The organism is Stenotrophomonas sp. Sm10 (assembly GCF_030985515.1).
GTDB lineage: Bacteria > Pseudomonadota > Gammaproteobacteria > Xanthomonadales > Xanthomonadaceae > Stenotrophomonas > Stenotrophomonas hibiscicola.
The window spans coordinates 1-113,556 of the sequence record NZ_JAPTFO010000002.1; the positions used below are offsets into that span (position 1 = coordinate 1).

General features: G+C 65.6%; 103 protein-coding genes, 1 tRNA gene and 1 pseudogene (1 of these 105 only partly in view). 55 read left to right on the forward strand and 50 right to left on the reverse strand.

From position 1 onward, the window contains the following. Positions 1-97: 97 nt before the first annotated feature. The 4 genes from O0J15_RS00585 to radA all read right to left on the reverse strand — a co-directional run bounded on the left by O0J15_RS00585 (position 98) and on the right by radA (position 6,448). Positions 98-562 carry a hypothetical protein gene (locus tag O0J15_RS00585; RefSeq protein WP_308304905.1) on the reverse strand — a complete coding sequence of 155 codons (465 nt, stop codon included), beginning with the start codon at positions 560-562 and terminating at the stop codon, positions 98-100. Positions 563-656: 94 nt separating this feature from the next. Further along, positions 657-2,963: a tetratricopeptide repeat protein gene (locus O0J15_RS00590; protein WP_308304906.1), complete on the reverse strand. Its 2,307-nt coding sequence runs from the start codon at positions 2,961-2,963 to the stop codon at positions 657-659. A gap of 49 nt (positions 2,964-3,012) precedes the next feature. Then, positions 3,013-4,869 carry an ATP-binding protein gene (locus O0J15_RS00595; protein ID WP_111099007.1) on the reverse strand — a complete coding sequence of 619 codons (1,857 nt, stop codon included), beginning with the start codon at positions 4,867-4,869 and terminating at the stop codon, positions 3,013-3,015. A 202-nt stretch (positions 4,870-5,071) separates the two neighbouring features. Continuing rightward, positions 5,072-6,448 carry a DNA repair protein RadA gene (gene radA, locus O0J15_RS00600; RefSeq protein ID WP_019659272.1) on the reverse strand — a complete coding sequence of 459 codons (1,377 nt, stop codon included), beginning with the start codon at positions 6,446-6,448 and terminating at the stop codon, positions 5,072-5,074. Positions 6,449-6,597: 149 nt separating this feature from the next. Here radA and O0J15_RS00605 point away from each other — a divergent pair, with 149 nt between their 5' ends. Next, complete coding sequence (locus O0J15_RS00605) at positions 6,598-8,658, forward strand: EAL domain-containing protein (RefSeq protein ID WP_308304907.1); 2,061 nt, start codon at positions 6,598-6,600, stop codon at positions 8,656-8,658. Between the two features lie 117 nt (positions 8,659-8,775). On the opposite strand, the gene cyoD is transcribed toward O0J15_RS00605, so the two are convergent. The 4 genes from cyoD to cyoA are packed head-to-tail and all read right to left on the reverse strand — an operon-like array spanning position 8,776 to position 12,792. After that, positions 8,776-9,117 carry a cytochrome o ubiquinol oxidase subunit IV gene (gene cyoD / locus O0J15_RS00610; RefSeq protein WP_005415725.1) on the reverse strand — a complete coding sequence of 114 codons (342 nt, stop codon included), beginning with the start codon at positions 9,115-9,117 and terminating at the stop codon, positions 8,776-8,778. Further along, a complete protein-coding gene (cyoC, locus tag O0J15_RS00615; RefSeq protein ID WP_164144653.1) occupies positions 9,117-9,755 on the reverse strand; it encodes a cytochrome o ubiquinol oxidase subunit III in 639 nt (212 codons plus the stop codon). The genes cyoD and cyoC overlap by 1 nt, the downstream gene beginning before the upstream one ends. Further along, positions 9,752-11,749: a cytochrome o ubiquinol oxidase subunit I gene (cyoB, locus tag O0J15_RS00620; RefSeq protein ID WP_019659275.1), complete on the reverse strand. Its 1,998-nt coding sequence runs from the start codon at positions 11,747-11,749 to the stop codon at positions 9,752-9,754. The genes cyoC and cyoB overlap by 4 nt, the downstream gene beginning before the upstream one ends. 2 nt (positions 11,750-11,751) lie before the next feature. Then, complete coding sequence (cyoA, locus tag O0J15_RS00625) at positions 11,752-12,792, reverse strand: ubiquinol oxidase subunit II (protein WP_014646391.1); 1,041 nt, start codon at positions 12,790-12,792, stop codon at positions 11,752-11,754. Between the two features lie 316 nt (positions 12,793-13,108). Here cyoA and O0J15_RS00630 point away from each other — a divergent pair, with 316 nt between their 5' ends. Further along, entirely contained in the window at positions 13,109-13,744 is a 636-nt protein-coding gene (locus tag O0J15_RS00630) for a GyrI-like domain-containing protein (protein WP_308304908.1), read from the forward strand. Between the two features lie 13 nt (positions 13,745-13,757). Beyond that, entirely contained in the window at positions 13,758-14,090 is a 333-nt protein-coding gene (locus tag O0J15_RS00635; RefSeq protein WP_180876079.1) for a hypothetical protein, read from the forward strand. Between the two features lie 510 nt (positions 14,091-14,600). On the opposite strand, the gene O0J15_RS00640 is transcribed toward O0J15_RS00635, so the two are convergent. From O0J15_RS00640 to O0J15_RS00655, 4 genes are all read right to left on the reverse strand, one after another. Next, positions 14,601-16,157 (reverse strand): DNA polymerase, encoded by a 1,557-nt coding sequence (locus O0J15_RS00640; RefSeq protein ID WP_308304909.1) that lies wholly within the window; start codon positions 16,155-16,157, stop codon positions 14,601-14,603. Continuing rightward, positions 16,150-17,856: an RNA-directed DNA polymerase gene (locus O0J15_RS00645; protein ID WP_308304910.1), complete on the reverse strand. Its 1,707-nt coding sequence runs from the start codon at positions 17,854-17,856 to the stop codon at positions 16,150-16,152. Before O0J15_RS00645 ends, O0J15_RS00640 begins: the two co-directional genes overlap by 8 nt. 1,376 nt (positions 17,857-19,232) lie before the next feature. Next, the gene (locus O0J15_RS00650) at positions 19,233-20,153 is read right to left on the reverse strand and encodes a hypothetical protein (RefSeq protein WP_308304911.1); all 921 of its coding nucleotides are present in this window, start codon (positions 20,151-20,153) and stop codon (positions 19,233-19,235) included. Between the two features lie 125 nt (positions 20,154-20,278). Then, positions 20,279-20,743, reverse strand: a complete 465-nt coding sequence (locus O0J15_RS00655) for a hypothetical protein (protein WP_164147008.1) — start codon at positions 20,741-20,743, stop codon at positions 20,279-20,281. Between the two features lie 202 nt (positions 20,744-20,945). Between O0J15_RS00655 and O0J15_RS00660 the strand changes: the two genes are divergently transcribed. Next, positions 20,946-21,317, forward strand: coding sequence for a MarR family winged helix-turn-helix transcriptional regulator (locus O0J15_RS00660; protein WP_188238291.1), 372 nt, complete (start codon positions 20,946-20,948; stop codon positions 21,315-21,317). Positions 21,318-22,069: 752 nt separating this feature from the next. Here O0J15_RS00660 and O0J15_RS00665 read toward each other — a convergent pair. Next, entirely contained in the window at positions 22,070-22,534 is a 465-nt protein-coding gene (locus O0J15_RS00665) for a hypothetical protein (RefSeq protein WP_308304912.1), read from the reverse strand. A gap of 154 nt (positions 22,535-22,688) precedes the next feature. On the opposite strand from O0J15_RS00665, the gene O0J15_RS00670 reads away from it, so the two are divergent. Continuing rightward, entirely contained in the window at positions 22,689-23,093 is a 405-nt protein-coding gene (locus O0J15_RS00670; RefSeq protein WP_308304913.1) for a helix-turn-helix transcriptional regulator, read from the forward strand. A 5-nt stretch (positions 23,094-23,098) separates the two neighbouring features. On the opposite strand, the gene O0J15_RS00675 is transcribed toward O0J15_RS00670, so the two are convergent. Then, on the reverse strand, positions 23,099-24,301 hold the full coding sequence (locus tag O0J15_RS00675; protein ID WP_308304914.1) for a site-specific integrase: 1,203 nt from the start codon (positions 24,299-24,301) through the stop codon (positions 23,099-23,101). A 205-nt stretch (positions 24,302-24,506) separates the two neighbouring features. Here O0J15_RS00675 and O0J15_RS00680 point away from each other — a divergent pair, with 205 nt between their 5' ends. Beyond that, on the forward strand, positions 24,507-25,241 hold the full coding sequence (locus tag O0J15_RS00680; RefSeq protein WP_308304915.1) for a hypothetical protein: 735 nt from the start codon (positions 24,507-24,509) through the stop codon (positions 25,239-25,241). Positions 25,242-25,458: 217 nt separating this feature from the next. On the opposite strand, the gene O0J15_RS00685 is transcribed toward O0J15_RS00680, so the two are convergent. From O0J15_RS00685 to O0J15_RS00695, 3 genes are all read right to left on the reverse strand, one after another. After that, positions 25,459-25,534, reverse strand: a tRNA-Thr gene (locus tag O0J15_RS00685). A 58-nt stretch (positions 25,535-25,592) separates the two neighbouring features. Further along, positions 25,593-26,588 carry a 2-hydroxyacid dehydrogenase gene (locus O0J15_RS00690; protein WP_308304916.1) on the reverse strand — a complete coding sequence of 332 codons (996 nt, stop codon included), beginning with the start codon at positions 26,586-26,588 and terminating at the stop codon, positions 25,593-25,595. A gap of 97 nt (positions 26,589-26,685) precedes the next feature. Continuing rightward, entirely contained in the window at positions 26,686-29,556 is a 2,871-nt protein-coding gene (locus tag O0J15_RS00695) for an autotransporter outer membrane beta-barrel domain-containing protein (RefSeq protein ID WP_308304917.1), read from the reverse strand. Positions 29,557-29,765: 209 nt separating this feature from the next. Between O0J15_RS00695 and O0J15_RS00700 the strand changes: the two genes are divergently transcribed. From O0J15_RS00700 to O0J15_RS00720, 5 genes are read left to right on the forward strand one after another with little or no spacing between them, the layout of a single operon-like run. Further along, positions 29,766-30,320: an RNA polymerase sigma factor gene (locus O0J15_RS00700; protein WP_167692761.1), complete on the forward strand. Its 555-nt coding sequence runs from the start codon at positions 29,766-29,768 to the stop codon at positions 30,318-30,320. Continuing rightward, on the forward strand, positions 30,317-31,285 hold the full coding sequence (locus tag O0J15_RS00705; RefSeq protein ID WP_021202458.1) for a DUF4880 domain-containing protein: 969 nt from the start codon (positions 30,317-30,319) through the stop codon (positions 31,283-31,285). The genes O0J15_RS00700 and O0J15_RS00705 overlap by 4 nt, the downstream gene beginning before the upstream one ends. An 11-nt stretch (positions 31,286-31,296) precedes the next feature. Next, complete coding sequence (locus tag O0J15_RS00710) at positions 31,297-34,092, forward strand: TonB-dependent siderophore receptor (RefSeq protein ID WP_171952318.1); 2,796 nt, start codon at positions 31,297-31,299, stop codon at positions 34,090-34,092. A 47-nt stretch (positions 34,093-34,139) separates the two neighbouring features. Next, positions 34,140-35,096 carry a hypothetical protein gene (locus O0J15_RS00715; protein ID WP_308304918.1) on the forward strand — a complete coding sequence of 319 codons (957 nt, stop codon included), beginning with the start codon at positions 34,140-34,142 and terminating at the stop codon, positions 35,094-35,096. Then, on the forward strand, positions 35,093-35,812 hold the full coding sequence (locus O0J15_RS00720; protein WP_308304919.1) for a hypothetical protein: 720 nt from the start codon (positions 35,093-35,095) through the stop codon (positions 35,810-35,812). Before O0J15_RS00715 ends, O0J15_RS00720 begins: the two co-directional genes overlap by 4 nt. Before the next feature lie 59 nt (positions 35,813-35,871). On the opposite strand, the gene O0J15_RS00725 is transcribed toward O0J15_RS00720, so the two are convergent. From O0J15_RS00725 to murJ, 7 genes are all read right to left on the reverse strand, one after another. Beyond that, positions 35,872-36,561 carry a lysoplasmalogenase gene (locus O0J15_RS00725; RefSeq protein ID WP_308304920.1) on the reverse strand — a complete coding sequence of 230 codons (690 nt, stop codon included), beginning with the start codon at positions 36,559-36,561 and terminating at the stop codon, positions 35,872-35,874. Continuing rightward, entirely contained in the window at positions 36,558-38,441 is a 1,884-nt protein-coding gene (locus tag O0J15_RS00730; protein WP_308304921.1) for a peptidase M61, read from the reverse strand. Before O0J15_RS00730 ends, O0J15_RS00725 begins: the two co-directional genes overlap by 4 nt. A gap of 116 nt (positions 38,442-38,557) precedes the next feature. Then, the gene (gene ispH, locus O0J15_RS00735; RefSeq protein WP_019659291.1) at positions 38,558-39,508 is read right to left on the reverse strand and encodes a 4-hydroxy-3-methylbut-2-enyl diphosphate reductase; all 951 of its coding nucleotides are present in this window, start codon (positions 39,506-39,508) and stop codon (positions 38,558-38,560) included. 27 nt (positions 39,509-39,535) lie between these two features. Beyond that, positions 39,536-40,060: a signal peptidase II gene (gene lspA, locus O0J15_RS00740; RefSeq protein ID WP_005408564.1), complete on the reverse strand. Its 525-nt coding sequence runs from the start codon at positions 40,058-40,060 to the stop codon at positions 39,536-39,538. After that, a complete protein-coding gene (gene ileS, locus O0J15_RS00745) occupies positions 40,060-42,891 on the reverse strand; it encodes an isoleucine--tRNA ligase (protein ID WP_308304922.1) in 2,832 nt (943 codons plus the stop codon). Before ileS ends, lspA begins: the two co-directional genes overlap by 1 nt. Continuing rightward, positions 42,888-43,835, reverse strand: a complete 948-nt coding sequence (locus O0J15_RS00750) for a bifunctional riboflavin kinase/FAD synthetase (RefSeq protein ID WP_019659293.1) — start codon at positions 43,833-43,835, stop codon at positions 42,888-42,890. The genes ileS and O0J15_RS00750 overlap by 4 nt, the downstream gene beginning before the upstream one ends. Positions 43,836-43,910: 75 nt before the next feature. Beyond that, positions 43,911-45,515, reverse strand: coding sequence for a murein biosynthesis integral membrane protein MurJ (murJ, locus tag O0J15_RS00755; RefSeq protein WP_308304960.1), 1,605 nt, complete (start codon positions 45,513-45,515; stop codon positions 43,911-43,913). Positions 45,516-45,631: 116 nt separating this feature from the next. Here murJ and rpsT point away from each other — a divergent pair, with 116 nt between their 5' ends. Beyond that, on the forward strand, positions 45,632-45,901 hold the full coding sequence (gene rpsT, locus O0J15_RS00760) for a 30S ribosomal protein S20 (protein WP_005408560.1): 270 nt from the start codon (positions 45,632-45,634) through the stop codon (positions 45,899-45,901). A 167-nt stretch (positions 45,902-46,068) separates the two neighbouring features. Here the strand turns inward: rpsT and cgtA are convergent, their stop codons facing one another. The 3 genes from cgtA to rplU all read right to left on the reverse strand — a co-directional run bounded on the left by cgtA (position 46,069) and on the right by rplU (position 47,889). Further along, on the reverse strand, positions 46,069-47,121 hold the full coding sequence (gene cgtA / locus O0J15_RS00765) for an Obg family GTPase CgtA (RefSeq protein ID WP_058979862.1): 1,053 nt from the start codon (positions 47,119-47,121) through the stop codon (positions 46,069-46,071). Positions 47,122-47,298: 177 nt separating this feature from the next. Beyond that, entirely contained in the window at positions 47,299-47,562 is a 264-nt protein-coding gene (gene rpmA, locus O0J15_RS00770) for a 50S ribosomal protein L27 (protein WP_005408558.1), read from the reverse strand. Positions 47,563-47,580: 18 nt separating this feature from the next. Next, on the reverse strand, positions 47,581-47,889 hold the full coding sequence (rplU, locus tag O0J15_RS00775) for a 50S ribosomal protein L21 (RefSeq protein WP_005408557.1): 309 nt from the start codon (positions 47,887-47,889) through the stop codon (positions 47,581-47,583). Between the two features lie 338 nt (positions 47,890-48,227). Here rplU and uvrA point away from each other — a divergent pair, with 338 nt between their 5' ends. The 3 genes from uvrA to O0J15_RS00790 all read left to right on the forward strand — a co-directional run bounded on the left by uvrA (position 48,228) and on the right by O0J15_RS00790 (position 52,441). After that, positions 48,228-51,218, forward strand: a complete 2,991-nt coding sequence (gene uvrA, locus O0J15_RS00780; protein WP_019659296.1) for an excinuclease ABC subunit UvrA — start codon at positions 48,228-48,230, stop codon at positions 51,216-51,218. Further along, positions 51,218-51,625: a thioesterase family protein gene (locus O0J15_RS00785; protein ID WP_019659297.1), complete on the forward strand. Its 408-nt coding sequence runs from the start codon at positions 51,218-51,220 to the stop codon at positions 51,623-51,625. Before uvrA ends, O0J15_RS00785 begins: the two co-directional genes overlap by 1 nt. 90 nt (positions 51,626-51,715) lie before the next feature. Next, complete coding sequence (locus O0J15_RS00790) at positions 51,716-52,441, forward strand: enolase (protein ID WP_308304923.1); 726 nt, start codon at positions 51,716-51,718, stop codon at positions 52,439-52,441. On the opposite strand, the pseudogene O0J15_RS00795 reads toward O0J15_RS00790, so the two are convergent. Beyond that, positions 52,442-52,765 (reverse strand): annotated as a pseudogene (locus O0J15_RS00795) (copper chaperone PCu(A)C); the annotation flags it as partial. Positions 52,766-52,799: 34 nt separating this feature from the next. Here O0J15_RS00795 and O0J15_RS00800 point away from each other — a divergent pair. The 4 genes from O0J15_RS00800 to O0J15_RS00815 all read left to right on the forward strand — a co-directional run bounded on the left by O0J15_RS00800 (position 52,800) and on the right by O0J15_RS00815 (position 56,511). Continuing rightward, a complete protein-coding gene (locus O0J15_RS00800; RefSeq protein ID WP_019659300.1) occupies positions 52,800-53,576 on the forward strand; it encodes an enoyl-CoA hydratase/isomerase family protein in 777 nt (258 codons plus the stop codon). A gap of 79 nt (positions 53,577-53,655) precedes the next feature. Further along, entirely contained in the window at positions 53,656-54,555 is a 900-nt protein-coding gene (gene tesB / locus O0J15_RS00805; protein WP_032953622.1) for an acyl-CoA thioesterase II, read from the forward strand. Between the two features lie 5 nt (positions 54,556-54,560). Continuing rightward, positions 54,561-55,070, forward strand: a complete 510-nt coding sequence (locus O0J15_RS00810; protein ID WP_171952325.1) for a pathogenicity-like protein — start codon at positions 54,561-54,563, stop codon at positions 55,068-55,070. Positions 55,071-55,293: 223 nt separating this feature from the next. Beyond that, on the forward strand, positions 55,294-56,511 hold the full coding sequence (locus O0J15_RS00815) for a sigma-70 family RNA polymerase sigma factor (protein WP_308304924.1): 1,218 nt from the start codon (positions 55,294-55,296) through the stop codon (positions 56,509-56,511). Positions 56,512-56,562: 51 nt separating this feature from the next. Here O0J15_RS00815 and O0J15_RS00820 read toward each other — a convergent pair whose 3' ends face one another. Beyond that, positions 56,563-57,123 carry an EF-hand domain-containing protein gene (locus O0J15_RS00820; protein ID WP_308304925.1) on the reverse strand — a complete coding sequence of 187 codons (561 nt, stop codon included), beginning with the start codon at positions 57,121-57,123 and terminating at the stop codon, positions 56,563-56,565. 156 nt (positions 57,124-57,279) lie between these two features. Here O0J15_RS00820 and O0J15_RS00825 point away from each other — a divergent pair, with 156 nt between their 5' ends. After that, entirely contained in the window at positions 57,280-58,035 is a 756-nt protein-coding gene (locus tag O0J15_RS00825; RefSeq protein WP_005408547.1) for an arginyltransferase, read from the forward strand. A gap of 38 nt (positions 58,036-58,073) precedes the next feature. Continuing rightward, complete coding sequence (locus tag O0J15_RS00830) at positions 58,074-59,291, forward strand: endonuclease/exonuclease/phosphatase family protein (protein ID WP_308304926.1); 1,218 nt, start codon at positions 58,074-58,076, stop codon at positions 59,289-59,291. A 68-nt stretch (positions 59,292-59,359) separates the two neighbouring features. Here O0J15_RS00830 and O0J15_RS00835 read toward each other — a convergent pair whose 3' ends face one another. After that, positions 59,360-59,770: an immunity protein YezG family protein gene (locus O0J15_RS00835; RefSeq protein ID WP_308304927.1), complete on the reverse strand. Its 411-nt coding sequence runs from the start codon at positions 59,768-59,770 to the stop codon at positions 59,360-59,362. Positions 59,771-60,147: 377 nt separating this feature from the next. Continuing rightward, positions 60,148-61,335 carry a formate-dependent phosphoribosylglycinamide formyltransferase gene (gene purT / locus O0J15_RS00840; protein ID WP_308304928.1) on the reverse strand — a complete coding sequence of 396 codons (1,188 nt, stop codon included), beginning with the start codon at positions 61,333-61,335 and terminating at the stop codon, positions 60,148-60,150. 137 nt (positions 61,336-61,472) lie between these two features. Between purT and O0J15_RS00845 the strand changes: the two genes are divergently transcribed. From O0J15_RS00845 to O0J15_RS00865, 5 genes are read left to right on the forward strand one after another with little or no spacing between them, the layout of a single operon-like run. Next, entirely contained in the window at positions 61,473-62,354 is an 882-nt protein-coding gene (locus O0J15_RS00845; RefSeq protein ID WP_021203112.1) for an SPFH domain-containing protein, read from the forward strand. A 45-nt stretch (positions 62,355-62,399) separates the two neighbouring features. Then, positions 62,400-62,579: a hypothetical protein gene (locus O0J15_RS00850; RefSeq protein WP_019659309.1), complete on the forward strand. Its 180-nt coding sequence runs from the start codon at positions 62,400-62,402 to the stop codon at positions 62,577-62,579. After that, complete coding sequence (locus O0J15_RS00855; RefSeq protein ID WP_019659310.1) at positions 62,576-62,755, forward strand: DUF4177 domain-containing protein; 180 nt, start codon at positions 62,576-62,578, stop codon at positions 62,753-62,755. Before O0J15_RS00850 ends, O0J15_RS00855 begins: the two co-directional genes overlap by 4 nt. 3 nt (positions 62,756-62,758) lie before the next feature. Next, positions 62,759-63,352 (forward strand): PH domain-containing protein, encoded by a 594-nt coding sequence (locus O0J15_RS00860; protein WP_155029134.1) that lies wholly within the window; start codon positions 62,759-62,761, stop codon positions 63,350-63,352. A 9-nt stretch (positions 63,353-63,361) separates the two neighbouring features. After that, the gene (locus tag O0J15_RS00865) at positions 63,362-64,171 is read left to right on the forward strand and encodes a D-alanyl-D-alanine carboxypeptidase family protein (protein ID WP_308304929.1); all 810 of its coding nucleotides are present in this window, start codon (positions 63,362-63,364) and stop codon (positions 64,169-64,171) included. 383 nt (positions 64,172-64,554) lie between these two features. Here the strand turns inward: O0J15_RS00865 and O0J15_RS00870 are convergent, their stop codons facing one another. The 4 genes from O0J15_RS00870 to O0J15_RS00885 all read right to left on the reverse strand — a co-directional run bounded on the left by O0J15_RS00870 (position 64,555) and on the right by O0J15_RS00885 (position 68,182). After that, entirely contained in the window at positions 64,555-64,926 is a 372-nt protein-coding gene (locus O0J15_RS00870; protein ID WP_019659313.1) for a DUF423 domain-containing protein, read from the reverse strand. Positions 64,927-65,030: 104 nt separating this feature from the next. After that, positions 65,031-66,104 carry an SRPBCC family protein gene (locus tag O0J15_RS00875; RefSeq protein ID WP_021203110.1) on the reverse strand — a complete coding sequence of 358 codons (1,074 nt, stop codon included), beginning with the start codon at positions 66,102-66,104 and terminating at the stop codon, positions 65,031-65,033. Positions 66,105-66,338: 234 nt separating this feature from the next. Further along, entirely contained in the window at positions 66,339-66,980 is a 642-nt protein-coding gene (locus O0J15_RS00880; RefSeq protein ID WP_021203109.1) for a response regulator transcription factor, read from the reverse strand. Then, entirely contained in the window at positions 66,980-68,182 is a 1,203-nt protein-coding gene (locus O0J15_RS00885; protein WP_019659315.1) for a sensor histidine kinase, read from the reverse strand. The genes O0J15_RS00880 and O0J15_RS00885 overlap by 1 nt, the downstream gene beginning before the upstream one ends. Before the next feature lie 151 nt (positions 68,183-68,333). Here O0J15_RS00885 and O0J15_RS00890 point away from each other — a divergent pair, with 151 nt between their 5' ends. The 5 genes from O0J15_RS00890 to O0J15_RS00910 are packed head-to-tail and all read left to right on the forward strand — an operon-like array spanning position 68,334 to position 71,357. Then, the gene (locus tag O0J15_RS00890) at positions 68,334-68,930 is read left to right on the forward strand and encodes a GNAT family N-acetyltransferase (RefSeq protein ID WP_019659316.1); all 597 of its coding nucleotides are present in this window, start codon (positions 68,334-68,336) and stop codon (positions 68,928-68,930) included. Next, positions 68,876-69,721, forward strand: coding sequence for a septum site-determining protein MinC (gene minC / locus O0J15_RS00895; protein ID WP_308304930.1), 846 nt, complete (start codon positions 68,876-68,878; stop codon positions 69,719-69,721). Before O0J15_RS00890 ends, minC begins: the two co-directional genes overlap by 55 nt. Positions 69,722-69,758: 37 nt before the next feature. Then, positions 69,759-70,568, forward strand: coding sequence for a septum site-determining protein MinD (minD, locus tag O0J15_RS00900; protein WP_019659318.1), 810 nt, complete (start codon positions 69,759-69,761; stop codon positions 70,566-70,568). Positions 70,569-70,570: 2 nt separating this feature from the next. Beyond that, on the forward strand, positions 70,571-70,831 hold the full coding sequence (gene minE, locus O0J15_RS00905; RefSeq protein ID WP_005408532.1) for a cell division topological specificity factor MinE: 261 nt from the start codon (positions 70,571-70,573) through the stop codon (positions 70,829-70,831). Between the two features lie 46 nt (positions 70,832-70,877). After that, positions 70,878-71,357, forward strand: coding sequence for a hypothetical protein (locus O0J15_RS00910; RefSeq protein WP_019659319.1), 480 nt, complete (start codon positions 70,878-70,880; stop codon positions 71,355-71,357). An 86-nt stretch (positions 71,358-71,443) separates the two neighbouring features. Here the strand turns inward: O0J15_RS00910 and O0J15_RS00915 are convergent, their stop codons facing one another. The 3 genes from O0J15_RS00915 to O0J15_RS00925 form a co-directional block, all read right to left on the reverse strand. Then, complete coding sequence (locus O0J15_RS00915) at positions 71,444-72,688, reverse strand: DUF819 family protein (RefSeq protein ID WP_308304931.1); 1,245 nt, start codon at positions 72,686-72,688, stop codon at positions 71,444-71,446. Positions 72,689-72,824: 136 nt separating this feature from the next. Beyond that, entirely contained in the window at positions 72,825-74,903 is a 2,079-nt protein-coding gene (locus O0J15_RS00920; protein WP_308304932.1) for a S9 family peptidase, read from the reverse strand. 207 nt (positions 74,904-75,110) lie between these two features. Further along, a complete protein-coding gene (locus tag O0J15_RS00925) occupies positions 75,111-77,075 on the reverse strand; it encodes an OPT family oligopeptide transporter (protein ID WP_021203105.1) in 1,965 nt (654 codons plus the stop codon). Positions 77,076-77,402: 327 nt separating this feature from the next. Between O0J15_RS00925 and O0J15_RS00930 the strand changes: the two genes are divergently transcribed. From O0J15_RS00930 to O0J15_RS00940, 3 genes are all read left to right on the forward strand, one after another. Beyond that, entirely contained in the window at positions 77,403-77,918 is a 516-nt protein-coding gene (locus tag O0J15_RS00930; protein ID WP_021203104.1) for a hypothetical protein, read from the forward strand. A 56-nt stretch (positions 77,919-77,974) separates the two neighbouring features. Beyond that, on the forward strand, positions 77,975-79,123 hold the full coding sequence (locus O0J15_RS00935; protein WP_164143879.1) for a DUF1624 domain-containing protein: 1,149 nt from the start codon (positions 77,975-77,977) through the stop codon (positions 79,121-79,123). A gap of 79 nt (positions 79,124-79,202) precedes the next feature. Then, the gene (locus tag O0J15_RS00940; RefSeq protein WP_308304933.1) at positions 79,203-80,957 is read left to right on the forward strand and encodes an oligopeptide:H+ symporter; all 1,755 of its coding nucleotides are present in this window, start codon (positions 79,203-79,205) and stop codon (positions 80,955-80,957) included. Between the two features lie 57 nt (positions 80,958-81,014). Here O0J15_RS00940 and O0J15_RS00945 read toward each other — a convergent pair whose 3' ends face one another. Then, positions 81,015-82,997: a S9 family peptidase gene (locus O0J15_RS00945; protein WP_134730378.1), complete on the reverse strand. Its 1,983-nt coding sequence runs from the start codon at positions 82,995-82,997 to the stop codon at positions 81,015-81,017. Between the two features lie 167 nt (positions 82,998-83,164). Continuing rightward, on the reverse strand, positions 83,165-83,800 hold the full coding sequence (locus tag O0J15_RS00950; protein ID WP_019659326.1) for a LysE/ArgO family amino acid transporter: 636 nt from the start codon (positions 83,798-83,800) through the stop codon (positions 83,165-83,167). Positions 83,801-83,938: 138 nt separating this feature from the next. Between O0J15_RS00950 and O0J15_RS00955 the strand changes: the two genes are divergently transcribed. From O0J15_RS00955 to O0J15_RS01025, 15 genes are all read left to right on the forward strand, one after another. After that, positions 83,939-84,844, forward strand: a complete 906-nt coding sequence (locus O0J15_RS00955; protein WP_019659327.1) for a LysR family transcriptional regulator ArgP — start codon at positions 83,939-83,941, stop codon at positions 84,842-84,844. 158 nt (positions 84,845-85,002) lie between these two features. Next, a complete protein-coding gene (locus O0J15_RS00960; protein ID WP_308304934.1) occupies positions 85,003-85,437 on the forward strand; it encodes a hypothetical protein in 435 nt (144 codons plus the stop codon). Positions 85,438-85,635: 198 nt separating this feature from the next. Continuing rightward, complete coding sequence (locus O0J15_RS00965) at positions 85,636-86,220, forward strand: hypothetical protein (RefSeq protein WP_049416396.1); 585 nt, start codon at positions 85,636-85,638, stop codon at positions 86,218-86,220. Positions 86,221-86,404: 184 nt separating this feature from the next. After that, the gene (locus tag O0J15_RS00970) at positions 86,405-86,851 is read left to right on the forward strand and encodes a GNAT family N-acetyltransferase (RefSeq protein ID WP_100477725.1); all 447 of its coding nucleotides are present in this window, start codon (positions 86,405-86,407) and stop codon (positions 86,849-86,851) included. 191 nt (positions 86,852-87,042) lie between these two features. After that, a complete protein-coding gene (gene mqo, locus O0J15_RS00975) occupies positions 87,043-88,731 on the forward strand; it encodes a malate dehydrogenase (quinone) (RefSeq protein ID WP_100477724.1) in 1,689 nt (562 codons plus the stop codon). A gap of 357 nt (positions 88,732-89,088) precedes the next feature. Beyond that, entirely contained in the window at positions 89,089-91,281 is a 2,193-nt protein-coding gene (locus O0J15_RS00980) for a TonB-dependent siderophore receptor (RefSeq protein WP_308304935.1), read from the forward strand. Positions 91,282-91,468: 187 nt separating this feature from the next. Then, positions 91,469-93,112 (forward strand): malonate decarboxylase subunit alpha, encoded by a 1,644-nt coding sequence (gene mdcA, locus O0J15_RS00985; protein ID WP_021203095.1) that lies wholly within the window; start codon positions 91,469-91,471, stop codon positions 93,110-93,112. Between the two features lie 9 nt (positions 93,113-93,121). After that, complete coding sequence (mdcC, locus tag O0J15_RS00990; protein WP_021203094.1) at positions 93,122-93,442, forward strand: malonate decarboxylase acyl carrier protein; 321 nt, start codon at positions 93,122-93,124, stop codon at positions 93,440-93,442. Next, entirely contained in the window at positions 93,439-94,347 is a 909-nt protein-coding gene (locus tag O0J15_RS00995; protein WP_019659334.1) for a biotin-independent malonate decarboxylase subunit beta, read from the forward strand. The genes mdcC and O0J15_RS00995 overlap by 4 nt, the downstream gene beginning before the upstream one ends. After that, positions 94,344-95,054 (forward strand): biotin-independent malonate decarboxylase subunit gamma, encoded by a 711-nt coding sequence (mdcE, locus tag O0J15_RS01000; RefSeq protein WP_308304936.1) that lies wholly within the window; start codon positions 94,344-94,346, stop codon positions 95,052-95,054. Before O0J15_RS00995 ends, mdcE begins: the two co-directional genes overlap by 4 nt. Further along, positions 95,047-95,688 (forward strand): malonate decarboxylase holo-[acyl-carrier-protein] synthase, encoded by a 642-nt coding sequence (gene mdcG / locus O0J15_RS01005; protein ID WP_308304937.1) that lies wholly within the window; start codon positions 95,047-95,049, stop codon positions 95,686-95,688. The genes mdcE and mdcG overlap by 8 nt, the downstream gene beginning before the upstream one ends. Further along, the gene (gene mdcB, locus O0J15_RS01010) at positions 95,685-96,542 is read left to right on the forward strand and encodes a triphosphoribosyl-dephospho-CoA synthase MdcB (protein WP_308304938.1); all 858 of its coding nucleotides are present in this window, start codon (positions 95,685-95,687) and stop codon (positions 96,540-96,542) included. Before mdcG ends, mdcB begins: the two co-directional genes overlap by 4 nt. Next, positions 96,539-97,459 carry a malonate decarboxylase subunit epsilon gene (gene mdcH / locus O0J15_RS01015; protein WP_308304939.1) on the forward strand — a complete coding sequence of 307 codons (921 nt, stop codon included), beginning with the start codon at positions 96,539-96,541 and terminating at the stop codon, positions 97,457-97,459. Before mdcB ends, mdcH begins: the two co-directional genes overlap by 4 nt. A 105-nt stretch (positions 97,460-97,564) precedes the next feature. After that, positions 97,565-98,932 carry an SLC13 family permease gene (locus O0J15_RS01020; RefSeq protein ID WP_308304940.1) on the forward strand — a complete coding sequence of 456 codons (1,368 nt, stop codon included), beginning with the start codon at positions 97,565-97,567 and terminating at the stop codon, positions 98,930-98,932. Positions 98,933-99,037: 105 nt separating this feature from the next. Further along, a complete protein-coding gene (locus tag O0J15_RS01025; protein ID WP_065196561.1) occupies positions 99,038-99,757 on the forward strand; it encodes a GntR family transcriptional regulator in 720 nt (239 codons plus the stop codon). Positions 99,758-99,827: 70 nt separating this feature from the next. Here the strand turns inward: O0J15_RS01025 and O0J15_RS01030 are convergent, their stop codons facing one another. Next, on the reverse strand, positions 99,828-100,160 hold the full coding sequence (locus O0J15_RS01030; RefSeq protein ID WP_308304941.1) for a hypothetical protein: 333 nt from the start codon (positions 100,158-100,160) through the stop codon (positions 99,828-99,830). Positions 100,161-100,311: 151 nt separating this feature from the next. On the opposite strand from O0J15_RS01030, the gene O0J15_RS01035 reads away from it, so the two are divergent. Further along, positions 100,312-101,259, forward strand: a complete 948-nt coding sequence (locus tag O0J15_RS01035; protein WP_308304942.1) for a nucleoside hydrolase — start codon at positions 100,312-100,314, stop codon at positions 101,257-101,259. Between the two features lie 4 nt (positions 101,260-101,263). Here O0J15_RS01035 and O0J15_RS01040 read toward each other — a convergent pair whose 3' ends face one another. The 5 genes from O0J15_RS01040 to O0J15_RS01060 all read right to left on the reverse strand — a co-directional run bounded on the left by O0J15_RS01040 (position 101,264) and on the right by O0J15_RS01060 (position 106,153). Beyond that, the gene (locus O0J15_RS01040; protein ID WP_308304943.1) at positions 101,264-102,523 is read right to left on the reverse strand and encodes an MFS transporter; all 1,260 of its coding nucleotides are present in this window, start codon (positions 102,521-102,523) and stop codon (positions 101,264-101,266) included. Positions 102,524-102,707: 184 nt separating this feature from the next. Next, positions 102,708-104,021, reverse strand: coding sequence for a HAMP domain-containing sensor histidine kinase (locus tag O0J15_RS01045; protein WP_308304944.1), 1,314 nt, complete (start codon positions 104,019-104,021; stop codon positions 102,708-102,710). Next, positions 104,018-104,758, reverse strand: coding sequence for a response regulator transcription factor (locus O0J15_RS01050; RefSeq protein ID WP_308304945.1), 741 nt, complete (start codon positions 104,756-104,758; stop codon positions 104,018-104,020). The genes O0J15_RS01045 and O0J15_RS01050 overlap by 4 nt, the downstream gene beginning before the upstream one ends. A gap of 57 nt (positions 104,759-104,815) precedes the next feature. Then, the gene (locus O0J15_RS01055) at positions 104,816-105,361 is read right to left on the reverse strand and encodes a redoxin family protein (protein WP_308304946.1); all 546 of its coding nucleotides are present in this window, start codon (positions 105,359-105,361) and stop codon (positions 104,816-104,818) included. A 3-nt stretch (positions 105,362-105,364) separates the two neighbouring features. Beyond that, complete coding sequence (locus tag O0J15_RS01060; RefSeq protein WP_180876139.1) at positions 105,365-106,153, reverse strand: alpha/beta fold hydrolase; 789 nt, start codon at positions 106,151-106,153, stop codon at positions 105,365-105,367. 342 nt (positions 106,154-106,495) lie between these two features. Between O0J15_RS01060 and O0J15_RS01065 the strand changes: the two genes are divergently transcribed. From O0J15_RS01065 to O0J15_RS01085, 5 genes are all read left to right on the forward strand, one after another. Continuing rightward, positions 106,496-107,140 (forward strand): DoxX family protein, encoded by a 645-nt coding sequence (locus O0J15_RS01065; RefSeq protein WP_180876141.1) that lies wholly within the window; start codon positions 106,496-106,498, stop codon positions 107,138-107,140. Positions 107,141-107,235: 95 nt separating this feature from the next. Further along, a complete protein-coding gene (locus O0J15_RS01070; RefSeq protein ID WP_308304947.1) occupies positions 107,236-107,712 on the forward strand; it encodes an EF-hand domain-containing protein in 477 nt (158 codons plus the stop codon). Positions 107,713-107,766: 54 nt separating this feature from the next. After that, on the forward strand, positions 107,767-108,612 hold the full coding sequence (locus O0J15_RS01075; RefSeq protein ID WP_019659350.1) for a DUF692 domain-containing protein: 846 nt from the start codon (positions 107,767-107,769) through the stop codon (positions 108,610-108,612). Further along, complete coding sequence (locus O0J15_RS01080) at positions 108,605-109,375, forward strand: putative DNA-binding domain-containing protein (protein ID WP_308304948.1); 771 nt, start codon at positions 108,605-108,607, stop codon at positions 109,373-109,375. Before O0J15_RS01075 ends, O0J15_RS01080 begins: the two co-directional genes overlap by 8 nt. A 14-nt stretch (positions 109,376-109,389) precedes the next feature. Next, the gene (locus O0J15_RS01085) at positions 109,390-110,028 is read left to right on the forward strand and encodes a ferric reductase-like transmembrane domain-containing protein (RefSeq protein ID WP_111098249.1); all 639 of its coding nucleotides are present in this window, start codon (positions 109,390-109,392) and stop codon (positions 110,026-110,028) included. Between the two features lie 136 nt (positions 110,029-110,164). On the opposite strand, the gene O0J15_RS01090 is transcribed toward O0J15_RS01085, so the two are convergent. The 4 genes from O0J15_RS01090 to O0J15_RS01105 all read right to left on the reverse strand — a co-directional run. Further along, the gene (locus tag O0J15_RS01090) at positions 110,165-111,301 is read right to left on the reverse strand and encodes a metallophosphoesterase (RefSeq protein WP_180876145.1); all 1,137 of its coding nucleotides are present in this window, start codon (positions 111,299-111,301) and stop codon (positions 110,165-110,167) included. A 122-nt stretch (positions 111,302-111,423) separates the two neighbouring features. Further along, complete coding sequence (locus O0J15_RS01095) at positions 111,424-112,965, reverse strand: TerC family protein (RefSeq protein ID WP_308304949.1); 1,542 nt, start codon at positions 112,963-112,965, stop codon at positions 111,424-111,426. A gap of 43 nt (positions 112,966-113,008) precedes the next feature. Next, positions 113,009-113,233, reverse strand: a complete 225-nt coding sequence (locus O0J15_RS01100) for a helix-turn-helix transcriptional regulator (protein WP_019659355.1) — start codon at positions 113,231-113,233, stop codon at positions 113,009-113,011. Next, positions 113,233-113,556: the 3' portion of a DUF2975 domain-containing protein gene (locus O0J15_RS01105; RefSeq protein WP_057496322.1), read on the reverse strand. 144 nt of this gene lie beyond the right edge of the window; the window shows 324 of its 468 coding nt (coding positions 145-468); its start codon lies beyond the right edge, outside the window — the gene reads right to left on this strand; the stop codon is at positions 113,233-113,235. Before O0J15_RS01105 ends, O0J15_RS01100 begins: the two co-directional genes overlap by 1 nt.

Below are 113,556 nucleotides of genomic sequence, written 5' to 3' on the forward strand. Positions count from 1 at the left end.
ACCCACCCCGGTACTGCAGGCCACCGGCCGCCCCCACCCACCCTGGTAGTGCCGGCCGCTGGCCGGCAGCCACGCAATGCGCGGACGCTGCCGCCGGTCAGGGAATCGGCTGCGCCAGGATTTTCCGGACCGAACGACCGCTGTTGGTGAGGATGTCATCAACCTGCCAGCACCCCTGCCCCTGGCGCACCATCGGCAGGCGGGTCAGGTAAGCCTTCTTCCACACCGAGTAGCGCATCTCAACCTGGCCGGCGGTGGCCGACGCCTCTTCCCAGCTGTAGCGCACCGGCGTTTCGATGTCGCCGTCCTGCGCATCCAGCCACGGATCGGAATCGATCGTGCAGATGCCCTCCTCGCGCTGTTGGCAGGCGCGCTCATCACGCAGCGCCTTGCCGAAGGCCACGCTGACCAGCGCGGCCGGCGGCTCCAGCAGATCACCGTTGCCGGTCGTCGCCTCGTAGAAAGCGCGGGCGACAGCCGCAGGCTCCTGGCAGGCGGGTGCGGCCTGTGCGGTAGGGGCCAGCAGCAGGCCGGCAATCATCAACATCCCTGTCTTTCGCATGTCCAATCCCTTTGGTCGTGATGGCGATCTCTTGTAGAGCCGAGCCCATGCTCGGCTGCGTTCCAGCATAAGCCGAGCGCAGGCTCGGCTCTACTTACAGCCCGTAACGCTCGATCACGTCCAGGTGCGGCTGGCGGTCCTGGTCACAGGCCTCGGCAAGCCGCAGCCAGCAATGCGGATGCGGCCACGTCGCGGTCTGCTGCTGGAGGAAGCGGTGCAGTGCCAGCGGTGCATGGTCCTGCGGCTGGGCCACCGTGAACAGCAGGCCCGGCAGCGTCCCCTCCTCCACATCGGGGTCGGTGACGGTGTAGTCCGGTCGACTGTGTGACCACACCTTCCAGCCCTGTGCTTCGGCCGCCTCGACGAAGGCGTTCCAAGCCTCTTCGCCCGGGTGCGCGCCATCGATCATCCAGCTGCGGGCGAAGCCGCCGCGCTCCAGCACATGCACCTGCGAGTAGGTCGGGATGAAATGCTCGCGCGCTTCCTCCTCCTCGGGTGCCGGATGCACCAGCGCGGCATCGAACACCACCCAGTCGCCCACCTGCTGGGCGCGGTTGGACGGCGCGTTCTCGACGATGCGCGCGGTCACCGGACCGCTGCGACGGGCGTAGTACTCCATCGGCTCGCCGTTCTCTTCGCTGCGGATGATCACCCAGCCCCATGGCTCCTCGACCACACCTTCCTGGCTGGACAATTCCATGCCAAGCGCCGCCGCCGAGCGGCGCACGGCGTCCCAGTCGCGCGCCGCGCTGGCTGCGCTCATGTGGTCCCAATGCGCGGCATTGGGCTCCTCCAGCAGCTCCACCAGCTGTGCATAACAGGCCTGGGCGTCGCTGAAACGGCCGGTTTCCATGTACATACGCGCCAGCGTGCCGCGCGCGCCGTGCGAGCCCGGAGACAGCTCCAGAAGCGATCGGGCCGCCTGCTCCAGCGCCGGCCAGTCGGACACGCGGCGTGCACGCTGCACCTCGCACCAGTGCGCGAACACCGGCACGCTGCCGCGATACAGATCGGCCAGCTGGCGCAGTCCGTCGTCGTCGCCCTGTTCGGCCAGCCAGCGCATCAGCGTGTAGGCCGCGGGGCCATCGTGCTGCGCATGGCCGCGCACGAACCGCCACAGCAGCGACCGCGCCTCGGCCTGCGCGCCGCAGGCATTCAGTGCCGAGGCGGCCATGTCGGCCAGCGCCTCGTCATCGGGCAGCTCGGCATGCGCCTGCAGCAACCACTGCGCTTCGCGCTCGGGATCGCGCGACTGGTTCTGTTCGCCCTGCGCATCCAGCCATGCCAGCAGCTCGCCGGCCGGCACCGGCAGCGGCGCGGCGTCCGGCAATGCCTCGATGCGCGCGGCCAGGCCGGCCACCAGGGCCGCGGCACCACGGTCCTGGCGCAGCTGCGCCAGATGGGTGCGGGCCAGTTCCAGCTGCCGCAGTGCGACCCAGCGCGCGCCACGCTGCAGCGCCAGCTCCAGGCTCAGCGCCGCCACTTCGATCAGCAGGCGATGCGAACCAACCCGGGCGAAGTGCTCGATGATCGTGTTGAAGCGCGTGCCCAGGTCCCAGCTGTTGCGCGCAGGATCCCGCTGACAGAGCGCTGCCGCGGTGTTTGCCCACAGCCGCCAGTAGTTCGGGGTCAGTTCGCTCCACGGCACCAGCTGCTGCAGCGCCTCTTCGTCGCGGCCCAGCTGGGCCAGCGCCCAGGCCTTGGACAGGCGGCGCGGCACCGTGCAGTTGGCCGGCTCGTACTCTCCGGACGCAGCAACTTCGGCCTCCCGCTTTTCGATCAGCGCCAGTGCCTCATCGGCACGGCCCATGCCCAGCAGGATCTTGATCTGCATCTCCGGGAAGCTGTCGAACACTTCCTTGCCACAGGCCTCCACGGCATCGGCCTGCACCTGCAGGTAATCCAGTGCCGCCTGGCCACGGCCATCATCAAGCAGCGCATCGGCCTTCTCGCAGCTCAGGCACTGGAAACAGGCCCAGCTCGGGTCGATGCGACCCAGTGTTTCATCGCAGACCTCGATGCGCTCGGGCACCCAGCCCGGGCCATCGATGTTGCCGTAGCAGGCGGCCAGGTCCTGGGTCACGCAGATCGACTGCGGGCATTCCAGCGTGTCCTCGCGGTGCGCACGTTCAAACAGCGCTACGGCTTCGCCGAGTGCGCTTTCGCCTTCCACGCGGTTGCCGACGCGGTTGCGCAGCGCCCAGTGGCCGACATAGACGTCAACCCACGGGTTGTCCAACGCCTTGCCCAATGCGCGCGCTTCGGGCAGCAGCGCATCGACGCGGTCGATCTGCAGTTCACTGACCTCGTCGGCGAGACGGTTCAGCAGGTGCGCGTTCTGCGCCTGGCCGGCCTGGCGCAGGTCACCCTGCAGCTTTTCGACCCAGTTCCAGATGTCCATGGGGGTAATTGCTCCTGTCTAGCGAAGGCTGGATGAGAAGGTGCGGTGCTCAGCGCAGCATCTGCTGCAGGGCACCGGCGATATCGGTAAAGGCGCCGTTGAGATCCGGGCCGGGCGTAGCGTTCGCGCGTGCCAGCGGGCGGCCCTGCGCGGCGACGATGACTTTCAGCGAGCGCAGCAGGCGGGCTGCGGCCTCGGCCTGCGGATGGCCCTCGCGCTGGGCGCGCAACAGCGCCTGCACCGCCGGGTTGTCGAGGTTGAGGTACAACCGCGATGGTGCGCGTGATTCGATGCGCGCGGTGAACTGGCGCGCCAGGCGCAGCGCGGCCATCGAGACGCGCTTGTCGTTCTCGTCGTCTTCCAGGCGCTGCTTCAGCTCGGCCTCGCGGTCGGGCACCACCACCACCGGCAGCGCCTCCGGGCTGAAGCGTGCCGGCAGCAACTGTTCGCCGTCACCCAGTTGTTCGCGCAGCCAGGCCAGCTGCGCCTCGTCGAGGCTGTCATCACTGCGGAACAGCGCACGGTTGCCCTGCTCGGTACCCAGCTCGACCAGGCGCAGGCCCTTGGCCTGTGCCCAGCGTCGCAGGAACGGCACCACCGCGTAGCGATGGCCATGCGCGACCGGTACGCCCATCGCGCGGAACAGCATCTCTTCAAAGCCACCGCCGTTGTCGAGGATGACATGCACGGCACCGCGCGCCGGCAACGCGCTGGCCGGCAGGTCGCCCTGCGAGGTCGGCACCCGCACATGCTCCATCAGCAGTTCGAACAGGCGCTCATCGCACAGTGCCGCACCCAGCAGGGCCTCGTTGTGGCGGGTCAGCACGCGCCGCCAGGCTTCCGGCTGCTGTTTCGCGACGTCGGCCAGGCCGTCGATCAGCGCCTCCAGCAGTGCATGCTGCACCGCGCGGTACTGGTCATCGCGCTGCAGGTCTTCGCGGCTGGCGGTGGGCGTCAACCGCGAGGATTCGATCACCCCGCCGATGAAACCGGCCCACGGCGGCAGCAGGTCGCGCGCGTCGTCATCCAGCAGCATGCCGCGCACGAACACCGACAGGTTGCGGTTGTCGCTGGTGCCATAGGTGGCGCCGTCCTGCACCCATAGCAGGCCGGTGGCATCGCTGTTGCCATCGGCACGCAACGGCACGGTGACGATCGGCTCGAAATCATGCTCGAACCGCGCGGCGAACTGCAGCGCCTGGCGGCGGGCCTGCACCGGATGCACGGCAACATCCCCCTGATCGCGCCACGGTGGCGGCTCGGGATTGATCGCCTCGGTCGCAGCGCCAATGAAGATCGGCTCGGACAGCAGCGCGCAGTAGCGGCCCAGCACCTCGTGCAGGCGCGCCTCGTTGGCCAGCGGCAGGAAATCAGGATGCAGCTCCAGCTCCACCTCGGTGCCGACCGCACGTGCCGGCACTTCGCTTACCGTGTACTGCTCGGCATTGCTGGACACGTACAGATGGCCCAGGTCCGGGGTCTGGTACGAGGTGGTGCGCACGCTGACCCGGCGCGCCAGCACGAAGGCCGACAGGAACCCGAGGCCGAACATGCCGATCAGGCCCTCATCGTCCTCGCCGCCCTGGCGCAGGCCACGGGTATAGCCGACGCCGACGGTGGCCAGGTAATCGTGGATCTCCTGGCGGGTCAGGCCGGCACCGGTATCGGAGATGCGCAGCACGCCGGCACCGGCATCGACCTGCACCGAGATGCGCGACGGCACTGCGACGCCGGGCTGTTCGATGCGGCGGCGGATGATCGAGTCGTGCGCGTTCTGTACCAGCTCACGCAGCGCCACCACCGGGGTGGAATACAGGTGCTTGCCCAGCACCGTCATCAGTCCATTGAGATCGACCCCGGCACGACGGATCTCGGCGTTGGGGGCGGTGAGTGCGGTGTCCTGCATGTAATCGTTTACTCCTGGGCACGGAAAGACGCCAGAGGGCGTCTTCGTCGAGCGGGAAAAACTAACACAGTGAAGCTGACCGTTACTGCATTGGACACTTGTAGAGCCGAGCCCATGCTCGGCTGCTGTTCGACCACCAGTCGAGCATGGCTCGACTCCACAGAAAGCAGCCGAGCGTGGGCTCGGCTCTACAGGGCTGGCATCACGCCGCGTCGATGGCCTCGGACAGGCGTTCTACCGCGATCACCTCCATGCCTTTCACCGAACCGCCCTTGGGCGCATTGGCCTTGGGCACGATGGCGCGCTTGAAGCCATGGGTGGCGGCCTCGCGCAGGCGGTCTTCGCCATTGGGCACCGGGCGGATCTCGCCGGACAGGCCCACCTCGCCGAAGGCAATCGTCTTTTCCGCCAGCGGCCGATCCTGCAGCGACGACAGCACCGCCAGCAGCACCGGCAGGTCGGCGGCGGTCTCCTGCACGCGGATGCCGCCGACCACGTTGACGAACACGTCCTGGTCGCCGACCAGCACGCCGCCGTGCCGATGCAGCACCGCCAGCAGCATCGCCAGGCGGTTCTGCTCCAGGCCGACCGCGACACGGCGCGGGTTCGACAGCGGCGATGCATCGACCAGCGCCTGCACCTCCACCAGCAGGGGCCTCGTGCCCTCGCGGGTGACCATCACGCAGCTGCCCGGCTGATGGGTGCTGCCGCCGGACAGGAAGATGGCCGATGGATTGGAGACTTCCTTCAGGCCCTTGTCCCCCATCGCGAACACGCCCAGTTCGTTCACCGCACCAAACCGGTTCTTGAAGGCGCGCAACAGGCGGAAGCGGCTGCCGCTCTCGCCTTCGAAGTACAGCACCGCATCAACCATGTGCTCCAGCACGCGCGGGCCGGCGATGCCGCCCTCCTTGGTGACGTGGCCGACCAGGAACACCGCAGTGCCGGTTTCCTTGGCAAAGCGCACCAGCCGTGCCGCGCTCTCGCGCACCTGGCTTACGGAGCCGGGCGCCGCGGTCAGCGTTTCGGTCCACAGGGTCTGCACCGAGTCGGCCACGATCAGCCGCGGGCCGGCCTTGGCCGCGTGCTGCAGGATCGACTCGACGCCGGTCTCGGCCAGCGCATTGACGCCGTCCAGCGGCAGCTCCAGGCGATGCGCACGGCCAGCCACCTGGGCCAGCGACTCCTCGCCGGTGACGTACAGCACTGGCAGTTCAGCGGCCATCTTCGCCACCGCCTGCAGCAGTAGCGTCGACTTACCGATGCCCGGGTCGCCGCCCACCAGCACCACCGCGCCTTCGACCAGGCCGCCGCCCAGCACGCGGTCGAACTCGCCGATGCCGGTGGAGACCCGGCGATGCTCGGTCTGCTCCACGTCTTTCAGCGCGGTGATCTTCGGCGGGTCGATCTTCCCGGCCCAGCCGGCCCGCCGCGAGGCCGGCGCCTTGGCCGCCGCCGCGCTCTCCAGCACGATCTCCGACAACGAGTTCCAGGCGTTGCACTCGGTGCACTGCCCCTGCCACTTGCTGAATTCGGCGCCGCATTCATTGCAGACGTAGGCGGTGCGGGCTTTTGCCATCGGATGATTTCCAGCAATGGGAACAGGCGTGGCAGGATAGCCGAGCCAGGTCGCAGGTGCTGCGACCGCTCAAGTCCCGTCCACTCGCGCCGATAGCTGTCGCGGGCGTGCGCCTTGCGGGCGCCCCTCCCTCTCCCTCTGGATTCAACATGACTGGCAGTTACAGTCAGAGCCTGGTCGCCATCTCGCTGCTGGTGGCCATTCTTGCTTCGTACACGGCGCTGGACATGGCCGGCCGCCTGGCCACGGCCGAGGGGCGCGTGGCACGCTGGTGGCTGGCGGGTGGCGCGGCGGCCATGGGCCTGGGGATCTGGTCGATGCATTTCATCGGCATGCTGGCCTTCGACCTGCCGATTCCGGTCGGCTACGACCTGGGCATCACCCTGTACTCGCTGGCCGTCTCGATCGGCGCTTCGGCCTATGCGCTGTGGCTGGTGTCGCGCCCCAGCCTGCCGTGGCGGCGGCTGCTGGCCGGTGCGGTACTGATGGGCCTGGGCATTGCCACCATGCACTACCTGGGCATGGCCGCGATGCGCATGCAGCCGGGCATCGACTATCACCCCGGCTGGTTCGCCGCCTCCATTGCGGTGGCCATCGGTGCCGCAGGTGCGGCGTTGTGGATCGCCTTCCGGCTGCGCGCCGAGCAGCGCAACACCCTGCTGCTGCGCGCGCTCGCATCGCTGGTGATGGGCCTGGCCATCGTCGGCATGCATTACACCGGCATGGCGGCGGCGCGCTTCCCCGAAGGCAGCATCTGTGGCGCCGTCGGCAGCGGCGGCATCGACACGCGCTGGCTGGCGGTGCTGGTGATCGTCACCACCGTGGCCACGCTGGGCATCGCCCTGGTGGCCTCGCTGTTCGACCGGCAGATGCGCGTGCGCACCGGGCTGCTGGCCGATTCGCTGGCGCACGCCAACGACAAGCTGATCCAGGCGGCACTGCACGACCCGTTGACCCAGCTACCCAACCGCATGCTGCTGCAGGACCGCATCGAGCAGGCCATCGAGAAGGCGCGGCGCCGCAATCATGCGGTGGCGGTGATGTTCTGCGACCTGGATGGTTTCAAGGCGGTCAATGATGCCTATGGCCACCAGCTTGGCGACCGCCTGCTGGTGGCGGTGGCGCAGCGCATCGGCGGCCTGCTGCGCCCGCAGGACACGTTCGCCCGCCTCGGCGGCGACGAGTTCGTGATCGTGCTGGCCATCGACATTCCCGACGATGCGGTGGTGGTGGCCGAGCGCATCATTGCCGCCGCCGGTGAGCCGTTCACGCTGGATGCGGCCGAACTGCAGGTCAGCGCCAGCCTGGGCATCGCCCTGTACCCAGATGACGCCAGCAACGAGCGCGAGCTGATGGCGCACGCCGATGCGGCGATGTACCACACCAAGGAAACCGGGCGGAACGGCTATACCTTCTTCACGCCCTCGATGCAGCTCAGTGCCAATCGCCAGCTGCGCCTGCTGCAGGACCTGCGCAAGGCCATCGCCCGCAACGAACTGATCCTGCATTACCAGCCCAAATTTCCGGCCGCGGGCGCACCGGCCACCGGCGCCGAGGCGCTGCTGCGCTGGCAGCACCCGGAGCTGGGGCTGCTGGCGCCGGATGTGTTCATTCCGATCGCCGAACGCAGCGGCCTGATCCTGCCGATCGGTGACTGGGTACTGGACCAGGCCTGCGCGCAACTGCGGGCATGGCACGATGCCGGGCATGCGGAATGGACCATGGCGGTGAACCTGTCGCCGCTGCAGTTCGCCTCGCCGGCACTGCTGGACAGCGTGCGCGAGGTGCTGGAGCGGCACCGGATCGAACCGGCACGGCTGACCCTGGAGATCACCGAGACCACGGCGATGAAGGACGTCGATGCCAGCCTGGCCATCCTCAACGACCTGACCACGATGGGCGTGCACATCGCCATCGACGACTTCGGCACCGGCTATTCCAGCCTGCTGTACCTCAAGCGCATGCCGGCCACCGAACTGAAGATCGACCGCGCGTTCGTTCGTGATCTGGAATGCAACGACGAAGATGCCGCCATCGTGTCGTCGATCATTGCGCTGGGCCGCACCCTGCAGTTGCAGGTGGTGGCCGAAGGCGTGGAAACGCAGGCGCAACGCGAGTACCTGAGCGAGCTGGGCTGCGACCAGCTGCAGGGCTACCACCTGGGCCGGCCGATGGAGGCAGAGGAGTTCCTGCGCCGGGTGGCGGGGTAAAGCCGGCCGCTGGCCGGCGTCCCGCAATTGCCGGCCAGCGGCCGGCACTACCGGACAACGGAAAACCAGAAAGGCCGCCCGAGGGCGGCCTTTCTGCGTGGCAACGTCGCGAGGACGTCAGTGCATCATGTGCACGTTCATGTTGTGCATGACCCACAGGGTGCCGATCACGATGATGCCGATCACCACGACGGTGAAGGCCGCCGCGTTGACGTTCCAGCGGCTTTCCGAAGAGCGGTCCAGGTGCAGGAAGAACACCAGGTGGACCAGCATCTGCAGCACCGCGGTGACCGCGATCACCACACCGTTGACGGTGCGCGAGAAATCGCCCGACATCACCATCCAGAACGGGATGACGGTCAGCACCACCGCCAGCACGAAGCCGATCAGGTACGACTTCACGCTGCCGTGGCTTTCGCCGCCGGTGCCGTGGTCGTGTGCATGGTTGTCATGTGCCATTACAGCGCTCCATTGAGGTAGACGACGGAGAACACGCCGATCCAGATCAGGTCCAGGAAGTGCCAGAACAGGCTCAGGCACGCCATGCGGGTCTTGTTGGTCGCGGTCAGGCCGTACTTTTTCAGCTGCACGAACATCACCAGCAGCCACAGCAGGCCCGCGCTGACGTGCAGGCCGTGGGTACCGACCAGGGCGAAGAACGCCGACAGGAAGGCACTGCGGTCCGGACCGTAGCCCTGATGGATCAGATGCTGGAACTCCCACACTTCCATGCACATGAAGCCGAAGCCCAGCAGCCAGGTGATGCCCAGCCACAGGTACATCTGGCCCATCTGCTTGCGGTGCATGGCAATCATGCCCAGGCCGAAGGTCAGCGACGAGGTCAGCAGCAGCGCGGTTTCCCACGCCACGAACGGCAGCTCGAACAGGTCCTTCGCGGTGGGGCCACCATCGGTACCGCCTGCCAGCACCACGTAGGTGGCGAACAGCGAGGCGAAGATGAGGCAGTCGCTCATCAGGTACACCCAGAAACCGAAGACGGTGTTGCCGCCGGTGTCGTGGTGCTCGTGGTCGTCATGGCCATGGGCCGCCGCGTGTGCGGCGTGCCCAGGGCTCAGGGTCGAGGTATTGGTGCTCATGCCTTCAGCTCCGACTTCACCAGGCCCTGGGCTTCCAGGTGCTTGCGGTGTGCGTTCTCGATGCGTTCCACCTCGGCGGCCGGGACCCAGTAGTCCACGTCCTGGTCGAAGGTGCGGTAGATGAACGTGGCGATCATGCCGACGAAGCCGACGATGGCCAGCCACCAGATGTGCCAGATCATCGCGAAGCCGAACACCAGGCTGAAGGCACCGATGACAACGCCCGTGCCGGTGTTGCGCGGCATGTGGATGTCGGTGTACTTGGCCGGCTTCGGCCAGGCTTCACCACGCTGCTTGCGTTCCCAGAAATCGTCCAGCTCGGTGACGTCCGGCAGGGTCGCGAAGTTGTAGAAGGCCGGCGGCGAGGAGGTTTCCCACTCCAGCGTACGGGCATCCCACGGGTCACCGGTCAGGTCCACGGTCTTCTTGCGGTCGCGGATCGACACGGCCACCTGGATGATCTGGCACAGGATGCCGGCGCCGACGATGAACGCACCGCAGGCAGCAACCAGCAGCAGCGGCTCGTAGGCCGGGTTGACGGTGCTCTGCAGGCGACGGGTCATGCCCATGAAGCCCAGCACGTACATCGGCATGAAGGTCACGTAGAAGCCGATGAACCAGCACCAGAACGCGCACTTGCCCCAGAACTCATTGAGGCGGAAGCCGAACATCTTCGGCCACCAGTAAGTGATGCCGGCGAACATGCCGAACACCACGCCGCCGATGATGACGTTGTGGAAGTGGGCGATCAGGAACAGGCTGTTGTGCAGCACGAAGTCGATGGCCGGGATCGCCAGCATCACGCCGGTCATGCCGCCGATGACGAAGGTGACCATGAAGCCGATCGTCCACAGCACCGGGGTGGTGAAGTGCACGCGACCGCGGAACATGGTGAACAGCCAGTTGAAGATCTTCACGCCGGTCGGGATCGAGATGATCATCGTCGTGATGCCGAAGAAGGCATTGACGTTGGCACCCGAGCCCATGGTGAAGAAGTGGTGCAGCCACACGATGAACGACAGCACGCCGATGCAGGCGGTGGCGTACACCATGCCCTTGTAGCCGAACAGCGCCTTGCGCGAGAACGTGGCGATGACTTCGGAGAACACACCGAACGCCGGCAGGACCAGGATGTACACCTCCGGGTGACCCCAGATCCAGATCAGGTTGATGTACAGCATGGCGTTGCCGCCACCATCATTGGTGAAGAAGTGCGTACCCAGGTAACGATCCAGGGTCAGCAGCACCAGGGTGATGGTCAGCACCGGGAAGGCAGCGACGATCAGCACGTTGGTCACCAGGGCAGTCCAGGTGAACACCGGCATCTGCATCAGCTTCATGCTGGGGGTACGCATCTTCAGGATGGTGATGAAGAAGTTGATACCACTCAGCGTGGTACCCAAACCCGCCACCTGCAGGCCCCAGATGTAGTAGTCCATGCCGACGCTTGGACTGTATTCGATACCCGACAACGGCGGGAACGCCAGCCAGCCGGTGGCGGCGAACTCACCGATCCACAGCGACAGCATGATCAGCACCGCGCCCGCCACGAACAGCCAGAAGCTGAGCGAGTTGACGAACGGGAACGCAACGTCACGCGCACCGATCTGCAGCGGCACGGCCAGGTTCATCAGGCCGGTGATCAGCGGCATCGCCACGAAGAAGATCATGATCACGCCGTGGGCGGTGAAGATCTGGTCGTAGTGGTGCGGCGGCAGGTAGCCCTCGGACCCGCCGACGGCGAGCGCCTGCTGGGTGCGCATCATGATGGCGTCGGAGAAGCCGCGCAGCAGCATGACGAAGGCGACGATGAGGTACATCACGCCGATCTTCTTGTGGTCCACCGAGGTGAACCACTCCTTCCACAGATAGCCCCACAGCTTGAACTTGGTGATCAGGGCGACGACGCCCAGGCCACCCAGCACCGCGCCGACCAGGGTGGTCAGCACGATCGGATCGTGGGGGATCGACTCAAGAGAGAGTTTTCCCAACATGTTCATTCTCCCGAACCCGCGTGGCCGGCATGGCCTGCGTGTTCGTGTTCGTTGGCATCCAGGTTTTCACCCGATTCCTTGGAATCATGCGCATCACTGGGGGCGTGGCCCTCGTGCGCTTCATGGGTGGCGGCGTCGGCAGCGGCGGCACCGGCATGCGAGTGCTTCATGCCGTAATGCTTGTTGTCGCCCATGTGCTTGGCGATGACCCAGTCGAACAGGCCTTCTTCGGTCTTGCCGAAGTAGGTGACCGGATACCACTCGGCGTTGCGTGCTTCGCCCAGGGCCTTGAACGAGGCCTTGTCCAGGGTCTGCTCGCCGGCGCGGACCTGGTCCAGCCACTGGCGGTATTCGGCATCGGTGACCGAGTAGGCGGTGAAGTGCATCTTGGCGAAGCCCGCGCCGCTGTAGTGCGAAGACATGCCCGGGAATTCACCGGTCTCGTTGGCGATCAGGTGGAGCTTGGTCTCCATCGCAGCCATCGAGTAGATCATGCTGCCCAGGTGCGGGATGAAGAACGCATTCATCACCGAATCGGACGTGATCTTGAAGTTCAGTGGCGTGTTGACCGGGAACTTGATTTCGTTGACGACCGCCACCTTCTCTTCCGGATAGATGAACAGCCACTTCCAGTCCAGCGAGATCGCCTCGATGGTGACCGGCTTGACGTCCGAATCCAGCGGACGGTACGGATCCAGTGCGTGCGACGAGCGCCAGGTCAGGACCGCCAGGACCAGCACGATCATGCACGGGATCGACCACACCACCACCTCGATCGCCGTCGAGTGGGACCACTTCGGCTCGTAGCGGGCCTTGGTGTTGGAGGCGCGATACTTCCACGCGAAGGTCAGGGTCATGATGATGACCGGGATGACGACCAGCAGCATGAGCACGGTGGCCGTGATCAGCAGGGTCTTCTCATCCTGGCCGATCTGGCCCTTCGGACTGAGGATGGCCACGGCATCGCAGCCGGTGAGCATCACCAGCAACGACAGCAGCAGGCCCGGGCGCAACCAGCGCCCAAGGGTTTTCAACGGAATCATCGGTCGATCCAATTGCGAGGGAATGCCGTTCCCCGTCCCTGCCTGTTCCGGCCAAAGCCGGTCCCACCGGTCCGGAAGACAGGCAGGCAGGTGGGGTCGAGTCAGCCTTTCAATTTTAGGCCGTCACCCATCATTTAAGAAAGGCATTGACATTGATCGAGCGCAGGAAAGGCCCGATTCTGGCTGCGACACGTTGTCGCACCGCGCACGCACGATGGCATCGGCCGGTGATCCGCCGCGCTCGGCAAAGTCGCCTGAACAGATTCAGGTGCGCGGACAGACAGGAACATGGGATGCTCCAGGCAGGAGGGACGCCATGGACAAGATCGACTTCAAGAAGCGCGACCGGGCGCTGTACCAGCCCCCGGCAGGCCGGTTGGTCCAAGTGGAGGTGCCGCCGTTGCCCTACCTGATGATCGACGGCCGCGGCGACCCGAATACCGCCCCGGCTTACCTGCAGTCGGTGCAGTGGCTGTATGCAGTGAGCTATGCACTGAAGTTCGCACTGAAGGCCGAGGGCCGGGACTACGTAGTGCCGCCGCTGGAAGCGCTTTGGACCGCCGACGACCCGGCGAGCTTTGTGGCACGCCGCAAGGACGAGTGGTCGTGGACGGTGATGATCCGTACGCCGGATGGGATCAGCCCAGGGCAACTGGAGACCGCCATCGCCAAGGCGACGAAGAAGCTGGGCGAGACACCGGCTGGCCTTCGTCATAGGGTGCTTGAGGAAGGCCTCTGCCTGCAGACCCTGCATGTGGGCGCCTACGATGACGAAGGCCCGATCCTGGCTCATCTGCACGACGAACTGATGCCTTCGCTGGGCTACACCTTTGCCGGCCCCCACCATGAGATCTACCTGAGTGATCCGCGAAAGACCGACGCGGCGAGATTGAAGACCGTGCTGCGGCAACCGGTGCGGGCGGTTGGGCCTGACGAGGGTTCTCGCGCATGACCCGAAGAACGTCATGCGCATGATCGAACGACTGCTGCGCTGGACCACCCTGCCCGCCGGGCGCCGGCTGATGGCCGTGCCTGGGGCTACGCTGGTGATCGTGCTGGCCTGCAATCCGGATCTGCTGCCGTTGTTGCCGCTGGTGGATGCGTCGGGACTGGACGTACTGATGCTGTTGCTGGGTGCGCAGGTGGTCGCGGTGCTGCCATGGGTACGCGAGCGGGCCAGCCGCGGGACCAGAGTGCTCGCACGCCTGCTGATCGGCGCATTGGCGGGAGCAGCGGGTGGTTATCTCCAGCAGCTGGCGTGGTGGCTGGCGAAGGATGCGGGGATGGCGCGGCGTTGATGGCGTCGCGCCGCCAATCGGCCAAACAAAAAGCCCCGGCCAAAGGCCGGGGCTTTTCATTGCAACTGGTGCCGGAAACAGGAGTCGAACCTGCGACCTACGCATTACGAACCCAGCCGAGTGATCTTTACTAGCACCTCGAGCGACTAGCAACTGATGGGATAAGCCCAACTCCGGCCGAACGGACCGGCATGCACCGTTGCCACCGGGAACGTTGAACGGGGTTCGCCTGCCAAGCTTCCAGGAGCCGTTCCGGAGTCTTGTTGGAACGGGCCCGACTGACGGTAAGCGCCAACTAAGCCTCGGGGTGCGGGCAACTCCACCCCGCCAGCCCCAATGCGGACGAGGATGAGGACAACCCTTGTCTATAGACGTACTCCGTCGCAAAGGCCCATACCAAGGGGCGTCGCATAACCAATCCACGTACACCGAGGGAACATAACCTTTACTGCCAGTGCTTTAGGACCCAGCAATGCGGCAGGTAAGCTCACCGTAAGCCAACGGCTCTTCCTAACCCGGCCCTCTCGCCTTGAAGAATGGTTCAATAGACGCCTTTCCAGCAATGGAACCACCAAAATGCTCCGTCATTGCAGACGCGAAAGTGCCCATTAGGAGGCACCTGTCAAAGCCAGGGGGGTGCTGCACCAATAGAGCGTCGTGCATGGGGACCTTAATCTTCACGTCAGGCAAGCTTGCAACCTTCAAGATCGCCTTCTTAAATATCAAAGCAGCAGTCCCCTGCACCACCTGACTCACCGAAGAGCGGCACTCCTTCGGTGTCAAAGGCCCAACCAGTTCACGCTGCAGGTAGTTCCCCATCGAAGTGCCAATCCTGCCGTTTTTCTCGAACTCCGCGTTAATTGACCTTTTCCACTCCTCAAACACATTGAACTCAGCAAAGAACTGCTTTGCGCTCAGACGAGTGCCCCCCGATGCATAAGCAGCATCAATCAGAGCTTTTTGCCTCATTCCATATGCATAAGACAAGAACAAACGCTTGGCGAAACCACGCTTTTCGTCGCATTCGAACAAACTGCGGGAAACCTCCAAATAGAGATCACCAGAAGAGTAGAGACTCAACATCTTCGGGTCAGAAGACAAGGCAGCCATCACACCAACTTCAAATTGATCGTAATCGACATAGCTAAGCTCCATTCCCTTATCTGGGATTATGACATCCCGGTAATAGCCCGGAAGACCTTGGAGCGCTGGATCCCTGAAGTATATCCTCGAGGTTACCGTAGCTTGCGAGTCAAGAATAGGAAAGACCCTTCCCGCCCCTACGGACAGTCTATTCAAAATTGACCGACTAGCGTGAATGCGCTTAAGCTCGATCAAATCATCTCCAAAGCCGTCCTGCATCGGAAGCAGCCGGAGAATGTAGTCAAGCGAGACCCCTGACATATCAAACCCACGAGACTCCAACCTCTCGACGACCACATCATCTCGTGGAACCTCATAAGGAAGCTCATGCTTCTCAGCGAATCGCTTCAATGTCAAGTAATAATCAACGTCGACCGTTTTCTTATGTTCGCGCAGCCTGGCCTCATCAACTCGAATCCCGTGTACAACGCAGGAGGTGAGCTCATTGAAAACCGGAAGCTCCACATCTATTGCACGCTCAAATTCACCGTTACTTTTTGCTTGCCACAAGAGCTCCGTCCAATGCCGACTGAGAGCATCACCTATCACAGCAACAGTGCTGGCATCTAGTTCAGCCTGCTTGTAAAAGGCAGACAAGTAGCTGTCAACGACCGCCTCGTCACAAAAGCCGAGCAACGTTTGGCGAACATCCTGACGTTCCCTTACCGCCTTACTTACTCGTCGCCCTGAGGTCCCACGCTCAAATTCAACAACGTCGACAACACTCACAGGAAGCCTGCCCGCAGACCTAAAAATAGCAGGAGAAATCAACCAATAGTCGTGACATACCAACCGCACTGTCATCTCGACGATTTTATGCGCATCCGTCTCTGTCAAGGCACCATCGGACCAAAGAAAGTAGCGATCTCCACCGCGCTCCGAGAAGTCCTTAAAAAATATGAGAACGCCTGATCCATCAGTCATACACACTTATCTCGTCATAGAAGGAAACGAGGTTGGTAGAACGAGGAATGCAAACCAGAGACCCCTGTTTCGGCACATAAGACTTCGCTCTAATCGCGGTACCCTGGACCCGAATTCCTAGCTTACCGAAGAGCGGCCTAAGGTCCTCCTTATCAAAATCACGAGTTGCGAGCAGCAAATATCGCTGGTGCTGATAGGACCACTCACCACTGAAATGCTCGATTGCCTGCTTTAACGCCGCACGCCCCTCCCTGACAGATGCCAAGTACACAAAGATTGCTGGAATCTCGGGAGAGGCCAAGTTCTCCGCAACTTTTCGCTCAGCCAGTCCAACAATAGCGTCAGTCTTGTACTCCTTCAGCGCCAGCAGCATCCAAAGGTGATAGTTCTGCCAGGGATGAATTGAGATGACGGAATCGAGCATAAACCTCTCGATTCGATGGAAGCTTTCTTGAGATATAGCGAGAAATGACAGCACTCTACAAAACTGATCAGTGGAGACCGCTTGCGTCTCCAGGCTGTCTATCACTAGATCGACCAGCTCGCCTGCAACATCGGACTCGTCGACAAACATTCCAGAATCAAGCAAAATCTTAAGTCTATTCACCGCGAAACGAAACTGACGCAGCTGCGTATCCCCGGTCTTTATGAGATCCGCGAGCATACCGAAGACGAGAGGCACCGATCGCGAAATGATACGCCTACTCCTCGATTTCCACATGGCGTCAATTGCTGCGCTACGCGAATCAGAGACAGGGAAGAAATCAGACACCCGCTCGTGACCAAGCTTTATTATTTCCGTCTTAGATGAATTGATATTCATCCCTACGGTGCGAAGCTCAGAAATAAGATCTGCAACCGCTTTTCGAGCGCGCCGGTCATCAGCACAAACAATCCTTATGTCATCGACGTACCTAAAATAATCGTAACCCATAGAAACCATTCTATGGTCGACATCTGAAAGAACCACGTTCGCGATGAAAGATGACGCATCCCTGTTTTGCGGCAGGCCGTGCCGATCGCTATAAGACCACTTCTCCAGCAAAGAACAGAGTGTCTGGACAGCGTTTCTAATGTGCAACTTCGCTTGGCCATCCGCCTTGATGAGCGGCAATTTCGAAAGAAACGCTTCGCGAATCAATTCAATCGATATGTTCTCGAAATAATTTATTAGGTCAGTCACCAGTATTATTTTGCCATCAATCAACGACGCGTGCGTTATTCCCTCAAATGTCTGCCAAAGCTCGATTCTACTTTTGAAGAGACCCTTCTCACGATAACCTTCAGCACAATGTTCGCGCCAACGATGACCGAAAACTCGGTGGGACAACAGCGGGTCGTAATATTTTATTAGGAACGTGCAAATAGACTGATAAACAAACCTGTCATAGAAATCAGTCTCGAGCGCATACCTCAAGCCGAGACCTTTCTTTGGGACATCGCACAGCGTTCGCGCGACACCCGCGTACTGACCATTTCCTTCACTAAGCAGCCCTGCGAGAACCGCCTGAAGGCTATCTTTTTTTTCGAAGAGGTCCCGGTACCCGAGCACGTCAGAGAACCAGTCATCTCGCATATCTTGGTTCAGATGCTTCAGCACGGAATCATGATCGATCGGAAATGAGAGGAAGCCCCCGTGACCCGAGGGCTCCGTCGCTGCCCGACGCTCATTCAGGAGTTCTTCGCCCTCTTCGCTCATACAATTCCTTCTGCGGACTAACTCATTAGCTTAGGGCAGAGGATATCAGGCTACTCAAACGGACGCCCCGGTCGAACCAGCTCCGTCCGCAGCCTGCAGCCACAGTCCATCAGTGGCTGCCGCTGCCCCTAATGGCAGAGCGAATGCTAACGTTTCGGCTACAGGCGTGACACTTGCGGTACCGGCCATACCTCCCGTCCCTGGCTCGGCCCAACAAGCCACCGCATTCGCAAACCAAAGCGCTGCGCCCTTGATCCCAGCGCCACAGCCTCACACTGGCAACAAGGCCAAGGAACACCGACACCGCGATAGCTAACGCGGGGAGCCATCGCGCCATCGCATACACCCCTTCAAGCACCGGACTCTCCCGAAGCATTCCCAACGGCAGCATCAGCAGCAACCCCAGCGCCAAAGCCCCAAGTGCGGGCACATACATCCTTACCATCATCCACGTCCAACGATCCATGTAGCCGTCCCGGTGATTGTTTTATGCATCCTTGAGCATATCGGTCGCAGGGGATGAGACTTGAAGGGCACACATTTTTTACCGCCCTTACAAGGCCGAACACCACCGTACGCTTCATACATGGCCCCCATGTCTTGCGAGTGCAGGCATCGACTCATACACCGCCGCCCGCGTCCTGCGTGCTGAACTCAGGCAGCATGCGCTTTAGTAGCGCTTAGCATGGGGCAATCGGCAGCATTCCTCGCGCTCGCGAAAGTGCCGGTCAGCCCTGCCCGCACCGGCACCCGGTCGGCAGAGACAGACTTGCGCTATCAGTGCTTGAACCACAACTGCATCACCCAGATCTCCGGCTCATGATCACGTCACCTAGGCTAGGCATGACGCGGATCGGCAGCAGCGCTTCATACATGGCAGAGGCCGCAAGGGCATGCAGAGCTCCCGAGACAGGGTCCTAACGGACGGGAAACCGGTGTGCCTCTAGAAGGCCGGAGGATCGGCTACGAGGGATCCAGCCGAGGGAGAACTCGTAAGGAGATGCAAATTGAACACCAACTCGTACCCTCCCGGGGGGGCGTCGGGGCGGCAGCGCCTGCCGGAAGCCAACCTCTTGAGCGCTAGGATCTCCGGGCTGGGAGGCCTCGATGTCACGCTTCCCTATGTATGTTAAAGCTTATAAGTAAGAGCTAACAAATATAGGGAAGCGTGACATCTCGCCTAGTGCCGGACCCTTGCCTACGCCTGGCTCTTGCGTTTCTTCCCATCCCGGCGTTGTTTGTCCTTCTCGCGCCTCTGGATCACCCAGGGATCACCCGCCTCCTTCAGCACCCGACGAAGCTCCTGATCCGTCATAGCGGCCCCATTGCGCTCCCGCTCGCGCTGTCGGCGCTTGCGCTCGTTAGCCGCAATGCGCTTACGCTCCTTCGGAACGTCCAGCACCCCGAACCGCCCCCTGGACGCCCGCCTCAACTCCGGCACAAAACTCAGCGCAGCGCTGGGCTACAGGACATTGGCTGCAAACTGCATGCCCTTCGGTGCGCATACCAAAGCAGGCTGGATCGGAGGGCACGGGGGCATCAAGCACTACCGGCGCACGCGACGTGTATCCCCCTCGGTGGGCCTTAGCCTCATCGACGAGCTCCTGCCCAAACCGGCGCGTCGCGTCTTCGTCTGAAATCAGCTGCTCGACGCACATGAAACGGTTCAGCAACACTGGCCTGCGCGCGATCCCAGCGTTAGCAATCTGCTCCTCCATCCACGTCAATGCATCCAACTGCTGCTGGTCGCCCACGAAGTTGGCTGCATAGAAGCGCGGGTCGAAATCCTCAGCAAAGGGATCGAAAAGCCCTTCGGCCCGTTTCTCCTCCAAGCGCTCAACCAGCATGGGCAGTTTGGAGTCGGCACAAAGCTGGTTCGGACGGGGCAACTGTCGCGTCCCGCTAGCGTCAGTATCCAGCATCAGCTCAATGACATACCGCTCATAGGGCACCCCCATCGCATCCGCGCGCTGGCGCGCCCGCCAAATGCTGGTGAAGTCACCTGCTTCCAAGCCATGAATGCCATTGGGGAATGCCTGAGGATCACGCCCCTTACGTCGCCGGAAGCGAACCAGGTAGTGCTTGCGATACGCCTCGTAGAAGCTCTGCGTCCGCTGGTAAGGGTTCATGTATCGGTACGACAGATGTGCAGAACGCGCAAAGTCCGGTTCTTCATCAAAGTCGCTCGGCGCCAGCCATTCCCGTGCCTGCACCATTTGCTCCGTCGCCACTGCATCGGCCCCAAACTTCTTGGCCGCGGCCAGTTTCTGGGCGCGACGATATCCCTCCATACTCATTATTGGCCTCTCGTATCCGCTACCCCCCTTCGCGAGGAGTGAGACTACTGCGCTAGGTGCGCCGTCATTTGATTAGGTAGCTGGACGCGGAGAGCCCTGCATCCAGCACCATGGCTTCAATACAGTCAGTTCTGCCGCTCGCCGACGCAGTTAACGGACATCTCTGCGTCCCAGCGATCCATCACATGCAACTGCACGTCCGGTGCGATGAGCATCTTCGGAGTGATCCGCTTCTTCCCCTTCGTTTCCTGGAGATAGCTCACCGCAACGTCAATGTAGACCCCATAAGGGACACCGAGCATGTCAGCAGCCTGACGTGCCACCCAAAGCATGCGGAACATGGAGGCATCGCATACGCGCATGTTGTGCCTCAGCGAGCGATCACCGATGCGGGCAGCGAACAGTTCCGCGAAATTGGACGTCGCCCGGAACGGGGTCAGGTCCTTGCACTCGAAGGCGCGGCGCTGCGTACATGCATTCTCCCTTGCCATTGCGGCCTCCCCCACAATCTCAAGCGCAGTCTCGTGTTCCACATGATCGAGCGAACCACGCGCGCCAAACATCGAAATTGCACGAATCAGGTCAGTCATCTCATTGCCTCTCGTAAGCACAGCCAGTCGCTGTACGAGTAGCCTAGCGACTGCAATATGGCGGGATGTACGATACGGACATCCCGCCATTTTTCACTCATGTATGAAGCCTGGATCCAGAAAGTTCCCAGAGATTGAGCAGCTATTGGCACTGGCAAGGCTAGTTCGGAAAAGGCTCGATGAGCAGCTGGATGAAATCGGCTTGGACACCAACATGTATTTGGCAATGAGCGAAATTGATCGCCTCTGCAAGCGGGGATCACACGCAATCAGAGCAAATGTGGCGAAGAGCTTGGGTATGTCACCGACCTCGATGACAGGCATCTATAGGCGCTTGGACGCCGCCGGTCTGATCGAAGAGCGGCAAGACGAACCTATCTTTTTTGACTCCACCCGACAGAAGTACGCAAGGCTCTCTGACAATGGCAAGAAGCTTCTAGGCCGCGCCAATGATGCCTGGGAGAAGATCAATGTCAGCTACCTGGGAGATCTGAAGGACAGGCAGCTGAAAGACTTCTCATCGTCCATGGCAGTCATTCGCTCGGCACTGGAATCTAACGACGGGTTGGCGTAGCAGCCAAGCACGATGCACGCTCCGGCTGTATGGAGCGCCCCAGGCGTCAACCCCAGTTCGGCAGCGAGGCAGCGCGACTTCCCCACCTCACCTAGGACTTCGCGACTTGGATGGGGATGATCCTGACCCTCTGCTCGATAGCAGCCTCAGCGATGCCAACCAATCGCGTCATAGCGCGCGTCGGACTGAGCAGCTAATCCCTGCATGCATAGTCGACGGAGCGCCCCACATCGCGCGGCAGGGCGTGCCAGTACGCTTCTGACTACGGATAACATCCTCAATAGAAGATGGCCCCAGATCGCAGACATTGGCACATACGAAAGGCCCGCTGACATCTCTGCCAACGGGCCCGATCAAGCTAGCGAGCAAGTTATCGAGGGCGAATGCCGAACCCAAGCAAGACAGCCCCAGCGACGGTCAGAGATTGTCCCACAGCGAGCGCGTGCATGTTCGCGATGTTGCTGTAGCCGCTTGCTGATGGGTTGATCAGGAAATAGAGCCCCATCCCAAGCCCGGCTAGGCCCACCACCACGCACAACATCGCGGACCCAAGCTCCTGCCCTGCGCTCGCGGTAGCGCGATTCGATTCAACAATTGCCTTGGGCAGGTCCGCATAGCACTTAGGACAACTCGCGGATGATCTGCCCGAGGGGATAGCAGCATGACAAGCCGGGCATTGATAAAGGTTAGTTGCTGAATCGCTGGTTTGCATATTCTCTCCTCCGTGATTGGATGCACTGGGGTTTCCGACGTCAGCCACCCGTTGAACTACCCACCTGAGCGTCCTTGACCAGATCACGCAGTGCAGCGCGTTGCTCATCGTCCAGGCTGTATTCGGTATCGCAGACTCGGACCTCGATCCTCTTGGCACCGGTGAAGGCCCCTGCTTCTGCCAAGGTCATCTTCTTGCCGAACGAAAGAATGGCGTACTCGTATCGATTGAAGGCGGGCATGTCGCTGGGAAGCGAAACAGCCCTTCCGTCCACGAGCATGTCAAAGCTTGTACCGGCACAGCGAACTTCATAGGACATGTTGAAGGTGACGATGGCCGAAACAGTGAAAGAGTCCGACTTCGTAACAGCGCGGTCTCCGTCTACCACGCTCTTCAGGCTCAGAGAAATGCCCCTGCTGGTCTTGGACAGCTCCGATAGCTCCACTTTGGCCTCGTAGGAAGTTTGATCCTTGAAACGGTCGTAAGACCGCTGTTGTTGAGCCACCACCTCCCGGGAACAACAGCCGTCAGCACCAACGACATGACGGCAACATGCGTAATCCGGTTCTTCATCCCAACGTCCCCGACTGAGCGCTGACGGGCCCGGCCACCCCTTGCGGCCAGTCATACCTCGCACAACGCCATATACTGATATGGTAATGACTTCTACTGATCAGGTATATGGCCCATGCTGCTGCAGGTTCACAGACCGTTACCTCCGCGTGCCATCGCCCACTGTCATTACTGCAACGTTTTCCAAGCGGCTCTCCGAAGCTCGAGCACTGCGCGGGCTGTCCCAGCGCGCGCTGGGGGCGCTGGTGGATAAGGACCAGGACAAGAACCGTGGTGCCGTGCTGATCAACAGGTACGAGCGCGAACGAAACCAAGCTGACATGACCAAGGCTGCAGAGTTGGCCAAGGCATTGGATGTACCGGTCGCCTACCTGTTCGCTGAGGACGATGACCTAGCTGCGGCGATCTTGGCTTTCGCCAAGCTTCCCTCTGGGGAGCGCCAAAGGATGCGGGAAGAGCTCGAGCGTTTGGCTGGTGAGCAGAGGGATTAGCCCTCTCACGCCGCCAGCTTGGCAACTGCCGCCGCCAGGGTGTCCGGGGCCAGGTGGGCGTAGCGAAGAGTCATGGTGATGTCTGCGTGTCCCAAGAGCTCCCGCACGGTATTCAGGTCCACCCCCGCCCGCACCAAGCGTGATGCGAAATGATGGCGCAGATCATGGAAGCGGAACTCTTCAATGCGGGCATCGGCTATGAGTTTTCCCCACCCCTTCTTGATGTCGGTCACGTCGAAGACTTTGCCCGAACGGCGCTCGCCCGCTTGCCGAGCCCAACGCTGCAGGACTTCCATGGCTTCGACGTTTAGCGGGATGTGACGCTGCCTACCGGACTTGGCGTTCTCGGCTCGAATGGTCAGCATCTTGGCTTCCCAGTTGATGTCAGCCCAGCTCATCGACAACAGCTCACCACGTCTCATACCGGTATTAATGGCTGTAAGAACCACCGGGGTCAGGTGATCGACGTACCCGTCCATCGGCAAATCAGGCAGAACCGCTTGCCGGTACTTGCGTCGGGCCGCATTGGCGTTCGCCCTCCCCTCAACCCCAGCTAGATCGCGCGCTGCCAGCGCGGCCCGGAGCATCGCCTCCTCATCAGGGGACAGGAACCGGACCACCTTGCGGCTAGCCGCTGATCGCTGACGCATGCCCATGAGGGGGTTAGTCTCGATCAGCTTCCACTCAACGGCCCGCGACAAGGCAGACCGCAGGCAAGCAAAGTCGCGCGCTGCGGTAGCCTTGGTAACGGCACCAGGACCAGTGACACGTCCGCGCCACCAGCGCTCCATTGTGGGCACGTCAATCTCAATGATCTGACGGCGCAAAAGCCACGGGAACACCGATCGGATGCGGTCCGGATACTGACGACCACCCTTGAGCTCAGCTATCGCCCAAGGTTCGAAGTGGTCATTGAGCAGTGTTTCAAGCGTGCAACTGGTGGGCTTGGACTTTGCGAGTGTCGGCAATCCGGACTGAACGTATTCAGCGACCGCTTGCCGGGCTTGGTCGCGGGCCTGATCAAGTGACAGATGTTCGACCGAACCCAAGGTACGACGCTTACCGTGCGCCCAGGTCACGATCCAAGCCTTGTGCCCTGTTGGCTGCACACGCAGGATCAGGCCGCGAACCTGAGCGTCCCTAAGCTCATAGGGGCGATCACGGGCTTCTGCTGTAAGAACGATGCGCTTGGTGAGGGCAGATGACATCGGGCGGAGCGTCCGTAAGTGGCGATAAGGCCAACTTAGGACAGGATGCGAGGCGGTGTTTGGATGCGGATCGTCCGCGTCACCCTCGGCTTCCAGCAGAACGGCAGTCAGGGGCCGTCGCGCCCCTTTCATGCTGGCGGACATAGCCCAAGCCGTGATGCAATACATTGATGCGGCACTAATACGATTTCGAACGGGCCAAGGAATGAAGACCAATAGCGCATCTCGTATACACGGCATCATGTCTAGCTGGAAAAGCGTCAAGCCGGATCTTCCGGCCCTAAGCGGATGGCAGCAAGTTCTAAGCATTGAAAGCAAGAACGGGACTCGCGAGTTCATTCGTGCGTCAGAGCGGATTCACATCTTGGTAGATGAAGTGGACCTACTGCGGGATAAGCTGCACATGCGCGGCATCTCAGCCAGCGTCTACGGTCCCGCTCTTATGAAACTTGAGAACGCCTTATCGCCCCAACTTCTTGTCAGGCAGGGCGTACATGTTCAACAATACCTAACCGATGACGTCTTCACAGCTCTCGCGTTCTGCAGCGAAATCCTACCCGTCGAAGAAGACGGCATTAGTACTGAAGATTTCGCAGATGTTGTCAGCGTTATACATGATCTGGAGCTCCTCCTAGCCGAGAACTCAATGCCCTCGGAGTTGACCGCTCTGCTGCGAAGGCATATACGCTTGGCCGAAATGGCCCTTGCAAGCTACCCATTGAGGGGTGCCTCAGCGATCAGGGACGCAGTGAAGGCCGCGACCGGCGATATTTTTCTCAGCGAGTCCGAAGTGTCCAGCCTCCCGGTCGAACAGCGAAAGACGCTAAGCGGACTCTGGCGCAGGATGAATTCCCTGGCGGACAAAGCCATCAAAGTGGACAACCTCGTTCAGCTCACTGGGCGTGTTGCGACCTTTCTTGAGAACCTTGCGAATGATTGATCGTCATAGGTGGGGCCGCCACTGAATGGTTCGCCTAAGTAGCAACGAAGCCGGATCATCAGCACCAGCGAAGTAAAGGTGCGGACACAAGCCGTCCGCAACCAACAACACTGAAGCCGGACCAGTCACGAGCTCGCAACGAATCCTTGGCCAATCAATGAGTTCCAACATCCGCCCAAACAAAAAGCCCCGACCAAGGCCGGGGCTTTTCTACAACTGGTGCCGGAAACAGGAGTCGAACCTGCGACCTACGCATTACGAATGCGCCGCTCTACCAACTGAGCTATTCCGGCGGAGCCCGCGATTTTACGGGCTGGGCGCCCCGGCGGTCAATCCACCCGGCTCAGCCCGCTACACCCGGTTCGCACACACCCGCCCCTCGGCAAAGTCCCGCAGGTTCCCCAGCGTGGTCGCCGAGATCTCCTGCAGCGCCTCCACGGTGAAGAAGCCCTGGTGGCCGGTCACCAGCACGTTGGGGAAGGTCATCAGGCGCTGGAAGGCCTCGTCGTCGATGATCTCGCCGGACAGGTCCTGGAAAAACAGCGCGCTTTCCTGCTCGTACACGTCGATGGCCAGATGACCCAGCCGGCGCGCCTTCAGCGCGCGGATCACCGCATGGGTATCGACCAGTGCGCCGCGCGAGGTATTGACCAGCATCGCGCCCGGCTTCATCCGCGCCAGCGACGCGTCATTGATCAGGTGGTGGGTCTCAGGCGTCAGCGGGCAATGCAGCGACACGATGTCGGCACGTGCCAGCAGTTCATCCAGCCCGACCCTATCGCCGATTCCGCCGAACGCAGCCGACGGATACGGGTCGTGTCCCAGCACGATGCAGCCCATGCCCTTGAAGATGCGCGCAGTGGCCAGGCCGATCTTGCCGGTACCGACGATGCCCACGGTGCGGCCATGCAGGGTGCGCCCGAGCAGGCCATCGAGCATGAAGTTGCCTTCGCGCACCCGGTTGTAGGCGCGATGGGTCTGCCGACTGAGGGTCATCACCAGCGCCAGCGCATGCTCGGCCACGGCTTCAGGCGAATAGGCCGGTACGCGTGCGACGAACAGATCCAGCGCTTTTGCAACCGCCAGATCCACGTTGTTGAAACCTGCGCATCGCAGCAGCACGGCCCGCACCCCCACCGCATGCAGGGCGTGCAGTACCGGCGCATCCAGGCGGTCGTTGACGAACACGCATACGGCTGCGCAATCCTGCGCCAGCGCCGCCGTGTGCACGTCCAGCGCCACATCGAAGTACACGAACGCAAAGCCGTCCCCAGCTGCATCGCGCTGGTTCGCCTCATCAAGGAAGCGGCGGTCGTAGGGACGGGCACTGAAGACGGCGATCTGCATGGATGGGCCTGGGTGGAATGCCATACCGACCATACCGCAGCAGCGCCCGCGTTGGGATGGCACCGGCGATGCCGTCATCGCCGGTGCCGGGTGCCACTTAGAACCTGCAGCCCAGGCCCAGCATCACGCCGTTCTGGATCTGCCCGTCGCGGCGCTCGCCCACGTAATCGGCCATGATCGACAGCCGCTCGCTGGCACGGCTGGTCACGCCCAGGTTCCAGGCCAGCACCTGCTCGCCCACCGCCTGGCTGCTGGCGCCGAACACCAGATCCGGAGCTGCGGCGAAGCCGGTGCTGTAGCGGGCCTGCGAATCGCCCAGCTCCTTCTGCCAGACCACCCGGGCGCGCGGGGTGATGCGCTCACCGTTGTTGCCTTCGAAGGTCTTGAACAGCTGCAGGCCCGCACCCACGCGGATGCTCTCCAGGCTGCCACTGCGGCCAACCAGCGCACCGGCGCCCTGCCCTTCGTTGAAGCGGGTGGCCGAAGTGCGCGCGTAGTCCACCACCGGCAGCAACGGCTGGATCACCAGGCCCTTGCCGGTGGTGAACGAGAACGCATGTTCAACACGTGCGGAGATCGCATCGTTGCTGTACTTCGCGCGCAGGGGCTGCTGCAGGCCATCGATACCGCCGATGCTGCGACGGGTGTCATGCCGCAGATCGGTGTAGCGCACGGCCGCCGACAGATAGCCGCGCGCGTACGTCGCATCGAGGTAACCGCCCACGTCCAGCGCGCGCACATCACCGGTGAAACCAGAGCCATCGCTGGCCTTGGTCGACATGTCCGCCGCGGCCACGCTGGCGCCCAGGGTCACGCGGTCATCGGCCACGCGGGTGTCGGCACCGACCACGATGCCGCCGATGTTGTGGCTCAGGCCGGCCACGCCACCGTCGGCATCGATGCGGCCATGGCTGGCGAAACCACGTGCCCAGATGCCATGGCTGCGTCCGGCGTCACCGCTACCCGCAACGCTGCCCGGCGCCGGTTCGACCAGGTGCATCGCCAGCTGGTTGAACAGGCTGCCATGGCGCATGCCCGGCTGGGAGGAGACCGACTGCGCCACCTGCGAGGCCAGGCCATCGGCATCGCCGCCGCTGCGCATGGCCGACTGGTGCTGCTGCACGACGTTGCCGATGCTGCCCACCAGTGCGGTGTCTGCCAGGCGCAGGCTGGCGTGCGCATCACCGCGCAGGGCACCGGCCTGTTGTGCGATCACATCGCGGTCGGCGAACTGCAGTGCGCCCAGCAGCGATCTCAGCCCCTTGTCCTGGCGATCGGAGGCCGTCGCCAGCGCACGGCCCAGGCCGTCGCCGGACGTACCGTTGGCGAACAGGCCCAGCTGGTCAAAGCCGGGGTTGGCGGTCAGCCACAGGCCGTCGGCCGTCTGCTTCACGTTGAAGCTCAACAGCGAATTGTGGCGGGGACGGAACACATCACCGCTGATGCTGGCACTGTAGCCGGTGTCACCCAGGCGCACGGCCTCTTCGAAGCCACCCTGGTAGATCGGGCCCTCAACCAGATCACGACGGAAATCCTGGCCGTAGTAGCCCTGCGCCACGTTCAGTTCGAGGAAGGCACCCTTGGAGATCACCAGTGCCCCCTCGGTCTGCTCGTCATCGAAGAAGGTACCCACGCGCAGGCGGCCTGCAGCGGTGCCGCCATTCTCTGTAACGTCGAACAGCACCTTGCCGCCCGGCATGATGTTGACGTAGCCATGGGTGACCAGGTCGCCACCGCGCGGCATCAGCGTGCCGAACACGCGCAGGCGGTTGAAACCGTCTTCGCGGTACGACGGGCCGGTGCCGTCCAGCAATGCAGCGCGGTCCATCGCAGTACCCGCCACGTCGCCATGGCCGACCAGCATGCCTGCGCCGAGCACGCGCACTTCCGATGCGCGCAGGGCACCGCCTTCCAGCGCGATGGTGCCATTGTCGACCAGCATGAAATCCGCACCCGTCGTCGCGGACGTGCGCCAGGTGGCGCCGTTGCTCACCCGGATCACGCCCATGGCGTTGTCCAGCGTGGAGACATCCAGATCAGCCAGCCGCAGCTTGGACAGCAACAGGTCCTGGATGTCCGGGTCACTGAGGTAACCCTGCACCGACAGCGCACCGATGCCCTGCGGACCCTTGCTGGATGCGTTGTAGATGCTCTGCGCGAGATTGATGTAGGTGGATCGCCAGTCGGTATTCCAGCGCGCGAAATCATCATCGACGAACGCCTGCAACTGGCGTCCGGTACGCAGGTAGCCGGGGTTGATGTCGCCGGTCACGTTGGCGGTGACATTCAAGGTGTCGCCCGGATCGCGGTACCCGTTCGCGGTGATGATCCTGTTGCTGTAGATATCCTGGCCGGGGAACGACTCCAGCTTGCTGCCACTGCCATCGGGGTCGAAAGTGACCGAGGAACCGGTGCTGCGTGCCGGATCGCGAAACACCAGCAGGCCGTTCGGCTTCACCACTTCGTACATGGCCTTGTGCAGCAGCCCGGCATCCATGCCACCACCGTAGTTGCCGGTGTAGATCTGGGTCATGCGCGGCGACGGCGTGTAGATCACCTTGCCGCCGCTGCTGGCCGCGTGGATCTGCACCGAGTCGATGAGCGGCAGATCGCCGGCCAGATAGCGTTCGACGCCACCAGACTGCATTATCGAGCAGGACGAGATGCAATTGCCGGACACGATGGTGTTCAGTCCGGAAGTGCGGATGATGCCCTGCAGCCACTCGCCGGCGATCAACGCACCACCGTTGGACGTGCGCAGCACCACCTCACGGACCGGCCGGCCTTCGGCCTGCGCCTTGGCCAGCAGTGCCGGCAGGGACACCACGTCGGCGTAGGTCACATCGCCACTCAGGAAGATGCGATCGCCCTGCACGTGATAATTCATTGCCATGACGTCATCCACCACGGCTATGGCGGCAACGCCCATCAGCCCGGCCAGGGCCAGGCTCAACGTCGAATACTTCATGTGCTCTCTCTCCACCCGCAACACGCGGGTAGAACGATCAACGCCACAGCGGGGTGATCTCCCCCAGTGGAACGGATCCTGGAAAATGAATACATTCACAATGGGAATCCGATCGATGCACACTCTTCCCCATCCGGTCATCGTCGCGTAAAACTCGACGACGCATTCGCCACCCACCGTCGAGGCCAGCCCTGTCCACCCCGTCTCCCCTGCTCCATCGCGCGCCGGAGCTACCCGCACCTGCGGATGCCTTCATCGCGTTCGTGCGCGAAGAGCGCGCACCGCTGTGCGCGTTCCTGCGCACGCGGGGGGTTGGGCCTGAGGATGCGGAGGATATCGCGCAGGACTGCATGGAGCGGCTGATCCGCTACCGCGCACAGGGCCCGGACGAACTGCGCCTGCTGCTGTATCGTATCGCCCGCAACCGCCTGGCAGACCGCGGCCGCTCACCGCTGTCGCGGCCGCATCTGCCGCTGGCCGAACACGATGGCAGCGACGAACCGTCCAGTTCCTCGCCCGATCCATTGCGCCAGGCCGAGTCAGGGCAGATGCTGTCCCTGCTGCGGCAGGCCCTGTTCAAGCTGCCCGAACGCGCACGCGAGGTCTATCTGCTCAACCGCATCACCGGCATGAGCTACACGCAGATCGCGCGGCATTGTGGAATTACTGCCAAGACCGTGGAAAAACATATCGCCCGCGCCCTGCAGGGCCTGCGTCAGGAGTTGGGATCGGATCCGCTGCACAACGACAGGGACGGCCAATGAGTGGCACCCCGCACAGGGATGATGCACAGCTGTTTGAACGCGCCAGCGCCTGGGTAGCCCGCCTGGAAGCCCCGGACTGCACGTCGGCCGAACGCGAAGCGTTCGAGGACTGGCTGGCCGAAGATCCGGCCCACGTCAAAGCCTGGGTGCAGGCCGAAACCCTGTTCCAGCAGGGCGCTGGGCTTGCGGCTGACCCTTGGCTGCGGACCGCTGCGGCACGCGCGGCGCGTCCGCCGCGCCGGCGCTGGTTGCCGGGCGTGGCCGCTGCTGCCGGTGTCTGCATGGCGATCGGCATCGGCTGGATGGCTGCCGTCGACGGCAACCCGACGCCACAGGTCTACGCCAATGATTCGCACCAGCCACAGCAGCAGACACTGGCCGATGGCAGCGTCGCCATGCTGGATGCTGGCACCACTCTCCGCGCCCGCTTCGGCTGGCGCCATCGTGAGCTGGTGCTGGAGCAGGGCCGGCTGCAACTGCAGGTCGCACCGTCGAACAAGGCGCTGCAACTGCGCGCCGGCGACAGTACGATCCGCGACATCGGCACGACCTTCCAGGTGGAACGCCTGCGCGACGGCCTGGTCGAGGTCGCGCTGCTGGAAGGTGCCGTCGAAGTCAGCAGCGGCGCAGCGCAGCACACGCTGGCGCCCGGCCAGCAGCTGCAGGTTCTGCCTTCCGGCCGTATCCAGCCAGGCCCTGCCCTCTCCTCCACTGCCGCCGCTGAAGGCTGGCTGCAGGGGCAACTGGTGTTCGATGCCACCCCACTGTCGATCGTGGTCGAACGCATGAACCGTTACGGCCGCACGCCGCTGGTGATCGCCGATCCTGAGATCGCCAGCCTGGCCGTGAGCGGTACCTTCCGTGCCGGCGATGCGCAGGAACTGCTGTCGGCGCTGGAACTGGGGTGGTCCGTGGCTGGCCAGACGCGTCCGGATGGCGCGCTGGAACTGCGCCGCACATACTGAGGAGACCGGCGGTGAAGGCAGGTCCGGGTGCGCTGCAGTGGGGGCTGCTCCGGGCCCTGCTATGCCTTGCCCTGGGCGTTGCCGCAGTACCGATGGCCGATGCCGGCACGCCCGCGGGCACGCTGGCGATCGACGTGGGCGCCGGCCCACTGGTACCGGCACTGCAGCAATGGGCCCGGCAGAGTGGCACCGCCCTGCTGTTCGACGCACGTGAACTGGAGGGTCTGCGCACCGATGGCACCCGTGGCCAGCGCGATACCGGGGCTTCGCTGAAGCAACTGGTTGCCGGCCTGCCGGTCAACATCCTGCGCACGTCCTCGGGTGCTTTTGTCGTGCGGCGGGTCCATGCCGAGCCTGCCAAGCCGCCGGCAGCGTTCACCGCCCCGCGTCTGCCGCGCCCGCCTCCCAGGTCCGCCGACACGCCGCACGAGGTGGAACTGGCTCCCATCCACGTCACCGGCAGCCGGCTGCCACGCTCTTCGGTGCAGACCACGCTGCCGGTCACCACCATTGATCGTGACGACATCCTGCGCAGTGGCTACGGCAACCTGTTCGACCTGCTGCGGCACCTGCCCGGCATGAACGGCCATCCTGCCATGAGCACCTCGCGCGGCGGCGATTCGCAGTACCTGCCGGTGGGTGCAGCGGCCACCACCAGCCTCGATGGCATGGGACCGCGGGCGACGCTGTTCCTGGTCAATGGCCGGCGCCTGCCGCGCTATCCGATGGTGTCGCTGGAACAGGGTGGGCTGACCGACCTCGGCGGCATTCCGCTGAGCTTCGTCGACCGCATCGAACTGGTACGCGGCGGTGCCTCGGCCATCTATGGCGCCGATGCCATGTCCGGCGTGGTCAACATCATCCTGCGCGACCAGGCCGATGGGCCCGAAGCCATGCTGCAGACCGGGCTCAGCAGCCGTGGCGACGCGGGCCAGTACCGCCTGCAGGCCGCCACGGGCGGCGCACGTGGCAACGGAGACCGCTGGTTTGCCGGTCTCGATCTGCACCGTGTCGAACATGTCGCCGGTGACCAGCGTGACTGGCATGCGGAAACCTCGCTGTATCCGATCGGCGCGATCCTGGGCAACTGGTACGTGCCCGCGCGGCGCTGCGAGCCGCCCCTGGAGCGGCGCGAGGACGGCTGCTGGTTCGACAGCGCCCGGCCGCGTTCGCTGCAACCGGCCTCGGATACCGCGTCGGCCTACCTGCGCTACCGGCACGAACGGGGTGAGGGACGCTATGCCTATGCCGAGGTGCGGGCCAGTCACAACCGCCAGCGCTTCGACCTGGGCCCGACCGCTGTTGCGGTGGTGTCGCGGGGCATCACCTTCAACAGTGTGCTGCGTGAGGCCGGCAACGTGCGTCCCAAGGTCCGCGCCACCGATACGGACGTCACCTTCGGCATCGGACGTGACCAGGGCCGGCGCAGCTGGGAAGCCGGCATCAGTGCGCAGCGCAGCGAAGTCACCTTGTCCACGGCAGGCACGGTGCGCACGGCGCTGCTGCTTGAAGCAACGCAGGCACGCAGGTTCATTCCCGGCTTCGACGCGCCGCCGGCAGCCGATATGGACGCGCTGTTCCCATCCATCCGCAACCGCGGCAGCACTGCACAGTGGCAGGGCTGGTGGGGCGTGCAGCGTGAGCTGATGGCGATGGCTGGGGGCAATGCGCAACTGGCGACCGGCATCGACCTGCGCCATGAGCGCTGGACCTCGCATCCGGATGCGCTGCTGAGCCAGGGCGACCTTGCATTGGGTTTGCCGCAGCAGCAACGCCGTCTGTCGCGGCAAAGCATCGGTGTCTATACCGAGCTGGGCCTGCCACTGGCACCCACGCTGCGCGCGGACCTGGCCGCACGCTGGGACCGCGACGACGGCTTCATGGCGTTCTCGCCACGTGCCGGACTGCGCTGGACCCCGACGCCTCACTGGTCGTTCCTGCTGGCCAGCGGACGCGGCTACCGTGCGCCGAGCCTGTTCGAGCAACGGCGCCCCCCGGGCTACTTCGGGTCGATCACGCTTCCGGTGTCCAGTGCCCTTCCTGAATGTGCAATGGCCACGGCCAGTGGCGGCTGCAGCGTCACGGCCAACGTGGTTGAGAACGATGCACTGAAGGCCGAGCGATCGCGCAGCCATTCGCTGGCCGCCACATGGACACCCAACGACACGTTTTCGTTGTCGCTGACCCACAACATCGTGGAACTGCGCAACGAGATCCTCGCCCTGCAGCCAAGCGACGCGGTGTGGAATCGCAGCACCTGGGAGCTGGATGACGACGGCTACCTGAGCAGCCTGCGCCTGTCGTTCGACAACATCGGCCGCACCACCTCCCGCAACTGGGTCCTGCGTGGCGAATACCGCATCGACAGCGGCAGCAACGGCCAATGGTTGTTCTCACTCGATGCGCTGAAGCAGCAGGAACTGCGTCGGCGCCGTGACCACGGGGCCGCCGTGGACCTGCGCGGCCATGTGACACCCGAACTGGCTGCGGTGTTGAACGCGCAATGGCAGAACAGCAACTGGGACGTCGCCCTGCGCGGCAACCAGGTCGGTCGCACCCGTGCCTGGCTGCCGGGGGCCGAATGCCCGCAGGATCAGGCCGAACAGAACCACTGCATGAATCCGCGCCAGCTGCGCTGGAACCTGCATCTGGCACGCCGCCTCGGCCCGCGCGTCGTCGCGGCGCTGGACGTGCACAACGTGCTCGACACGCAACCGGTGAACTACCTGGTCGGCAATGGCGGGCAGATGCCGGGGCTGGATGATCCGCTCGGCCGCTACTACCTGCTTACCCTGCAGTTCCGCTGAGCGTAGTAACCTACGCGGCCTGTTCCACCGGTCTGCCACCTCCCCCCATGAAGGCCTATCTCTGGTTCTGGGGCGCGTTCCTGCTGTTCTTCGCGTTGCCCTTCCCCTGCATTCTCTATTTCGGCACCTCGTGGCCGGTGCCGCTGGCTGATCGCAGTGCACCGTGGCTGGCACTGTTGCTGCTGGCACTGTCGCTCGCTGCATGGCTCGCTCTGCTGTTCGCGTTCCTGCATTTCCTGCTGCTCGGCCCACCACGCGCCCTGCATCGCGTTCGCTCCATCCTCGCCGATGGCGAACCACGCGATGCGCTGATCGAACACGCTGAACAGACCGGCGTGCAGGTGCGTGGCTTCGCGCAATGGAAACTGCAGCTGTCCTTCAAGAACCTGTCCGGCACGCCGATCCGCGAACTGCTGCTGGTAGTCGACAGCAAGCCGCAACTGCAGCGCTTCGGCGTCGGCAGGCACGTCGATGCACGCCTGAGCCGGGTGCCGGGCGCGTTCCCGAACGTGGTACTGGACGGCGCCCAGCCCGAACTGAATGTCGCCAGCCTGTGGCGGCGTGGCATCGGTGCAGCACTCGGCATCGCAGCCGTTGCCGCTGCCTATGTGTTGGCCTACCGGCTGCAGAACGAGGGGCTGGGCTGGACCTTCCTGTCGTTCGGTCACCCGCTGCTGGTATGCCCGCTGGTGCTGTGTGGCTATGCGCTGGGACTGCGCCTGCTCGGCCGCCTGCTGCACGCCGATGCCCGCGGTGATGCGCTGAAGTATCGCGGCATCGGCGTGGAGGCCCGGGTATTGAAGGTCCGTCAGACCGGCACCTACCTCAACGAACAACCACAGGTGGAGTTTCAGCTGGAATACATCGACCGCGAAGGCAACGTGCAGCAGGCCCGCGTGCGCCGCTTCATCCCGCTGATTGAACTGGCCAACATCCCGCGCGAGCACGTAACGCTGCTGTACGACCCGGATGACCGCAGCAACGTGCGGCTGGAGGGAATATGAAGCAGCCTCCCTCCACCCGCACGGTGTTCCTGGTACTGCTGCTGGTTCTGGCGGGCGCGGCCATTGCCGGCGGCGCAGTGCAGACCATCAGCGAAACGCTGGGGCATTCGGTACAGCCGGACCGGTTGCCACCCTCCGTCCCGTCTCAGTCACAGCGCGAACAACCCGTATCGCTTGTGCCGTCCCCGGCGCCCTTCCCCGCGGCGAGTACCGCTGCGGCGCCCGAGCGCAACAATCGCCTGTTCGATGCGGACTACCTGCTGGCTGCCCGTCAGGCACTGGAGCAGCTGCCGGCACTGGCCGGCCAGCGGCTGACGGTCTTCCACAGCATCCACTTCTACGACGATGGCCGCATCAACCTGGATCTGGTCGATCCGCAACAGCCGGGCCACGTCGACAGCTATCACTTTGAACGTGGCCAGTGGCGCAAGGGCAATCCGGTGAACCCGCAGCAGTTCGCGCCGACCATCAGCCTGCAGCGCAGCAGCCTATCCCTGGCCAGCATCGATTTCGAGGCCGTGCCGCGCGTGGCGCAGGCATTGCAGGAACAACGCAATGCCCTGCAGAACCCCGCATCCGAAGTCGGCCACGTCTATGTGATCGTGCGCAAGGGCGGCAAGCTGGTATGGCTGCCGGACGAAGTGGCCGGTGACCGCGAATCCGTGCGCCTGCAGTTCGATGCGCAGGGCACCCTGCGCGGCGTGAACCACCGATAGGCCGCACAAAAAGGGGACGGAGGGGATTAAGTCGTATGTGCCTTGGTGCGGATTGCGACTTAATCCCCTCCGTCCCCTTTTTGCTGTTTCACCGAGCGGGCGATGGCGTACTGCGCGCCATAGTACGTGGACAACACCAGCAGGCTGGCCAACGGCAGGCCACCGGCGAAGCGGTCCCAGGCCAGCAGGGAATCGCTGGCGACGAACAGCAATGCACCTGCCGCGGCCCAGCGGGCGCTTCGGGCTTCCACGGCACCGGGCTGCGGGCTGCGCCACTGCCGTGCCAGGGCCAGCGCTGCCATCGATGCCAGCACCACCACGTATGCCAGCACCGGCACACGCATCGGCACCGGCAGGTGCGGCCACAGGCCAAGCACATTGAGTACGGCAAAGGCCGCCAGCAGGACGCTGGCGGCCAGCAGCCCACGCCCGGCACGCAGGCCATCGCGGAAGGCGACGATGTAGCAGAGGTGCGCCAGCAGGAACGCCACCAGCCCCGGTACGAACGCGTCCATCGGCAGCATCAGCGCGATGTCGCCCACGCACGACAGCAGCATGCCGGCCAGCACCGCGCGGCGGTAGAACGGCTGTGCCGGATCATGCACACGCCAGGCGATGGCAGCGATCAGCAGCGTGGTCGCCGGCTTCGCCAGCCAATGCAGCCAGCGCCCGTCACCGTACAGGAACGCACCGATGATGGCGAGGATCGCCATCAGCAGGATCACGCCATCGCCGGCGCGCGGTTTCATCGTGGCTTCCACAGCTCCGCAAGGCGATCAGGCTTGCCGGCAATGCGCTCCAGCACCGGGTACTGCAGGCCACCGTGGTAGTCGATGTTCATCGAGTCGATCCGATCGAACTGCTTCACCAGCAACACGATCGGCGCCTTGTCCTTCGCCGCCGCAGCTACCGCATCCTTCAAGCGCTGGCTGCTGTACTCACGCCCGCCAACGGCAATCACCTTCATGCCAGGCGCCAGGCCGGCGTTGAAGGCCGGGCTGTCCCAGATCACGTCGCCGACCGTACCGTTGTCGAGCACCGCCGCACCCAGCGAGTACGCCAGCAATGCGGCCTTGGCGCGCTTCTCCTGCGCCTTGTAGGCATCGTTCGGCGTATCGCGGTAGACCAGCTTCCAGCCCGCCGGCTCCAGGCCACCGGTCAACGCGCCGTGGCCGTCCAGGCGCCCGCGCAGGAACGTCGCCCAGTCGTACGGCGCGATGCCGTTCAAGGTCGCGACCACGTCGTCGAAGGTGTACGGGTTGACGTCCCAGTCGCCATTGCCGACGCCGAAGAAGGCGCGCGCGAAGTCATCCAGGCTGCGGCGGTTGCCACTCAGTTCGCGCAGCTTGCCTTCCACTTCCAGCCACAGCATCTGGCCGCCGGAGTAGTAGTCTTCGCTCATCTGGTAGTTGCGATACGGCAGCGTGCGACGCTGGGCGATGGTCGGGTCGTTGGTGGTGTCCTGCAGCGGACGCCAGGCCAGGCCCGGGCGGCCACGGTCATAGGTCGCGGCCACATTGGCCAGCATGTCGCGCGCCTGCGCAGCCGACCACAACCCCGAGCGTGCCGCCAGCACCTGCCCCCAGAACTGGGTCTGCCCTTCGTACACCCACAGCAGGCTGTCGCCCATGGGCACGTTGAAGTTGGCAGTGGCCAGGTCGGCACCGCGACGGTACTTGCCGTTCCAGGAATGGGTGTACTCGTGCGGCAGCAGATCGCGCATCCACGCGTTGCGGTCCCACTCGGTGAAGTAACCCGGGTCGGCGCTGTTCTCGCTGGAGCGGTGATGCTCCAGGCCGATGCCGCCAAGACGATCGGTCAAGGCCAGCAGGAATTCATAATGGTTGTAGTGACGCGCGCCATAGAGCTTGTCGGCCTGCTGCACCAGCGCGCGGTGCATCGTGATCTGCGCGTCGGTCGGCTTCAGCGACTTGGCTTCGTCGGCAAACACATTGAGGTGCACCGGCACCTTCGCGCCCGGATCGAGATCGATGCGCTGGTAGTGCTCGCCGGCAAACAACGGCGAATCGACCAGATGGTCATACGAGATCGGCTTGAACACCACGGTATCGCCGTCGCGGTGCGCGGTTTCCAGCGCCGTGGCAAACGACCAGCCCTTGGGCAGGGTCACGCTGGCCTGCGCCTGCAGGTTGCGCGCATCTACGCCGGCCGGATACAGCGAATTGGCGTTCCACTGCAGGTTGAGCATTTCCGGGGTCATCACCACCCGCCCCTGGCTGCCGCCCTGCGAGGACAGGAAATCGAAGTGGGCGACGATCTCGCTGACGCCCTCGGGCACGTCCACCGTGAACGCATAGACGTTGTACTGGTCGCGCTGCCAGGCCAGCGGCTTGCCGTTGGCGGTCACGCGCAGGCCGGCCAGCTTGTCGATCGGGCCGGTGGGCGAATGGTTGCCGGGAATCCACTGCGGGTACAGCAGGGTGACCAGACCGGGCTTGACCGGCACGGTGGCGGTCACCTTGAAGATGCGACGGGCAAGGTCACGTGCATCCACATCGATGCGCAGCAGGCCTGGGGCTGCGGCATCACCCGATGGCGAGGCCTGCGCCAGCGCGGGCGTGGCGGCCAGCGCGAACAGCAACGACATCGCCAGGGCACGGGTCTTCATCGGCAACTTCCAGCATCGGAGAATCCTCCGATGCTAGGCCTGTGCGATGGCCGGCCCCATGGCCAAAGGTCATGGATGTGCTTATCCACGCCATGCGTGGATGAGGCCTTTCCCGGTCAGTCGACCAGGCGCAGGCGCAGTTCCTTCGGCAGCGCGAACACCATCGATTCCGGCTCGCCGTCCAGCTCGGACACGCCACTTGCACCCAGCTCGGCCAGGCGTGCCAGCACGCCGTCGACCAGCACCTGCGGCGCCGAGGCGCCAGCGGTCACGCCGATGTGCTGCTTGCCCGCCACCCACGCCGGGTCGATCTCGTGCGCGCCATCGATCAGGTACGACTCCACGCCTTCACGGCGGGCCAGCTCGCTCAGGCGGTTGGAGTTGGAGCTGTTCGGCGAACCGACCACCAGCACCAGGTCGCAGCGCTTGGCCAGATCGCGCACGGCATCCTGGCGGTTCTGCGTGGCGTAGCAGATGTCGTCGTTCTTCGGGCCCTGCATCGCCGGGAACCGCTCGCGCAGCGCATCGATGATGCCGCGCGTGTCATCCACCGACAGCGTGGTCTGGGTGGTGTAGGCGAAGTTGTCCGGCTGGTTGATCTGCAGCGTGGCAACCTGCTCCACGTCTTCCACCAGGTAGATCTGGCCGGTGCCGGCTTCGCGGTTCCACTGGCCCATGGTGCCTTCCACCTCCGGGTGACCGGCGTGGCCGATCAACACCACGTCACGGCCGGCACGGCAGTGGCGGGCGACTTCGAAGTGGACCTTGGTCACCAGCGGGCAGGTGGCGTCGAACACCTTCAGGCCACGGCGCTCGGCTTCCTGGCGCACGGCCTGGGACACGCCATGGGCGCTGAAGATCACCGTGTTGTTGTCCGGCACTTCGTCGAGTTCCTCGACGAAGATCGCGCCGCGCTGCTTCAGGTCGTCGACCACGAAGCGGTTGTGCACCACTTCATGGCGGACGTAGATGGGCGCGCCCAGCGTTTCGATCGCGCGCTTGACGATCTCGATCGCACGATCGACACCGGCACAGAAACCACGCGGGTTGGCGAGCAGCACATCCATCAGTTCAATCTCCCGGCAGCGGCCGGCTTACGGTTTCGGATTGGCATTATCCGCCTTTTTGGCGGACTTGCCGTCGAACAGGCCAAACAGGGCGATGCCGATGGCACCCACCACGATGGCCGAGTCGGCGATGTTGAACGAGGGCCAGGTGTAGCTGCCCACGTACCACTGGATGAAGTCGACCACGTGGCCGTGCACCTGGCGGTCGATCACGTTGCCGATGGCGCCGCCGATGATGAGCGCATACGGCACCGCGGCCTTCCAGTTGCCGCGCGCGGTGCCGCGCAGCCACCACGCCATCAGGCCGCTGATGGCGATCGCCAGTGCGGTGAAGAAGTACTTCTGCCAGCCACCGGCGTCGCTCAGGAAACTGAATGCCGCGCCGGTGTTGTAGGTGCGGTACCAGTTCCAGAAGCCGTCGATGACCACCACCGGCTGGAACTCCGGCAGGCTCGACAGCACCCAGGCCTTGGACCACTGGTCCAGGCCGATGATGGCGGCCGACAGCAGCAGCCAGACCAGGGCGTTCGGATGCGGACGGGGCGCGGCCATCAGAACCAGCTCCGCACTTCGCCGGCGCCGGTCACGTTGCTTACGCAACGGCCGCACAGTTCCGGATGATCGGCGTTGCTGCCGACGTCGGCGCGGTGGTGCCAGCAGCGCACGCACTTGGCCTTGCTGGTCGGCTGGGCACTGACAAACACCTCGTCGGTGGTCGCCGGGCGCACCTGCACGTCGCCACTGATGAACAGGAAACGCAGTTCATCGGCCAGCGGCTGCCAGCGCGCGGCCTGCTCCTCGCTGGCGGCAATGGTGATCTCCGCTTCCAGTGCGGCACCGATCGCGCCGTTTGCCCGCATCGGCTCGAGCACCTTGGCCACCTGTTCGCGCACGGCCAGCAGCTGGTCGAAGTCGGCGGCGTTGAGCTGGGCATCGGCCGGCAGCGGCGCCAGGCCGTCGTACCAGGTGGTGAACAGCACATGGCCAGCATGCTCGCCCGGCAGGTAGCCCCACAGCTCGTCGGCGGTGAAGGTCAGGATCGGCGCGACCCAGCGGGTGAACGCTTCGGCGATGTGGTACATCGCGCTCTGTGCCGAACGGCGACCGTGCGAATCGGTCGGCATCGTGTACAGGCGATCCTTGGTCACGTCCAGGTACAGCGAGCCCAGGTCCACGCTGCAGAAGTTCAGCAGCAGCTGCACGATCTCGGCCATGTTATAGCCGTCGTAGGCCGCCTTGATCTTCTCCTGCAGCTCCCACGCGCGATGCACGATCCAGCGGTCCAGCGCGACCATCTGCTCGAGCGGCTGCAGGTGCAGCGCCGGGTCGAAGCCGTCCAGGTTGCCGAGCAGGAAGCGTGCGGTGTTGCGCAGGCGGCGGTAGGCATCGGCATTGCGCTTCAGGATCTCCTGCGACAGCGACATCTCGTTGCTGTAATCGGCCGAGGCGATCCACAGGCGCAGGATGTCCGCGCCCAGCTTGTTCATGATGTCCTGCGGCTCGATGCCGTTGCCCAGCGACTTGGACATCTTGCGGCCGTGCTCATCCACGGTGAAGCCGTGGGTCAGGCACTGCTTGTACGGGGCGCGCTTGTCGATCGCCACGCCGGTCAGCAGCGAGGACTGGAACCAGCCGCGGTGCTGGTCGGAACCTTCCAGGTACAGGTCGGCCGGCTTGCCGAAGCCACGCGCGGCGAGCACGCCTTCATGGGTCACGCCCGAATCGAACCAGACGTCGAGGATGTCGGTGACCTTCTCGTAGTCGGCGGCTTCAGCGCCCAGCAGTTCGGCGGCATCCAGCGAGTACCACACGTCGATGCCCTCGGCTTCGACGCGGTCGGCGACCTCCTGCATCAGCTCCACCGAACGCGGATGGATCTCGCCGGTCTGCCGGTGGGTGAACAGTGCGATCGGCACGCCCCAGGTGCGCTGGCGCGAGATGGTCCAGTCCGGGCGGCCGTCGACCATGCTCTGGATGCGCGCCTTCCCCCAGGTCGGGAACCAGCCGACGGTGTCGATGGCGGCCAGCGCATCGTTGCGCAGGTTGGCCTTGTCCATCGAAATGAACCACTGCGGGGTGGCGCGGAACACCACCGGCGTCTTGTGGCGCCAGCAGTGCGGGTAGCTGTGGCGGATCGGATGGAACGCCAGCAGCGAACCGTTGTCGCGCAGCACGCCGACGATGGCCTCCTGCGCCTTCCACAGGTGCTGGCCGGCCAGCACCACGTCACCGGCCGGCGGGGTCGATTCCAGGTACACGCCACGACCGTCGATCGGGGTCACCTGGCCGGCGTTGTACTTGTCCAGCAGGCCGTACTTCTGGCTGACCACGAAGTCTTCCTGGCCGTGGCCGGGGGCGGTGTGCACCGCACCGGTACCGTCCTCGTCGGAGACGTGGTCGCCGTTGAGTACCAGGATCCCGCGTTCCGGGTAGAACGGGTGCGCCAGCAGCTGGTTCTCCAGCGCCGCGCCGGTGGTTTCACCGTGCAGCACCACGTTCTCGACGCCGTAGCGCTGCAGTGCACGCTCGGCCAGCGCCGCAGCCAGCACCAGCCAACGGCGCTTGCCGTTGTGCGCCGGGCCTTCGGCCAGCACGTAGCGGATCTCCGCGCCCAGCGACACCGCCAGCGAGGCCGGCAGCGTCCACGGGGTGGTGGTCCAGATCGGTACGGCCACTTCGACGTCGGCCGGCACGCTCACGCCGAACGCCTGGCCGATGGCCTGGGCATCGCGTGCGGCGTAGGCCACGTCGATCGCCGGCGATTCCTTTTCCTGGTACTCGATCTCGGCCTCGGCCAGCGCCGAGCCACAGTCGAAGCACCAGTACACCGGCTTGGCGCCGCGCACCAGGTGGCCGTTGGCCACGACCTTGGACAGCGCACGGATCTCGTTGGCTTCGAAGTCGAAGCTCAGGGTCTTGTACGGGTTGTCCCAGTCACCGGTCACGCCCAGCCGCTTGAAGTCCACGCGCTGGATATTGATCTGCTCTTCGGCGAACTCGCGGCACTTCTGGCGGAATTCGACGGCGTCGAGCTTGGTGCCGACCTTGCCCCACTTCTTTTCCACCGCGATCTCGATCGGCAGGCCATGGCAGTCCCAGCCCGGCACATAGGGCGCATCGAAGCCGGCCAGGTAGCGCGACTTGACGATGATGTCCTTCAGGATCTTGTTGACCGCGTGGCCGAGGTGGATGCGGCCGTTGGCGTACGGGGGGCCGTCGTGCAGCACGAACAGCGGGCGGCCGGCGGCGTTGTCGCGCAGCTGCTGGTAGAGCCCCTGCGCTTCCCACCGCGCCAGAATGCCCGGCTCGCGCTTGGGCAGGTCGCCGCGCATCGGGAATTCGGTGGCTGGCAGGTTCAGGGTGGTCTTGTAGTCCTGGCTCACGCAGTGGCTCGCAATCTATGTTCGGAAAGGATGGCGCGCGCCTGTTCGGCGTCGCGGTGCATCTGGTCGGTCAGCGCCGCCAGATCATTGAACTTCTCTTCGTCGCGCAGCTTGGCGACGAATTCCACGTCGATGTGGCGACCGTACAGGTCACCCTGGAAATCGAACAGGTGGGCTTCCAGCAGCGGCTCCACGCCCTCCACCGTCGGCCGCGTGCCGAAGCTGGACACCGATGGCCACGGTTGGTCGAACACACCATGCACCCAGGTCGCGTAGATACCCGACAGCGCCGGCGTCTTCGGGAAACGCAGGTTGGCAGTGGGGAAACCCAGCGTACGGCCAAGCTGTCGACCGCGCACCACCCGGCCGCTGATCGCGTAGGGACGGCCCAGCAGGTCGTTGGCACGGGCGAAGTCGCCCTGCTGCAGCAGCTGGCGGATGCGGGTGCTGGAAATGCGCTCGCCATGCAGATCCACCGCTTCGATCTCGCCCGCGGTGAAGCCCAGTGCAGCGCCCATCTTCTGCAGCAGGGCCAGGTCGCCACGGCGGCGGTTGCCGAAGCAGAACTCCGGGCCGATCCACACTTCGCGTGCGCCCAGGCGGTGGGCCAGCAGCCGGTGGACGAAATCCTCGGCCGGCATCGCTGCCATCGCCGCGTCGAAACGCAGCAGTCCGATCGCATCCACACCGAGCTCGCGCAGGATCTCGACCTTGCTGCGGGCCAGGGTCAGCCGCGGTGGCGGCGTGCCCTGGGAAAAGAATTCACGCGGCAGCGGCTCGAATGCCACGGCCACTGCGGCCACGCCCAAGGCGCGCGCGCGGGCAACCGCGTGGCGCACCAGCGCACGATGGCCCAGGTGGAGGCCGTCAAATGCACCGATACAGACCACGCTTCCGTTGGGGAACAGCGCCCCGCCCTCCACGCTTCTGAACAGCCTGCTCATCAACTCTCGTTCCGGCCCGACCGGGGCCGCCGCTTCAATGGTGTAACCCTGAAGTATAGCCGTCACGGCGCACGATCAATGCCCACGCAGGTCGCGCGGGCGGAAGCCCATCGCCACCATGGCAACCGCGTAGGTCGCGCCACCGCCACCGACCAGCAGCGCCAGGGCGCCGATCCGCTCCCACACAGTCATCGCCGAGAAGCCTGGCAGCCAGTGCAGCAGGGCCAGCAGCACCCCGACCATGGCCGCGCAGGCCAGCAGCAGCCGCAGCAGATAGCCAGCCCAGCCCGGCCGGCGGCGGTAGACATCGGTCTTGCCCAGCCAGTACCAGAGCAGGCCCAGGTTCAGGTAACTGGACAGCGCACTGGCAATGCCCAGCGCCAGGTGCAGGCCCGGCTGCTTGCCGATGGCCGCCATCACGCCCTGCGCCTTCAGCTCGTCCGGCACCATCACCTGGTACAACACCGCCAGAAGGGCGAAGTTGAACACCATGTTGGCCACCAGCGCGGCCACACCCGCGCGCACCGGCGTCTTGGTGTCCTGGCGGGCGTAGAAAGCCGGCAGTACCACCTTCAGCAGGGCGAATGCCGGCAGGCCGAAGCTCAGGCCGTACACCGACAACGCGGTCATGCGGGTATCGAAGGCACTGAACTGGCCGTGCTGGAAGATGGTCGCGATCAGCGGCTCGGCCAGCAGCAGCAGGCCCAGCATGGCCGGCGCCGAGATCAGCAGGGTCATGCGCAGGCCCCAGTCCAACGAGCGCGAGAAGCCCTCGCGGTCGGTACTGACGTGATGGCGGGCCAGCGCCGGCAGGATCACCGTGCCCAGCGCCACGCCGAACACGCCCAGCGGCAGCTCCAGGAAGCGGTCGGCCAGCGACAGCCAGGACTGCGAGCCATCGGTCAGCTTGGCCGCGATGACGGTGTCCAGCAGCAGGTTGATCTGCGCCACCGACGAGCCGAACAGGGTCGGCACCATCAGCGTCATCACCTTGCGCACGCCCGGGTGGCTCCAGCCCCAGCGCGGCAGGGTCAGCAGGTTGATGCCCTTCAGCGAGGGCAGCTGGAACAGCAACTGCAGGATGCCGGCCGCCAGCACCGCCCAGCCCAGCGCCAGGATCTGCTTTTCTGGCGTGCCGCCCAGCCGCGGCGCCAGCCACAGCGCACCGGCGATCATGCACAGGTTGAGAATGACCGGGGTCAGCGCCGGCATCGCGAAGCGCTGGAAGCTGTTCAGCGCACCGCCGGCCAGTGCGGTCAGCGAGACGAACAGCAGGAACGGGAAGGTCAGGCGGAACAGGTCGACCAGCAGGCCCTGCTTGACCGGGTCGGTATCGACGCCACTGGAGAAGACCGAGGCCAGCTGCGGCGCGAAGATCAGGGCCAGTGCGGTGACCAGCATCAGCACCCCGCCCAGGGTGCCGGCGGTGCGCGCCATCAGTTCGCGCAGTTCGGCGTGGCTGCGGGTTTCCTTCACTTCCGTGAACACGGGTACGAAAGCGGTGGCAAACGAGCCCTCGGCGAACAAACGCCGCAGGAAATTGGGTACCCTGAAGGCGACCCAGAAAGCATCAGTGATGGCGTTGGTGCCGAACGTGGTGGTCACCACGAAGTCCCGGACAAGTCCGAGAACGCGCGAGACCATGGTCATGCTGCTGAACGACAGCAGGCCCCGCAACAACTTGGGTGAACTCACTCAGCGTCCCTCTTGACAATCGACTTGACGTGCATTTCTTACGCCATCATACTAGCTAGCTTGCTGTTCCCATAACACCGATTTTTCAGGAAACCACCACCGTGGCCAATATCAAGTCCGCCAAGAAGCGCGCCAAGCAGACCGTCGTGCGCAACGCGCGCAACGTGGCTCAGCGCTCGATGCTGCGCACCGCTGTCAAGAAAGTGATCAAGGCGCTGGACGCCAACGATGCCGCCGGCGCCGAAGCCGCCTTCGCCGTTGCCCAGCCGATCCTGGATCGCTTCAGCGCGCGTGGCCTGATCCACAAGAACAAGGCTGCTCGCCACAAGAGCCGCCTGAACGACCGCATCAAGGCCCTCAAGGCCGCCTGATCCGGCGTTGCCGCCCTGCCCTCCTGGGTTGGGCAGCAGGCAAAAGCCCGGCCCCGGCCGGGTTTTTTGTTGCCTGCGGTCCGGGCGATCCGCGGAGCCGCGCGGCCAGCACTACCAAATGAAAAACCCGGCCGAAGCCGGGTTTTTCGCATGGAACCACAACGGCATTACTGCGCGTCGCGGGCTTCCTGCTCTTCTTCCTTCTGGCGATCGAAGAAGGCCATGATCCGGCTCATGATCGGGAAGGTACCTTCGCGACCCAGCGCGGAGACCAGGAACCACGGCTCCTTCCAGCCCAGCTCGGCGACGATCTGCTCGGCCGCGGCCTGCGCCTCGTCTTCGAACATCAGGTCAGCCTTGTTCAGCACCAGCCAGCGCGGCTTGTTCAGCAGCTCCGGATCGTGCTTCTCCAGCTCGCGCTCGATCGCACGCACCTGCTCCACCGGCGAAATCCCCTCCACGCCGCCTTCCATCGGCGAGATGTCCACCAGGTGCAGCAGCAGGCGGGTGCGCTGCAGGTGGCGCAGGAACTGCGCACCCAGGCCGGCGCCGTCCGCTGCGCCTTCGATCAGGCCCGGAATGTCGGCGATCACGAAGCTGCGGTGGTTCTCCACCTTCACCACGCCCAGGTTCGGGTACAGCGTGGTGAACGGGTAATCGGCCACCTTCGGCGTTGCAGCCGAAACGGCACGGATCAGGGTGCTCTTGCCGGCATTGGGGAAGCCCAGCAGGCCGACGTCGGCCAGCAACTTCAGCTCCAGCTTCAGCGTGCGCTCCTCACCCGGCTCGCCCGGCAGCGCCTGGCGCGGCGAGCGATTGGTCGAGCTCTTGAAGTGCATGTTGCCCAGGCCACCGCGGCCGCCCTTGGCCACCAGCAGGCGGTCGCCGTGCCGGGTCAGGTCGCCGATGACTTCATCGGTGGCAACGTTGATGACCACGGTGCCGACCGGCACGGTGATGGTCAGGTCTTCGCCGCCCTTGCCGTAGGCCTGGCGACCCATGCCGTTCTCGCCACGCTGCGCCTTGAAGATGCGCTCATGGCGGAAGTCGACCAGGGTGTTCAGGTTTTCGTCGGCGCGGATGTAAACGCTGCCGCCCGCACCGCCGTCGCCGCCGTCCGGGCCGCCGAGCGGAATGAACTTCTCGCGACGGAAGCCAATGCAGCCGTTGCCGCCGTTGCCGGCGAACACTTCGATTTCTGCTTCGTCTACCAGTTTCATTGTTTCGATGCCTGCGATGGGCGCGGCCTGCTGGCCGCCACCTTGAATGTCATGCCGGCCGCGGGCCGGTAACCCGGCCAAGCCGGTCTTGCTTCAACTCTAACGAAAAGCCCCGCCGAAGCGGGGCTCTTCATGCAGCACTCCCATGCCGGGGCACGGGTGCCGGCGATGCCTGGATCAGGCGTCGGCCGAGACGATGCTGACGGTGCGGCGCTTCTTGGCGCCCTTGACCGAGAACTCCACCTTGCCGTCCACGAGGGCGAACAGGGTGTGGTCACGGCCCAGGCCAACGCCGGTGCCCGGGTGGAACTGGGTGCCGCGCTGACGCACGATGATGTTGCCGGCTTCGATGGCCTGGCCGCCGAAGATCTTGACGCCCAGGTACTTCGGGTTGGAGTCGCGACCGTTGCGCGAGGAGCCTACGCCCTTTTTATGTGCCATGACTGCTTCTCCTGATACTTAGCCGGCGATGCCGGTGATCTCGATTTCGGTGTAGTACTGACGGTGACCCTGACGCTTCATGTGGTGCTTGCGGCGACGGAACTTGATGATCCGCACCTTGTCAGCACGACCCTGGGACAGGACCTTGGCGGTGACGGCAGCGCCCTTCAGCGCATCGCCCAGCTTCACGCCATCGCTGTCACCCAGCATCAGGATGTTGTCGAACTTGATCTCGCTGCCGACTTCGACTTCGAGCTTTTCAATGCGGAGCTTTTCGCCCTGCGCCACGCGGTATTGCTTACCGCCGGTGACCAGTACTGCGTACATGACCAGGCCTTCCTCTGTAGTTATTGTGGTCTGAACTGCCGCCATCGAGGGCGGACAGGAGCGGGATTGTACGCAGATCAGCGGGCGCGGGTCAAGTCAACCCCTGAACGACCCACGGGCCCGGGCCTGCAGGCCGAGCCATGCACGGCTGAACGGTTCGCGGTCCAGGCCGCTGCACATGGCCCGACCCTACACAAAGCTGTCGGCCGGTCTCACAACGTGAGACGTCGGGGTGGCATTGTCGCCCATTGCCCCCATCTGGTCACCTCGGTAGGCTGACCGATTGCCGTTCCCTGCTGGCCCGGCACCCAGCCAACGCCCCCACAACCGGATCCCCCATGGCGATGGATTTCATCCGCATCCGCGGCGCGCGGACGCACAACCTGAAGAACCTCGACCTCGACCTGCCCCGCGACAAGCTGATCGTGATCACCGGCCTGTCCGGTTCGGGCAAGTCCTCGCTGGCGTTCGACACCATCTATGCAGAAGGCCAGCGCCGCTACGTCGAGTCGCTGTCGGCCTATGCGCGCCAGTTCCTGAGCGTGATGGAAAAGCCGGACCTGGACCACATCGAAGGCCTGTCCCCGGCCATCTCGATCGAGCAGAAGTCGACCTCGCACAACCCGCGTTCGACGGTCGGCACCATCACCGAGATCTACGACTACCTGCGCCTGCTGTACGCACGCGTGGGCACCCCGCGCTGCCCGGACCACGGCTACCCACTGGAGGCGCAGACGGTCAGCCAGATGGTCGACCAGGTGCTGACCCTGGACCCGGAGCAGCGCTACATGCTGCTGGCCCCGGTCATCCGTGACCGCAAGGGCGAACACGCACAGGTCTTCGACCAGCTGCGCGCGCAGGGCTTCGTGCGTGTGCGCGTGGACGGCGAGCTGCACGAAATCGATGCGGTGCCGCCGCTGGCGCTGCGCCAGAAGCACACCATCGAGGCGGTGATCGACCGCTTCCGCCCGCGCGAGGACATCAAGCAGCGCCTGGCCGAGAGCTTTGAAACGGCGCTCAAGCTGGGCGATGGCATGGCCTCGGTGCAGAGCCTGGACAGCGCCGATGCTTCGCCCACGCTGTTCTCCTCCAAGTACTCCTGCCCGGTCTGCGACTACTCGCTGCCGGAGCTGGAACCGCGCCTGTTCTCGTTCAATGCACCGATGGGTGCGTGCCCCGGCTGCGATGGCCTGGGCATGGCCGAGTTCTTCGATCCGTCGCGGGTGGTGGTGCATCCGGAGCTGTCGCTGGCCGCCGGTGCGGTGCGCGGCTGGGACCGTCGCAACGCCTACTACTTCCAGCTGATCGCCTCGCTGGCCAAGCACTACAGGTTCGACGTGGACGCTGCGTGGAACTCCCTGTCAGCCAAGGTGCAGCAGGCCGTGCTGTACGGCAGCGGCGATGAAACGATCACCTTCACCTACTTCACCGAAGCCGGCGGCCGCACCCAGCGCAAGCACCGCTTCGAAGGCATCATTCCCAACCTCGAACGCCGCTACAAGGAGACCGAATCGCCGGCGGTACGCGAGGAGCTGTCCAAGTACATCAGCGAACGCCCGTGCCCGGAGTGCAACGGCGCGCGCCTGAACAAGGCGGCACGCAACGTGTTCGTGGCCGACCGACCACTGCCGGAGCTGGTGGTGCTGCCGATCGACGAGGCGCTGAAGTTCTTCAGCGAGCTGAGCCTGCCGGGCTGGCGTGGCGAGATCGCCGCGAAGATCGTCAAGGAAATCGGTGAGCGCCTCGGCTTCCTGGTCGATGTGGGCCTGGATTACCTGACCCTGGAACGCAAGGCCGACACCCTGTCCGGTGGCGAGGCGCAGCGCATCCGCCTGGCCAGCCAGATCGGCGCCGGCCTGGTGGGCGTGATGTACGTGCTCGACGAACCGTCGATCGGCCTGCACCAGCGCGACAATGAACGCCTGTTGGGCACCCTCACCCGCCTGCGCGACCTGGGCAACACGGTGATCGTGGTCGAGCATGACGAGGACGCGATCCGCCTGGCCGACTACGTGCTGGACATCGGCCCGGGCGCGGGCGTGCATGGCGGCGAGATCGTCGGCCAGGGCACCCTGCAGGACATTCTGGAGGCCCCGCGCTCGCTGACCGGCCAGTACCTGTCCGGCAAGCGCGCGATCGAGATTCCTGCTCGCCGGCACACGCCGAACCCGAAGATGACGCTGCACCTGCGCGGTGCCAGCGGCAACAACCTCAAGGGCGTGGACCTGGCGATTCCGGCGGGCCTGCTGACCTGCGTGACGGGCGTGTCCGGCTCGGGCAAGTCGACCCTGATCAACGATACCCTGTTCTCGCTGGCTGCCAACGAGATCAACGGTGCCTCGCACCCGGTTGCGCCGTACAGGGAGATTGATGGCCTGGATCTGTTCGACAAGGTGGTGGACATCGACCAGTCGCCGATCGGCCGCACCCCGCGATCGAACCCGGCCACCTACACCGGCCTGTTCACGCCGCTGCGCGAGTTGTTCGCACAGGTGCCGGAGGCGCGTGCGCGCGGCTATTCGCCGGGCCGTTTCAGCTTCAACGTGCGCGGCGGCCGCTGCGAGGCCTGCCAGGGCGACGGCCTGATCAAGGTGGAGATGCACTTCCTGCCGGACGTGTACGTGCCCTGCGATGTCTGCCACGGCAAGCGCTACAACCGCGAAACGCTGGAGATCCTTTACAAGGGCTTCAACATCAACGACGTGCTGGAAATGACCGTCGAGGATGCGCTGAAGCTGTTCGAGCCGGTGCCGTCGATCGCGCGCAAGCTGGAAACGCTGGTGGACGTGGGCCTGAGCTACATCAAGCTGGGCCAGAGCGCGACCACGCTGTCCGGTGGTGAAGCCCAGCGCGTGAAGCTGTCCAAGGAACTGTCGCGCCGCGATACCGGCCGCACCCTGTACATCCTCGACGAGCCGACCACCGGCCTGCACTTCCACGACATCGAAGCGCTGCTGGGCGTGCTGCACAAGCTGCGCGACGAAGGCAACACGGTGGTGGTGATCGAGCACAACCTGGACGTGATCAAGACCGCCGACTGGATCGTGGATCTGGGCCCGGAAGGCGGCCATCGCGGTGGCACCATCCTGGTCACCGGCACGCCGGAGGATGTGGCGGCCTGCCCGCAGTCGTACACCGGCCAGTTCCTGGCCCGCATGCTGCCCTCCACCAGCGCGCGCCCGGAGCAACCGGCTGCGGTGGCCAACAAGCCCGACGCCCGTCCGCCACGCAAGCTGAAGCCTGAGAAGCCGGCGAAGAAGGCGGTGGCTGCCAGGAGCACCGGCAAGACCAGCAAGACCGCGACGACCCGCAAGAAGAAGGACGCCTGATGAGCAGCGAACACAAGATCCTGGCCCGCATCCCGATCAGCGTGCGCTGGCGTGACATGGACAGCATGGGCCACGTCAACAACGCCAAGTACATTTCCTACCTGGAGGAAGCGCGCGTGCGCTGGATGCTGGGCGTGGAAGGCGTGTCGATGACCGACCGCATCGCACCGGTGGTGGCCGCGACCAACGTCAACTACCGCCTGCCGATCGTGTGGCCCAACGACATCCTGGTCGAGCTGTTCGTCGAGCGCCTGGGCAACAGCAGCGTGACCATCGGCCACCGCATCGTCGACCAGCAGGACGACTCGAAGCTGTATTCCGACGGCAACGTGGTGGTGGTCTGGATGGATACGCAGACCGGCAGGAGCGCACCGCTGCCGGAGGCGATCCGCAGCGCTTCCACCTGAAGGTAGTGCCGGCCGCTGGCCGGCAACCTCCAGATGCTTCGCGCATGCCGGCCAGCGGCCGGCACTACCGATCCCATTCAAAGGACTGAGATGATCCACCAGACTGAACTGCGCGACCTGCTGCCCGGCATGGTCCCCTTCCCTACCGATGTCTTCCCCGCTGACCAGGCGTGGCTCGCCCAGCATCTGCTGCCGCTGCTGAAGATCGACCTCGGTGTGCTGCGCCCTGAACTGGCCGGCCAGGTGGCAACGATGCTGTGCCCGATCGAGCCGTACGACGGCTGCATCGGCGAGACCACCGAAGAACACCACAACGACTTCACCAGCACCAACTGGATCGCCTTCGAGCTGACCGCCGGCAACCAGATGCGCTTCCTCGGCAACGAGGGCTATTTCATCGGCGATCGGGTGGATGACAAGCACGCGCGGAAACACATCGCGCAGATGCGCGAGAGCTATGCCAAGGCGCGTGACTACCATGCCACGCACGGCCGCCTGGCCTGCTACTCGCGCTATGGCAAGGACGAGCCCAGCGAGCGCGATTACCTGGATACGCTGGGTGGACGGATTTCCTGTGGCAACTGGATCGAAACAGCCGATATTCCGGCCGCCTTCACCCTGGAATTCACCGACGCCGCCAACGACCGGCATGCTCCAGATGATGCCGAACTGGCGATCATCCGCCACGGTGGCCACAAGTTCTTCGCAGTGGCCGAAGTCGCTGGCTACAACTGGTGCGCCACCGGCGCCGACGCGATAGTGATGCTGTATGAGCCGGTGAGCCGCACGGTGCTGTTCTCGTACGACTGGACGTAGCATCCCGCCGGGCTTGAGCTCGGCACGCGCGCCCGGCGCCAGCGGCAGGCGTTCGATCGCGCGCATCCGGCTGACGCCATCGACAATCGTGGTCTCGTGCAGTGACACATCATCGAAGCTGCTGCTGGCTGCGCCAGTGATCGCCACCGCCTTGCTGCAGCCGTTGTGGATCACGCCGTAACCAGCGGTCATCGGCATCGCCGGATTCGGTGGCAACCGCGCCCAGCCCTGCTCCACCGTGACGCAGGCCGGTTCGGCCGCTGAAGCCGATGCTGCGGCCGCACACAGAACCCACAGTACGCCAACGAATGGTTTGGTTATCATCGCCCAGGTTCCTTCTTCGCAACGAGACCGCAGCATGACGACGCTCATCGAGGTGATCAACCACGGCCCCATCCGCGAGCTGCGCCTGGCGCGGCCGCCGGTCAACGCACTGGACACCGACCTGTGCCGGCAGTTGATCCACGCCATCGAGCTGGCCATGGCCGAAGACGCGCACGGCATCGTGCTGTCGGGCAGCGAGCGCATCTTCACCGGCGGCATGGACGTGCCGCACCTGCTCTCGCACGGCGATGACAAGCACAGGCTGCTGGACACCTGGAACGCCTTCTTCGGCGCGGTGCGCACGCTGGCCGAGAGCCGTATCCCGGTGGTGGCCGCGATCACCGGCCACGCGCCGGCCGGTGGCTGCGTGCTGGCGCTGTGCTGCGACTACCGGGTGATGGCGCGCAGCGCCGATCCGTCGCGGCCGTACGCCATCGGCCTGAACGAAGTGCAGGTCGGCCTGATCGCGCCGGAGGGCATCCAGCGCCTGCTGCGGCGTGCGGTGGGCGTGCACCGCGCCGGCGTGCTGCTCACCACCGGTTCGCTGGTGCCGGCCGAACAGGCGCTGCAGATCGGGCTGGTCGATGAGCTGGCCGAGGGTGACCTGGTGGTGGCACGTGCCGTGGCCTGGCTGCAGAACCTGCTCAAGCAGCCGCGCCAGCCGATGCTGCTGACCCGCGCCATCGCCCGCGCCGACCTGCACGAGGCGCTGCACCCGGACCTGATCCAGCTCGACCGCTTCGTCGAGGCCTGGTTCGCCCCGGATGCACAGAACGCGCTGCAGGCGCTGGTGGCGCGGCTGGGCAAGTAGCCGGCGCTACCGATGATGGGCTGGCCTGCACCGGTATAATCGGGGCCTCTTCACTGCTGTGGCCGCCCCCTTGAACGACATGCCCGAACCCGTCGTCTCCGAGCTGATCGACCTGCTCACGCTGGAGCGGCTGGAGGACAACCTGTTCCGCGGGCAGAGCCGCGACATCGGCACCAAGTACGTGTTCGGCGGGCAGGTGCTGGGCCAGGCGCTGGCCGCAGCGCAGGCCACGGTCGACAATGGCCGCCACGTGCACTCGCTGCACGCCTATTTCCTGCGCGCTGGCAACATCGACCACCCGATCGTCTACGACGTGGACCGCACCCGCGATGGCGGCAGCTTCTCGGTGCGACGGGTCACCGCGATCCAGCACGGCAAGGTGATCTTCTTCTGCGCGGCCTCTTTCCAGCAGGCCGAGACCGGCGCCGAGCACCAGCACAAGATGCCCGAGGTGCCGCAGCCGGAAGACATCGAACCGAACCGGCCGCTGCCGGCGGAAGTGCTCGAACGCCTGCCGATCAAGGTGCAGCGCTGGCTGTCGCGCGGTGGCCCGTTCGAGTTCCGCCACGTCTATCCGCGCGACGAACTGAACCCGCCCAAGCGTCCGCCCTACCACCAGGTCTGGCTGCGCCTGAGCGAACCGGTCGGCGATGCCCCGGAGCTGCACCAGGCACTGCTGGCGTACGCGTCCGACTTCCACCTGCTGGGCACGGCGACCTTCCCGCACGGCATCAGCTACTACCACCCGCACGTGCAGATGGCCTCGCTCGACCACGCGATCTGGTTCCACCGCCCGTTCCGCGCCGACGACTGGCTGCTGTATTCGCTGGACAGCCCCAGCGCGCAGGATTCGCGCGGCCTGGCCCGCGGCCAGTTCTTCACCCGCAACGGCGTGCTGGTGGCCAGCACCGCGCAGGAAGGCCTGATCCGCGTGGTTCCCGACCAGGCTGCCGCGGCCGCCGTGCCGGCCAAGGAGTAAAACCCATGCGCCAGATCTTCAGCAGCCAGCGCGTGGAAACCGTCGAAGGCGTGGCCGAGCTCCTGCGCGGGCATGGCATCGAGGTCAAGGTGACCAACGGGCGCTCCTACAAGACCCGTCGCCGCGGCCAGTTCAGCTATACCGACCTGGGCAATGCCAGCGCCTATCCGGCGGTATGGATCGTACGTGCTGACGACCAGCCACGTGCGCGCGAAATCCTGCGCGATGCGCGCCTGCTCGATACCACCCGTCGCGACCATCCGACCGCCGAATTCGCCTTCCGCGATGCGCCGGAACAGGGCGGCGGCGGCCGCAGCTGGGCCTGGCGCATCCGCATCGCCCTGCTGGTGGTGATTGCTGGCGTGGCGTTGGTCATCGGCCTGCGCCATCGTGGTGCCCCGGCACCGGTCGCGCCGGCCCCTGCCCCGCAGGCCCAGCCGCAGCAGGCACAGCCGGCACCGCAGGCCGCGCCGGCAGAGGAAGAAGTGCGGGTCCGCATCCAGCCCTCCAAGTAAGAGGCGGTAGCGCCGGGCCATGCCCGGCGAGCGCAGCGGCCTGTCAGCAGGGCCGCGACTTCACCGTAACCCGTCAGGATTGGCCCCCCTTGTTGTTCAAGGGGGCGCGCCAACGGCGCGGGGATGAGGTGGAATGCGCGGACCGAAGATGCATCAGCATCTGCGGTCACACTTCGCGCGCGGCTCCGTCATGGGACACAATCCCAGCAGGAGAGCTGCCGCCATGACGACGTTCGCCGCATCGATCGACCAGACCCTGGAACGCGAACTGCCCGCCGCCGCAAGCGGTTGCCAGCACGCCTACGGGCGCATCGTGCTGGCCTGCCAGAACACGGTCACCGCCATCGCGCTGGCCATCACCCGCGACCGCCAAGCCAGCGAGGACATCGCCCAGGAGGCCTTCGTCAAGGGCTGGCAGCAGCTGCACCAGCTGCGCAGTTCGACCAGCTTCCTGCCGTGGCTGCGGCAGATCACCCGCAACCTGGCCCGCGACTGGCTGCGCGCCCAGCGCGGGCGCCCGCTGACTGGCGAGGCGGCCGAGGTGGCGATGGGCATGGCCGCCGACCCCGCCCCGGGTGCTGCCGACCGCCTGCAGCGGGTGGAAGAGGAGATCGCCGCCGAGGAGATCATCTCTGCCCTGCCCGCAGACAGCCGCGAAGTGCTGCTGCTGTACTACCGCGAGGGCCAGCGCTCGCAACAGGTGGCCGACCTGCTCGGGCTCAGCGACGCTGCGGTGCGCAAGCGCCTGTCGCGCGCCCGCGCGCTGGTGCGCGACGGCCTGCTGCAGCGCTTCGGTGAGTTCGCACGCAGCAGCGCGCCGAGCGCTGCATTCGCCACCGCGGTGGTGTCGATGGTCCTGGTGGCCGCGCCCGGCACCGCCAGCGCAGCGATCCTGCTCAGCACCGGCGTCGGCGTGGGCGGCAGCAAGCTGGGCCTGGGCGGCGTCAGTGCCGCAGGCGGCGCAGCCATGGGTTCACTGACGGCCGCCGCCAGCCAGCTGCACCTGATACCCGCCAGCAACTGGGCCGCCGTTGCCGGGGGCGTCGTCGGTGGCATCATCGGCAGCTATCTGGGGGGCCGCTTCCTGCTGCGCTTCGCAGACACCCCGCAGGAGCGGGCGGCCGTACGACGGTTCGTGCACCTCAATACGTTCACTGCGATGGTCGTCTGCACCAGTCTGCTGGTCTCGCTGATGCTGCAGGTGCCGCTGTGGCTGCAACTTGCCATTCTCGTCATCGGCCTGGGTACGGTGAACTACCAGTGCCTGGTGCCGCTGCAGCGCGTGATGGCCCCCATGATCGCGCGCGATTCGGCGCGGCGCGGCCGCAGCGGAACCAACTGGCAATACGAATCCGTCTACGGGCGCACCGGCATCATCGGGGCGAACGTCTTCGTGATCGGTCTGGTGGTGTATGCGCTGATGCGCGGCGGGAACCTATAACGGACAACGCCGGCACTCTGCCGGCGTTGTCGTCATTCACTGCATTGACCCTCAGCGCTGCGGCTCCGGTGCAGCACCGTCACGCGGGCCGCCATGGCGCGGGCCGCCGTGCATCGGACCCTTGGCCGCGTCGAACTCGGCCTTGCTCAGCTGGCCGTCCTTGTTGGTGTCGGCGGCAGCGAACCAGGCATCACGATGCTGCTTCATGCGCAGCTCGCGGTCGGCCTTGTCCAGGTAGCCATCCTTGTTCAGATCAAGCTGGTCAAAACGCGCGGCCAGGCGCGGATCGGCCTTGGCCTCGTCGCGGCTGATGCGGCCGTCATTGTTGACGTCCAGCTTTGCCCAGCGCTCACCGCCGTGGCCACGGCGGCCATGCTGCCAGCGCGGCAGCTCATCGCGCGAGAGCTTGCCGTCCTTGTTCTTGTCCAGCTCGTCGAACTTCGCGGCCAGGCGCGGATTGGCAGCCGCCTCGCTGCGGTCGATCACGCCGTCGCCATTGGTGTCCAGCTTGGCCGGGCGCTGCGCCGGCGTGGCCGGGGTGTCGGCGGCCAGCGCGATTCCGGAAGCGGAGGTGCCCAGCAGCAGGGCCAGCAGCAGGGGGGTACGGATCATGAGGTCACTCCTGGGGATGGGAACAGCGTCGGGGTGATCACTTCACCCTCGGGGGACAACAACGCCCGGGCGCGACCTCGGTTGACGCCACTGCCGATTCCATTCATCCGGCGGACAGTCGCCGCCACTGCGACAGGCTGGGGCTATGCTGTGCCCATGGCGATACATGGCGACAGAGACGACGAACTGCGACTTTTCCAGACCGGCGAGCACCCCTGCGGGTACTGGTCGGACCGGGTGGCACGCGACCTGGTGCTGGACCCGAACGACCGCCGCCTCGGTGCGCTCTATCCGCTGGCACTGAGCTGGGGCTTCCGCCGCAGCGGCGATCTGGTCTACCGGCCCCATTGCGCGCACTGCCAGGCCTGCGTGGCGGTGCGGATCCCGGTGGCGCGCTTCGCTCCGGACCGCAGCCAGCGCCGCTGCGCCGCCCGCAATGCCGACCTGGAGGTACGGATAACCGCCGCCACCGCCCGCGACGACCTGTTCGCGCTGTATCACCGCTACCTCACCCACCGCCACGCCAATGGCGGCATGGACGACCACGGCCCGCACGAATTCGAGCAGTTCCTGATCGGCAGCTGGTCGCACACCCGCTTCATGGAGATGCGCCTGCCCGGCCACGACGGCCAGCCCAGCCAGCTGCTGGGGGTGGCAGTGACCGACGTCACCGAGCATGGCCTGTCGGCGGTCTACACCTTCTTCGACCCGGACCACGCCGCACGCGGGCTGGGTACCTTCGCGATCCTGCAGCAGATCGAGTGGGCGCGCCGCGAGGGGCTGCCCCACGTGTACCTGGGCTACTGGATCCGCGGGCACCAGAAGATGGACTACAAGCGCCGCTTCCATCCGTTGGAAGCCTACGATGGCCGCCGCTGGCACGATTTCGACAATGATCTGGACGGGCGCTGACAAACCGCTGACACCGGGCCGGGTGCACAATACGGCCCATGAACATGACCCGCCGCCATCCCCTGATCCTCGCCCTGGCCCTGCTCTGCGGCGCCACCGCCCCCGCCTTCGCCACGTCCCCCGCGATGACCGAAAAGCCGTCCGCTGCGCTGCGCCTGGCGACCTACAACACGTCGCTGTACTCCGATGACGCCGGCGGCCTGATCAAGGAGCTGGAAGGCGACAGCGAGCACGCGCGCAAGATCGCCGCAGTGCTGCAGCAGGTGCGCCCGGACCTGGTGCTGCTGAACGAATTCGATTTCGACGACGCCCATCGCGCCGCCGACCTGTTCCAGAAGCGCTATCTGGAAGTCGCCCAGCCCGGTGGCGGCAAGCCGCTGCATTTCGCCTATCGCTACCTGGCCCCGGTCAACACCGGCGTGCCCAGCGGCCTGGACCTGGACAACAACGGCGTGGTCGGCGGCGAAGGCCGCAGCCGTGGCAATGACGCGTGGGGCTACGGCCTGCACCCCGGCCAGTACGGCATGCTGGTGCTGTCGCGCTACCCGATCGACGAAGCCAAGGTGCGCAGCTTCCAGCTGCTGAAGTGGAGCGCGATGCCCGGCGCGATCCGTCCGGTCGATCCGCGCACCGGCAAGAGCTTCTACAACGACCACGTGTGGTCGCAGCTGCGCCTGTCCTCGAAGTCGCATTGGGACGTGCCGGTGAAGACCCCGGCCGGCGTGGTGCACGCGCTGGTTTCGCACCCGACCCCGCCGGTGTTCGATGGCCCGGAAAAGCGCAACGCGGCGCGCAACCATGACGAACTGCGCCTGTGGCAGGAATACCTGTCCAAGGGTGACAAGCCATGGCTGTGCGACGACAAGGGCCAGTGCGGCGGCCTGGCCCAGGACGCGCGCTTCGTGATCCTTGGCGACCTCAACAACGACCCGGTCGATGGCGATGGCCGCCATGAAGCAATCGTCGAGCTGATCGAGAACGCCCGCGTGCTGCGCTACCCCACCCCGCGCAGCGTCGGCGGCGAGCAGACCAGCCTGGCCTATGCGGCCAAGGGCATCGAACGCAAGGGCGCGCCGTTCCACGCCACCGGCGATTTCGGCCCGAAGTCCGGCACCATGCGCCTGGACTACGTGCTGCCCTCGACCGGTTTCGAGTACGTGGGCAGCGGCATCTTCTGGCCGGCCAATGAGAGCCCGGAAGCGAAGATCGCCGACGGCAGCGACCACCACCTGGTGTGGGTGGACGTGAAGCAGTAACCGGAATGGCCGATTGCTGAAGATGTTGTAGAGCCGAGCCCATGCTCGGCTACTGCAACCAACCAAGCTTAGTAGCTCTGCCAGTCAATCTGAGCGTCAGCCCCGAGATACCGGTCCTGCCAAGCCTGCTCCCGGCCCAGGGAATCGATGAACTCATCCTCGGAAAGCTGCTCATATCCGAGCTCGATCTCCATCTTGTTCTCTGGATCCAGATGAAACGTCAAACTCGTCCAGAGTGCATGGTGCCATTGCGCAAAGAGCTGATGCATCTCCAGAAGCGCTGCTTCAGCATCATCTGGAATTTCTAGATAGCCGTATGAGCCTGACGGCTTGCGGTAGAACGCCCAACCCGACCAGACATTCTTGATGATCTCGAAGTTCAGCCAGATCCCGCATTGGTCGGTAGGCACGGCATCAATCAGTGATTGGCCAATTCGGTGATACAAGGCAGGTAGCGCTGATGTAAGCCGCTCGTCCAAGCCTTCTCCTGAGATGTCTTTGGCATTCATCCGTCAGAAGATAAAACACGCAGGATTTTGACGCTCAACCAGATGTCGCTTTCAGCTCGCAATTGCGGCCTAGCGCTCTACGTCTTTGCAGCAAACCCTCTAACGGCAGCATCTGGCACTCAATAGCCCCAGCAGGCCGTCGCGCATGACTGAAGATGTGAATCCATTGTCGGGCTGAAAGCGTCACATGGAAAAGCAGCCGAGCGTGGGCTCGGCTCTACAGAAGACTCACACAGTTCATGGCAAGCCGGCGGGTGCGGCCTGGCGCTACCGCACAGAAATCTGTACCGACCAACGGTCGGTACCTACCGGGATGCGGCCGCCGGGCATGGCCCGGCGCTATCGGTTTAGGGGCGCAGTTCGACGCCGATGGCGTCGGCGGCGTCACGCGCGATGGCGCGTGCTTCGTCGATGGTTGCCGCGCGCGCCAGGGTCACGCCGACGCGGCGGTGGCCATGCACGCTCGGCTTGCCGAACAGCCGCACGGCGGTGTCCGGCACCTGCAGTGCGGCGGCGACGTTGTTGAAGTACGGCACGCCCTCGCCGTGTGCCAACAGCGCGCACGACGCCGACGGGCCACTCTGGCGGATCACCGGAACCGGCAGGCCGAGGATCGCGCGCGCGTGCAGCGCGAACTCGCTCAGTTCCTGCGAAACCAGGGTCGCCAGGCCGGTATCGTGCGGGCGCGGCGACACTTCGCTGAACCACACCTCGTCGCCCTTCACGAACAGCTCGACGCCGAACAGGCCCCAGCCGCCAAGGTCGTCGGTGATCGCACGCGAAATCTCTTCGGCACGCGCCAGTGCCGCGCTCGACATCGGCTGCGGCTGCCAGCTTTCGCGGTAGTCACCATCCTTCTGCAGGTGGCCGATCGGCGCACAGAAGGAGGTGCCGCCGGCATGGCGCACGGTCAACAGGGTGATCTCATAGTCGAAATCGATGAAACCTTCGACAATGCAGCGGCCGGCACCGGCACGGCCACCGGTCTGCGCGTAGTCCCATGCCGGGGCGATGTCCGCCTCGCTGCGCAGGGTGCTCTGGCCCTTGCCCGAGGACGACATCACCGGTTTGACCACGCACGGCAGGCCAATGGCGGCCACCGCAGCACGGTACTCGGCCTCGGTATCGACGAAGCGGTACGGCGAGGTCGGCAGGCCCAGGGTTTCGGCGGCGAGGCGGCGAATGCCTTCGCGGTCCATGGTCAGGCGTGCAGCACGCGCGGTCGGGATCACCCGCAGGCCCTGCTCCTGTTCCAGCTGGACCAGGGTCTCGGTGTGGATGGCCTCGATCTCCGGCACCACCAGGTGCGGCTGCTCCTCGGCGATCAGAGCGCGCAGCGCCATCGCATCGAGCATGTCGATCACGTGCGAGCGGTGCGCGACCTGCATGGCCGGCGCATCGGCGTAGCGATCGGCGGCGATCACCTCCACGCCCAGCCGCTGCAGCTCGATGGCCACCTCCTTGCCGAGTTCGCCCGAGCCCAGCAGCAGCACGCGGGTGGCGGAGGGGGACAACGGAGTTCCAAGCTTGGCCATGGCGGTTCCAGCAGCAATGTGAAGGCGGATGGGCATTCTAGCTGGCCGCGCCCTCTGGCCATGCCATCCGACGAACGGTAGCCTGGAAGTGATATCACTTTGATATCTTCCGTTCGAACCCTCAAGGACGTACCGCCATGAAAGAGAAGTCGCTGTCTTCGCTCAACGGCCTCGGCACGCTGGCCGTCGCCCTGCTCGTCGCCCTCGCTGGCGCCGCCCTGTTCGTACTGGGTGTGGCCGCCAAGGCCAGCGTCGGCTCGCCCAACCTGCTGCTGATGCTGCTGGGGGCGTTGCTGGTAGTCCTGGGCGTGTTCACGCTGGCCGGCCTGTACACCATCCAGCCCAACCAGGCGGCGGTGCTGAGCCTGTTCGGCAAGTACGTGGGCACGGTGAAGGACAACGGCCTGCGCTGGAACAACCCTTTCTATGCCAAGCGCCGGGTCAGCCAGCGCGTGCGCAACTTCGAGAGCGGCAAGCTGAAGGTCAACGAGCTGGACGGTAGCCCGATCGAGATCGCCGCGGTGATTGTCTGGCAGGTGGTCGATGCCTCCGAGGCCGTCTACAACGTGGACGACTACGAGAGCTTCGTGCACATCCAGTCCGAATCGGCACTGCGGGCGATGGCCACCAGCTATCCCTACGACCAGCACGAGGATGGACAGCTGGCCCTGCGCAGCCACGCCAGCGAGATCTCCCAGCACCTGAAGAACGAGCTGGCCGAGCGCCTGGCCGATGCCGGTGTACAGGTGATCGACGCGCGCATCAGCCACCTGGCCTACGCCGCCGAAATCGCCCAGGCGATGCTGCAACGCCAGCAGGCCAACGCGGTGATCGCCGCGCGCACGCGTATCGTTGCTGGTGCGGTGGGCATGGTCGAGATGGCCTTGGCCGAACTGCAGAAGAACGGCGTGGTGCAGCTGGACGAGGAACGCAAGGCGCACATGGTCAGCAACCTGCTCACCGTGCTGTGCTCGGACCGCGGCACCCAGCCGATCGTCAATGCCGGCTCGCTGTATTGAGCCACACTCGCAACGGGGTGCCCCACCGCCCCGCCAGGAGCCCCCATGAGTGAGAAGAAAGCCTACCCGCTGCGCATCAATGCCGACGTCCTGGCTGCTGCGCAGCGCTGGGCTGATGACGAACTGCGCAGCCTCAACGCGCAGATCGAATACGTGCTGCGCGACGCCCTGCGCAAGGCGGGACGCCTGCCGAAACCCGCGCCATCGTCGGAGGACAAGGAATGAGCAAGCGTTGGAGCTACCAGACCATCGAGGTCAAGACGTCCATGATGGGCCTGCTCAAGGCCGAGGACATCCAGGCCGAACTCAGCCGCCAGGGCCAACTGGGCTGGGAACTGGTCAACATCATCATCCCGGCGCCGATGCGCCCGGCGATGCTGGTGTTCAAGAAGGAGGCCTGACGCATGGGCGGCAGCGACCCGAAGACGTTTGAAGTGGCCGAGAGCTCGCCGTTGCGCGTGCTCTGGATCGTGCTTCCGCTGCTGGCTGCCTTCGTGGCGTGCGTGTACGCACAGCTGTACAAGGCGCCGTCCAGTGCCCCTTGGATCGAAGTAGCGCTGTCGCCGCCCTGGTTCCGGATGGGTGGCAGTGCCGCCTGGAGTCTGCTGGTGATCGCGGTACTCGGCATCGGGTTGGGCGCAGCATTCTTCCGTCGCCGGGTGGAACTGGACGACAACGTGCTGGATGTGCGCTCGACGATGTACCGCCGCCGCGTCCCGGTGGCACAGCTGCGGCTGGACCAGGCCGAGGTGGTCGACCTGCAGCGTGACCGCCGCTATGGCATCCGTGTCAAAACCAATGGCTATTCAGTGCCAGGCTTCTATTCCGGCCACTTCCGCCTGCACGGGGGCGGCAAGGGCTTCGCTCTGGTCACCGATCGTGCGCGTGTCCTCGCCCTGCCGGTCAGTGACGGCAGCACGCTGCTGCTCAGCGTGGACCGGCCGCAGGCGCTGCTCGATGCGCTGCACAAAGTGGCCGCGTCGGCGCCACGGCAGTAAGCTGCTGAGATGCAACGACGCGCCCCCCTGCTGATCAACACCGAGGCCATCGAGCTGTGGCCCGCGCACCTGCTGCGTGCACGCAGCAACCTGGATGCACGCCTGCTGTCGCAGGCACACCGGGTGCTGCGGCGCAAGCGCGATGGCCGCTACCTCGCGGCGGTACTGGCGCGCGGGGTTCATGCCATGGTGCCGCGCCTGGCACACGAGCCAGGGGTGGAGGACGCATTGGCGCTGCTGGATGCAGCAGCGGCGCGTCCGTTCGGCGCCGTGCTGGAGGATCAGTGGTTGCCACTGGCAGGCCTGCAGCAGCGCCTGCAGCAGCTTGGCCTGGATGCACAGCGCTATGCCGGCGACAGCGGGCTGCCGCTCGAACCCGAACCCTGCCTGCTGCACTTCGCCGGCCGCGACCGCTTCGCCCGCCCGTTGTGGCTGCACCGTGCCGCCGCGCAGGGCTGGCGGCGGATGCGACTGCACGCGGCACAGGATGGAATTGCGCTGGACGCCATCTCCGGCTTCCGCAGCCATGCCTACCAGTTGGGCATCTTCGAGCGGAAGCTGGCGCGCGGCTTGAGCGTGGCAGAGATCCTGAAGGTCAATGCCGCCCCGGGTTTCAGCGAACACCACAGCGGCTACGCGCTGGACATCGGCACACCTGGCGATGCGCCGGCCGAAGAATCGTTCGAAGCCACCGACGCGTTCGCCTGGCTGCAGGTGCATGCCGGCGGGCATGGCTTCCATCTGAGTTACCCACGCGACAACCCGCACGGCATCGTCTACGAACCCTGGCACTGGTGCTGGAGACCGGCCAACGGCTGAGCCCCTCGTGGCGAAAGCCTGGAGCGGTCAGCGCATGGCCGCGCGATGGAACAAGACAGCAAAGACAAAAGCCGGTCGCTTCGCTCGAAGCCACTACAACGGATCAGCGCGCGGCTGTTGGGTCCGCCTTCAAGCGAGCCGAGCACCGCAGGTCCGGCGAGGGCGAAGAGGTGCTTGCGATTCTGTAGAGCCGAGCCATGCTCGGCTGCTCTCCGCACCGCCCCTCGATGCGCCGAGGAGCGCAGGGGACCGGTGCGCAGCACCGGCTCGTGGCCGGCGGCGCGTTTCTTTTGGTTACTTTTCTTTTCGCGCGAAAAGAAAAGTAACGCCCATGAACGGTGCAGATCGCATCTGCATGGATCGAAGCGACAACGTCGACTCAGTTACCGCCTCAACGCATTGATCGCCAGCAACACCCATCCGGCCATCATGCTGGTGCCACCGATCGGTGCCATCCGCGTCGGCCACTGCCACAGCGCACCACCCACCAGGCTGCCGGAAAACAACAGCACACCCAGCAGCAGCACGTACAGCGCAAGGTGCGCGATCGCTCCCTGCGCGCGCGGCCCCAGCGCCACCAGCACCGCACCGTGCGCGAACGCATACAGCGCCGCCATGTTCAGATGCTGCTGCGCCAGCGGATCAGCCACGCCATGCGATGCATAGGCGGACAGGCCGATCGAGGCGGCGGCCAGCAGTGCCCCCAGGCAGGCCAGCAGCGAAGGCTTACGTGCGCGACGTTCGAGATTGAACATGTGGGCTCCTTGCGCAGCGCCCTTGCCGGGCGCCAGATGAAAAAAAAACGCGCCGCAATGAGCGGCGCGTTTTCGTGTCCAGCACTACATGGGTCAGCCGAAGCTTACTTGACGGCCCAGTAGATGTCGTAGGTACCTTCCGGGGTGAACGACTTGTCGATGCCGTCCTTCCAGGTTTCGTACGGACGGTCGATCACTTCGTTGCCGGAGGTCACCGCCCAGGCACGCAGGCCGTTGCGGGCCACGTCAAGACCCGCCATGTGGCCGGTGTAGGCCGCATGCGCCGAACGGTGCGGAGCCACATGCACGTACTTGACCGGCGCGCCGCCGTCGATCTTGACGGTCAGCTCTTCAGCGGTGGCACCTTCAGCACCCTTCTTCTTCACCGGCTGGGCGATGTCGAAGGCGTACTTCTCCTGGCCGAAGTCGGTGGTGATGATGCGGAACGGACCGGCGGCTTCAAGGCCATTGGCCTCCATCACGCGCTTGATCCACTCCTGGTTGTCCTTGATGGACTTGGTGATCGTGTCCTGACCGCGGTCCACGTTACCGGCGTTGACGACCAGCAGGTCCTCAGCCGGCACATCGACGATGCCCAGATCGGTCAGCGGGGCTTCCGGCGTGCGGTAGTCGACGTTCGGGACGGTGGCCAGCATGTTGGCCATGCGCGACAGGCCCATCTTGATGTCGTCGCCGATCTGGCGGCTGACATACAGGCCGGCATAACGGCCGAACAGGTCGAAGCCGTACTTCACCGAGTAGTCCTGGGTGATCTTGACGTTACGGCCACCCTTGCCGGTCGGCTCCAGGGTGAAGGTGGTGATCTTGTCGTGACCCTTGGTGGCGTCATCAATGGCGATCGCAACACGCTTGTTCTCTTCGGCTTCGGTGATCTTCCAGGAACCGGTGCCCAGGTCCTTGGAGGTGAAGTCGAGGGTGGCACCGACGCCGGAGGCCGGGCCGGACAGCTTCAGTTCAACGGCGGGATCGCGCAGTACCAGCGGGTTCCAGTCCTTGAAGCGGCGCAGGCTGCTGACCGTGTCGTACACGATCGTCATCTTGCGGTTGGTCTCGATGCTTTCGGTGATGTGACGCTCGCCCGGCAGACATACGCCAATGATGACGAACAGGCCAGCCACGATCCCCAAGGCGATCAGGAACTCGATAATACGGGTCATTCAGAGAGTCTCCGGGGCCGATCCCACGGCCGGGTTGATTGAAGCGAAGCGCCAATCCTAGCAGGCTTCGCGGGCATTGTTTATCGGGATTGGCGCACCGGTTTCCGTGCCGGCTGCGTATTTGTATGGACAAAGAAATCGAAGGGTACCGCATACCGACGCCCCTGAAGTAGGGGGCAACCCCGCCGGAGGGCCATGAATGGACCTCAAGTCATTGTCCTGAAAAGAATTTCTTCACACCAGCTGCAGCTCGAACGCCTTCAATACGGCGCGGGTACGGTCGCGCACGCCCAGCTTGGAAAGGATGTTGGACACGTGGTTCTTGATGGTGCCTTCGGCCACCCCCAGCGAATTGGCAATCTCCTTGTTGGAGAAGCCGCTGGCCATGAGGCGCAGGATCTCGGTCTCGCGGTCGGTCAACGGGTCCGGACGGTCCAGGCTGACAAACTCGTTGCGCATGTGCTCCAGGCCGGACAGCAGCCGCTGGGTCACGGCCGGCTGCACCAGCGAACCGCCGTCGGCCACGGTGCGGATGGCACCGACCAGCTGTGCCAGGGTCACGTCCTTGAGCAGGTAACCCTTGGCGCCGGCCTTAAGCCCGGCCAGCACCAGCTGGTCATCGTCGAAAGTGGTGAGGATGATGGTCGGCGGCAGCAGGTCCTGACGCGACAGGACCTGCAGCGCCTCCAGCCCGGACATCACCGGCATGCGCATGTCCATCAGCACCACGTCCGGTCGCACCTGCGGTATCAGCTCCACCGCCTGGCGGCCGTCGCCGGCCTCGGCCACCACCTCGATGCCGTCGTCGAGCGCCAGCAGGGAGCGGATTCCCTGCCGCACCAGGGTTTGGTCGTCGACCAGGCAGACGCGAATCATCAACGCACTCCTTCAGGAACCTTGGTAAGGGCGGCCACCAGCACCGTTGCCGGTACCGTCGCCCGCAGCCGGAAGCCTTCACCGGGCCGGGTCTCGACCTGCAGCTGGCCGCCACATTGTTGCAGTCGCTCGCGCATGCCGCGCAAGCCATTGCCCACATTGACCGTATCCGCGCCGACGCCGTCGTCGCGGGCCTCCACCACCACCTGGTCGGGGGCTTCACGGTACACCTTGATCCACAGGTGGCGGGCACCGGCATGGCGCACCGCGTTGGTGATGATCTCCTGGGTACACCGCAGCAGCACGTGGGCCCGCTGCGGGTCCTCCACGTTCAGTGGATCCTCGATGTCCAGCTGGATGTCCAGCGAGGGCACGTTCTCGGTCAGCGGGCGCAGCGCCGCGGCCAGATCGATGGCACCGGTCTCGCGCAGCTGGCTGACCACCTCGCGCACGTTGCCCAGCAGCAGCTTGGCCAGGGCATGCGAGCGCTTCACGTGGTCCAGCGCCTGGCCTTCGGCCAGGTGGCCTGCCACTTCCAGGTTCAGGGTCAGCGCGGTCAGCTGATGCCCCAGAAGGTCATGCAGCTCCCGCGAAATACGGGTGCGCTCGTTGACGCGGGCGCTCTCGGCCAGGAGGGCACGGGTGGCGCGCAGCTCTGAATTGAGCCTGCGCTGTTCGTCGCGGGCCTCGGTCTGCTGTCTCGCAACAAGGCTGGTCACGAAGATGAACATGGAAAAGCCGCCATACAGCAACGACTGCATCACCGCTTCGAACAGCGGGAAGCGCAGCAGCAGGTAATAGACCGGCGCCACCGCCAGCTGGCTGACCAGCAGCCACAGCACGCACAGGCGTACCGAAAGCATCCACGGAATGACGCCGGCAGCCACCATCATCAGGATGCTGCCAAGGCCCGAGCCGCTGAGGAAACTGACGCCCAGCGCCGAGACCGTCAGCAGGAGCAGCAGGCCGCGGTCCAGCCAGCTGGTGTGGCTGCCGCTGTCGCTGCGCAGCAGGCGGGTCAGCCAATAGTACGCCGCGCCGAAGGACAGGTAGGCGACAAACAGCAGGATCGCCCAGCCGCCCATATCGCTGCGGCTGTGCAGGTTCTCGAACTGCGAATACGCCAATGGAAGGCCGACCATGACCCAGGTGAACAGGCCGGCCAGACGGAGAACGCGGGTATGGCTGAGGACTCCCAACATGCCAGCACTCTACGGGCCCGGCCTGCGTCGCGCACTCCCACGGAAGTCATGCATCCGCGCCCCCCTGTTCATGCCGCAGCCCACCCCGGGCATGCAATAATCGTGCGCAGGGTCCCCTGACGGACCAACCGCGTTACCCCACGGAGTCACAATGTCGATTGTCATCCGCGACGTGCGCGAGCACGAGCTCGATTCCGTCCTGGCTTTGAACAACAACGCTGGCCTGGCCATCCTTCCCCTGGATGCGGCCCGCCTGCGCCTGTTCTATGAAACCGCTGAGTATTTCCGCGTCGCCGAGCGCGACGGCAACCTTGCCGGCTTCCTGATCGGCTTCGGCAGCGACAGCCAGCACGACAGCAGCAACTTTGCCTGGTTCAAGCAGCAGCTGGACGCCCCGTTCTTCTATATCGACCGCATCGTGGTTGCCAGCCGCCGTCGTGGTGGTGGCGTCGGTCGCGCGTTCTATGCCGATGCGCAGAGCTTCGCCGAGCTGCGCTACCCGCAGATGACCTGCGAGGTCTTCCTCGACCATGGCGCCGATGCCGCCCTGCTCTTCCACGGCAGCTTCGGCTTCCGCGAGCTGGGCCAGAACACCATGCCGCAGGTCGATGTGCGCGCCAGCATGCTGGCCAAGGAACTGTGCAGCTACCCGTGGGTGAAGGAGACCTACGGCGGCAAGCTGCCGGATGTGGCATGGACACGTGCCCGGCAGCTGCCGGCGCAGGCACAGCGGCCGACGGGGACCTGAGCGTGGCGGTGAATTTCGATTACGAACAGGCCGGTGAACTGAAGATCGGCCAGGTGGGCATCGCCAACCTGCGCATCCGTACGCTTGACGTCGAACGCCTCGTGCAGGAAATGCGCGAACGCGTTACCCGGGCGCCGAAGCTGTTCGGCCGCGCCGCGGTGATCCTCGACTTCGGCGGCCTGAGCCAGGTACCGGACGTGGCCACGGCGCAAGCGCTGGTCGATGGCCTGCGCAGCGCCGGCGTGCTGCCGGTGGCGCTGGCCTATGGCACCAGCGCGGTCGACCTGCTCTCGCAGCAGCTCGGACTGCCGCTGCTGGCCAAGTTCCGCGCCCAGTACGAGCGAGCCGAGGCCGAGCCGCCCCCGCCCCCGCCCGCTCCGGAACCGCGGCGCGCAGCGCGCGCCGAACCGAAGCCGGCGCCGGCCGCGCCGACAGTCAGGGTTGCCGGCGCTGCGGCACCGCAGCCGGGCCGCATGCAGCTGGGCAACGTACGCTCGGGCCAGCAGCTGTACGCTGAAAACTGCGACCTCACCGTGATGGCTACCGTCGGCGCCGGCGCCGAAGTCATCGCCGACGGCAGCATCCATATCTACGGCACCCTGCGCGGCCGCGCGCTGGCAGGGGCGCAGGGCAACACCGCGGCACGCATCTTCTGCCGTGATTTCCATGCGGAACTGGTGGCCATTGCAGGCCACTACAAGGTACTGGACGATGTCCCGGACAACCTGCGCGGCAAGGCCGTGCAGGTATGGCTGGAACAGGACCAGGTCAAGATCGCTGCGCTGGACTGACGCAGCTCCAAACTAATGCAGAACCAGGAGAAGTCCTTTGGCTGAAATCATCGTAGTCACCTCCGGCAAGGGCGGCGTGGGCAAGACCACTTCCAGCGCGAGCCTGGCCTGTGGCCTGGCGAGGCGCGGCAAGAAGGTGGCGGTGATCGACTTCGACGTCGGCCTGCGCAACCTCGACCTGATCATGGGCTGCGAACGCCGCGTGGTGTACGACTTCGTCAACGTCGTGCACGGCGAAGCCACCCTCAAACAGGCCCTGATCAAGGACAAGCGCTTCGACAACCTGTACGTGCTGGCCGCCTCGCAGACCCGCGACAAGGACGCACTGACCCAGGAAGGCGTGGGCAAGGTTCTGAAGGACCTGGCCGCCGACGGCTTCGACTACATCATCTGCGACTCGCCGGCGGGTATCGAAAAGGGTGCCTTCCTGGCGATGTACTTCGCCGACCGCGCCGTGGTGGTGGTGAACCCGGAAGTGTCCTCCGTGCGCGACTCCGACCGCATCATCGGGCTGCTGGATTCGAAGACCCACAAGGCCGAATCCGGGCAGAATGTGCCCGCGTTCCTGCTGCTGACCCGCTATACCCCGCTGCGCGTGGAAACCGGCGAGATGCTCAGCATTGCCGACGTCGAGGAAGTGCTGGGGCTGAAGGCGATCGGCGTGATCCCCGAGTCGGGTGACGTGCTCAATGCCTCCAACAAGGGCGAGCCGGTCATCCTGGATGTCGAATCCGCAGCCGGCCAGGCCTATGAGGACGCCGTTGCGCGCATCCTTGGCGAGGAGCGGCCGATGCGCTTCACCACCGTGGAGAAGAAGGGCTTCTTCAGCAAGCTGTTCGGAGGGTAAGCATGGGCCTGTTCGATTTCCTCAAAGCGAAGAAGACCACCGCCGAAACCGCAAAGAACCGCCTGCAGATCATCATCGCGCAGGAACGCAGCCACCGCGGTGGCCCGGACTACCTGCCCCTGCTGCAGCGCGAGTTGCTGGAAGTGATCAAGAAGTACGTGAACATCGACGTCGATGCGGTGAAGGTCGACCTGGTGAAGGATGGCCAGCACGACGTGCTGGACATCTCCGTGGCGCTGCCTGAAGGCCCGGACAAACCCTGATCCCCCGCCCCGCCCGTGCCTGCATGGGCGGGGCTGCGTGACCTGCATGACCGATACGACAACCACCGTGGGCATCACCTGCGTGGGCGACATCGCCTTCGCCGACGCGCAGCGCCTGCTCGCCGCGCATGGCCTGCGGCTGCACCACGTGGCGCCCGGCGAACCGATTCCCGGCAGTTACTGGGGCGAGCCAGAGGCCGGCATCATCGCCAGCAACGTGTACGTGCGCGACGACACGCCCGTGCATTCGATGCTGCACGAAGCCTGCCACCTGATCGTGCTGCCGCCGGAGCGGCGTGCGCAGGTGCATACCGACGCCACCGACTCGGTGGCCGAGGAAGATGCCACCTGCTACCTGCAGATCGTGCTGGCCGGGCAGCTGCCGGGTGTTGGCAGCGCGCGGTTGATGGCCGACATGGACGCCTGGGGGTACACGTATCGGCTGGGGTCTACACAGGCATGGTTCGAACAGGACGCCGAAGACGCGAAGGCGTGGTTGATCGAACGCGGGTTGCCGGTGGCGTAACGCTCGGTAGTGCCGGCCGCTGGCCGGCAACCAGGTGATGCTTCACGGGTTCATGAGGTTGCCGGCCAGCGGCCGGCACCACCCCATCAGCCCTGCCCGGCCAGCGCGCGCAGGGTAATACCGACGATGTAGGCCAGGTACGTGCCGGTCGCATAGCCCATCGTGCCCAGCAGCACGCCCACCGGCGCCAGCGCCGGATGGAACGCGGCGGCCACCACCGGCGCCGAGGCCGGGCCACCGATGTTCGACTGCGAACCGATGGCGAAATAGAAGAACGGCACCTTCAGCAGCTTGCCTAGGCACCACAGCAGCACGATGTGCACGGCGATCCAGATCAGGCCGAGCAGGAACAGCCACGGGCGGTCCAGCAACGCCAGCAGATCCATCTGCATGCCGATGCAGGCGATCAGGAAGTACAGCAGCAACGAACCCAGACGCGAGGCACCCGCGCCTTCCAGGTTGCGTGCGCGGGTGAAACTCAGGCTCAGGCCCAGCGTGGTCGACAGCACCACCACCCACACGAACGGTGCGTCCAGGCTGAACTGCGCGGCCCAGCTGACATTTGCCTTGAACCACGCCGCCAAGGGCGCACCGATCGCGTGTGCCAGTCCGACGCCACCGAAGGCCACGGCCGCGATCAGCATCAGATCGGTGAGGCTGGGAATGCGCTCATGCTCGGCCTGGAAGCGCGCGATGCGCTCCTTCAGTTCATCGATGGCCGAGGTATCGGCGCCACTGCGTGCATCGATCTTCGCCGCACGACCGGCGAGGAAGATCAGCGCCGCCATCCACACATAGCCGACACCCACGTCGACCACGGCGAACTGGCCGAAGGTGGTCGCGTTGACGTCGAACACTTCGCGCATCGCCAGCATGTTGGCGCCACCACCGATCCAGCTGCCGGCCAACGCAGCCATGCCGGCCCAGGTGTCACCGGCCACGGTTTCCGGATGCACGGCGCGCATCAGCAGGAAGGCCACGACCGCCCCGAGCATGATGCTGGCCGATGCCCCCAGGTACATCAGCACCAGCTTCGGGCCCAGCCGCAGGATGCCCTTGATGTCCACCGCCAGGGTCAGCAGGATCAGCGCCGCCGGCAGCAGGATGTCGCGTGCGATCGGGTTGTAGAGCCGGGTGTTCTGCCCGTCGATCAGGCCGACGGTGTTGTAGATGCCGGGAATCAGGTAGCACAGCAGCAGCGCCGGCACGAAGGTGTAGAAGCGTTTCCACAGGCCCTGCTCGCGCGAGGCGGTCCAGAAAACGGCGCCGAGCGTGGCGGCGATCAAACCGAAGACGACGATGTCGTTCTGGATCAGGGCAGTCGAAGGCATGCAGGCGCTCTGGTAGAGCCGGCCGCTGGCCGGCTGCTGTTGGCGGCAGATAAGGTGTGCCGACCAACGGTCGGCACCCACCGGTAAAGCAGATGGTGAAACAGAAGCGCCGCCCCGGAGAGCGGCGCCGCAACCATCAGTTGCCGATGTGCTGCTTCAGCCAGGCATTGACGGTGTCATGCCACAGGATGCTGTTGTTCGGCTTGAGCACCCAGTGGTTTTCATCCGGGAAGTACAGGAACTTCGATTCGATGCCCTGGCGCTGGGCGGCGGTGAACGCGGCCAGGCCCTGCTCGACCGGGATGCGGAAGTCCTGCTGGCCGTGGATGACCAGGATCGGCTTCTTCCAGTCCGCCACGTGGTTGACCGGGTTGAACTTCTCGTAGTTCGCGGCCTTCTGGTACGGCGTGCCGCCCTGCTCCCACTCGGTGAACCACAGTTCTTCGGTGGCGTAGCCCATCATGCGCTGGTCGAACACGCCGTCGTGGTTGACCAGGCACTTGAACGGGCTGTTCCAGTTGCCGGCGATCCAGTTGACCATGAAGCCGCCGTAGCTGGCGCCCAGCGCACAGGCCTTGTCACTGTTGAGGAAGGAATACTTCTTCAGTGCCGCGTCCCAGCCCTTCTGCAGGTCTTCCAGCGGGCGGTCGCCCCAGTGCTGGCTGATCGCATCGGTGAACGCCTGGCCGTAGCCGGTGGAGCCGTGGAAGTCGATCATCACCACCGCGTAGCCCTGGCCCGCATAGGTCTGCGGATTCCAGCGGTAGCTCCAGCCATTGCCGAAGCTGCCCTGCGGGCCGCCATGGATCAGGAACGCCACCGGGTAGGACTTGCCTTCCTGATAGTTGTGCGGCTTGACCACGTAGCCATGCACGGTGTCGTTGTTCCAGCCCTTGAACTCGAACTGTTCGTAGTCGCCGAAGGACACGTCCTTGAGTACGTCGCCAGCAGCCGGGGTCAGCGCGCGCAGTTCGCCGATCGGCTGGCCTGCGGCCGGCAGCAGTCCTACCAGCACCTGGTCGTTGCTCTTCAGGCTGTTGCGGGTGATCGCCACGCTGTTGCCGGCCACATCGACCGAGGTCACGCTGCCGTCGCCAACCAGCTTGGTGGCCTTGCCGCTGGCCACGTCGATCTGGAACAGCGGATGCTCGCCGAGGTCGTCGGCGGTGGTGTAGATGCTGGCGCCGTCGGCGGACAGGGTGATGCCGCCCGCCGAACGGTCCCACTGCGGCGCGATCTCGCGGGTCTTGCCGCTGGCCAGGTCCATCGCCATCAGGCCGAAGCGGTCGGCCTCGAAGCCCGGGCGCTTCATCGCACGATAGAACAGCGTCTTGCCGTCGGCGCTGAACACCGGGCCGGCATCCCAGGCCGGGTTGGAGGCGGTCAGGTTGACCGGCGCCTGCTTGCCCGCGGCGTCGAAGCGGTACAGATCGAAGTTGGTCGACCACGGTTCGTGCTTGCCGGCCACACGGATGCTGGCCACTACGCTGGCGCCATCCGGCGACCACGCGAAGTCATCATTGCCGCCGAACGGCTTGGACGGCGCATCACCATCGATGGTCGCGCTCAGTGCCGAGGCGCCCTTGACTGCACCGGCCTTGGCCGCAGGCAGCGGAGCGACGAACAGGGTGTTGCGGCGGCCGTCGTTCCAGGTGTCCCAGTGGCGCACGAACAGCGAATCCCATACCTGGCCGCTGGCCTTGGCGTCCTTCTTTTCCTTCAGCTTCTTCTCGGTGCAGGCCAGGTCCGAGGCGCAGGCCTGGAACACGCCGGCGCTGAACAACACGCGGTCGTCCTGCGGCGACACGTGGTAGCTGTCCACGTCGACCGGGAAGTCGGTCAGCTGGCGCGGAGTACCGCCGTTGATGGGCTGCGCGTACAGCTGCTGGCTGCCGTTTTTGGCGCTCAGGAAATACAACGTCTGGCCATCGGCCGACAGCGAGGCGGAATTGACGTTCCAGCCGGCCGGGGTGATCTGCTTCGGCGGCGCTGCGTCGCGGGTGCGCAGGTTGCGCGCGAACAGCGCGGTGGAGGCCTTCAGGTTGGCGTCCACGCTGCGCTTGGCGAACACCACGGTGCCACCGTCTGCGGTCAGCACCGGCGCGGAAACGCGGTCCATCGCCACCATGTCGCGGACTTCCAGGCCACGGGCAGCGGCAACACTGGGCAGGGCGGCCAGCAGGCTCAGTGGCAGCAGGGCATGACGCAGTTTCATCGGGGTCTCCGCAGGACGGCAAAAAACCGATGGTAGGCCCGCATGGCCGGGGCTGCCAAGGCCATCGGTCATGGCTGCAGGCGGGCAATCGCCATAAACAGCAAACCCCGCCGAAGCGGGGTTTGCGGTACTGCCGGGGGGGGGGCGGCAACCAGGGGTATCACGGGATTCCGGGATTGCCGGCCAGCGGTCGGCACTACCCGTCCCTTACGCCTTGGCGTACTTGCCGGTGCGGTAGATCAGCCAGCCGACCAGGAACAGCACGGCCAGGCCGATCCACTGTGCGCCCGGCAGGTGGAACGGCACTGCCAGCACATCGGCGCGGCTGCTGACCACGATCGGAATCGCGATGGCGATGCCCATCAGTGCCTCACCGGTGATCAGGCCGGCGGCAAACAGCACGCCCGGCTTGTGCACGCGGTCGCGGCCTTCTTCGTCATCGGCGCGCACCCTGTGGAAGCGCTCGACCAGATGGGCGATCAGGCCGCCGAGGAAGATCGGCACCATCAGTTCCAGCGGCAGGTAGATGCCGATGGCGGCGGCCAGCACCGGCACGCGGAAGCGCGCGTTGCGGGACTTCAGCCAGCTGTCGAAGGCGATGATGGCAGCGCCGACCACAGCACCGATGCCGATGAAGGTCCACGGCAGTTCACCACCGAACAGGCCCTTGGCCACCGAGGCCATCAGGTTGGCCTGCGGCGCAGCCAGCGCGTTCGGGTGCAGCTCGGACTTCACGCCGATGCCGTAGGCAGTGGCCAGCAGGTTCAGTACCGGGGCCATGATCAGCGCGCACGAGAACGCACCGATGCCCAGCATCAGCTGCTGCTTCCACGGGGTGGCACCGACGATGTAACCGGCCTTGAGGTCCTGCAGGTTGTCACCACCGACCGCAGCGGCACAGCACACCACCGCACCGATCATGATCGCGGCCACCGCGCCCAGCGGCGCCCCGCCGGCACCGACCGGCTTGAGGCCGTCAGCGCCCAGCAGCACGACCAGCACGGCCGAGGCGAACAGGATGGTGGAGATGGTGATGCCCGAGACCGGGTTGTTGGACGAACCGATCAGGCCGGCCAGGTAGGCGGAGACCGAGACGAACAGGAAGCCGGCGACGATCATGATGAGGGTCATCGGGATCGACACGTGCCACTGGCCGACGATGGCCTGGTACAGGGCCAGCAGCGGCAGCACGAACGCCACCAGGGCAACCAGCATCCACTTCATCGGCAGGTCGCGCTCGGTATGCGCCAGCACCGGGCCACCGCTCTTGCGGGCGGCGGCAAAGCCGCTCTTGACGCCGTTGAGCAGCGACTTGCGCAGCGAGATCAGGGTCCAGATGCCACCGATCAGCATCGCGCCGACACCCAGGTAGCGCATCTTCGCGCCCCAGATGGCGAACGCCGCCTCGGTGGACGAAGCCGCGGCAACCGACGCGGCCAGCGCCGGATCGGTGTTCATGAAGAACGCCTGGTAGATCGGGATGGCGATGTGCCAGGTCAGGATCGAACCGGACACCACCACGATGCCGACGTTGAGGCCGACGATGTAGCCCACGCCCAGCAACGCCGGTGACAGGTTGGTACCGATGAAGGCGGTGACCTTGGAGCTGCCGACATAGGCCGAGGTGGCCCAGGCATCTGGAATCAGGCGCATGCCGCTTTCCGCGGCCAGCTTGACGAAGGCGCCGATCACCGCCGACAGGCCGAGGATCTTCAGGCCCGGGCCCGGGTTCTCGCCGGCCTTGAGCACTTCGGCCGCCGCCTTGCCTTCCGGGAACGGCAGCGGATCTTCGACGATCATCGAACGGCGCAGCGGCACCGAGAACAGCACGCCCAGCAGGCCGCCGAGGCCGGCGATGCCCAGCACCCACCAGTACTTGAAGTCCGGCCAGTAGCCCATGATCACCAGCGCGGGGATGGTGAAGATCACGCCGGCGGCGATCGACGAACCGGCCGAAGCGCCGGTCTGCACGATGTTGTTTTCAAGGATGGAGCCACCGCCCAGCAGGCGCAGCACGCCCATGGAAATCACCGCGGCGGGAATGGCGGTGGCGATGGTCAGGCCTGCGAACAGGCCGAGGTAGGCGTTTGCGGCCGACAGCACCACCGCCAGCACGATGGCCAGGGCCACTGCGCGGAAGGTGAGCTGCTTGGGCGCAGCGTCGTGGTTCATGGAAGCCCCTGCTGGCAAAAAATCCCTGCCACGCTAGCGTTCAGGGGGCGGCAAGTCCAGTGCGGTTGGTACCGGCTGGCAAGCCCTCGCCCAGCGCTGCGCCCTAGCAGGCCCCTGGCCCCTTCAGATGTGTCGTGTTTGACCAAGTTGTGCACAGGGCACCGGTGCGTCGGAGCGGGGGTCCCTTGACCCCAATCCCCCGACGCCCCCGGCCCATCGGGCGATGCGCGCCAGGCGAGGGGGTTTGCGACTCAGCACCTGCTTGAGTCGATTCCCGGAATCCAACACCGTGCACTGCCACCAACACAACGTCGGCAAGGAGACCGCATGGCAGACGCGCCATTGATCACGATGATGCGTGCCCTCCTCGTTGCAGCGGGCGCGATGCTGTGCCTGCTGCTGGGTATAGGCAACGTCAACGCCTACAGCGGGTTCGGCACCGCGGTGATCGAGGATCGGGAAGGAATACCTTGTTTCGGCCTGCCGCCACGGGCACTGGAATGGGTCCGATCGCCCCGTATCCTGCAAGCGGTGATCGTGTATCACCACGACACGGTGAAGGCATGGTCGTTCATGTACGACCTGACTCCCGTAGAGCCTTTGGCACCGGGCCAGTGCATCGTCTACGGCGATCTGCCAGCCTCGGCCACGCTGCGCACTTCTCCACAGCCATTGATTCCTGCAACCTTGTACGAGGTCTACCTCAACGCTCCCACCAATGGCCCAATCAGGGGCTACACGGCGAAGTTCTGCCTGAAAGCTGCGCCTGACGGATCGACTCGGGTGATCCCCATCAGGTACGACAAGCGGACGGGTTGGAGCGCAGCTGTCTGCCAACCCTGACGGGCTACGCAGCAGAACGTTATGTTATATCCTGTCACGCCGGTCGAACATCCCACGTGGCCTCTTCCCCCTCCCTCCGCCTTGCCTCCATCGACCAGCTGCGCGGCACCGTGATGCTGTTGATGTTGCTCGACCACGTGCGCGAGACCTTCTTCCTGCAGCACCAGGTAAGCGACCCGATGGACGCGGCGACGGTCTCCCCTGCGCTGTTCACCTGCCGTCTGCTGGCGCACCTGTGTGCGCCCGTGTTCGTCCTGTTGACCGGCCTGTCGGCCTGGCTGTACGGCCAGCGCCAGGCGGATCCGCGCCGGGCCACCGCAGCCTTCCTGCTCAAGCGCGGGCTGTTCCTGGTCGTGCTGGAACTGACCCTGGTGAACTTCGCCTGGACCTTCCAGCTGCCGCCGGACACGCTGTACCTGCAGGTGATCTGGGCCATCGGGCTGAGCATGATCGCGCTGGCCGGGCTGCTTTGGCTGCCACGCCCGGCACTGCTGGTGCTGGCAATCGCGGTGGTGGCCGGGCACAACCTGTTCGACGGCTTACGGGTGCAAGGCAATGGCCTGCTGGCGGTGCTGTGGAAAGTGCTGCACCAGCGCGACTGGATCGAGGCCGGTGCGCTGCGCCTGCGCACGTCCTATCCGCTGCTGCCGTGGATCGGGGTGATCGCACTGGGCTACCTGATGGGGCCGTGGTTCGGTCGCGAGCGCGCGCCAGAGCAGCGCCAGCGCTGGCTGCTGTGGGCAGGCATCGGCGCGCTGGCCCTGTTCGCACTGCTGCGGTTCGCCAACCAGTACGGGGATGCACCGTGGCAGTACCAGACCACCACGCTGCGCACCTGGCTGAGCATCCTCAACATCACCAAGTACCCGCCGTCATTGCAGTTCCTGCTGCTCACCCTGGGCGTGGGCCTGCTGTTGCTGCGCCTGTACGAATGGCCGCCCCTGGCGCTTGCGCTGCGCCCGCTGGCCGATATCGGCGCCGCGCCGATGTTCTTCTACCTGCTGCACCTGTATGTGCTGAAGGGGCTGTACGTGGCCGCGCTGGCGATCTGGGGACCGACGCACGGTGACCTGTACGCACTGGATTCGGTGACCGGCCTGCTGCTGGTGGCCTGTGCGCTGGCGGTGGTGCTGTACCCGCCGACGCGGGCCTTCGCGCGGTTCAAAGCGCGAAGGCGCGATCTGCCGTGGTTGCGATACCTGTGATCGCCCAGACCAGTCCGGCAATCCACGCATGGCGTGGATCCACTGAAAGCGAATCGGGCCACAGGCCTATAATTCCGCGATGAATTCCACCGCTATCGCTTCCGACGATTTCCTGGGCCACCCCAAGGGCGTCTACGTCTGCTTCTTCACTGAAATGTGGGAGCGCTTCTCCTTCTACGGCATGAAGGCGCTGCTGCTGCTGTACCTGACCAAATACCACCTGTTCGGCGACAAGGCCGGCCTGGACCTGCTCGGCGCCTACGGCGGCCTGGTGTACTGCATCCCGGTGTTCGGCGGCATGCTGGCCGACCGCTGGCTGGGCATGCGCCGGGCGGTGCTGTTCGGCGGCATCCTGCTGGTGCTCGGCCACCTCGGCATGGCTTTCGAGGGCCATGCAGCCTACCGGGTGAACGGCGAAGTGGTGCGCGACACCTCGGCACTGGCGGTGACCTACCTGTCGCTGGCGCTGATCATCATGGGCGTCGGCTTCCTCAAGCCGAACATCTCCACCATCGTCGGCAAGCTGTACGCCAAGGACGATCCGCGCCGCGATTCGGGCTTCTCGCTGTTCTACGCCGGCATCAACCTCGGTGCGCTGTTCTCATCGCTGGTGTGCGGCTTCCTTGGTGAGGCCTACGGCTGGAAGTATGGATTCGGTGCGGCCGGCGTCGGCATGCTGGCCGGCCTGGCAATGTTCCTGTGGGGCCAGAAATACCTGCAGGGCCACGCCGAACCGCCGCAGCCGACAGCGCTGAAACAGAAGGTGCTGGGCCTGCCGCGCGAATGGCTGATCTACCTGTGCGCGGTGCTCGGTGTGCTGCCGGTCGCCTGGCTGATGTGGGCCGCCGGCAATGGCGCGTTCGCGCTGGGCGGTGAAATCAGCCTGGCGCTGATGCTGATGCTGGTGGTGCTGGGCGGCGTGCTGGTCTGGTTCGCCTGGTTCACCGGCACGAAATGCACGCCGGTGCAGCGTCAGCAGATGATCGCGCTGATGGTGCTGATCTTCATGGCGCTGGTGTTCTTCACGATGTACGAGCAGTCCTACGGCTCGTGGGTGACCTTCACCGACCGCCTGCTGACCAAGGACATCGTGCCCTCGCTGGTGATCACCGGCGGCACGCCGCTGCCGTGGTCGATTCTCTCGCTGCTGCTGGCACCGCTCGGCTTCGTGGTCAGCGCGCGCCTGTCGGAACGGCGCCCGGGCTCGGCTGCGCCGCGCACGTTCTTCGCCGCCATCGTCGTGCTGATGCTGGTGCTGCTGGTGCGCGACTGCCTGGTGATCCCGCAGACCGCAGGCTCGCTGACCTACCTGGGTGGCCTGTTCCTGGTGCTGCTGGCACCGGCCTTCGCCGTACTGTGGACGTGGATGGACCGCCGCGGCTGGGAACCGGGCAAGCCGGTCAAATCGGCCTGGGGTCTGGTGATCGGCGCGCTGTCGTTCGTGCCGCTGGCACTGGCCGCACAGCAGGTCGGCGCTACCGGCGAGATGGCCAGTGTGTGGTGGCTGGTGCTGGCCTACTTCCTGCTGGCCAGTGGCGAAATGTGCCTGTCGCCGGTCGGCCTGTCGGCGGTCACCCAGTTGGCCGTGCCGCGGGTGATGAGCCTGATGATGGGCACCTGGTTCCTCGCCACCGCCTTCTCGGAGACGCTGGCCGCGCTGTTCGGCAAGCTGGCCGCGATCGAGGTGCCGGAAGGCGAATCGCTGGACATGGTGGCCGCCGCCGGCGCCTATGCGCACCTGTTCTGGCTGCTGATGTGGATCGGCTTGGGCTGTGCGCTGGCCGCCTTCATTGCCGCGCCGCTGCTGAAGAAGATGATGCACGGGGTCAAGTAAGCCCGGTGCAGGCGAAATCCGGGGCGGCGGATCGATCATCCGCCGCTCCCGGCGTGCTCAGGGCGCGCTGCTCTTTTCCGCAGGCGCGGCCTGCGCGGCCACCTGTCCCCCCAGGCTGCGCGAGAGGAAGGCCAGCAACCTGCTGTAGTACGTGCGTTGGTTGGCAGGCGAATAGAAGCCATGCCCTTCGTTCCTGACGTACAGGGTTTCCACCGGCGAACCCGCCTTCTTCAATGCCGCTTCCATGCGTTCGCTGTGCACGATCGGCGCACGCTGGTCCTGGCCACCTGCGGCCAGGAATACCGGCACCCGTACCTGCGCAGCCAGATTCACCGGGGAACGCTCTGCCAGATCCTTGGGCGATCCCAGCCAGTTGCGCAGGTAGGCCAGGCCTGACTCATCACTCTGGATATCTCCGCGGGCGTACATCAACGGCAGATCGTAGATGCCGACGTAGCCGGCCGCGCACTGGTAGAGGCCTGGTTCGCGCACCGCCCCCATCATCGCCGCATAGGCACCGTAACTGGCCCCGTAGATGCAGATGCGGTTCTTGTCGGCCACGCCCTGGTCGATCGCCCACCGCGTGGCATCGGTGACGTCATCCTGCATCGACAGCCCCCATTGCTTGCGCGCAGCCTGCATGTGGGCCCGGCCATAGCCGGAAGATCCGCGGAAATTCACCTGCAACACCGCATAGCCTGCCGCCGCCAGCATCTGTGCCTCGGTGTCGTAGGTGCCATCGTCGGCAACGCCGATCGGGCCTCCGTGTGGCACCACTACCATCGGCAGCGCACCGGCCTCGTGGCCATGTGGGACGGTAAGGAAACCATGCAGCGGACGCCCGTCACGCGCCTTCAGGCTGATCGGACGCACCTGCGCGGCCAGCGCAGGGTCGATCCAGTCGCTGCGGCTGATCAGGTGCCGAGCACTCTTGGCCACCGTGTCATAGAGATAGAAATCGCCTGGGTTGCTGCCTGACCAGGTTTCCACCAGCACCGTCCTGCCATCGCGCGTGCTGGAGGTGATGTAGACCGCTCCGCCCAGGCCCGCTTCGAGGCTGCGGTAAAGGCGGGCTTCGTCCGAGGCATCATCGAAGAATGCCGTTCGCGGTGCACTGCCAAGGAACAGCGCCCCGACCGGTACGCGGCTGCCGGGGCGCCGGATGATGCGCGCAGGGTCGGCCGTCCCATCGCGCAGCACGGTGCGTCGCTCATTGCTGTGCGGATCCCAGCTCACAATGGCGTCAGGCCCGTCTGCCTGCTCGACCTGCAGGTACGCCAGGCGACCATCGGCCGAAAAGCCGAGCGGCAGCTCGATGCGCTTGCTCAGGGATTCATCGTTGAGCAGGATCCAGTCGCTGTTGCTGCCCGTGCGGTAATAGAGCTTCTGCGTGCCGTCGGTAACGACAGCGCGCGCGAACCGCACCTCGCCCTGCTCATCGGTCGTGAAGTCCGCATCGGGAATGGGAGCCCGTGCCACCGCATTGCGGCGACCGGTGATCACGTCCATGCGCTCGACCTGTGCATGCGAACTGCCGACCAGCGGGATTACCGTCACCAGTGCGTTGCGGTCGTCGTCCTTGAGTTCATCACTGAGGTACGCGGCCACCAGGCCCGCCGGCTTGACCTTGATGTTGGTACCCAGGCTCTGGTCGGCAACCCGGTAACCCACCAGCAGCTCGCCGCCCTTGCCATTGGCATTGATGCCGAACAATTCGCCAGTCGGCGTCGGCCGCTCCAGCACCCCGAACTTCTGTGCCATGCCGACCAGAAGCCGCTCGTTGCTGACCCAGTCGAAGGTGTGGGCGTGATCATTGCGGGGCGGGCGGAAGCTGCCCACCATCTTCATGTCGGCAATGCGGTAGATCGCCAATGCGGTCCCGGCCTCCAGCGGAACCGTCGCGGCGATGTACTCGCCCCCCGGTGAAATCTTGATGTCGGTAAACGACTCCTGCCGCAGATAGCGATCCAGGTCCAGCGTCGCCGCCGATGCTCCGCCCACAACCGCTCCCAGCAGTACAGCAAGCACAATCCTGCGCATCCTTCCCCCATGGAAAACCGGACACCCTGTCCGGATGCACGATTCTAGGCACGTGACCGTTTGCCGCGCCACATCGGCAGAAAAAACGACGGCACCGTTGCCGGTGCCGTCGTTACCACTACCTTGGAGAGAGAGTCAGGACGTGGGTTCGGGGGGCATGCGCCGGGTCAGTGGACCCCGCGCACCGCCAACGTTAGGGCCAGGATGCTGAGGATCACGGCGATGGTGCCGTCAAGCACACGCCAGGTGCTGGGCTTGGTGAACAGCGGCGCCAGCAGGCGTGCGCCCAGTCCCTGCGCGGTCAGCCAAAGGCAGCTGGCGGTCACCACGCCGGCGGCGAAGGCCATGCGGGCGTTGCCGAAGTTCTCGGCGATCGAGCCGATCACCATCATGTCCAGCCAGAAGTGCGGGTTGATCAGCGAAAAGCCGACTGCGGCCATCAGCACCGCGCGGCGGCTGCCGTCATCGCTGTCAGCCTCACCCATGCCGCCGCCACCGGCGATCGCACGGCGTGCCGACTTCATCGCGTACCAGGCCAGGAATGCCACGCCGGTCCACAGCACGGCGCTGGTCAGCCACGGCAGCGCCGAGGTGAGCGTGCGCAGGCCGGCAACGCTGGCGAAAATGAAGATCGCATCGATGGCCGCACAGGTGGCAACCACCGGCACGATGTGCTTGCGCAGGATGCCCTGGCGCAGAATGAAGGCGCTCTGGGCGCCGACCACGGCGAACAGGCCGATGCCGGTAGCTGCACCAGAGAACCAGGCACCGAGGCCGGTGCTGGCGGAGATGACCGAGAACATGGGATTCACTGCCTTAACTTGCTTGGGGGGACGGTGCCTCGCGAAGGCGGACAGCACCGGAACGGGCGCCATTGTCGCGCCGCAACATGAAAAAGACGAGCTAAACTTCCTAAACCAACATTAGCGGAGCTTAATTCGATGCGTATCGATCATGCCCAGCTGCGCGCCTTGGCCGCGGTGATCCGCGAAGGCAGCTTCGACCGCGCCGCACAGTCGCTGAATGTCACGCCCTCGGCCATCTCGCAGCGGGTCAAGGCACTGGAGGACCGGATCGGCCGCCTGCTGGTCAAGCGCGGCACGCCTGCCACCGCCACCGCCGAGGGGCAGCTGCTCGTTCAGCTGGCCGAGCAGACCGCCCTGCTCGAACACGATGCGCTGCACCGGATGGGCCTGGCCGATGAGGATCTGCCCCAGGCCAGCATCCCGGTGGCGGTGAACCACGACAGCCTGGAAACCTGGTTTCCGCAGGCCGCCTACCAGTTCGCGCAGACCACCGGCACCACCCTGGACCTGCGTGTGGAAGACCAGGACCACACCGTGGAGCTGCTGCGCCAGGGCACGGTGCTGGGCGCAGTGACCACGCTGGACGAGCCGGTGCAGGGCTGCCAGATCCATGCGCTGGGCAGCATCCGCTACGCAGCGACGTGCACCCCCGAATTTCGCGAACGCCACTTCGCCAAGGGCGTGACCGCGCAGGCGCTGGCACAGGCACCGGTGCTGGTATTCAACCGCAAGGACGACATGCAGTCGCGCTTCGCCCGGCGCATGGCCGGCGACGACCTGCCCAGCACTGCACCGACCTGGTGGATTCCGTCCACGCGCGCCTTCGTGCAGGCCAACCTCGGCGGACTGGGCTGGACCATGAACCCGCTGCCACTGGTCAAGCGGCACCTGGACGCCGGCCGCCTGGTCTACGTGCGCCAGCGCGCGTGGGAAGACGTGCCGCTGTACTGGCAGCACTGGAAGGGCGACGTGCAGACCATGGCCCTGCTCACCCGCGCGGTACTGGATGCCTCCTCGGCGCTGATCCGGCGCAAGCGCTGAGTTGGCTTCTCAGGGGGTGTAGATCTTGGTTGACAGGCGCTTTCGGCTCACGGGGCCAAAATGCGAGACGATCGCGACACCAGATAGCGCACTTGCCAGCCGACAGGTGCACTTTTTTTACGTAGGCTGGAAGGCTTGTCATCTGTGAGTCAAACCGAATGGAACTTCCTGACGAAATCTATGAGCAGGTCACTGACCTCTCAGAGCAGGGAAACGTCCTCATGGATGCCGATGACCATGCTGGCGCGACTCGGTGCTGGCTGCAGGCTTTAGAAGCGTTGCCAGCTCCTGCCAAGGATTGGGAGGCCTACACTTGGCTCTGTGCTTCACTTGGAGACGCGAGCTTTCTTTCCGGTGACGTAGTGGCCGCCCTGAAGTACTTCATGGATGCATTGAATGGTCCGGACGGGCGTGCCAATCCCTTCATTCTGTATCGCGCTGGCCAATGCAACGAACTTCTGGGGCAGCGGGATCGGGCCCTTGAATACCTGCTCAGGGCGTATGCACTGGACGGCGAGGACATATTCAACGCTGACGATGAAGGCGGGAAGTATCTTGCCCTGCTGCGACAGCAGGGCCTTACTTCGCCCTGATACCACCAAGCCGGCCAAGCGCTGAGAATACCGCGCCTGGTCGCCAGGACGTGGCCAGTCCTCAGCCATGGACGAATCAGGGCGAGAGCGACTTAATCCCCTCCGTCCCTTTTTTCTCCGCTCTTCTGTGCGTGACCGGGGTCCGTTCCGGGGCGCCCGGTTGTGCCAGCATCGCAGCACCCGACACGGAGCGCCGCGATGCAGACCGATCCGCTGTTCCTGCACATCCGGGTGGTGATGGGCATCATCCTCGGCCTGTCGATCACCACCGTGCTCAAGGGCCTGGCGCAGATCATCGAGCATCCGCAGCGCCGCGGCTGCTCGGCCCTGCACCTGGGCTGGGTGGCGTGGACGCTGATATCGCTGGTGACCTTCTGGTGGTGGGAGTTCCGCCTCATCGAGGTGCACCGCTGGACGTTTGAAACCTACCTGTTCGTGATCGTGTACTGCGCGACCTGGTTCCTGCTGTGCGCGCTGCTGTTTCCCGACGACCTGCGTGAATACGGCAGCTACGGGAACTATCTCATGCAGCGCCGGCGCTGGATCTTCAGCGTGATGGCTGCACTGACCCTGCTCGACCTGGTCGATACCGCCATCAAGGGCAGCAGCCGCTGGAAGCTGCTGGGAGCCGCGTACCCGTTGCATGCCGTGTTGATGCTGGCGGTGGCGGTGCTCGGCTGGCGACTGCGCAGCCAACGCACACAGCTGCGCCTGGTGCTGGCAACGCTGGCTTACCAGATCGGCTACTTCGCCGTGGAGTACTTCACCGTCGGCAGTGACTGACCGGGGTGCAAGCACCTGCTGAAAGCCTTTCACTGCCACGCCGCCGGGCGACATCGGCATCAGCGGCACCGATCCCCCTATCCCCTGCTGCTGCGGGGCCTCCATCCAATCTCCATCAACCCTACACATCGATTCCATGCGCCATGCAGATACTGAGCGGCCGATCACCGCAAGGATGCCCTGCATGCCTGTATTCGTCCGCGACGCCCGCCCCGAAGATGCCGCCGCCTGCATCGACCTGCGCAGGCGCACCCGCGAGAACGCCTTCAGCGCGGCCCAGCTTGCGGAACGGGGCATCACGGTGGACAGCTGGGCGACCGGCATCGCCCAGGGCGATTCGATCGGCCGCGTCGCCTGGGACGGCGAGCGCATGGCCGGCTACTGCTTCGCCGACCGCGACAGCGGCGAGGTGCTGGTGCTGGCCCTGCTGCCGGACTACGAGGGCCGCGGCATCGGCCGCCAGCTGCTGCAGGACGTGGTCAGCCTGACCCGCGATGCCGGCCACCAGCGGCTGTTCCTGGCCTGCTCGGCCGACCCGCGTTCGCGCTCGCATGGCTTCTACCGCCGCCTGGGCTGGCGCCCGACCGGCGGGGTCGATGAGGCCGGCGACGAGATCCTTGAGCTGGTCTGATCCCACCGCCGCCGGGCGTCGCCTGCCGCCCATGTGACAGCGCCGCGAAACGTCGGATGCTGCGTTGCATCAAAAAAGGACCGGATCCGGTTAGAATCGCGGATGGATGCTGCAAGGCGTTGTTTCTTCACGCCCTTTCCCTGCCCCACGCGCATCCTGACCCCTTCCCCTCCGCCAACGATCCCGCCCCCATGAAGAAATTTGGCAAGGCTCTTCTCGCCCTGCTCGTGCTGCTGTTGCTGGCCGCCGCGCTGTTCCTGTACTGGCCGCTGACCCAGCGCTCGGTGCCCGCCGCCAGCAACGACAAGCCCGTCGACGTTGTGCTGGTCGGCGCCGGCATCATGAGCATCACCCTGGCCACCTACCTGCAGGAACTGCAGCCGGACTGGAACATCCAGGTCTACGAACGCCTCGATGGCGTCGCCGGTGAAAGCTCCGACGGCTGGAACAACGCCGGCACCGGCCATTCGGCCTTCGCCGAACTGAACTACACCCCGGAACTGCCCGATGGCAGCATCGAGACCAAGCGCGCGGTCGGCATCGCCGAATCGTTCGAGGTCTCGCGCCAGTTCTGGTCGCACCAGGTCAAGGAAGGCCGCCTCAGCCGGCCCAGCGACTTCATCAACCCGACGCCGCACATGAGCTTCGTCTGGGGCGATGACAACATCGCCTACCTGCACAAGCGCCAGCAGGCGCTGGTGAAGAACCCGCTGTTCTACGGCATGCAGTACTCTGAAGATCCGGCGCAGATCAAGCAGTGGGCCCCGCTGCTGATGGAAGGCCGTGACCCGAAGCAGAAGGTTGCCGCGACCTGGATGCCGCTCGGTACCGACGTCAACTTCGGTGTGATCACCCGCCAGCTGACCGCCGGCCTGCAGCGCAGCCCGAACTTCAGCCTGCACCTGAACCATGAAGTGACCGCGCTGCGGCAGAACGCCGACAAGAGCTGGAACGTCACGGTGAAGGATCTCAAGGCCGGCACCGAAACCACCACCCACACCCGCTTCGTCTTCATCGGTGCCGGTGGCGCCGCGCTGAAGCTGCTGCAGATGTCGGGCATTCCGGAATCGAAGGACTATGCCGGCTTCCCGGTCGGTGGCCAGTTCCTCGCCTTCCAGGGCCAGGACGTGACCTCGCGCCATGGCGTGAAAGCCTACGGCATGGCCGAGACCGGTTCGCCGCCGATGTCGGTGCCGCACCTGGATGCGCGCAAGCTGGACGGCAAGCCGGTGGTCCTGTTCGGGCCGTTTGCGCTGTACAGCACCAAGTTCCTCAAGCACGGCTCGTGGTGGGACCTGTATTCCTCGGTGACCCACAACAACGTTGGCCCGATGCTGGAAGTGGGCAAGGACAACCTGGACCTGGTGCAGTACCTGATGGGCCAGGCGCGCCTGAACGATGCCGACCGCCAGGCCGAGCTGGTCAAGTACTTCCCCAATGCCAAGCCGGGCGACTGGAAGCTGGTGACCGCCGGCCAGCGCGTGCAGATCATCAAGCGTGACCCGCTGAAGGGCCCGGTGCTGCAGTTCGGCACCGAGATCGTGACCGACAAGGACCACACCCTCGCCGCCCTGCTCGGCGCCTCGCCGGGTGCGTCGACCTCGCCGCCGATCATGCTGGACCTGATGGCCAAGGCCTTCCCGGAGCAGATGAAGGCCGGCTGGGAAACCCGCCTGCGCGAGATCGTGCCGTCGTACGGGCGCAAGCTCAACGACAGCCCGGCGCTGGTGAACGAGATCCGTACGCTGACCAGCCAGACCCTGCAGTTGCCGTACCTGGAGGTGCCGGTGGATGCGAACGCGGCATCGCCCGCGGCGGCCACGGTGCCGGCACAGGCCAAGGAAAAGCGCAACGCCAATGAGGAACTGCAGGCGCTGTAAGCCCGCACGTTCCTTTCGATGCAAACGGACGGCCACCTTCGGGTGGCCGTTCGCGTTTGTGCGGTGACAGGTCGGATCCCTCCCGCACGTGAGGGCTCTGACCTGCGCCTGGGCACCGGGGTGGAGCCAGGGCCCATTGCCTCCGTCAACGGGATCCGACCCCGGCCCAGCCGCTGCCATGCGCCTGGAAGCCCTTCCTCAGTGACACGAATTGTAATGTTGTTAAGAATTATTTACATTTGCACCCCGCGCAGTGACCGCGCGCCTTAGCAGCCGGACCTGACCGTGCCCGAAGCCGCCGCCCGGGTGCCGGACGACTGTTGCCGCCCTTCCCCGCCTCCACGCTCCGAGCCGCCCATGTCCCCGAATTTCCCCAATCGCCAGCCCCGCCGCGCGCTGCTGCCGGCCGCCCTGCTTTCGTCGCTGACCGTGCTGGGCGCGCCCAGCGCGTTCGCCGCCGCCGAAGGCGCCGCCGACGCCAAGACCCTTGATCGGGTCAGCGTGCGTGCCGAGCAGTCCGCTCCGCCGGCCAGCACTACGCGCCTGCCGATCACCCTGCAGGAAACCCCGCAGTCCGCCACCGCCATCAGCCTGCAGCGCCTGCAGGACGAATCACTGTTCAGCATCAACGATGTGATGCGCAACGTGACCGGCGTCAGCGTGTCCTTCTATGACACGCAGCGTCCGCTGTACTACGCGCGTGGCTTCGCCATCACCGACTTCCAGGTCGACGGCATCCCCACCTACAGCGGGTCCACCAACCAGGAATACGACACCGCCTTCTACGACCGCATCGAAGTGATCCGCGGCGCCAACGGCCTGCTCAGTGGCGCTGGCGTGCCGTCGGCCACGGTCAACCTGCTGCGCAAGCGCCCCGGCAAGGAATTCGACGCGTCATTCGCGGTCAGCGCCGGCAGCTGGGACTTCCGCCGCATGGAAGCCGACGTGACCGCGCCGCTGACCGATGATGGCCGTTTCCGCAGCCGCGTGGTCGCCGCCTACACCGACCGCGGGCTGTACTACGACCGTTACGACGAGAACAAGATGGCCGGCATGGCGGTGCTTGAAGGCGATGTCACCGACAGCACCACGGTCACCGTCGGCTACCAGACCCAGGACAACAACCCGACCGGTTCGACCTGGGGCACCGTGCCGTTCTTCGACAACCAGGGCAATTTCGCCCATCTGCCGCGCTCGACCAACCTGTCGCCGAAGTGGAGCTACTGGAAGCGCGAGAGCAACACCGCCTTCGCCAACCTGGAACAGCGTTTCGGCGACAACTGGCTGTTGAAGATCAACACGGCCTACACCCGCGGCAACGTGCAGAACGTGCGCCTGTACGGCACCGGCAACCCGGACCCGGTGACCGGCTCGGGCATCTTCCTGCGTGCGGCCGCCGGTGATTCGAAAGACACCCGCCGCAATGTCGATGCTTACCTGACCGGCAACTTCCCGCTGTTCGGCCGCGACCACGACCTCACGGTCGGCGCCCAGTGGTCGGATCTGGAAGGGACCACGAACACCTTGGCGCTGAACTTCCCCGGCGACTGGGCCACCTGCGGGCGTGAGCGCTGCTACTACATCCCCAATGTGTACTCCTGGAACGGCGACATTTCCGAGGTGACCTACACCCGCACCGGCGCACGCCGTGTAGCGAAGACCACGCAGAGCGGCGTCTATCTGGCCACCCGCCTGCGCCTGGCCGATCCGCTGTCGCTGATCGCCGGTGCACGCCTGAGCCGGTGGGAAACCCTCACCCGCTCCTACAACGCCGCCGGCGCCTATACCGGCACCAGCGGTGCGTACAAGGTGAGCGATGAAGTTACTCCCTACGTGGGCCTGGTCTACGAGATCACCCCGAACGTGTCGGCCTATGCCAGCTACACCGAGATCTTCAATCCACAGAACTACAAGGACCGCAACGAGAACCTGCTGGCGCCGGTGCAGGGCTCGAACCTGGAAGCGGGCATCAAGACGCAGTGGTTCGATGGCCGCCTGACCGCCAATGCGGCGGTGTTCGAGGCCAAGCAGGACAACTACGCGGTGCGCGACATGGGCGTGCCGGAGGGTTCGCTCAGCGATGGCACCTCGGCCTACATCGGCGTCAACGGCACCAAGGCGCGCGGCTGGGAGATGGACGTCAACGGCGAGATCCTGCCGGGCTGGACGGTCAATGCCGGCTACACCCACGTCAAGGTCACCCGAGCGGCTACCGACCTGCTGTACGCCAATCCGCCGAAGGATCTGTTGCAGCTCAACACCCAACTGCAGCTGCGCGGCGCGCTGGAACGCCTGAGCGTTGGCGGCGGCCTGCAGTGGCAGAGCAAGGTGCAGGGCTACAACATCGCTTACCCGCTGGGCGGCACGGCCACGGTGAACCAGCCGGCCTACATGCTGGTGCAGTTCAATGCCAACTACCGCATCAGCGACAGCTGGACCGCAACGCTGAGCGTGCGCAACGCACTGGACAAGACCTACTGGGCCAACCTGGACTACAACAACTACGGCGAGCCGCGCTTCGTGTCGGCCAGCCTGCGCTGGAAGTTCTGAGCAACCCGCGACCCGGTGGGTGCCTGGTGGGTGCCGACCGTTGGTCGGCACGCCCTCCGCCACGACCCACCGTCGTGGCCTACCTGAATGGGCCCGCCTCCGCGCGGGCCTTTTTTGCTGCACTGCGGGTTGCACTCCGCTCCGTAATTATGTCGTAATTTTTCCAACGCCAGTCGGAAGCCCGTCGATGAACCCGAGTTGGGATACGTTGGAGCGCAGCCGCCAGGCGCGCCTGGAGCGGGCCGCGCCGTGGGCGCGCGGCCACCAGGTCGCCGCCGGGGACGTGGGTGAACTGCTGCACGCGCTGCTGGAGCCCGGCGACAAGGTCTGCCTGGAAGGCAACAACCAGAAGCAGGCCGACTTCCTGGCACAGGTGCTGGCCGGCCTCGATCCGGCACGAGTGCACGACCTGCACATGGTGCAGTCGGTGCTGTCACTGCCCTCGCATCTGGATGTGTTCGAGCGCGGCATCGCCTCCCGGCTCGACTTCTCCTTCTCCGGCCCCCAGTCGGTGCGGCTGGCCAACCTGGTCGCCGAGGGCCGCATCCAGATCGGTGCCATCCACACCTACCTGGAACTGTTCGGCCGCTACTTCATCGACCTGACCCCACGGGTGGCGCTGGTCACCGCGCAGGCCGCCGACCGCCACGGCAACCTCTACACTGGCCCGAACACCGAAGACACGCCGGTGATCGTCGAAGCCACTGCGTTCCGGGGCGGGATCGTCATCGCCCAGGTCAACGAGATCGTCGACAGCCTCCCCCGCGTCGATATTCCTGCGGACTGGGTCAACTTCGTGGTGCAGGCGCCGAAGCCGAACCATATCGAGCCGCTCTTCACCCGCGACCCGGCGCAGATTTCCGAGATCCAGGTGCTGATGGCAATGATGGCCATCAAGGGCATCTACGCCGCGTACGGCGTGAATCGTTTGAATCACGGCATCGGCTTCGATACCGCCGCCATCGAACTGCTGCTCCCCACCTATGCCGAATCGCTCGGGCTGAAGGGAAAGATCTGCCAGCACTGGGCACTGAACCCGCACCCGGCACTGATTCCGGCGATCGAATCGGGCTTCGTAAAGTCGGTGCATTCGTTCGGTTCGGAACTGGGCATGGAGAAATACATTGCCGCGCGCGGCGATGTGTTTTTCACCGGAGCCGACGGCTCGATGCGTTCCAACCGCGCGTTCTCGCAGACCGCAGGCCTGTATGCCTGCGACATGTTCATCGGTTCCACCCTGCAGATCGACCTGCAGGGCAACAGTTCCACTGCCACCCGCGACCGCATCGCCGGCTTCGGTGGCGCACCGAACATGGGCTCGGACGCACGTGGCCGCCGCCACGCCAGCGAGGCCTGGATCAAGGCCGGCCAGCAGGCCGCACGCCCGGGCGAGATGCCACGCGGGCGCAAGCTGGTGGTGCAGATGGTGGAAACCTTCCGCGAGCACATGGCCCCGGCCTTCGTCGAGCGCCTCGATGCCTGGGACCTGGCCGAGCGCGCACAGATGCCTTTGCCGCCGGTGATGATCTACGGCGATGACGTCAGCCATGTGCTGACCGAGGAAGGCATCGCCAACCTGCTGCTGTGCCGCACGCCGGAGGAACGCGAACAGGCGATCCGCGGCGTATCCGGCTACACCGCCGTCGGTCTTGGCCGCGACCGCGCGATGGTGGAGAACCTGCGCGACCGTGGCGTGATCCGTCGCCCGGACGACCTGGGTATTTCGCCGCGCGACGCCAGCCGCGATCTGCTGGCCGCACGCTCGGTGAAGGACCTGGTGCGCTGGTCCGGTGGCCTCTACGACCCCCCCAAGCGCTTCCGCAACTGGTAAGGACAGAGCATGGAAACCCTCGACTATCGATTCGACGGCCGCACCGCCGTGCAGTTCCCGCGCGATGCGGTGCTGGTGGGCGTGCTGGCGTCGGGCAACCTGGAAATCCTGCTGGAACCGGTGGCGCAGCAGGGCGCGATGACGGTGCGCGTCATCACCGCCGCGCAGGGCTTCGGCAGCATCTGGCAGGCGGTGATCAATGACTTCGCAAAGCGTCATCCGCTGCGCGATGTGCGCGTCTCGATCAACGACGCCGGTGCGACCCCGGCCGTGGTCAGCCTGCGCCTCGACCAGGCCGTCGAAACCCTGCTGGCCGGAGGCACGCCATGAGCCACGTACAGCGCCACAGCTACTACGAAGCCGATGCGCGCGAACGCATCGCCGGGCTGGTTGACGCCGGCTCGTTCCGCGAGTTCCTTGGCCCGGCGCGGCGGATGATGAGCCCGCACCTGGCCCAGCTGGACCAGCCGGCCGCGTTCGACGATGGCATCGTCGTCGGCGAGGCCACGCTGCGCGGCAAGCACGTACTGCTGGCCGCGCAGCAGGGGCAGTTCATGGGCGGTGGCGTGGGCGAAGTGCATGGCGCCAAGCTGACCGGACTGCTGCGCCGTGCGGCGCACACCCGCCCTGACGGCGTGCTGCTGCTGCTCGATACCGGCGGCGTGCGGCTTCACGAAGCCAATGCGGGCCTGATTGCGATCTCCGAAATCATGCGCGCCACCCTGGACGCGCGTGCAGCGGGCGTGCCGGTCATCGCGCTGATCGGCAGCGGCAACGGTGCGTTCGGCGGCATGGGCATCGTCGCCCGCTGCTGCACCACGGTGATCATGTCCGAGGAAGGCCGGCTGTCGTTGTCCGGACCGGAAGTGATCGAGACGGTACGCGGCGTCGAAGAGTTCGACTCGCGCGACCGTGCACTGGTCTGGCGCGTGACCGGCGGCAAGCACCGCTATCTGATCGACCAGGCACAGGTGCTGGTACCCGACGCCATCGAAGCCTTCGCGCAGGCCGCAAGCAATGCGCTGCAACCCGATGCCACCAGCACGGATACCGATGCTGCGCTGGCCGCGCTGCAGGAACGCCATGCGGCGTTGAAAGCCCGAATGCAGGCCTGGGGCGACTGCCGCGATGGGCTGGAAATCTGGGCCCGCCAAGGCATCGCCGAACCCGAACGACTGCCGTTGCTGGACACCGACGCCTTCCTTGCCGCCACCGCCGCCCGGAGGCTGCCATGAGCGCACCGCTGCAGTCTCTGCTCGATGCCTTGTTCCCGCGTGGCCATCGTATCGACATCCAGGATTCGGTGCTGACCGGTACGGCCACCACCGACGATGGCGAGGTGACCGTGATCGGCACCACCGATCGCATCGAGGTTGGCGTCGACCATGCATTGGCGCTGGCCGGGACCGTGCTTGCCAGCACCGCCGCACACCCGCAGCGGACGATCGTGATGCTGGCGGACACTGCCGGCCAGCGCCTGGCGCGCCGCGATGAGCTGCTGGGCATCAACGGCTACTTCGCGCATCTCGCGCAGGCTCTCGATCTGGCCCGCCGCCGTGGCGCGCGTCTGGTCACCCTGGTCTACGGCGAATCGGTGAGCGGCGGATTCCTGTCCTTCGGCCTGATGGCCGACCACATCCATGCCCTGCCCGATGCACAGGTACGGGTGATGGACCTGCGCGCGATGGCCCGGGTAACCAAGCAACCGCTGGAGAAGCTGCAGGCACTCAGCCAGAGCTCGCCGGTGTTCGCGCCGGGCGTGGCCAACTACGTGGCGATGGGTGCGGTGGAATCGCTGTGGGATGGCGATCTTGCCCAGCACCTGCTGCGGGCCCTGCGCACACCCAGCGACGGCGATGCACGCGCGGCGCTGGCTGCACAGCGCGGCGGTCGTGCACTGGCGGCGGATGTTGCAGATGCGGTGGCCCGCAGCGATGCCTGATCAGCCCGCACGCCACATGCTGGTCTGGCTGTCGGCCCACGCCGACTGGCGGGCCGACGTGGCTGCGCAGGAACCGCGCCTGGCAGCGTGGTTCGCGCAGGGTCTGCCGGCCATGGTGGCGCGCCGCGCCGCGGATGACCCCGACCCGCGCCTGCGCTTGGGCGTGCCGCTGCCACCGGGCGAAGGCAAGCTGCGCCTTGCGCTGCGCGTGCCGCAGCAGGATGTGCAGCGCCTGCAATTGCCGCCCGCACTGGACGCGGTACTCACCCGGGGCGTGCCAACCGACTGGCAGAGGGCCCTGCACGCACTGGCGAGCGTTGCACCGGCACGCGTGTTCGGCGCCTTCGCCTGGCAGCACCTCAGCGGCCTGCCCTATGTGCACGCATGCTCGGACATCGACCTGCTGTGGCAGGTTGAGAGCCGTACGCAGGCCGATGCGCTTGCCGCACGCCTGAACGCCTGGGAGCACGCGCATGCCCGCCGGGTCGATGGTGAACTGTGCCTGCCTGATGGCGGCGCGGTGAACTGGCGCGAGTTTGCCGGTGACAGCCGCCAGGTGCTGGTGAAGCGCCTGGCGGGTGCTGCACTGGACGTCCGCGAGCGCCTGTTCGAGACTGCCGGAGCGGCGGCGTGAGCGCGGTCTTCCAGTCCCGGCTGCAGGATGCAAACGCGATCGACAGCGCGCGTCTGGGCCGCTTGGCCATCACCAGCCTGCATGCCGAACTGGCCTGCGCGCCCAAGCCAGGGCTGGTCACCCCCTTCGATACCGGCAGCCATGACGACATGGACGCCGGTACGTTCCTGCGCAGCCTGTTCTCGCTGCGCCACTTCTTCACCGCGATTGCCGACGCCGGTGCCGCTGACGCGCCGTTCGCCATCCTGCGCGCGCACGGTATCGCCGCCGAGCACGCGATGCTGCGCGCCACTGGCGGTATCAATACCCACCGCGGCGCCATCTTCAGCCTGGGCCTGCTGGTCGCCGCTGCCGCACGCTGCCGCCGCCAGCAGGGCCACGCCGCGCCGGCCGCGCAGGTCTGTCTGGCCGTACAGCACTGGGCTGATGCGTTCGCCACGGCACCGCTGGATGCCTCCAGCCCCGGCCAGCGCGCGCGCGTGCGCCACGGCGTACCGGGCGTGCGCGAACACGCCGCCGCCGGTTACCCCGTGTTGCGCGACTTGGCCGTACCGACCCTGCGCCATGCCCTGCACAGTGGATTACCGCGTGATGCAGCGATGTGCCAGACCCTGATGCAGTTGGTCGCGCACGTGGACGATCTCAACCTGCTGCACCGTGGTGGCGCCGACGGCCTGGCCTGGGCGCAGCAGCAGGCGCGCCGCTTCATCGAGGCGGGCGGTGCCTTCGCGCCTGGCTGGCAGGCACACCTGCACGACATCGGCGAGGGCTTCGTCGCGCGCCGCCTGAGCCCGGGTGGCAGCGCAGACCTGCTGGCCTGCAGCTGGTTCCTGCTGCTGCAGGAGGGCGCATGAGCCTTGCCCTGCTCTGCCCCGGCCAAGGTGCGCAGCATGCGGCGATGTTCGACCGCGTGCGCGATCTGCAGGCCGCGCGCCACGTACTGGAGACCGCCAGCGCAGTGCTTGGACGCGATGTGTTCGCGGCGGCCGCTGACGAATCGCGCTTCGGCAATGCACTCGCGCAGCCCCTGCTGTGTGCAGCCAGCCTCGCGCACTGGCAGGGACTTCGCGAAGCAGTGCCAGCACCGGTGCTGGTGGCCGGCTACAGCATCGGTGAACTGGCGGCGCATGTGGTTGCCGGCAGCGTTGATGCGAGCACCTGCCTGAGCTTGGCCGCGCAGCGCGCGCGGCTGATGGATGCCGCCAGCCCTGCCGATGCAGGCATGCAGGCCGTGCTGGGGCTGGAGCGCCATACCCTGCAGCCGCTGTGTGATGCACACGGCGCACATGTGGCCATCGCCAACGGCCGCGATCACTTCATCGTCGGCGGCACGCAGACCGCTCTGCAGGCGCTGGCCGATGACGCTCGCGCGCAGGGTGCGGAGATCCGCCCGCTGCCGGTGCATGTGCCCGCGCATACGCCGCTGCTCCGCTCTGCTGTCGCACCGTTCGCCGCCGCACTCGATGCCTCGGCGCTGCAGGGCCCACGCCTGCCGCTGCTGGCCGGCATCGATGCGCGACCGGTGCGGGATCGCGCAATGGCGGTCCACACGCTGTCGGCGCAGCTGGCGCAGACCATCGAATGGGCGCAGGTGATGCGCCAGGCCTTCGAGCGCGGCGCGCGGGTTTTCCTGCAGCTGGGCCCGGGCAACGCGCTGGCGCGCATGGTCGCACCGGCCTATCCGTGCTGCGAAGTGCGCGCGGTGGAAGAGTTCCAGAGCCTGGAAGGCGCCGCGGCGTGGGTCCGCAGTGCGCTGGAGCGGCTGCAGTAACGGGTTCGAGCAGTACGTATCACGCATCACGCAGTACGTCGCCGTACCCCGGGGATGGCGGGTCTCCATCCGCGCTGTACGTGAGTCACGTGTCTGGGAGGGCGCATGAGTCCACAAATCGCAACGATCATCGGTCTGGTGATCATGTTCATCGTCGCCACGGCGATGCCGATCAACATGGGCGCGGTCGCCTTCGCGTTGGCCTTCATCATCGGTGGGCTGTGGGTCGACATGGGCGGCAAGGAGGTCCTGGCCGGCTTTCCCGGCGATCTGTTCCTGACCCTGGTCGGCATCACCTACCTGTTCGCCATCGCGCAGAAGAACGGCACCATCGACCTGCTGGTGCACTGGGCTGTGAAAGCCGTGCGCGGCCATATCGTGGCCATTCCGTGGGTGATGTTCGTGATCACCGCGGTGCTCACCGCGTTCGGTGCGCTGGGCCCGGCGGCGGTCGCGATCATCGGCCCGGTCGCGCTGCGCTTTGCCAAGCAGTACAACATCAACCCACTGATGATGGGCCTGCTGGTCATCCATGGCGCACAGGCGGGCGGCTTCTCGCCGATCAGCGTGTACGGCAGCATCACCAATGGCGTAGTGCAGAAGGCCGGGCTGGAAGTGACCGAGATGGCGGTGTTCCTGACCAGCCTGGGCTTCAACTTCATGATGGCGACGATCTGCTTCTTCGCCTTCGGTGGCATCGCCCTGCTGCGTCGCGGCTCGATCACCGTGGCAGGAACGATCGGCAATGCCGAACCGGCGATGGCCGGTGGCCCGCAGGCGTCGTCGCGCCAGTTCGCGATCGAAGGCCATGGCGCGCTGGTCGCAGCAGGCGGCGGCACGCTCAGCAATGATCCGGCGGCACTGGATGCGGTGGGCCTGACCCGCGAACGGTTGTTCACCCTGATCGGCCTGCTCGGCCTGGGCGTGGCCGCGCTGATCTACAACCTCAACGTCGGTCTGGTCTCGATCACCGTGGCGGTGGCACTGGCGCTGCTGTCGCCACAAAGCCAGAAGGGTGCGGTCGATGGCATCAGCTGGTCCACCGTGCTGCTGATCTGTGGCGTGGTGACCTACATCGGCGTGCTGGAACATGCCGGCGCGGTGGATTTCATCGGCAACGGCGTGTCCAACATCGGCATCCCGCTGCTCGGTGCGCTGCTGGTCTGCTACGTGGGTGGCATCGTCTCCGCGTTCGCCTCGTCGGCCGCAGTGCTGGGCGCGACCATTCCGCTGGCGGTGCCGTTCCTGATGCAGGGCCATCTCGGCGCGGCCGGCGTGATCTGCGCGCTGGCGGTGTCGTCCACCATCGTCGATGTCAGCCCGTTCTCGACCAATGGCGCGCTGGTCGTCGCCTCGGCCGCCAAGGAAGAACGGGAGACCCTGTTCCGCCGCTTCCTGGTCTACAGCGGTCTGGTGGTGGCGCTGGGGCCGCTGCTGGCGTGGTTGGTGTTCGTGGTGCCCGGCTGGATGTAACCACCCAGCGGTAGTGCCGGCCGCTGGCCGGCAATCTCATGAAGCCATCCGGCGATCACGGGTTGCCGGCCAGCGGTCGGCACTACCTGGCGGTACACTTCCTCTATGGCCATTGCCCCTGCCCCGCGATCACCGAAGAAGCGCGCGCCTCTGTATGAAGAGGTGGCCGACCACGTGCGCGAGCGCATCTACGACTACCGGCTACCGCCGGGCGAGTGGATCGACGAGCCCGCGCTGTGCGAAGAACTGGGCATCAGCCGCACGCCGCTGCGCGAGGCGTTGAAGCTGCTGGCCGCCGAAGGCCTGGTGCAGATCGATGCCGGTCGTGGCAGCCGGGTCACCCGGCTGACGCTGGAAGACCTCAACCAGCTGTTCCCGGTGATGGCCATGCTGGAAGGCCGTTGCGCACACGAGGCGGTCAGGCACATCGACGATGCCGGCGTGCAACAACTGGAGGCCCTGCATGCAGCGATGGAAGCGGCGGCGGCCGAGGGCAACATCGCCGAGTACTACCGCAACAACTACCTGATCCACGAAACCGTGCAGCATTACGCCGGCAACCCGTGGCTGATCCGCATCACCCACGACCTGCACCGCATCCTGAAGATGCATCGCGGCCGCCAGCTGCTGACCCCGGGGCGCACCGCGCAATCGCTGGCCGAACACCGCGAGCTGATGGAGTGCTTCCGCCGCCGCGATGCGCAGGCCGCCGAACGCACCATGGAGCGCCATCTGCTCAGCCAGGGCCAGGCATTGGCCGCCTATGTGGCAGCGGGCGGGCTGTTGAACGTGCCGGCGCCCTTGCCGACCGAAGGCGGCGGTTGAGCGGATGAGTTGCCGGCCAGCGGCCGGCACTACCAGGACGTGACCTTGGCCGGCGTCCCGGAACATCTCGTCAATCGCCACCACCGCAGCTGCCACCGTCACCGCTGCCACCGTCGCTGCTGCAGTCGAAGCTGCTGTGGCTGTGATGGCTGTAGCTGTCGCCGGAATGGCCGCCCGGATGGTCGTAGCCACTGCCGGGACTGTTGTCGCCCCGGATCCCGGAGCCGTCGGCCGTGGCCACCGCCAGGCACACGATGGCCCCGACCAGGGGAAGCAGCCAGACCATCAGCAGCTGCACCGTCCGGCCGCCCGCCGACAGGCCATCACGCTTGGCGATCACCACGGTAGCCACGGCGTTCAGGCCCAGCACCAGCAGGACCAGCAGAAGGGCGGCGATCAGCATTCGGCGACTCCGTGCTCGGATTGGGGGCATTATGGCCTGCTGCCCCGGCAATGGCCCTGCCTGTCATGAAGATGGGACAATGTGGGGCGCGCCGGCCTGCTTCCAGGCCGCCGGCGCCCCTCGCACCACACGGAAGAAGAAGAACAAGAACATGCTGAAAGTCATTTTCGATACCGACCCGGGCGTCGACGACGCCTTGGCCCTGCTGTACCTGCACAAGCACGCCCAGATCGATCTGATCGGCGTCACCACCACCTTCGGCAATGCCTCGGTGGACTCAACCACGCACAACGCGCTGTACCTGAAGCAGGCCTGGGGCTTTGCCGCCCCGGTCGCGCGCGGCGCCGGTGGCCCGCTGCAGCCGGAAGCCACCCCGGAAGCCTGGCCGGTCCACATCCATGGCCACAACGGACTGGGCAACTACCCGGTGCCGGCCGAACTGGACGTGGCCGCCGACACCCGCCCCGCCCACCAGCTGATCATCGACCTGGTCCGCGCCCATCCGGGCGAAGTGACCCTGGTCGCGGTCGGCCGCATGACCAACCTCGCGCTGGCCCTGCAGCAGGCGCCGGATATCGCCGGCCTGGTACGCGGCGTGGTGATCATGGGTGGCGCCTTCCACGTCAACGGCAACATCACCCCGGCTGCGGAGGCCAATATCTGGGGCGATGCCGAAGCGGCCGACGTGGTGTTCACCGCCAGCTGGCCGGTGACCGCCATCGGCCTGGACGTCACCACCTGCGTGGAAATGGACCGTGACGGCCTGGACACGCTGGCCGCCATCGGCGGTGCCGACGCCGAGCTGGTCCGTGCACTGTCACAGGACTACGTCGACTTCTACCTGCAGGCCGGCCACAAGGGCATGGTCGTGCACGACTGCTGCGCGTGCATCGCGCTGACCCGCCCGGAGCTGTTCCAGTTCGAGCGCGCCAGCGTGCGCGTGGCCACCGACGGCGTTGCCCGCGGCATGACCATTCCCAAGCCGGAAGGCCTGGCCTTCGGCCCGAGCGTGTGGGACGGCCACGTGGTGCAGTCGATTGCCATCGGCGTGGATGCGGCCGCGGTGCTGGCCGACATCGAGCAGACCCTGAAGGTCTGATCGGCTAGCGTCTGGCCCTGCCTGGGACGGTCTCGGGCAGGGTCCACAGCACCGGAAGCACCAGCACTGCCACCAGCGCGATCATCGCGCCCGGTGCCGCCGCCCAGCCGCTGCGTTCCACCCACCATTGCGCCAGCCACGGCGTTGCGCCACCGAAGAATGCAGTGGCCATGGTTACCCCCAGTGCCAGCCCGCTGACCCTGCCTTCGCCGGGGAACTGCTCGGCCGTGGCCGGCGCCGCCACCGCGCTGATGCCACCGGCCACGCAGGCCAGCACTACCGCCGCCAGCGCGATGCCCAGTGCGGTCGCCTGCGCCATCCACGCGAACAGGGACAGCGGCAGCAGCGCTGCCAGCACGGTCAAACCCAACAGCATCGGCCGCCGTCCCAAGCGGTCGGACAACGCGCCGCACAGCGGCGTGATCGCAATGACCGCCACCGCCGCGATCGTCGACAACCACAGCGCATCGCCTTCATCATGCCCCCGTGCGTGCAGGAACGCCGGTACATAGGTGATGCCCACGTAGTAGGTGATCGAGCCCAAGGCGGAGATCGCAAAGGTGCGCGCCACCGCCAGCGGGTGGTGGCGCAGCACGTGCCGAAGTGGCGTGGCCGGGATGCTGCCCTCGCGCCGCTGGCGCTCGAACTCCGGCGACTCGTGCATGCCCGAACGCGCAACCAGGATCACCAGCGCGAGCGCAGCCCCAACGAAGAACGGAATCCGCCAGCCCCAGCTGTCCAGCTGCGGTGTGGGCAGCAGCGCGACGGTAAGTGCAGAGATCGCTACCGCCAGCAGGGCGCCCACTTCGCTGGCGGCCGAGGCCAGCGAGGTCACCAGGCCACGTCGTCGCGCCGGTGCGCTTTCCAGCAGGTACGCCACCACCCCGGTGTACTCACCGCCCACCGAAAACGCCATCACGCAGCGCAGGATCAGCAGCAGCACGCCAGCCGTCGTACCGGCCGTGGCCGCTGTCGGCAGCAGTGCAGTGGCCAGCATCGCCGCTGCCATCAACGCCATCGAAGCCAGCAGCATCCAGCGCCGGCCCAGGCGGTCGCCCAGGTGGCCGAAGCACAGCGCGCCCAGCGGACGGATCAGGTAGGACACCGCGAAGCCAGCCAAGGTCACCAGCAACGCCTGGTCGCCACCGCCGAAGAACACCCGCGACAGCACCGTGGCGAAGTACAGGTACAGGGTGAAGTCGTACCACTCCACCACCGTGGACAGGCCCGCCACCCACATCGAGCGCTGCCGCGCCGCAGTCATTGCGTGTTCGCCTTCAACAGCCTCGGTCCCGGTTGGGCAGGTTCCGCGCAGCGTGGCATGGACGGGGTGAAATGCCGGTCATCGGCTGTCGACTGCGTGCATGCACTGGGTTTCATGACCGGTGAAGCGCTCACCGCCAAGGCCGAAGCAGAAGCATCCTTGCTGGAACACAAGGCCGGGCAACTCAGCCCGGCAGCTGCAGTTCCGCCCGCAGCCCGCCACCCTCGCGGTTGTGCAACCTCAGCGAACCACCCAGCGACTGCGCCAGCTGCACCGCGATGGCCAGTCCCAGACCGGTCCCTCCGGTATCGCGGTTGCGCGAGCTCTCCAGCCGGTGGAACGGTGCCAGCACTGCCTGCAGCTGGTCCTCGGGAATGCCGGGGCCACGGTCGGAAATGCTGATCCACACCCTTCCGGCCGTATCGCGGCCCGCCTCGATCTCGGCGGCGCCGGCGTAGCGCAATGCGTTGTCGACCAGATTGCCGACCACGCGGCGCAGCGGCTGCGGCCAGGTCTGCACGACCAGTCCAGCGGGCGCACCGCCAGTGACCGGCTTGCCCATGTCCTCGTAGTCGCCGACCACACTGGCGAGGAACGCGCCCAGGTCCATCGACACCGGCGCGCCAGCGGCAACGTGGCTGCTGCGCGCATAGGCCACGCCCTCACGCACCAGCTGCCCAAGGTGATCGAGGTCGGCCAGCAGGCGCTGCTGGGTGCTGTCTTCAGGCAGGGTCTCCACCCGAAGCTTCATGCGCGTGATGGGGGTCTGCAGGTCATGCGAGATCGCGGCCAGGATCTGCAGGCGTTCACTGACATGGCCACGAATGCGTGTCTGCAGGGCATTGAGTGCGGCTGCTGCGCCGCCTACTTCCGCAGGGCCATCTTCAGGCAGTGCAGGCCCGTCCTTGCCCGGCTGCAGATGCTCCACCGCATGCGACAACTGCTGCAGCGGGCGCATGGCCAGACGCACTGCCAGCCACGCGCACACCAGCAGCAGCGCCAGCTGCAGCAGCAGCACGGCGGGCAACCAACGCGCCAGCGGCAGGCCCGACGGGGTGACTTCAATGGTCAAGGGTGTGCCGTCGTGCAGGCGCAGTTCCACCTCGAACCGCTCCGGCAGGCGAGCCACCTGGCGCGCCTGCAACGGATAGCGGTGCTGCAGGCTGTCGTCGATGATCGCCGTGACCTGGCGCGCACGATCGGTCTGCAGCCCTGGTCCGGCCGCGGCCGGGCGCAGCAGATAGCGGTAGGTGCGCCGCTCCAGCCGCGGCACCCAGGCCTCACGCTGCTCCGCAGGCAAATGTTCCAGCAGCGCGACGCTCACTGCCACATCCTCGTCGAGGTTGCGCAGCATCATGCTGCGGGTGGACTGGTAGCGTTCGAAGAACAGCAGGCCGAAGGACAGTGCGTGGGCCAGGGCCAGTCCGCCCAGCAGCACCAGCAGCAGACGCGCCGACAGCGTGCGCGGCCAGCGTGGACGACGTGCGGCGGTGTTCATTCGTCCGGCCCCAGCAATTGCACCGGCAGGCTGAACACATACCCTTCGCTGCGCACGGTCTTGATGTAGGTCGGCTCGCGCGCGTCATCACCCAGGCGCTGGCGCACGCGGCTGACCAGCAGGTCGATCGAGCGATCAAACAGTTCGGCATCACGGCCCTGGGTGAGGCTGAGCAGCTGGTCGCGGCTGAGCACCCGATTGGCGTGATCGAGGAACACGCGCAACAGGCGGAACTCGGCGCCGCTGAGCGGATACGCGGTGCCCTGTGCATCCAGCAGGTGGCGGGCGGTGGTATCCAGGCGCCACTCGCCGAAGGCCAACTGGCGGCCGGCTTCGCTCACCTGCAGGTTCGGCGGCAGCATCTGCGTGCGACGGATCACCGCATTGATGCGTGCCAGTAGCTCGCGCGAAGAAAAGGGCTTGGTCACGTAGTCGTCGGCGCCCATTTCAAGGCCGATGATGCGGTCGGTCTCGTCGTCGCGCGCGGTCAGCAGCACCACCGGTACCGCCCGATGCTTGCCGGCGCGCAGGTTGCGGCACAGGCTCAGCCCGTCCTCGCCCGGCATCATCACGTCCAGCACCACCAGATCCACGGCATGGGTATCCATCAGCGCCCGCATGGCCCGGCCACCGTCGGCCTGGCTCACGCGCAGGCCGTTGCGCTGGAGGTAGTCGGCCAGCATCTGGCGGATGTCGCTGTCATCGTCGACGACCAGGATGTGCGGTACATGGTTCATTGCGTTCTCGATGAAGACGGAGGTCAGGGCCGCGCTGCGCGGCCATGGTAGCGCGGCTCAGGGGCTGGCCAGCAGGCGCTGGATCTCGCTTTCGGTACGTGCGTAGTCGCCCTCGCCGTAATGGCGGTAGACCACCCGCCCCTGCCGGTCGAGCAGGTACAGTGCGGGCCAGAAGCGGTTGCGCCAGGCGTTCCAGATCCGGAATTGGTTGTCCTGCACCACCGGCCAGGTGATGTCCAACCGTGCGATGGCCTTGCGCACGTTGCCGGGCAGCCCTTCATGGGCAAACTCCGGCGTATGCACGCCGATCACCCTCAGACCCTGCGGCGCGTAGCGTGCATGCCACCGGTGAACATACGGCGCCACGTTGAGGCAGTTGCTGCAGGTGTAGGTCCAGAACTCGACCAGCACCACCTGCCCCCGCAACTGCTTCAGTGTGAGCGGTGGGCTGTTGTGCCAGGGCCCGCCACCGTCGAACCCGGCAGCAGGAACGGCCTGTGCCGGCTGCGCGTCGGCCTCCGGGCTGGGCCAGGCCATCAGTAGCGCAGCCCCACCCAGCAGGCTCAGCAGCAACGGCAGCGCATACACACGCAGGGCGGCCATCGTTCAGCCCCCCTGCTCGGCCAGCGGCAATTCGGCCGGCTTCACTCCCGCCGCTTCCAGGATGCTGTCGGCCACCTGCGCCGGATGCGAAAGCAGCGACACATGGCTGCTGCCGATCGATTGCAGCTGTGCACCGATGCGCTTGGCGGTGGCGGCCTGCAGCTGCGGCGACAGCATGCGGTCATCGCGGCTGAGCACGTACCAGCTCGGCTTGCTGCGCCACGCCGCAACGTTCACTACTTCGCCCAGCGCGCTGGCCTTCAACGGGACCTGCGTGCTGTACAGCAGTGCGGCCGACTTCTTCATCACGTCCGGGGCGAAGTCCTGGGCGACGGCATCAGCCGGCAACGTCAGGTAGCCATCCCTTTCCTGCAGTCGGGCCAGGCCCGGGCCAACCGGGAAACCCTCGCCCTGTTGCGCCGAAGACTGTCCTGCATCCGGTGCGAACGCGGCCACGTACACCAACGCCTGCACCTTCGGGTCATTGCCCGCTTCGGTGATGACCGTGCCACCCCAGCTGTGGCCGACCAGCACCACCTTGCCAGGCGCAGCGGCAATCGCACGACGGGTGGCGGCGACGTCGTCGGCCAACGAGGTGAGCGGATTCTGCACGGCCACCGCCTGCAGCTTCCAGTCATGCAGGGTGCTGATGACCTTGCTCCAGCTGGAGCCATCAGCGAACGCGCCGTGCACCAGGATGACGGTGGGCGGTGCAACGGTATCGGCCTGGGCAGCGAAGGCAGGGGCGGCGGCGAGGGCGAGAGCGGCGGCCAGCAAGCAGGTACGGATCATGGGGGGCACTCCGGAGTTGGGAGTGGCCATTTCCGCCTGCCGGTGTATCGGCGCTGTTTCTCCGCAGCGCGGAGTTGTACCGGACTGTAGGGCGCAGGCGGGATTCTACAGTGGGATACATTCGCGCGCCGGTCCTGGCCGGGCGCTTTCGGGTGGATATCGCTGCCCGCACGCGGGCGCGCAACGCCCCGATGCGCATCAGCGCATCGTCTTTGTATCTGACTGTACGAAACCCCGGCCGCGGCCACAGTCGCTGACAAAACCCCGGGCAACGGCACACGTTGCCGATACCTGCGCCGCCTGGAATGGCTTCCATCGACCACTGGCCCGCAGGACACCACCATGATCAGCACCGCTTCTTCCGTGTATACGCCCCGCCTGGACGCCGTCGGCCGCTGGCTCTCGCCGTTGGCGCTGCGCACCCTGCTGGCCTGGGAGTTCTTTGAATCCGGCCGCGAGAAGCTGGGCGGCCAGAACTGGTTCGCCGACTTGGAAGGCCGCTTCCCGTTCCCGTTCTCCACACTGCCCGCGTCGCTGAACTGGCAGCTGGCCACGTGGCTGGAACTGGTGGGTGCAGTGATGCTGCTGCTCGGCCTGGCCACGCGCTCGGTGGCCTACGTGTTCTGGGTACTCACCATCGTTGCCATCGCCGCCGTGCACTGGCCCGACCAATGGAACGGCCTGGGTCAACTCTGGCAGGGCTATGCGATCACCGACCAGGGCTACGGCAACTTCAAGCTGCCGTTGCTGTTCCTGGCCATGCTGCTGCCACTGATCCTCAACGGCGGTGGCGCACTCAGCGTGGACCGGCTGCTGGCCGGCCCCGGCCGTGCCACGGCAGGCAATGACGGCCTGGGTTGGGGCGTCAGCCTGATCGCCCTGCTGCTGCCGGTTGCCGCGCTGTTGCCCGGCATCGGCTTCGGCGGTGCCCTGCTCGGCGGTGTGCTGCTGCTGGGCCATCTGCTGCGCTGTCGCCGCGCCGCCTGAGCCGACTCCCCTGTTCCCGCGCGTTTCGCTTTCCGTCGCCTCTTCGGCGGCGTCCATCCCGCACGCCCCGCGTGCTTTCCCAAGGAGTCACCACCATGTCCATCTCGACCAAGAACACCTCTTCCTCCCGCCTGCCGCGCATCGGTGCCATCGGCATCGCCCTGGCCGGTGGCCTGCTGCTGGCCGGCCAGGCCGCGGCGATCCAGCCGCTGGCGATCAGCGCGGCGGCCATGAGCGCCGCCGCCGAAGGCAAGTGCGGTGAAGGCAAGTGCGGGGCCAACAAGGCCACCACCGGCAAGCCCGCCGGCAAGGCCAAGGTGGCCGAGGGCCAGTGTGGCGAAGGCAAGTGCGGCGACGCCTCGTTTGCCCGCACTGATCGCGACCACGACGGCAAGGTCTCGCGTGCCGAATTCAACGCTGTGGCCGCCAAGCGTGCCGCCGAGTTCGACCGCATCGACACCGACCACGACGGTTACATCAGCGAGCAGGAAGCGCACGACTATCTGCGCAGCGTCTACACCGCCAACGGCAAGCCGATGCCGAAGGGCCTGTTCTCCCGCGTTGCCGATTGATCGACGTTCACCCGGCGCCGCCTTCAAGGCGGCGCTCTCTGTGGAGCATCCGCCATGTCCCTGCCCCTGCCCACCCATGCCGCCGGTCTTGGCCTGCGCCGTGGCCTGATCGACGAACTGCTGGCCATGCCGGCCGGTGCCATCGACTTCCTCGAAGTCTCCCCCGACAACTGGATCGGCGTCGGCGGTGCACACGGCGACGCGCTGCGCCAACTCAGCGAGCGCCACCCCTTGACCTGCCACGGCCTGTCGCTGTCGCTGGGCGGTCCTGATCCACTGGATCGCACCCTGCTGGCACAGACCCGTGCCTTCCTCGACCTGCACCAGGTGCAGCTGTACAGCGAACACCTGAGCTACTGCGCCGCCGGTGGCCATGTCTACGACCTGCTGCCACTGCCGTTCACCGCCGAGGCCGTTCACCATGTCGCCGGCCGTATCGCCCAGGTGCAGGACATGCTGGGCCGACGCATCGCCGTGGAGAACATTTCCTACTACGCCGTTGCCGGCGCGGACATGAGCGAGATCGACTTCATCAACGCCGTGCTCGCCGAAGCCGACTGCGACCTCCTGCTGGACGTCAACAACGTCTTCGTCAATGCCTGCAACAACGGTTACGACGCCTTCGAATTCCTGGCTCGCGTGCCGTCCCACCGTGTCGCCTCGCTGCACGTAGCGGGCCACTTCGATGAAGACGACGGCTTCAAGATCGATACCCATGGGGCGCCGGTGAAAGGCGTGGTCTGGGCGCTCCTGCGCGAGGCCTATGCGCGGTTGGGCGTGCGCCCCACGCTGCTCGAACGCGACTTCAACTTTCCGCCGCTGGCGGAGTTGCTGGCCGAGGTTGCGCACATCCGCCAGGCGCAGGTTGAGGCACGTTGGCAGGAGGTGGCCCATGGCTGAGTCGCTGGCCATCGTGCAACGGCGCTGGGCCGATCATGTACGGGACCCGTCGATGCCTGCGCCCGATGGCGTCGAGGCACGGCGGATGGCGGTCTACCGCCGCCTGTGCATCGACAGCCTGGACACCCTTTTGGCAGGCAGCCTGCCGCGACTGCTGGAACAGCTGGGCGAAGCGCGCTGGCGCGGTCTGGTCGAGCACTACTACGCACATCACGTCTGCCAGACCCCGTTGTTCCCGCAGATCGCAAGCGAGTTCGCTGCGTGGCTGGCTGTGCAGTATGCGTTCGCGCTGCCCGGCTGGGCGGCGGAACTGGCGCACTACGAAAGCATGCAGCAGACGCTGCACATCGAGGCACGTGATGCCGGGCATTCATTGCAGTCCATGCCGGCGGGCAGCGATGTGCTGGCGCTGTCGCCGCTGGTGCGGGTATTGGGCTACCGGTGGCCGGTGCATGAGGACGCCGCGCTGGACGATGCCGCCGCCAGCGAGCCGACGCTTCTGCTGCTGCGCCGCCTGGCGGACTACCAGCTGCAGGTCGAGGAACTGGCACCACTGGCGTATGCGCTGCTGTCGGCCTTCGCTGATGACGGTACCCACGTGGATGACGCGCTGAACGCACTGGCCGATGCGCATGGCGTGGCCGCCGACGAACTGCGCGTGGTGGCCACGCCCTTGCTGGGCGAACTATGCGCGGCCGGCGTGCTGGTCACGCTGGCCGGGTTCTGCGACTGCCGGCCAGCGGCCGGCACTACCCCTGTCTGATTCGAGGTTTGATCATGGCTGCTTCCAACACTTCCTTCCTGCACGGCTGGCGCCTTTTCGTGACCATGGCTGTGGTCCTGATCGCCGTCGCACTGGCGGCGTTCACCCTGCAGCCCGACGTGGTCGAGGGCAGCCGCGCGGCGATCCGGGTCACTGCACGCACGTCGTTCCTGCTGTTCCTGGCCGCGTTCACCGCATCGTCGTTCGCCAGCCTGCTGCCCGGCCCGTTCACCCAGCACATGTTGCGCGAGCGGCGCATCATCGGCCTGTCATTCGCGTTCTCGCACCTGCTGCATGCGGTGGCGATCACCGCCTTCGGCATCCTCAACCCCGCGTTCTGGCCGGCACGCTCGGCCCTGGCCAACCTGCCGGGCACGATCGGCTATGTAGCCATCCTCGCCCTGGCCATCACCTCGCATCGTGGCATCGCCCGCCGCATGGGCCCCACCGTGTGGCGTCGCCTGCACGTGACCGGCATGTGGATCATCGCCGCAGTGTTCACCTATTCGTACTTCAAGCGCGTGCCCGGCAACTTCTGGTACGCGGTACCCTCCGCGTTGCTCTTCACCGCTGTCGTGGTGCGTGCGATCGCCAAGCGGGCGCAGTCGCTGCGGCGCAATGCGCATGCGCGGCCACCGCTGCGGAGTTCTTGAGGAGGCGGTTACCTGTAGAGCCGAGCCCATGCTCGGCTGCCCCTGGCTCAGCCGAGCATGGACTCGGCTCTACAGAGGGATCCCAGCACGATAGGCAGCGAATTCCCTGCGGAAAGGGGATATGCCCCACTTCAGGTCACGGGGCGCGGCGCAGCGTGATCAGGGTGATTTCCGAGGACACCCCGATGCGCGCGGGGAATCCGGCCCACAGGCCAGCGCCATTGCTCACGTACAGGGTCATCCCATCCACGTCGTAGCGGCCGGAGACGAAGCCACCATTGGCCCGCTTCACCAATTGGTCCATGCCGATGATCTGCCCGCCGTGGGTATGCCCGGACAGCTGCAGTTTGACGCCGCGCGCTGCTGCCGAGCGTGCATTACGCGGGCGGTGATCGAGCAGGATCACGGGCGCGGTGGGATCGGCGCCGGCCAAGGCGGCGTCCAGATCCGGCAGCGGCAGGCCATAACGCGCCGCCACCGGGTCGGTGACACCAGCGATGGTCAGCGCCGCATCACCGCGTCGCACCTGCAGGTGGCTGTTCTCCAGCACCTGCATGTGCAGCGCGCGGAACGCCTGCATCCATGCCTGGTACTGCGCGTAGTACTCGTGGTTGCCGGTGATGGCAATGACGCCGTCCGGCGCCTGCAGATCGGCCAACGGACGCGCGTCGTCGCGACGGGCCTCGACGCTGCCATCGATCAGATCGCCGGTGATCACGATCAGGTCCGGCTTCAGCGCGTTGCTCTCGGCCACCACTCTACGCACCCAGTCGCCGGTCAGCAGACGGCTGGCATGGATGTCGGTCAGCTGCAGCACGCGATAGCCGTCGAACGCCGCTGGCAGCCCGGCAATGCTCACCTCGATCTGCCGGGCATGAGGCACCGCCATGCCCTGGCTGACACCATAACCACTGACCAGCAGCGCCAGCACGCCGGCCGCCGGCCGCAAGCGCCGCGTGCGCAATGCGGCTACCGCACGTGGCCAGCGCAGCAGGCGGGACGCGAGCAGGCCCGCATCCATCGCCAGCATCAGCAACGCCAACAGCAACACCGCCGTGGAGCCGGTAGCCAGCGTGGCGATGGCCAGTTTCGGAATCTCGGGCGAGGCCATCGTGCCCCAGAACGTGGCGACGATACGCAGCTGCACGGCTACGCCCACCAGCAGCAGCGACAGCACGACCTTCTGCCAGGGGGGCATGCGCAGTGGCCAGAACAGGCGCCAGGCCACATACAGGCCCATCAACAAACCGATCGTACTCAGCACTGCAACCATCCGGGAGGGAAAGTGGGGGCCGCCATGGTGACGGCTGCGGGCGGCGTTGTGTAGCGCCGAGCCCATGCTCGGCTTCTCAACATGCAGCCGAGCATGGGCTCGGCTCTACATCAACAGGTGGGTCAGGCCATTCCGTCGAGGCGCTGCACCCGCAGGCGGGCGATGCGGCGCTTCTCCATCGCCAGCACGGTGATGCGCACACCCGCCACCTCCACCACATCGCCGATGTCCGGCAGCCGACCCAACTGCTCCAGCACCAGCCCGGAGATGGTCATGTAGTCGGCACTGCGCGGCAGCGATACGCCGGCCAGCCGCTGCAGGTCGTCCAGAGTCAGCGCACCGTCGGCCTCCCATTGGTCCTCGCCCTGCGCGACCACGCCATAGCGCTCGTCCTGGGTATCGACCAGGTCACCGGCAATGGCCGCCAGCAGGTCGTTGGCGGTCACCAGGCCTTCCACGCTGCCGTACTCGTCCACCGCCACCGCCAACGGCACCGGGTGCTGGCGGATCAGTTCCAGCGCCTGCAGCGCGCTGGCACTGGACAGCACGTACAGCGGCTCGCGCAGGTTGCCCTCCAACTGCAGCGGCCTGCCCTGCAGCAGGTCGGCCAGCAGGTCGCGGCTCTGCACCACGCCACGCAGGCTGTCCAGGTCACCCTCACCCACCAGCAGGCGGGTGTGCGGCGACGCCACCAGGCGTGCCACCACATCCTCCTGCCCACGCGCCAGGTCGATCCACTGCACGTCGGCACGCACCGTCATCACGCTCGACACCGGGCGATCGGCCAGGCCCAGCACGCTGCGGATCATCTCGTGTTCGGCCGGCTGCAGGCGCTCTGCAGTGTCCACCTGCCCGTCCCCCCCTTCATCGTCGTGACCATTGGCCGGGCGCGCGCCCAGCATGCGCAGCACGGCATCGGCGGTGCGCTGGCGGAACGGCAGGCGGCGCTCGTTGCGCTCGCGGTTGAAACGCACCCACTGGTTGAACGCCTCGACCAGGATCGAGAAGGCGATCGCCGCGTACAGGTAGCCCTTGGGGATCTTGTAGCCCAGTCCTTCGGCCACCAGGCTGAAGCCGATCATCAGCAGGAAGCCCAGGCACAGCACCACCACGGTGGGATGCTTGTTGACGAAGCGGGTCAGCGGCTTGCTGGCCAGCAGCATCAGCGCCATGGCGATCGTCACGGCCGCATACATCACACCCAGGTTGTCGACCATGCCGACCGCGGTGATCACCGAGTCCAGCGAGAACACCGCGTCGAGCACCACGATCTGCGCCACCACCATTGCGAAGCTGGCGTAGACCTTCTTGCCGTCCTCGTGGTGTTCGCGGCCTTCCAGCCGTTCGTGCAGTTCCATGGTGCCCTTGAACAGCAGGAACAGGCCACCGCCAAGCAGGATCAGGTCACGCCCGGAAAAGCTGTGGTCGAACAGCGTCAGCAGCGGCGCGGTCAGTTTCATGATCCAGGCCAGTGCGGCCAACAGCACCAGCCGCATCAGCAAGGCCAGCGCCAGGCCGATCACCCGCGCGCGGTCACGCTGGTGCGGCGGCAGCTTGTCGGCAAGGATCGCGATGAACACCAGGTTGTCGATGCCGAGAACGATCTCCAGCACGACCAGGGTTGCAAGGCCCATCCAGATCGAGGGGTCAGCCAACCATTCCATTTCAGGTCCGTTTCGTCAGTAGATAAGGGAAAAGAGCGACCGCTCAGTCAGCGTCATGTGCCTGCGCCGGGTCGTGCCCGAGCAGGTCACCGGGCGTGCACTGCAGCTCGCGGCAGATCGCATCAAGGGTGGAAAAGCGGATGGCGCGCGCCTTGCCGGTCTTCAGGATCGACAGGTTGGCCAGGGTGATGTCGATGCGCCCGGCCAGCTCGGACAGGGTCATGCCCCTTTCCTGCAGCATGCGGTCCAGGGTAATGACGATTGCCATCAGATGACACCGTCGAGGTCATCGCGCATCGCTGCGCCCACGGCGAACACGCGCGCCAGCACGAACAGCATCAGCACGGCCACCAAGCCAGTGATCGACATGCCACCGCCGACCTCCATCCAGGTGAAATCCGGGCCCATCCAGGCCGCGTAGGCGCCGATCAGGATCGACAGCAGCTCCATCGCCAGCATCAGCCAGGCCATGCGCTGCAGGCGCTGTGCGTTGGCGTGGGTGAACGGCCGCTCGCGCGCAGCCGACTTCAACAGCCGCAGCAGGTGCCGCAGGAACAGCAGGCACAGCACCAGCAGCGCGACGATCGCGCC

What these genes read in the sequence shown, in the direction of transcription:
- O0J15_RS00585 (WP_308304905.1), bottom strand. Translation starts at nt 562, where the DNA reads ATGCGAAAGACAGGGATGTTGATGATTGCCGGCCTGCTGCTGGCCCCT.
- O0J15_RS00590 (WP_308304906.1), bottom strand. Translation starts at nt 2,963, where the DNA reads ATGGACATCTGGAACTGGGTCGAAAAGCTGCAGGGTGACCTGCGCCAG.
- O0J15_RS00595 (WP_111099007.1), bottom strand. Translation starts at nt 4,869, where the DNA reads ATGCAGGACACCGCACTCACCGCCCCCAACGCCGAGATCCGTCGTGCC.
- radA (WP_019659272.1), bottom strand. Translation starts at nt 6,448, where the DNA reads ATGGCAAAAGCCCGCACCGCCTACGTCTGCAATGAATGCGGCGCCGAA.
- O0J15_RS00605 (WP_308304907.1), top strand. Translation starts at nt 6,598, where the DNA reads ATGACTGGCAGTTACAGTCAGAGCCTGGTCGCCATCTCGCTGCTGGTG.
- cyoD (WP_005415725.1), bottom strand. Translation starts at nt 9,117, where the DNA reads ATGGCACATGACAACCATGCACACGACCACGGCACCGGCGGCGAAAGC.
- cyoC (WP_164144653.1), bottom strand. Translation starts at nt 9,755, where the DNA reads ATGAGCACCAATACCTCGACCCTGAGCCCTGGGCACGCCGCACACGCG.
- cyoB (WP_019659275.1), bottom strand. Translation starts at nt 11,749, where the DNA reads ATGTTGGGAAAACTCTCTCTTGAGTCGATCCCCCACGATCCGATCGTG.
- cyoA (WP_014646391.1), bottom strand. Translation starts at nt 12,792, where the DNA reads ATGATTCCGTTGAAAACCCTTGGGCGCTGGTTGCGCCCGGGCCTGCTG.
- O0J15_RS00630 (WP_308304908.1), top strand. Translation starts at nt 13,109, where the DNA reads ATGGACAAGATCGACTTCAAGAAGCGCGACCGGGCGCTGTACCAGCCC.
- O0J15_RS00635 (WP_180876079.1), top strand. Translation starts at nt 13,758, where the DNA reads ATGCGCATGATCGAACGACTGCTGCGCTGGACCACCCTGCCCGCCGGG.
- O0J15_RS00640 (WP_308304909.1), bottom strand. Translation starts at nt 16,157, where the DNA reads ATGACTGATGGATCAGGCGTTCTCATATTTTTTAAGGACTTCTCGGAG.
- O0J15_RS00645 (WP_308304910.1), bottom strand. Translation starts at nt 17,856, where the DNA reads ATGAGCGAAGAGGGCGAAGAACTCCTGAATGAGCGTCGGGCAGCGACG.
- O0J15_RS00650 (WP_308304911.1), bottom strand. Translation starts at nt 20,153, where the DNA reads ATGAGTATGGAGGGATATCGTCGCGCCCAGAAACTGGCCGCGGCCAAG.
- O0J15_RS00655 (WP_164147008.1), bottom strand. Translation starts at nt 20,743, where the DNA reads ATGACTGACCTGATTCGTGCAATTTCGATGTTTGGCGCGCGTGGTTCG.
- O0J15_RS00670 (WP_308304913.1), top strand. Translation starts at nt 22,689, where the DNA reads ATGACTTCTACTGATCAGGTATATGGCCCATGCTGCTGCAGGTTCACA.
- O0J15_RS00675 (WP_308304914.1), bottom strand. Translation starts at nt 24,301, where the DNA reads ATGTCATCTGCCCTCACCAAGCGCATCGTTCTTACAGCAGAAGCCCGT.
- O0J15_RS00680 (WP_308304915.1), top strand. Translation starts at nt 24,507, where the DNA reads ATGAAGACCAATAGCGCATCTCGTATACACGGCATCATGTCTAGCTGG.
- O0J15_RS00690 (WP_308304916.1), bottom strand. Translation starts at nt 26,588, where the DNA reads ATGCAGATCGCCGTCTTCAGTGCCCGTCCCTACGACCGCCGCTTCCTT.
- O0J15_RS00695 (WP_308304917.1), bottom strand. Translation starts at nt 29,556, where the DNA reads ATGAAGTATTCGACGTTGAGCCTGGCCCTGGCCGGGCTGATGGGCGTT.
- O0J15_RS00705 (WP_021202458.1), top strand. Translation starts at nt 30,317, where the DNA reads ATGAGTGGCACCCCGCACAGGGATGATGCACAGCTGTTTGAACGCGCC.
- O0J15_RS00715 (WP_308304918.1), top strand. Translation starts at nt 34,140, where the DNA reads ATGAAGGCCTATCTCTGGTTCTGGGGCGCGTTCCTGCTGTTCTTCGCG.
- O0J15_RS00720 (WP_308304919.1), top strand. Translation starts at nt 35,093, where the DNA reads ATGAAGCAGCCTCCCTCCACCCGCACGGTGTTCCTGGTACTGCTGCTG.
- O0J15_RS00725 (WP_308304920.1), bottom strand. Translation starts at nt 36,561, where the DNA reads ATGAAACCGCGCGCCGGCGATGGCGTGATCCTGCTGATGGCGATCCTC.
- O0J15_RS00730 (WP_308304921.1), bottom strand. Translation starts at nt 38,441, where the DNA reads ATGAAGACCCGTGCCCTGGCGATGTCGTTGCTGTTCGCGCTGGCCGCC.
- ispH (WP_019659291.1), bottom strand. Translation starts at nt 39,508, where the DNA reads ATGGATGTGCTGCTCGCCAACCCGCGTGGTTTCTGTGCCGGTGTCGAT.
- lspA (WP_005408564.1), bottom strand. Translation starts at nt 40,060, where the DNA reads ATGGCCGCGCCCCGTCCGCATCCGAACGCCCTGGTCTGGCTGCTGCTG.
- O0J15_RS00750 (WP_019659293.1), bottom strand. Translation starts at nt 43,835, where the DNA reads ATGAGCAGGCTGTTCAGAAGCGTGGAGGGCGGGGCGCTGTTCCCCAAC.
- cgtA (WP_058979862.1), bottom strand. Translation starts at nt 47,121, where the DNA reads ATGAAACTGGTAGACGAAGCAGAAATCGAAGTGTTCGCCGGCAACGGC.
- rpmA (WP_005408558.1), bottom strand. Translation starts at nt 47,562, where the DNA reads ATGGCACATAAAAAGGGCGTAGGCTCCTCGCGCAACGGTCGCGACTCC.
- rplU (WP_005408557.1), bottom strand. Translation starts at nt 47,889, where the DNA reads ATGTACGCAGTACTGGTCACCGGCGGTAAGCAATACCGCGTGGCGCAG.
- uvrA (WP_019659296.1), top strand. Translation starts at nt 48,228, where the DNA reads ATGGCGATGGATTTCATCCGCATCCGCGGCGCGCGGACGCACAACCTG.
- O0J15_RS00785 (WP_019659297.1), top strand. Translation starts at nt 51,218, where the DNA reads ATGAGCAGCGAACACAAGATCCTGGCCCGCATCCCGATCAGCGTGCGC.
- O0J15_RS00790 (WP_308304923.1), top strand. Translation starts at nt 51,716, where the DNA reads ATGATCCACCAGACTGAACTGCGCGACCTGCTGCCCGGCATGGTCCCC.
- O0J15_RS00800 (WP_019659300.1), top strand. Translation starts at nt 52,800, where the DNA reads ATGACGACGCTCATCGAGGTGATCAACCACGGCCCCATCCGCGAGCTG.
- tesB (WP_032953622.1), top strand. Translation starts at nt 53,656, where the DNA reads ATGCCCGAACCCGTCGTCTCCGAGCTGATCGACCTGCTCACGCTGGAG.
- O0J15_RS00810 (WP_171952325.1), top strand. Translation starts at nt 54,561, where the DNA reads ATGCGCCAGATCTTCAGCAGCCAGCGCGTGGAAACCGTCGAAGGCGTG.
- O0J15_RS00815 (WP_308304924.1), top strand. Translation starts at nt 55,294, where the DNA reads ATGACGACGTTCGCCGCATCGATCGACCAGACCCTGGAACGCGAACTG.
- O0J15_RS00820 (WP_308304925.1), bottom strand. Translation starts at nt 57,123, where the DNA reads ATGATCCGTACCCCCCTGCTGCTGGCCCTGCTGCTGGGCACCTCCGCT.
- O0J15_RS00825 (WP_005408547.1), top strand. Translation starts at nt 57,280, where the DNA reads ATGGCGATACATGGCGACAGAGACGACGAACTGCGACTTTTCCAGACC.
- O0J15_RS00830 (WP_308304926.1), top strand. Translation starts at nt 58,074, where the DNA reads ATGAACATGACCCGCCGCCATCCCCTGATCCTCGCCCTGGCCCTGCTC.
- purT (WP_308304928.1), bottom strand. Translation starts at nt 61,335, where the DNA reads ATGGCCAAGCTTGGAACTCCGTTGTCCCCCTCCGCCACCCGCGTGCTG.
- O0J15_RS00845 (WP_021203112.1), top strand. Translation starts at nt 61,473, where the DNA reads ATGAAAGAGAAGTCGCTGTCTTCGCTCAACGGCCTCGGCACGCTGGCC.
- O0J15_RS00850 (WP_019659309.1), top strand. Translation starts at nt 62,400, where the DNA reads ATGAGTGAGAAGAAAGCCTACCCGCTGCGCATCAATGCCGACGTCCTG.
- O0J15_RS00855 (WP_019659310.1), top strand. Translation starts at nt 62,576, where the DNA reads ATGAGCAAGCGTTGGAGCTACCAGACCATCGAGGTCAAGACGTCCATG.
- O0J15_RS00860 (WP_155029134.1), top strand. Translation starts at nt 62,759, where the DNA reads ATGGGCGGCAGCGACCCGAAGACGTTTGAAGTGGCCGAGAGCTCGCCG.
- O0J15_RS00865 (WP_308304929.1), top strand. Translation starts at nt 63,362, where the DNA reads ATGCAACGACGCGCCCCCCTGCTGATCAACACCGAGGCCATCGAGCTG.
- O0J15_RS00870 (WP_019659313.1), bottom strand. Translation starts at nt 64,926, where the DNA reads ATGTTCAATCTCGAACGTCGCGCACGTAAGCCTTCGCTGCTGGCCTGC.
- O0J15_RS00875 (WP_021203110.1), bottom strand. Translation starts at nt 66,104, where the DNA reads ATGACCCGTATTATCGAGTTCCTGATCGCCTTGGGGATCGTGGCTGGC.
- O0J15_RS00880 (WP_021203109.1), bottom strand. Translation starts at nt 66,980, where the DNA reads ATGATTCGCGTCTGCCTGGTCGACGACCAAACCCTGGTGCGGCAGGGA.
- O0J15_RS00885 (WP_019659315.1), bottom strand. Translation starts at nt 68,182, where the DNA reads ATGTTGGGAGTCCTCAGCCATACCCGCGTTCTCCGTCTGGCCGGCCTG.
- O0J15_RS00890 (WP_019659316.1), top strand. Translation starts at nt 68,334, where the DNA reads ATGTCGATTGTCATCCGCGACGTGCGCGAGCACGAGCTCGATTCCGTC.
- minC (WP_308304930.1), top strand. Translation starts at nt 68,876, where the DNA reads ATGGACACGTGCCCGGCAGCTGCCGGCGCAGGCACAGCGGCCGACGGG.
- minE (WP_005408532.1), top strand. Translation starts at nt 70,571, where the DNA reads ATGGGCCTGTTCGATTTCCTCAAAGCGAAGAAGACCACCGCCGAAACC.
- O0J15_RS00910 (WP_019659319.1), top strand. Translation starts at nt 70,878, where the DNA reads ATGACCGATACGACAACCACCGTGGGCATCACCTGCGTGGGCGACATC.
- O0J15_RS00915 (WP_308304931.1), bottom strand. Translation starts at nt 72,688, where the DNA reads ATGCCTTCGACTGCCCTGATCCAGAACGACATCGTCGTCTTCGGTTTG.
- O0J15_RS00920 (WP_308304932.1), bottom strand. Translation starts at nt 74,903, where the DNA reads ATGAAACTGCGTCATGCCCTGCTGCCACTGAGCCTGCTGGCCGCCCTG.
- O0J15_RS00925 (WP_021203105.1), bottom strand. Translation starts at nt 77,075, where the DNA reads ATGAACCACGACGCTGCGCCCAAGCAGCTCACCTTCCGCGCAGTGGCC.
- O0J15_RS00930 (WP_021203104.1), top strand. Translation starts at nt 77,403, where the DNA reads ATGGCAGACGCGCCATTGATCACGATGATGCGTGCCCTCCTCGTTGCA.
- O0J15_RS00940 (WP_308304933.1), top strand. Translation starts at nt 79,203, where the DNA reads ATGAATTCCACCGCTATCGCTTCCGACGATTTCCTGGGCCACCCCAAG.
- O0J15_RS00945 (WP_134730378.1), bottom strand. Translation starts at nt 82,997, where the DNA reads ATGCGCAGGATTGTGCTTGCTGTACTGCTGGGAGCGGTTGTGGGCGGA.
- O0J15_RS00950 (WP_019659326.1), bottom strand. Translation starts at nt 83,800, where the DNA reads ATGTTCTCGGTCATCTCCGCCAGCACCGGCCTCGGTGCCTGGTTCTCT.
- O0J15_RS00955 (WP_019659327.1), top strand. Translation starts at nt 83,939, where the DNA reads ATGCGTATCGATCATGCCCAGCTGCGCGCCTTGGCCGCGGTGATCCGC.
- O0J15_RS00960 (WP_308304934.1), top strand. Translation starts at nt 85,003, where the DNA reads ATGGAACTTCCTGACGAAATCTATGAGCAGGTCACTGACCTCTCAGAG.
- O0J15_RS00965 (WP_049416396.1), top strand. Translation starts at nt 85,636, where the DNA reads ATGCAGACCGATCCGCTGTTCCTGCACATCCGGGTGGTGATGGGCATC.
- O0J15_RS00970 (WP_100477725.1), top strand. Translation starts at nt 86,405, where the DNA reads ATGCCTGTATTCGTCCGCGACGCCCGCCCCGAAGATGCCGCCGCCTGC.
- mqo (WP_100477724.1), top strand. Translation starts at nt 87,043, where the DNA reads ATGAAGAAATTTGGCAAGGCTCTTCTCGCCCTGCTCGTGCTGCTGTTG.
- O0J15_RS00980 (WP_308304935.1), top strand. Translation starts at nt 89,089, where the DNA reads ATGTCCCCGAATTTCCCCAATCGCCAGCCCCGCCGCGCGCTGCTGCCG.
- mdcA (WP_021203095.1), top strand. Translation starts at nt 91,469, where the DNA reads ATGAACCCGAGTTGGGATACGTTGGAGCGCAGCCGCCAGGCGCGCCTG.
- mdcC (WP_021203094.1), top strand. Translation starts at nt 93,122, where the DNA reads ATGGAAACCCTCGACTATCGATTCGACGGCCGCACCGCCGTGCAGTTC.
- O0J15_RS00995 (WP_019659334.1), top strand. Translation starts at nt 93,439, where the DNA reads ATGAGCCACGTACAGCGCCACAGCTACTACGAAGCCGATGCGCGCGAA.
- mdcE (WP_308304936.1), top strand. Translation starts at nt 94,344, where the DNA reads ATGAGCGCACCGCTGCAGTCTCTGCTCGATGCCTTGTTCCCGCGTGGC.
- mdcG (WP_308304937.1), top strand. Translation starts at nt 95,047, where the DNA reads ATGCCTGATCAGCCCGCACGCCACATGCTGGTCTGGCTGTCGGCCCAC.
- mdcH (WP_308304939.1), top strand. Translation starts at nt 96,539, where the DNA reads ATGAGCCTTGCCCTGCTCTGCCCCGGCCAAGGTGCGCAGCATGCGGCG.
- O0J15_RS01020 (WP_308304940.1), top strand. Translation starts at nt 97,565, where the DNA reads ATGAGTCCACAAATCGCAACGATCATCGGTCTGGTGATCATGTTCATC.
- O0J15_RS01025 (WP_065196561.1), top strand. Translation starts at nt 99,038, where the DNA reads ATGGCCATTGCCCCTGCCCCGCGATCACCGAAGAAGCGCGCGCCTCTG.
- O0J15_RS01030 (WP_308304941.1), bottom strand. Translation starts at nt 100,160, where the DNA reads ATGCTGATCGCCGCCCTTCTGCTGGTCCTGCTGGTGCTGGGCCTGAAC.
- O0J15_RS01035 (WP_308304942.1), top strand. Translation starts at nt 100,312, where the DNA reads ATGCTGAAAGTCATTTTCGATACCGACCCGGGCGTCGACGACGCCTTG.
- O0J15_RS01040 (WP_308304943.1), bottom strand. Translation starts at nt 102,523, where the DNA reads ATGACTGCGGCGCGGCAGCGCTCGATGTGGGTGGCGGGCCTGTCCACG.
- O0J15_RS01045 (WP_308304944.1), bottom strand. Translation starts at nt 104,021, where the DNA reads ATGAACACCGCCGCACGTCGTCCACGCTGGCCGCGCACGCTGTCGGCG.
- O0J15_RS01050 (WP_308304945.1), bottom strand. Translation starts at nt 104,758, where the DNA reads ATGAACCATGTACCGCACATCCTGGTCGTCGACGATGACAGCGACATC.
- O0J15_RS01055 (WP_308304946.1), bottom strand. Translation starts at nt 105,361, where the DNA reads ATGGCCGCCCTGCGTGTGTATGCGCTGCCGTTGCTGCTGAGCCTGCTG.
- O0J15_RS01060 (WP_180876139.1), bottom strand. Translation starts at nt 106,153, where the DNA reads ATGATCCGTACCTGCTTGCTGGCCGCCGCTCTCGCCCTCGCCGCCGCC.
- O0J15_RS01065 (WP_180876141.1), top strand. Translation starts at nt 106,496, where the DNA reads ATGATCAGCACCGCTTCTTCCGTGTATACGCCCCGCCTGGACGCCGTC.
- O0J15_RS01070 (WP_308304947.1), top strand. Translation starts at nt 107,236, where the DNA reads ATGTCCATCTCGACCAAGAACACCTCTTCCTCCCGCCTGCCGCGCATC.
- O0J15_RS01075 (WP_019659350.1), top strand. Translation starts at nt 107,767, where the DNA reads ATGTCCCTGCCCCTGCCCACCCATGCCGCCGGTCTTGGCCTGCGCCGT.
- O0J15_RS01080 (WP_308304948.1), top strand. Translation starts at nt 108,605, where the DNA reads ATGGCTGAGTCGCTGGCCATCGTGCAACGGCGCTGGGCCGATCATGTA.
- O0J15_RS01085 (WP_111098249.1), top strand. Translation starts at nt 109,390, where the DNA reads ATGGCTGCTTCCAACACTTCCTTCCTGCACGGCTGGCGCCTTTTCGTG.
- O0J15_RS01090 (WP_180876145.1), bottom strand. Translation starts at nt 111,301, where the DNA reads ATGGTTGCAGTGCTGAGTACGATCGGTTTGTTGATGGGCCTGTATGTG.
- O0J15_RS01095 (WP_308304949.1), bottom strand. Translation starts at nt 112,965, where the DNA reads ATGGAATGGTTGGCTGACCCCTCGATCTGGATGGGCCTTGCAACCCTG.
- O0J15_RS01100 (WP_019659355.1), bottom strand. Translation starts at nt 113,233, where the DNA reads ATGGCAATCGTCATTACCCTGGACCGCATGCTGCAGGAAAGGGGCATG.